Raw genomic sequence first — 115343 nt, forward strand, 5'->3', positions numbered from 1 at the left:
CCTCCTTTTGAGCTTTACTCCAGCTAGTATAAGTGTTTTCAGCCCATTCACTGAAGTCGAGTAATTCAGCTTTACTCCAGATTACTTTTAATCCTTCTTGTATTTGTATGCCAGTCCGCTTTTCTCTGCCTGTTAATGTAGCGAGCACCCTATCCAGGTGGGTGTCGTTTTCTATATATAAGCTATCCATTCTTTTAGTCCTCCTATGTAATGTAATAACCCAACTTAAATCGGGGTCTATATAATATTAAATAAATAAAAACACCGTTTCGAGTTGGGTTGTTACTCCATACTATCTAGAACCTTGTTTTGAATCCAAGTAAAGAGTTAGCTATCATCTTTATATAATTAGAGATAAATTGAAGGTGATTTTTGAATAACTAATAGTCCCCTTATACAGACTATCATACACGAAGAGCCGGAATCTTTGATAGGCTATGTAGAAACAAATTCAAGCAAGCCTTTACAGAAATAAACTATTCTAGTTTCTTCAAAGTGGGTGTAATATCCTTTGGAAGAGAAAATACTATTATACCAACGTTTGTGGCCTGCAGCTAATATACTGAAGTTTAAGGAGTTTTAGCCGTTCCTTATATTAATACGGGAGAAATAGATATTTTCCGGTGATGTCGAATAAAGTAGCGTTAAAAATAAAACAACGACGAGCATAAATTATGCTATAGGTGCAATTTTGTACTCTCATTTTGAACCCACAAGGTATGTGTGTATGGATTTGGTGCCAATCTTTCGAAGCCCACCCCCTATTCAATGACTTAGCTTGCCTTCGGCTAATGCCCCTTATCTAGTTAGCTGTCTATAAAAAGAACTCACTAAATGATAGTAGTCACTCTGCTTCCTTTCCGTTGTTCGCTTCACTATTTATTCCACGGTCTAATTGACTTCGGGGCCCTGTCCTCCTTTGGAAACCCATGCTTAACGGAAAGAAAAGGCATTTTCCGCTGCCCCTTTCGCTACGCTACGGGTAAGCATACCAAAGGGGACTTCCCAAAGTAAATCAGCTTTCGCGGCATAAACTGTTCCGCTATGAGTTAAGAACACGGTTAGGCGTACATGAGTAAGACCTGTCGAACATCCTTTCCATAACAATATCAGTGAATTTAGAGGGAGTATAAGGCGGTTTTTCCTCATGTAATTCCTTAATCCACTTTATACGAAACTCATTTGCTTCCTTTTGCCCTTCACTTGTGTTTATGCGGCTGTTTTCATCTTCTAACTTTTTGATAACTTGTTTATAGTCCATCATGTTCAAATTCCTCCATATACACATATTTCTTCACGAGTGTGAGAAGGCGTTCCCCTATAGCAAGTTTTCCTTGCTCAATACGAGAAAGAACTGTTTGTCCAATTCCTAATTGTGCTGCTAATTCCATCTGACTCAATCCGTCAAACGCCCGGCGCACTACCAATGCCCTATTGATTGGCAATAAGTGAAGATTAATGATTGCTCCTTCTTTTTTGTAATCCACATTTTCAAATGCTGTTTGATTAAGATTCATATATTCCATCCCTTTCTAGGATTATTTGTATGAGCCGCTCCAAGTACGAGCGGCATATATGAAAGTCAAGGGACGAGCTTAACTTCTAGATGTAAAGTAACCCTTTAACAAGGGTTCTGCAACAGTTTTTTACATAAATTATGTTATTTTTTATGTATGAAATTAACAAAACAAACTTACAATCATTTTTGTTAATTCATTAGGTTTTTCCCCATTTTGATATATAAATAAAAATTTGATAAAAAATCGTACATTTATTTAATTGATTTTATTGACTCAAAAGGGAAAAGGGAAAGAGGAAGATGTTAAGAGGAAAAAGAAGATATCATTCAAGAGGGAAGAAAGCAAGGACTGTTAATATAACCAGCATTCAACATGAAATCCAAGCTTAAATAAAGACCCTAGAGGACACAGAATGGCTATTTCCGGGCCGTAAACAACTCCTACCTTCAGTGTTACTCTATCCATTGATGATTCCTTCTCAATTTAGTCCTTTTTGCACCCTTAGAAGAAAAAAAACATCTAGTGCAGTTACACTTTATTTAATTAGGGTCACGAAAGGGACTAATTCTGGTTTTCTATGTGCTAATTCCACGGATATGAGGTTAGTATTAGTAAGCTTTCAAAGCAAAAACCTCATTTTAGTTAGGTTGTTATATCTAGTGCATGTAGTGAGCGGGTATGATGTGGGTATCATCACGCCTTGCACTTACTAAATATTTATTCACTGTTTGAGCTAGTTAATGTTGAAGCTATATTGTTTTCTGCTTCTAATTGTTGAATTTTCTGCGTTAATTCCTCAACACAACCCGGGATATTGTCTATTTCTTTCTGTATTTCATTTCTTGCCAAGTCCAATCCTCCTTTCCATAAAGGTATTTTTCTACTATTTGGATGAGATGAGCCGGAATTAGGCTTAACCATTTTCAATAAGTGAATAACGAAGGACATGCGAGAACCCTATTAACGCCACTAGCTGACCTTGTGTTAATCCGTCATACAAACGTTTCACTCGTAATTGGTGATGAAGCGGCAGCAAATGCAAGTTAATAATTCCTCCTTCTTTGAATTGGTTACTTTCAAGGCCTTGTTCACTAATCATTTATGTGTCATTCCTTTCTAGGATTATATTTGTAAAAGAAGCAACTCCGGAGATGGTAGAATTGGAGCAGCTTATATAAAGTCGGGAACGACTTGACTTTACGGATAGAACATAATTTTTTTCTGATTATAAATAACTTTTTTGTTTAGGTATACTTTTCGAACCGGTATTACTTCTCTCTCTTAAAAATGGAATTTAAGTTATCAAGTTTTATGGTATGATTTACCTGTATAGAAAAATCGGAGGTACAGATTTAGAGCTTAACTAAGGTCTTTGCCAAAAGAGAAGGGTATGGGAGAAAATATGATTTTCAAACATCTAACTTTAACAAATTTCAGGAACTTTGAAATTGTAGATTTAGATTTAACTAATCGTAATATTGTATTTGGACTAAATGATATTGGTAAGAGTAATTTTCTAGCTGCTTTACGTTTCCTGCTGGATAGAAATTTTAGGAGAAATGGCTTTGTGGATTCGGATTTCTACAATAAAGACACAAGTAGCGAAATTATTATAACTCTCAAGATTGATATTGCTGATAATGAAGATAATGATGATAATAAGAAAATTTATACGATGATGAGCGGTGCTATTACATCGGATGCTAAAGAGATATACATTCAACTTAAATCTAAATACGATAGCGATTCTCTTATAGGAGAACCTAATCTATATTGGGGAGTAGATTTAGAAGATTTAGAGGAAATTCCAAGCAGTCAATCGTATTTTGAGCTAGATAAATACTTTAATGTAGTTTATATTGATTCATCGATTCAATTAGAAAATACTTTCAAAAGATATACAAAAGAAATACTTAAGGGTGAGTCTACCTTAAGTGAAAAGGAAAGAAAAGTTCTTAGTGACAATATTAAGAATCTTAATAAAACAGTGGGTAATCTGGGTACGATTAAAACTTTTGAGAAAGATTTGGAAGAAGAGTATAAGAAATTTAAGGATGAAAAAAACTTTAAGGTTTCTATACAATCCGAGATTGAAATAAGCAATATTCATAGTAAACTCACACCATACATATTAGATGAAAAATCAGAGAATTATCCAACATCTGGAGATGGTAGAAAAAAGATTCTAGCGTATACACTTCTTACTCTTGAAAATCGTAGATTAGAAGAAAGGAAAATCAACATTTTCCTTATAGAAGAATTAGAGAATCATTTACATAGGTCAATGCAGATTGCCTTGTCTTACCAAATTTTCTCAGATGAAATATTTAAATATTTGTTTATGACAACTCATTCTTCCCTAATTGTAAGCCAAATGGATGATGTTAATCTAATCAAGCTATTTAAAGGGAATAAAGTGGTAGGTAAATCTTACTTTTATAGAGTACCAGATGAATATATGACATTAAAACAAAAGTTAAATCAAAATTTAGCTGAAGCTATCTATGCAGATGTTGTTTTGCTTGTCGAGGGACCATCAGAGAAAATACTGTTTGAACGTATAATAAAAGATAAGTGCGAACGTTATGAGAGTTTTGGTGGTTATATTCTAGAAGTCGATGGTATTAATTTTAGTGAATACTATTCTGTATTATCTGCCCTGGGTATAAAGGTGATAGTAAAAACTGATAATGACCTTAAGAAAGTAAAAGGGGAAGAGTGTAATCTTTTAGGTGTAAATAGATGCCTAAGGCTTATGGGAGCTGAGACAAAGACAAACATGAGTAAAGTTGACCCTAAAAGATATGAAGATGAACCTGATTATGTAGTTGAATTAAAAAATATTGTCTTTAGTAAATTACCTAAAACTATAAACTCATTAAAAAGTAAAAATATCTACTTGTCTAAGGTAGATTTAGAAAATGATTTGTATGAAGTTATTCCAGATATTATGGATAACTTAGCTATTGAGATGAATAGTTCCAAAAGTGGTGTTGACTACTTACAAAGTGCAAAACTTATTAACATGATTGAATTAAGTAAAAGAATTACTGAAGAAGAAGTAGACAAAATATTTAAACATGAGAGATTTGAGTGTTTGAAAGTGTTGGTGGACTTATGTTGCCAGTAGATAAAAATATACGGGAAGAAATTCTGACAGCTAGTGGCAATATTGTAATAAGTGCTAGTGCAGGAACAGGGAAAACATATACTACTATCCAACGTATAATTAAAGATGCAGAGGGGAGTAGCAACTATCAGACATTTGCTGCTGTTACTTTTACTAGAAAGGCAGCCAAAGAAATAGTTAAACGGCTGGGTCCAAATAAGGGTGAGGGATTTGTTGGGACAAATGATAATTTTATTTGGTTAGAGATAATTCAACCGTTTATGTACGATGTGTATGGTAAATATTTCAAAATGGAAATCAAACCAGACTTTAGTGATGTTAATCAGGTTAGAAATTTTAATGAAGGTATTGAGAAGATTAGGAAGACGCAATTGATGTGTAAGTATAAAAACAGAAAAAGGAATTTTGCATTCGAATTGGCTCTAAGCATTCTAAAGGGTTCTCACTCTTGTAGGAGATATATGAAAGCAAAGTATTATAGAATTTATATTGATGAGTATCAAGATAGTGACGTTGATATGCACAACTTCTTTATGTATCTATGCGATGAGCTCGATATTCCTCTGTTTGTTGTTGGGGATTCTAAACAGTCTATATATGGCTGGCGAGGGGCATATAGCGATGGATTCACCGGGTTATCTACACTACAAACATTTAAAAACTTTGAATTATGGCATAACTTTCGGTCAAACCAAGTTATCCAAAATTACTCTAATATATTTATGAAGAGTGTGAGAAAACATTTCCAACCAACTGAATTTAATGATGAAGTAATTGTCTATAAATACAATATTGATACCGAAGCAATTAGCTATATAAATGAATGGATTGATGTTAAAAAGAATTGTGCCTTTTTAAACTTTAGTAATGATTCCTCAGAGTCCTGGAGTGAGCAATTAAAGAAAGTAGGCATGCCTTTCGTTTTTATACCTGGTTCTCCTTTAGACTATTCTAATATAGAAAGTGAGCATATATGGATAGCTAGAGCTATAGCACAGTATTCTATGCAACATAGGTATAGTGAGTATGATTTTATAGACGAAATACCAATGCCGGAAGCCTATAGAATTTCTGATATTAAGAAAATGCTAATAAAAATTAAGGATTCGCAGTATGACCGTTACCTATATGAAGAAAACTGTATAAAATTGTACGATTACCTTGGGTACAGTGAAGACTTGGATAAAATTAAGAAAGAGATAGGTAAATTATATGAAGTAGTAAATGATGAGAAATACATACCTACATACAACCAAGACCGTTACAAATTAACTTCTGGCACAATTCATTCATCCAAAGGGCTTGAGTTTGAGCAAGTAATAATAAATGCTCAGGATTATGATATGACGAAAGATGGAATGAATTTTTTGCATTATGTTGCAATTTCTAGACCAGAAGAAAGATTATTAATAATTGCTAAAGAAGGCTTTATGGACAGATATAAAGCTAATATCGATAATGCAATTTCAGAAACTCTGAAATTAGGGCTTGAAATTGAAATTTCAAAAGTTATTAAGATTATGGGATAAATGAACTTGAGTACCCTTATTGGGTATGGTTGATGAATGTATCATTTGTCAATAAAATTAATGCGTATGTTAAATTATTTAGCAGTTACTCAAATTATAAAAAGGGTAAGGTAGGTTATATTTCCATTTGGGTTAGGTTTATATTAACCGTGTGAACCGATATTTAAGCGTACGAATGTTAGGTGAAAAACAGTCGGAGTAGTACGAATAAAATATTGATATATCAACATTTAGCAGTGGCTGATTGGGGTGCTGGTGCCCGTCTTCAAAACCGCTGAGCACGTAATTATTATAAAAAGATTAAATTTCTTTGACAGTGGGGAAGAAAAAGCTCACTGTCTTTTGTTTTTTACTGAATTAATAAAATCTCGATTTTTTTAATTAATAATTTATATTTAAAATGATAAATTTATCTGAATTTTGACAAAAATATATATACATGTATAAAATAGACCTATATTTTTAGATATATTTGTAATTAAACGAATCTTTTTACCTATATAATCGGGGGATGAGGGGGAGAGTTATGGCTAGCGTTGATGAAGTTATTTATAGTTCTGATAATAATGATGTGAAAATCAGTATAGAATCAATAACAACAAAAGATTACGAGGAAAAGTACAGAGGGAATTTGTATTGCACTTTTATAGGGTGTGAGGCGAAAATGAGTTATGTATATGATAGTAAATTAAATCGTGGCTATTTCAGGAACTGGAGAAATGAACAACATTCAACCGATTGTGTTTATTTTACTGCTAATGTAAAAAGTAAATCCGGTTCGTATAAAGAAGGGGAAGTATTTGGTGTTTTAACAAAGAAACAAAAATATGATTCTTTGGATAGAGCATTTGACTTGCTATCGATGACAGAGGAAGAAAAAGAGAAAAGACGAAAAGAAAGAAGAAATAAACCAAAAAAAGAAACAACTATTGAAACTAATCCAAAGCCTGAAATTAAGATAGTACTTGATTTAAGTGAGGAAAGTACAGTTTCGAAAGTTGACGATAAAATCAAACCAAGATTGGGAAGCAGCAAAACAGCTGATAGATTAAACGATACAGACTTAAACAAAACCAAAACTGTTTATGGTTTCCTAAACACAGTAAGCCTTGAAAATGGAAAGTTCGCAATCACAATGATTTATCAGAATATATTGGTTGATGTGAAATTTGAAGAAGCTTTTACAGCTAACAGCCCGGATGCCCCAGGGTATTTTCATCACATCAAAAGGTATTATGAAGAATATGAGAACGTTCCATTTGCTGCTCTAGGTGAAATAAGAAAAAATAGAATTTCAGGTAGATTTGAAGTTATAGTTTATGATAGTGAAAGCTTAAAGATAAATAGAATGACTTTGTTATCCTTAGCTGCATTTTATTCTCTCGGTTAGTCTTCTTAAATTATGATTTGTTCATTTGAGGTGAATTGATTCTAATGGTAATAAATCGGTCTAAGTTCGAAAAGTGACCGTAACACTGAACGGAAGAAAACAGCGGTATATAAGGTAGCTCAGCTGGATAGAGTAACGCCCTTCTAAGGCTCGGTCGGGAGTTCAAATCTATCCTGCAAGTCTTTCAAGAAAAAGGTTGATATATAATACTGATTATTGACATTAGTTCGGGATTTTGATTAACTTCATATCAAAGGTTTTTAATAATCGTATGGACAATTAGATAATTAGCATTGACTAAAACTACTGTAAACATTGATATACCAACGATGTGGCGGAATTGGCAGACACGCACGACTCAAAATAGTGGTCCTCAATAAATATTAAAAGGAAACGCTTATATACGAGTGTCTCCTTTTTTGTTAAATGGTATTTATATATGGAGAGTTAATAGTTGTTTCCAAACTAAAGATATTGTACTTCAAAAACTAAGATGGAATATAAATAACATAGTAATATATATACTTATAAAACAAGCCAGTGAGTTTCATAGTCACTGGCTTGTTTTAGGTGAAAAATTTATGAAATTAAGGAAACCTTACACAAACTAAAGAGTATAATTTTTTGGTCACTAAATCGGTCACTAAAGGGGTAATAAATCCCGTAATATCAAGCTTTTTAACTCATATGTGCGGTCACTAATTTGGTCACTAAATTGTAATTAATGCGAAATATCCTTGTTTACTCCCCAACACTTTTCTTACTAATCCGCTCCACAATCTCCATCAAATCATCCGGCCGATGAAATTCAATCGGCGAGACACCTTTATCGAACTCTATCGTATCAGATTCTATCATTAATACATACTTCCCATTAATCTTTCCTAAGTGGATGCTATCGCCGAAATCGGCTAACAGTCCTTTGATGGACGTGCTGCCAAGCTTCATGCGCAGTTCGGCTTCAGGTGTATGCTCGACAATCTGGGCAGTGGCTTCGACGACCTGGTGGGTTTCAAGGCGTTCCTGGATTTCCCGCTTTTCACTCGTTTCCCAGATTTCGAGGTCTTGTTCGAATTTATGCAGTTCGTCACTGTTTTCTTCGAATTGAGCGGACACATGTTCATGGACCATGTGGATGACCTGGTTTTTCATGATTTCCGGCATCGATTCGCCATATTCGACGAATTTCAGGAAGTCCTCGAAGTAGCGGGCATGTGAGGCCTGGTGGATTTTCAGCTCGGCTTCTTCGACCATTCCTTCTTCGGGCATGTAGGGGTATTGAATCGATTTCATATTTTTAGTGGTGATGGCCATTTCGACGTGCCTGATCAAGGTGCGTTCGTCCGAAATCGAAGCGACCTTTGGCTCGAAATCACATTTAAGCAAGAAAACGAAGGGTTCATCGAAATACTTCGTTAATCTGGCTGAAGCGATGAGGAAAACACCGCCGCGGACGGCACTCGTATCGATATAAGAGCGTGTGAATTGTTCATTTTCCGCCTGGAATTCTTCTTTTGTTTTGGCATAGCGAACACGGCTAAATGCATTGTAATTAGGGTTTGAATCAAGTGCATGCCCTTCCTCGACAATGAAGGTGCCGATTTTCGTCGGTACTTGTTCCGTTTTTGGATGACGGTCCACTTTTCGTTTAGAGATTTTCATCAATTCCCCATCCAGGAAATCCTTAAGCGGGCTTTCTTCGTATTCTGCCGTATCAAGCGTTTGAAAATGTTTAAAACGTTTATCGGCTTGATCGCCCTTTCCTTCGACTTGAACTAAATAAAAAGACAGATAGGTAATCGTAAAATCCATGCTTGTCACCTTTTCCAATTAGTATATATACGTCCGTACTTTTCTTATGACGTAATAAGTATAGAGATGTACGGTGCTTGCGTCAATATCCTAAAGTTCTTCAACGCTCGGCTATCTTCTTTTGTCATCGCATTCCACAAGTACACTTCCCCTTCCATCACAGCGGGGTGCAAGGTTCTTAGATTTGGGTTGAAAGTACTTATTTATAGGAAGATTGATGAAAGGCATTTAAGATTAGTAGGCACTATGTCGAAATAATAATTAGTGGTAGAAAAATTGGAGGGGCAATTCATTGATGAAAACGAGATGGAGAAATAGGCAAAGAATTGAGACGATAGATTATTTACAATATAAGGACCAAGTTGGAATTCACATTACCGAATATCCGGGTGTATTGACGCAAGTGGACATGATTCATCTTACGATTACGGACTTATGTATCATTCGTTCCATGAAGGAGGAAGTAAAAGGTCATTTGACCGAAATTGTCGATAATTTTTATAAAAATTTGGAAAATGAACCTTCATTAAAGAAAATCATATCTGATAACAGTTCCGTTGAAAGACTGAAAAAGACCCTGCATCGTCACATGTTCGAAATGTTCAGCGGCATGATCAATGATGACTATATCAAACAGCGCTATGTGATTGCCCATGTGCATGTTCGCATCGGGCTGCAGCCAAAATGGTATATGAGCGCATTCCAAGATTTGCTGCAATCATTGATCATTCATGTGCTTTCCAACATAAAAGATATGGAGCAATATCAGAATGGCATCCTGGCTGTCACAAAAATCTTCAACTTAGAGCAGCAAATCGTTTTAGAAGCGTATGAGCTTGAAAATGAGAAAATTCGTCAAGAAAACCAGCAAACAAAGGAAACGATTAAGCTGCAGGTCAGTCATAATGCAGAAGAACTGGCCGCGATCAGCGAAGAGACGAGCTCGGCGACACAATTGATGGCAAATAAGGTTTGTGAAATTCATGGTTTCACCGAAAAAGGGTCGGACATTGCGATTCAGGCAGAAGGGAAATCGAATGAAGGAGTGAAGTTGTTACAAGGACTAGAGAAAAGATTGGTGCATACGCAGGAGCAGATGGTAATCATAGCAAAGGATATGGGGCAGCTATCGAAAACATCCAAGGAAATCGAGCGAATCGTCACGATCATAACCTCCATTGCGGAACAAACGAATTTGTTGGCGCTTAACGCAGCCATTGAAGCGGCAAGGGCAGGTGAAAATGGTAAAGGTTTTGCGGTTGTAGCGGGTGAGGTGAGGAAGCTCTCGGAAAATACCAAGGATTCGGTCTCGGAGGTCGTGAAATTGGTTAGCGGCATCGCTCATTTTACCGATGTAATGAATACATCGATTTCAATGGTGAGCGGGGAAATCACCGAAGGCACGAAGCAAGGTAAGGAAACGGGGCTGTTTTTTACAGATATCGCCAAGGCCATGCTCTCAGTAAAAGAGCAAAATATTAAAATCGCCAAGGAAATGACAGAGCTGAATGCAATATTCGATGACATTAACGAAGCGTTCAATCAAGTTGCCGTTTCCTCAGATCAATTGACGCAAATGACACTGAACCTGTAATGCTGTCAAGCGGGGAGTTAGTATAATCTATATTTCAAAAATTACCTCGCTAGAATATTCATAAACCCCATTTATTAAAACACGATTGGCAAAAAACACTTGATAACAGCAGGGGTTAATGTTATATTAATAAAGCGATGAGCTAATTTGTGTAAGCCGCAGAACAAGCAATTAGCTAAACGTCGGGATGTGGCCTGACGGTTCTACGCCTCAAACGCATCAAAGACGCCTGCTGCGTGCAGGCGTCTTTTTCATTTTGCCGATTCTTTCCTGGCCGTTTTGACATCCTCTTTGAATTCCTCTTGAATTTCTTCCGTAATTCCCTTTGTTGCATCCTTGAACTCCCTGAGAGAGGTACCGACTGCTCGTCCAATTTGCGGTAGTTTATTCGGTCCAAAAACGATCAAAGCCAATAGAAGGATCAAGATTAAACCGGGAAAACCAATGTTTGAAAGCATGAAATTCACTCCAATCGAATCTGTTAGTTAATATTATAGACCCCTGATATGTAATTGCAAAGGTTATTTACTATTTATTGTAAAGATTCAACCGTTCGGATTAAGCTTCCGATATTCTCCCTTTGTGACTGGTGGCTAATTTCTTTCAGAGGATTGAAATAACTTGCAAGGTTGAAGGAAATTATGTATTATAACTATACAAGCTGCGTTGTTCGTAATGATAATTAAGTTTTAACCTTTAAGCTGTAATAGGGAGTTTTACATCGAAACAGGAATGTTATGCCTCGTCACTGACTTGGACAACAGGATTGTTTCTGCAAACACCCACTTTGAGGAGTGGTGGTTTAAAACTTTCTTACTTGAATACGGCAATGGCGGCTTCCCATTTTAAATTGAAAACCAGTTCCCATTAGGAACTGGTTTTTTGTTGTGTTCAAAACAGCGGTGACTAGTGAAGGAAGCATCCAAATGAATGATTTTTGTAATGATTGAAAGATAGCGAAAAAACTTATTGAATTATCAGACAAATAGATATTATAATATAATTAGATAACTTAGTTCACTATTTGTATAAAAAAAGTAGTGGGGAGCTTTGTTCATAAAAGTAAGCGTTATCATTTTGGTGAGGTATTGGGAATCATGGAGGGAGTTAGTTTAATGGCTAAAATCAACACGGCAGAGGTAATAGGCAACAGTCGATTTAACCGCTTTCATTTCAGTTTACTTGCATGGTGCTTCGTCATTATCCTTTTTGATGGCTACGATCTTGTCATTTATGGGACCGTCGTTCCGATATTGACCGATGAGTGGAACCTCACTTCAGTCGAGGCGGGAGCCATGGGAAGCTACGGTTTGTTTGGCATGATGTTTGGGGCAATTTTCTTTGGCGTATTGGCGGATCGGATTGGCAGGAAGAAAGTGATTGCCATCTCATTGATTTTATTTAGTTTATTTACATTGTTATGTGGTTTTGTAGATACGCCTTCGATGTTTTCGACTTTTCGGTTTTTAGCGGGCTTGGGTCTTGGGGGCGTCATGCCAAACGTGATTGCTTTATTGACGGATTATTCCCCGAATAGGATGAGGAGCATGGTCGTTTCAATCGTTTTATGCGGTTATTCTGTGGGAGGAATGCTTGCTCCGATCCTTGGAATTGTCCTTATACCCTCAGTAGGTTGGGAATCCATTTTCTGGTTTGCGGGCATACCATTGTTATTTATACCTATTTTGCTGAAGCGATTGCCGGAGGCTACGGCGCATCTTATCAGGGTTAATAGAAAAGAGGAATTGCTCAATATATTGAATAGGGTCGATCCAGCAAACAATTTTAATTTGGAAGACGATATTTTAGATTTGGAAAAAAAGGATGTAACCATACCAATCATTGGGTTGTTTAAGGAATCCCGCACTTTTAGCACGCTGATGTTTTGGACTGCCTATTTTATGTGCCTGTTGATGATATTCGGGTTGAATACATGGCTTCCAAAGCTGATGCTTGAGGCAGGATATGCACTGAACTCAAGCTTAGGTTTCTTAGTCGTCCTTCAAGGTGGGGCCATCGCAGGAACGCTCATCATTGCTAAGCTGTGTGATCGATACGGGTTTAAAAGAATGCTCGTGCCCATGTATGCGCTTGGGGCAATCAGTTTGACTTTAATGGGTATGGGAGGCAACTTGTTCTGGATTTACATATTGGTAGCGGTTGCCGGAGCTTGTACGGTTGGTTCCCAGAACCTTATACAGGCCTTTGTTTCCCAATACTACCCAGCCGTTATACGGTCGACGGCACTTGGCGTGGCCTCTGGTATCGGAAGGATTGGCGGGATGCTTGGCCCCATACTTGGCGGTTTTTTATTATCCATTTCATTGCCCATTCAATTAAACTTCATTGCCTTTGCCATTCCTGGTCTGATTGCCGCCATCGCTTTATCCTTTGTTCCAGTGAAACAGGTTTATTACAAAAGTGATCTTTCTAAGCCAAGAGCTGGCATGAAAGTGGAAACGAAGAATTGATAATTACCTTCAAAGGCATGATATGATTGGATTTCCGGCTATCATTTGTGCCTTTCTTCTTTTTGGCAGTCCATTTACTACAGTAAGGATTCCTCAATATGCTTCTCAATGAACAAATCTTCCGAGCTCTTGCTGTAATGGAAGAAGGAAAAGAAACGAGATGCATTGTTCATAATTTCGTAATACGTATGGCTCCAATGTTTCGGCAATACATGTTAAAATGAGGCTACAGATAATTAATTCCTCCTTGAATGGGGAAGTCGAAATTAATCTCATCTTTTGAGAGGAGTCACCACGTTGAAAATTTTAAAACACTTAATTTTTTGGTTATGCATGCTCGGGACATTATTCTCTGTCGTTTACTTCTTTGTAGCGGAGATACCGTTGTACATTAAATTATTGGGCGGAGCCATCATCCTTTATCTTGCTTATGATTTGATTACTGAATCAAGGGAAAGAAAGCGTAAGGAAGCAATGCTCAATGAATAAAGTTAAAATCCCTCAATAGAGGGATTTTTTTGTTCCTTTTTCACATTTACTTTCAGTGCCTGGGAGCCCAGATGATGACTGAAACACCCACTAAACAGATGGCAGCTCCAATCCAATCATACACATCAGGCGTTTTCTTATCGATGCCCCACCCCCATAATACCGACAAGACAATGAAAACCCCGCCATAAGCGGCATATACACGTCCGAAGGTAGGGAATGTTTGAAAAGTGGCGATGATGCCGTATAACACCAGCCCAAAGCCGCCAATCAATCCGAGGAAAAGGGATTTCCCCTCTCTTAACCATTGCCAAATAAGATACCCTCCGCCAATTTCGGCTAGTCCTGCTAATAGGAATATTCCGATCGTTACCAACATATATGTAGTCCCTCGCTTTCTCGTTGACATTTTACCATATATATCAGACCTTTATGAAAAAGTGATCAGACTCGATCGCAACAAGGTTAAATCAAATACTATTGATTCATTTAAACGAACTCGGAAAATACAGAAGAAGCTCATCAATTATATTCACTGGCGGCTTACTTGTGAAACGAAAATATCTAAAAAGGCGCTTCGCTTGGGATGCAACGGGGTATTATACCTAAAACGGAATGATAGTAATCTAGTTGAGGAGTTGCCACCATGAAATCCCGTACATTTGCATACATGCTGGCTGTAGTACATGCAAGCATAGTCGGCTTATCTTTTTTGTTCACGAAAATCGCCATTGCCGAATCGAATCCGCTGGACACTTTGGCATTTCGATTTACGGTCTCATTCGTCATCATTTTATTGCTTGTGGCCATGAAAGTGATTAAGGTGAATTATTCATGGGAGTCGATCAAATATTTGATCCCCCTTTCATTATTATTCCCAACTCTTTTCTTTGCCTTTCAAACCTTTGGGCTTAATTATTCACAATCCACGGATGCTGGAATTTTATCTGCTGTTACTCCAATCTTAACCTTGATGATAGCTGGATATTTCTTGAAGGAACAAACTTCTTTATACCAAAAGCTTTCCATTGTTTTGTCGGTAATAGGAGTCATGTACATTTTTGTCGTGAAAGGGAGCACCATCCATTTTTCCGATATGCTTGGGCTGGTATTGATCCTGCTATCCTGCATTGCCACTGCTTGTTATACAACGATGACACGTTCACTCGCCAAGGACTATACACCGGGTGAAATGTCCTTTTTCATGATGGGAACGGGGTTTATCATTTTTAACGCTGCCGCGCTCTTTTCCCATCTGAAGCAGGGATCGATGGAGGTATTCCTTGCACCTTGGTCAAGCATCGAATTTATCAGCTCCATTTTGTATTTAGGCATTTTGGCATCCCTGGTCACCTCGTTATTATCAAATACGATTTTAACGAAAATCAAAGCATCACAAATGAGTGTATTCGCCAATCTTTCCACGGTTGTCACGATTGCTGCAGGAGCGATCATTCTTCATGAAAAGATCACCATTCATGATATCACTGGATCGATACTGATCATATTAGGTGTAGTGGGCACGAATTACTTTGGAGGGAAGAAGGAGCCTTCCTTAAAAATGGATTTTGGATATAAGGAGGAACGAAGTGTGAAATAGAAAAGGTCCGCCCTATCCGGGCTGGACCTTTTCTATTTCCACCATTCTGTTTGCGGAAATTCTTTTGCCCCGATCTGTACTGCTTCACCCAGTTGAGGGGTACAGATCTGAACGGCACGTTCATTGGCGGCTTTCGTAACCCTCACTATCGGGTCTGTCCAATCATGAAAGGAAAGGGTGAATCCAGCCCAATGAATCGGGATCATTCTTTTTCCTTGTACATCGATATGTGCTTGGACCGTTTCTTCAGGCATCATATGGATCGAAGACCAGCGTTCATCATATTGGCCGCATTCCATTAAGGTTAAATCGAATGGCCCGTATTTATCGCCAATTTCCTTAAAGTGGGTGCCATAGCCGCTGTCGCCGCTGAAAAAAATGTTTTGACGCTCTCCGCTAATCACCCAGGAACACCAAAGTGTCGTATTGCCATCCGTTAAACTCCTTCCGGAAAAATGCCGGGCAGGAGTACAAACCAATTGCAAACCTTTGAAAGAAACCTCATCCCACCAATTATGTTCAGAAATCCGTTTTTCGCTGACACCCCAGCGCTCCAGATGTCCTCCGACACCGAGCGGAACGATGAATTGTCCTACCTTATCCTTCAATTTCTTTATAGAGTGATAATCCAGATGGTCATAATGATCATGTGATAGCAATACGGCATCGATAGGTGGCAGCGAATCCAGGTCAACGGGCAGCTCGTCACTAAACCGCTTGTTCCCGAACCACGGAAAGGGAGTCGGGGCCTTGCCGAACATAGGGTCCACCAGTATCGTTTTTCCATCCAATTCCAACATGAAGGCGGAATGACCAAACCAGGTAATCTTATTGGAATCTGCAGACGCAGCTGTTTTTGTTCCGAACAAGATTGGGGTGTCTGGCCGTTTTCGCGGATTGCCTTTTATGTAGTCCCGTAAAATGGAGCCAGTATGTTTAAGGCTCATCGCATGACTGGTGGGAATCTGATTCTGGAATTTACCATTTGAGAAGTTTTCTTTCTCATTGAACTTTCTCACGGTTGCTTTCGTCGTCTTTTTTCCAAGTGGAGGATAAAGCTTAAGGAAGAGCAACAATAAAATAAAAGAAGAAACGATGATTTTTACAATTTTCAGCATGATGATGTTCCTCCATATTGATCAAATCTTTTTGTTACTTATCATATCACAGAATTAGTCAGGTTATTTACTATGATGTTCCGTAAATATCCTGATGGTATGATAGGTGAAACTTGAGGGGAAAGGGATAAGTTTCACAAACTCCTTGCAGGGAAAAGAGGAAGATAAAATGAATAATATAAGGAGGGAAAATCGTGTGAATGGCGTATGAGGGGCAGGGGATAACGAGTGTTAATTTTTTTCAGAGTCTTTGTCTGGGCAGTATTTTTGGCTTTATTGGGCTATGTGATTTTATCTTGGAAATATAAAGACAAGGTGAGCAAAAAAATCGAAGCGATAAGAAAAACCTGGTATATCATTTTTATACTCGGAGCGCTGATTTATTGGAGTTTTTATCCGAATAGCATATTCAACGAGTGGAAAAACTTTTTGATCATGGCGGTAGTATTCATCCTGATTGATATGTTTGTGTTTTTGAGTATGTATATTTCGAAAATTGGCGATAATGAATTGTCGTATGCGACAAAAGCCGTTGCGGAAAGCGACAAGCTATTAACGGATAATAGGGAAAAGATCAAAAATATGTTTCACCTGTTAAAGAAAGAGGGAATACCTGAATATTATCAAACGAACAAGGAATACTTGGCTTATTTAAGCATTCTCCTTCAAGCCTATTCCGCAAAGGAAGCGATGAGCGTGACCATCCTTCCATTCAAGACGGAACAAGACAAGCAAATGGTGATAAATGGGCATCCTAGCTTGAATGGCAGCGCCATCCGTGCTACATTGGAAAGAGAAGATACGTATTATAATGATGAAGAAAAAATGGCTCTGCAGCCAGTCAGCATCTTGATGGAACCATATATCCTTGACGTTAAATCGGAAAGCTTCGTATCGGAAGTCGATTGTTTATTGATAGCATTACTGATCATGATGTTCGATATGGTCATAAAACAAAATCCAGGTGGTGAAGGTTAGATGAGCATTTATGATAAAGCAGGCAGTGAAGTTTCGGTTGCCGTAATCAAACCACAGGTCAAGATACCGGATGTGGGCTTAAGCCCGCATACGAAAAAAGTGATGAAACAGAACGAACGCGTTATTTTGAAAGAAAAAGAAAAATCGGCACGATTCAGTCGCTTAAAAAGTGTTTTATAGGAAGTTGGGCGGAGGTTTTTCCCATGCCTTATGATATTTGTGAAAAACCCGCATATACTATTCAAAACTAAAGAATAGGAAGGGTCTTTCATAATATGAACAAAAAACCCGAGAGAGTGAACATCCCGGCCCCCTCCGCTTCACCATCCGAGCAACGGATACATAAAGATAATGCTGATTTACTGAAGCTTTTACAAAGATTGAAAGCTAAACGATGGATTTTTTTAAAGTAACCGAAAGCCAGTCTCCATGGAGTACTGGTTTTTTTATTTTTCCAGCCGCAAATGACCATCAACCTCTCGGCGCGACTCTTTATCCTGATACATGGTACGATCTGCTTTTTTCAGCAGTTCCTCCATATCCCTCCCGTCATGGGGATAAAAGCTTATCCCGATACTAGCGGTGATAAAATAATCGTTTTCATTGATGAGTATGGGCATCGTGGATAAACGGTCCAACAACAGCTCGGCCCTGATTTGCGTACTGCTGATTAAATCATCACCTTGTGATGGATGTAGTAATACAATGAATTCATCACCACCGATACGGGAGACATGACTTTCCTCCGGGACGTTTTGCAAAAGGCATTCAGCCGTCTTTTTAATGACGAAATCTCCAATATCATGGCCAAATGAGTCATTGAAGAATTTAAAATGATTAAGGTCGATGTAAAGAATAGCTATTTCGGCATTTCGTTTATCTTTATGATAATCGAAGTAATGGTAGAGAAAGTTCCTATTATAAAGACCAGACAATCCATCCCTGATGATTCCATTTTCAAGGATGAGGGTTTGGCAAGCCAAAGAGGCAAGGGATTTAATCAGGATGGAATCATAGCCTTTAAATTCGTAAGGCTTGGTATCAAATGCACATAACGTTCCAAGCACTTCGCCGTCATATATAAGCGGGGCGCCCATGAAACAACCATCGCCTATGTATTTCGTTACGGGATGGTCCCTGGTCAAAGCGTGTTCGGTTAAATGTGGGATGACAAGTGGCTCGCTTCCATTTTCAGCGACTAGTTTGCAAAATACCATATTAAATGGAAGCATGTCACCATCACAAATTAACTTTGCCTGCCTATTGAAGGATTTGATCGCGAAACTTTTCGCAGGATGCAAAATCGAAAGATAGAATGTGTTCACCTCGATCGTTTGTGACAATAGTGCCAACAATTCTTTAGCGATGGAGTCGAAATTTTTATAATAATTGATATCCTGCTGTATCATTTCCTGGCTCCTTTATAGCGGTAATCTGTTTAGTTTTCCAAAACCAAATGCCATTGAAAAACAAAGAGACAAAGTGAAAACGTGACAGTTGTTCGAATTTCCACTAAACTCGAATAAGAGCTCATATTCGTTTTAATTAGGGACGGTGAATCTCCCCCTCTATTATTTTTCGGCCGATTATCGATTTCATTAAATGCGTAAAAGCATAATTGGCAAATTAAATGTATTATACTGTAAATGAAATGACAAAGTGAAATAAACAGCTTACATGAAAAGAAGCATGGCAAGCACGAGCCCTGTTTCCCGGTTAGGAACTGGCGTTGTGTCCTTGAATTCTGGCGGTAACACAGCTGTATGGCCTCATGTAAATAAAAGTTTTGGAGACGATAAGAAGTAAGCATACCGTACATACAGGAACATTCAAAAGGGGATCAATATGGGAAAATTAGAAAGTATATATCCTATGGCTATAGAGAATACGAAGGAAAAGATCATCCAGGATATGAATTTTTATTTGGAGAGCAAAGATACATTGCCTCCGTTCTTAACATATGTATCAGACAGATTAACATTCATTGAGCAAATTTGGCTTAATGTTTGGTTGAATAAAGCATCAAATGATGTTCCAAGAAAGGAAAAAAAGGTTTTTTTAAATGAAAGAGGCTTCGTTACGGAAGGCTCGGACCATAAACTGATCAACAGTATGTTCCGGAACGAGTTAAGAACGTACCGCCCATTTGATGCATTATCGTGGATGAGTCAAACCTTTGCGGAAAAACAAGACGATTGGGAAAAGAGATACGAAGAAGCAAGGAGCAATTTTTTCAAAAGGCAGGAAGAACAGCGCCTCGCAAAACAACGGTGGAAAATACGCATCAGACTTCAAGACGAGGCAAACGGATACTTTGAAGAAAGCTCACTTGTTTTATACTTGCATGTCAGGTCATATATAGCCGGGGTTTTGGCTAAGGATCTTGAAAATAAGCCTAAATTCCAATATGTCGATCCGTACTTGCTTGAAGAAAAATTGGTGGAAGAAGGCGGGTTTCAAGCAACTGAATACTTGATGGTCACGGATTTCTTTGAAGAGCTGACAGGAGATATCCACTCCTTGCTCGATTGGGGAAAGAACCGCTTTGAATATGAAAATTACTTTTATCGATATGAGAGATTAGTTACGGATTTGATTCTGAAAATCGCCCCTGAAAAATTCTTGATCCATCTACATGCCGGCTTGCAGCTTGATTTCCTGGAAACCTATGGGGAAAGGCTGTCCGTACGTGCCTTGCAAGATATCCTGCGTGATGAATTAGCTGATTTGTCCCAAGCTTGTTTCGAAGAACTTCAGGAAGAATACGTTGCGGATTTGCTGAACCTTAAGGCGATCCCTTTTGATGAAAGGGTTCATGAGGAAATCTTCGAACAAGACGAGGCGAATAGAGAAAGAAGAAAAGCTGAAGCCATCGCCGAACAAGCCAAAAAGCAAGCTGAAGAGCAAAGGATGATCAACGACATCATTGGCAAGGCCTATACACCATCCCTAGGAAAAAAGGTCAGCTATATTTTGCACATTGGAGAGACCAATACCGGCAAGACCCATCAAGCACTGCAAAAAATGAAGGAAGCTCAAAGCGGTTTATATCTGGCTCCCCTAAGGTTATTGGCGCTTGAAGTTTTTGATAAATTGAATGCGGATGGCGTTCCTTGCTCATTGAAAACGGGGGAGGAAGAAAAGGCTGTTGCGGGCGCCAAGCACATCTCCAGTACGGTTGAAATGTTTCATGAAAAAGATTACCACGAAGTGATCGTTATAGATGAAGCACAAATGATTGCCGATAAAGACCGGGGCTTTGCCTGGTTTCGGGCCATAACGCAAGCAAATGCGAAAGAAGTGCATATTATCGGGAGCAAGAATATCAAAATGATGCTTCTGAATCTTCTCGATGAAGCAGAATTGGAACTACGTGAATACAGACGGGATATACCGCTTGAGGTGGAACAGCGTGAATTTGAATTGAAATATACGAAAAAAGGGGATGCACTCATTTGTTTTTCACGAAGGCAGGTTCTGGAAACGGCATCCCGTCTGAAAGAGCGTGGACACAATGTCAGCATGATTTATGGCAGTATGCCTCCAGAGAGCAGGAAACGGCAAATAGAGCTCTTCAACCGTGGCGAAACGTCGGTTGTCGTGGCTACGGATGCGATAGGGATGGGGTTGAATTTACCGATCAGGCGCATTGTCTTTCTAGAGAATGAAAAGTTCGACGGAACGCGAAGAAGGAGATTGACGTCTCAGGAAATCAAACAAATCGCAGGAAGAGCGGGGAGAAAAGGCATTTATGATACAGGCAAGGTCGCCTTTACCGCAGAAATCAAAATCATGAATAGGTTGCTCGAACAAGCCGATGAGCCAGTTCAAACCTTTACGATTGCCCCGACCTCAGCCGTATTTGAACGTTTTCAAAAATATTACCGGAACATGGGCACCTTTTTTGAAATGTGGGAGCGGTTTGAGCCCCCAAAAGGCACGAAAAAGGCTTCACTCTCGGAAGAAAGGGAGTTATATGAGCTAATAAAGGATACCGAGGTTGAAGTTCGGTTTTCCTTGATGGATTTATATGGATTTTTGCATATACCTTTTTCAGCGAAAGAACCGAGTCTCATCAGGCAATGGCTGGAGACGGTCGAGGCGATAGCCGAGAGCCACGACCTTCCTGAACCGATCATCAAGACTAGAAATTTGGAAGAGCTCGAGCTTTCTTATAAAGCGATAGGACTTCATCTCTTATTTTTATATCGGATGGGTAAAAGGACCGAAGCCGTTTATTGGGAACGTATCCGTGAAGAAATCAGCGAAGGTGTTCATGATCAGCTTAAGGATGAAATGTTGAATTATCAGAAAAAATGCAAACGATGTGGGAAAAAGCTTCCGGATGATTCGCGTTTTTCTATTTGTGATGCTTGCTATCATAGAGGCCATAGGAAAACACATCGGTTACATTAAGTGCTAACAGTGGAGTTTGACAGTTAAAATGACGTCGCCATGGGTGGACGTCATTTTTCGTGGAGATTATGGGCAGTGTTAATATAAGGACGGAAGGTCGAAAAAAGGGTGAGAATCGAAACAGGGCTTGGTTTGACTTGTTAATGGAGGGAAAAGGCTCGCGGTAATATGGAATCCCCATTTTTATTGTTTGCCAAGCTGCTTCATGGATGGTCCATCCATTTCTTTTTTATCATTGAGATGATGAATACGAGAGCCATACATGGCGAGTCTTATGATTTTAGGTAAATCCTTTCACCGACATGACAGTTTCATGTTAGAATTATCTGAAAACTGATTGAAAGGGAGGATTATTCGTGAGGAAAAAGATCGCCTGTCTGCATGCTCACCATACGAATATACAGTACATAGAAACAGCATTCTTGAAATTCGATATGAAATGGCTTCATTTTGTAGATCCAGGTTTGATGGATCGGGTGGCATCAGATGAAACGTTCACCTTTTCGGATGCTTCCAAAAAGGTGAAAGAACAGATGGAATGGATAGCCGGATGTAATGTGGATGCCATCCTGATAACCTGCACGAACTATATTGCTTTTTTAAACGAAGAACAGCTTTCACTGTCCATTCCGATCATTAAAATCGATGAACCACTTTTTGATTTGGTTTGCCAAGCACAGCAGCCGCAAATCATGCTCTTCACAAACCCCGCTACTGTCGAAGCAACCATGAAACGTTTACATGCCCATGCAAGAGATCATGGTGGGGTGGATGTTCAAAGTATCATCATCGACGATGCGTTTGAATGGATCATGCAAGGGTTGAGCGAAAAATATAACCAGGAAATCGTAAATCGATTATTGCAATTAAATGAAGAAAAAAGACCGATTTCAGTGGCTCAGCTGTCAATGGTAAAGGCTGCGAAGGACTATGAACGTCAGACAGGATATACCGTGATGAATCCATTGCAAGCATTAGTTGACTCCATGGCCATTCAACTGGATCTAGGGACATCTATTGCAACAGAGCACGTTTGATGCATCAGTTAAAAGGAAAACGTCCTCCCTTACGGTACTACCGAGACAGGGGGGCTTCATTTTGCCTTATCACGGATCTGTTCACGGATGGTTTCAAGTTCCTCCAAGGATAAAACCGTCAGGGAATTTCTTATTTCCTCCTCGACCCTTTTCCGGTCAAGCTCCCTATATTCATTCCACCAATCACGCAAACCTTCTGTGTTTTCAAGGAGATAGTCAATATCGATTTCTTCTTGCTCATCATCTGATAAATATTTCATGACCGCTCCTAATAATCGATTAAGTTGGGCTAATTCTATTTCTGCGGCAGGTGAAGCGTTATCCTTCCTTTTTACATCCTTTTGAGCGGGTGCATTTCTCGTAGCCATGGCAACCTCCTGTTTTAGTAATAGTGTGCCTGAAAGAATTAATTTCATCGCATTCTTGAAAAAAGAATCGAAAATGGTATTTATATTTTACCAAAAACCTCGCTAGAATATAAAATATCCCGTCATCTCCGAAATCAATTAATTAACAAATAAGCAAGCAGCTAAGAGAACGTATCATGTTTTCCATTCGTTCGCCCCTTTACTTTTATCATTTGCAAGATAAAATCAGCGGGGGTTCAAAAAGTCGGGACAAGCATGGACTTTAGGGAATGAAAGAAGGGGTAGGAGCATAAATTTTATGGAAGGGAGTGGATAGATGAAAATGTTCATTAAATTAAGTGTGGCCAGTGTCTCCGGAGCCGTTGTTTATTTAATTTATACTGTCAACCAGACGCTGCGGAAAGGCATGGGGACACTCGAGGAAACAAATAAGACATTGGAAGAGGTAAGGAATGCCGTACATGGGTTGACGAATGAGTCCAAACAATTGATCCACTCTGCCAATCAAATAACCGCAGATGTAAAGGGGAAAATGGAAAATGTCGATCCCCTGCTGGAAACGGCCCAAGACGTTGGCGAAATGATCCATAATGTAACGCATTCGATGAAAGAGGCCAGTTTGAATGGTCCCAAAAATCATTTAAACACGCCGACCGCGCCCCCACAAGTGGAGGCAGAGGGTGTTCAAATTAAAATCAAATAATATGGGCATCGATTAAAAACACAAGTCACCCCGGGATCCGCTCACATATCCGACTGAATGCATCAATATTTAATTTTAGAGGGGGAGCTTTTTATCATGATTATCCAATATAGTGTAGCGGCGATCGCTTTGGCGTTCATATGGCTCGTCGTTTTTTTGATTGGTACACTTCAAAAAGGAATGGTTACGATAGGTGAAGCCAATAAAACCTTGGTTGAAGTGAGAAATGCCATCCATGATCTATCGGGTGAATCGAAGCAATTATTGCAAACGGCAAACGACATCACGGACGATGTAAAAGCGAAAATGAAAACCGTCGAACCGTTATTGGATTCCGCACAGGATGTGGGGGAAGCAATCCATTCGGTGACGGACTCGGTAAAAAAAGCGACAAATGGATTTCGCACAGAGTTTTCACCAAAAAAAATCAATGCAATCAAACCAAAAAGCCAAATCAGGTAATTGGAACATGAAAACACGAAAGACACTACCAGTGTGGGGAGTGTCTTTTTTCTAATATGTATGAAAATGGACGGGTACTTTGATGCTTCATCGAGTAATCGATATAGTGGACCCATGTATCTCATACAGATTTCCAACCGCCTGTATGAGAATATGGTACATCATGCTGTCATAAGGTTTTTTCATTTATCCGTTTTTCCACCAGCCGGGTCATTGGAATGCTTGACTCCTTTACTTACATAGGGCTTTGCGCTTTTCTTCTTGTTGGCGCTCGTTTTCCAACGATTCCAGCCCTTCTTGCCCGTTCCTGTTCCTGTGCCCTTACCCGTACCGCTCTTAGCCTTAGCTTTACTCATGAAATCACTCCATTACTATTGTATGGTTAGCTTTAACCATTTTACTTGATTCGTATCCAAGTATGTTGAAATATACAGCAATCAAGGTAATATGTACAGGGAAAGGCTCATTTTTTTCAATTGAACGGTACAGACGGCAAGCTGAAGGAGCGCTCGATCCAGCCGCTCACTTAATGGTGACCGATCTGGATTTCGTCAAGAAGACGCTTATCCCGATTTTTTTGCAAATCGTCAGGTAATGCATGAGCGTTAACAATACAGCTCCCGTGTTCATCCCCAGAATGATTCCCCCCATATTAAGTGAAGCCTGCGAGCCAAGGAGATACATCATTATAAAGGCAACGATATGGGACCATACCGTGTGGATGAAAGCGTCCTTCACCAGCCCTAAGCCGATGAGATAGGCCTGCATGGGAATGACGAAGAAATGAAAGAGAAAGTAAGGGCATAATAACTTTAAATAGTAAGTGGCTGAGGTTGAAGTGAAAAAGAGCGCTGTCAAGGGTTCGGCAAAGAAATATATGAAAAACACCGCAGGAACTCCATACAAAACGGTAAAAGACATCGATTGTTGCAATAATACCCTCAATTTTTCCTTGTCCTGTTTCTTGTGTGCGTTGGAAACATTCGGGATGAGCATGATCATCAAGGAATGCGCGATGAAAGCTGGAAAAAAGCCGATTGTCATCGCAACTCCCGTAAGCATCCCGAAATGCTCCGTAGCTACCACCGCCCCGAATCCTGCCGAAAGTAGTGCTGCATGAATCAAAAATGGCTGGATCGCATTCGTAATCGCATGGAAGATCCTTAACCCCATTGTGGGCAGCGATACTGCCAATAATGTCTGTCTGGCATGTTTACCGGTCGTTAGTGCGTTCGTTCCGCGGCCCATGATCCTCATTTGCAGAATGAGAAGGTTGACCAAATAAAGAAAAACGATGAACTCACTGCCAATCAGTACAAAAAAGGCCATTAACAGCGACTTTTCCTGATTAAAATGAAATAAGTTGAAAATGAAAAAAAGCAATCCAAATTGGACGATATCTTTTAAAAAGTTGGAAAAGGCGATTTTCCCCATTTGTTGGACGCCCATGAAATACCCTCTGGCAATGGAAGAAAAGGCGGCGATAGGGATCAAGATGATGAGCAGCCATTTAATATAGGGATGATAACGGTCCATGATGGATGAAAAAGAAAGGATGAAGGGCATGACCACACACATGATCAAGACGACCACTGCAGCCATCTTAAGGGCATGGAAGATAAGGTTATAATGCATATTCCGTTTATTTTCCGCAACGAACTTTGATATGGAAATATGTAATTCAAGACTGGCGATTACATATATCAAAAAGAAAATGGGCAGTAGGGACATATATAAGCCCATGCCCTCTTCATGTAACTCCCTGGCTAGGATCATGTTCACCAAAAACTCGATACATTCACCGAAAAACGCTGCGACAATCAAGATGAGCGTTCCCTTATAAAAAGACTTCATGTCGGCACACTCCTAACAAGGTGTTTCTATATAGATATGAGACATGCCCTGGAATATTCATAACGAACACCTTCCGACTAGATGAAATCCTGGAATAACGCCATGGAATTACTGGTGTTCCATGAACCGAAATTAATAAAGATACATCAAAGGAGGGAGCTTCAATTTCCCCCTTCATCATTATCAATGTTTCATCCGTCTGTGTTTGAAAATGTGCTCTTGAATTTCGCTTTGTAATTGACGATTTATTTTGCTATCCTGTAGCAGAGGGGATGATCTTAATGAAATTTACATCTATCAGTCCAGCCAATATAGATGAATTGTGCATGGCATTTGAAACCTGCCTTGCGAGGCATGACATTGCATTTAAATATGTCGACATGAGGGAAGAGGACGGAATCATATCCTTCCTATTTTGTAATGACCCGGAAGAAGCAAGGTCCGTCGAATTGGAAAGCAGCCGCTTCATAGGATTGGAAATGGATTACATAGCCAAGGAGATCTTGGAACCCATACTGCCTAGGTTGAAAGAATATGCAAATACTGAAAATCATCGATTTGGATCATTCTTTTAAAGGTGAAATCGGTTGAACCTGCAATAAACTTGAGTATTGATATACAAGCCCCATATGCAAAAAGAAGAAGTAACCGTATGTGTGATTCAACAAGGTTACTTCTTCTTTTTGATAAGGAAAGTGAATGAATGATCAGTAAATCATACATTCACTTTCCTTCATTTTTTTTAGCCGTATTATATCACCATTTTTTTACCCTCGGTCAATTGCACTTCCTGTTGTGATGTATCTGCTTTCTTGGATTTCTTCACTTTGAAGTGATACACCGCATAACACCCTATGAAGAACGCCCCGCCGCAATATAAGGCCATACGCTGCTCAGGAACGAATGCCAAACTGATCATGACGATGCAGTTCGCTATTAAAGCAAGGATAGGAATGATCGGGTATAGCGGCACTCTGAATTTGAGATCTTCAGCCTTGCCGCCTTGGCGCACATAAGCCCTCCTAAAAGCGAGCAGGCACGCGGCAATGGCTATCCAGCCAATTTGCGCCCCAAGCCCTGCCAGGGAAAGAAGGAAAACAAATACTGTCTTAGCCGCGATGACGCTTGATAGTAAAGACAAACCAGCGATGGCAAGTGTGATGAGCAAGGCATTGAGGGGCACGCCTCTTTTGTTTACCATACCGAGCTTCGGACTGGCCATGCCTTCCCTTGATAGCGAGTACAGCATGCGTGTCGCTGCATAAAGCCCGGAGTTGGCGACCGACAATAGTGCAATGAGAATAATGAAGTTCATGATGTCAGCCGCATAAGGAACGCCTATACTATCCAGTACTACAACGAAAGGACTCTCGACGATTCCCGCTTTTTCTCTTGGAATCAGCGCAGATAGTACCGAAACAGAAAGTACAAAGAAGAAAAGGGTTCTCCAAACCGTTTGTTTGATGGATTTAGGTATGACCTTTTCCGGATTTTCACTTTCTCCTGCAGCAATTCCGATCAACTCAGTGCCCTGGAAGGAAAAGTTCACTGTAATCATCGTGATAAGCAAGGCAGAAATCCCATTTGGGAAAAGCCCTTCATTGAAAAAATTCGAGAAAAACGGAGCTTCTTGTCCGCCCTTCATATCAATAAGACCAAACATGGCAGCACCGCCAACCCCGATGAACAGAATGATGGCCAATACCTTTATGCTGGAAAAAACAAACTCCGATTCGCCAAAGGCTTTTGCTGACAAAGCGTTAAGCATGAATATGAGCAATGCGAAGATTGCACACCACATCCACACGGGTGATTCCGGAAACCACCTTTGCATAAGCTGTCCTGCTGCCAGGAATTCCAAAGCAACGGTTACGGCCCAACCTAGCCAGTATAGCCACCCAATGGCAAAGCCGGTTCCGGGTCCGATGAATTTGGTCGAATAAGTCTGGAAAGAACCGGCAACAGGCATCGCCACCGATAGTTCCCCTAGACACAGCATCGTTAAATACATGATTAAGCCGCCGACTATGTACGATAAGATCGCACCGAGGGCACCTGCTTCATGGATGGTGTAGCCTGATCCAAGGAAAAAGCCCGTCCCAATGCATCCCCCTATTGAAATCATGAATAAATGTCTTGCTTTCATGCTCCGTTTTAATTCATTTGGTTGATTTTCTGCTATTTTCATTGAAAAACTCCTTTACCTGATGGGTGCAAACGGTTTCATTTATGCTAGAACGGTAGTAGGGAATATGTGTTTTTCCATGCACATGTGCAAAAGCTTGATTTTGAATCTAAGTTGCTATTGAATTCCCTCGGATAAGAAATCAATCTGCATTCCGGGCATTGCATACGATCCCGGTGCAGAGTTCATATCGATAGCGCCATTCTATAAAGAAAAGGAAGCCAAGCGTCAGGAAATCAGGGATGCGGAATTTGATCCTTCTATGCTCATCCATCAAGCATCGTAACGAAGCATGGGCTTTTTTCAATGGAGGATCCATGAATGAAAGCTTACTATATTCCTCTTGGTTGTTTTCTATGAATTTGTCTTATTTAACATCTGCCAGTAAATCAGCCGTAATGAAATGATCCTCTGCTCCGTATAATAGTTTTTCGCCAAGCAGGGAGCCCACTAATGCCACTGCCACTTCAGCCGTTTTATTATGCTCGTCCAAAATCGGGTTGATTTCTACGAATTCCGCCGAGGTGATGATATTGGCTTCAGCCAGCATTTCCATCGCAAGGTGGCTCTCACGGTAGCTGATTCCTCCCATTACAGGTGTACCCACTCCAGGTGCATCATCTGGGTCAAGTCCATCAAGGTCCAAAGATAAATGAACAAGATCCGCACGTTCCTTCAGGTAGCTAATCGATTCTTCCATCACTCTGGTCATGCCCATTCTATCAATCTCGTGCATGGTAAAAACTTTAATCCCTTTTTCTCTGATCAATTCTTTTTCCCCTTGATCCAAGGAACGGGCACCAATGATGACGATATTCTCCGGTTTCACCTTAGGGGAGTATCCGCCAATGTTGGTAAGGGCAGGGTGGCCAAGACCCAAACTTACTGCAAGGGACATGCCGTGTATATTTCCCGACGGGGAGGTTTCTGCGGTGTTTAAATCCCCATGCGCATCGTACCAAATGACGCCTAAGTTCTCCGAATGCTTTGCCAAACCAGCCAATGTGCCAATGGCAATGCTGTGATCTCCGCCTAATACTAACGGAAAGCGGTTCGATTGGATGACTTCATCCACTTTTTGGCTCAGTTTTTCATTGCCTTCCGCAACATCTTGCAGGTTCTTCAAATTGGTGTCTGAATCGCTTTGTGCTCTTTCTTGTATTTCCACTTTGATATCGCCTTCATCACGAACAGTATAGCCTATGTTTTCAAGTCTCTCGCTCAATCCTGCATATCTAATGGCACTAGGGCCCATATCGACTCCTCTTCGTGTCTGGCCAAGATCCATCGGAACTCCAATTATAGATATTTCTTTCTTCATGAATGATTCTCCCCTTTCATTTTTCTCCCCTAGTATAAGGGGAAAAGGATAGATGACTCAACTCGACATTTTTTTGAATATTTATACGATTGGGAAAAGGGTGACATCCATAGGGGGAAAGGCTCGTTTTTCAGTTTGAGGAAAACAAGGGAATTCGGGTATGAATTGGGATGAAATAAGATGAAATTTGACTTTTTTCGGTCTTGGAACTTCCAGGATGATTGTCGCATTTTATTCCAGTATGGACATTTCAAGCAGCCTCGACTCTAATTTGAACACTTCATTTATTCATAAATTGATGCAATGATTAGAAAAATCCATGGAAGGATTTTCAAATTTTATTGGAATATAGTAAGAATGACATGAAAAATGTGGTTTTTCATGTCATTTCACTTTGTCACTATAATGATTTTTATGAATTTTTTGATTAATGAACCGACACGAAAACAAGTGTGTCCTGATAACAAATATGCGTAATAAAGCAAGAAATGGATAGATGTGCACATGAATAGTAGCTTTTGGACCATTGCAGCCTGTGAAATTGTGCTCAAACTAAATGAATAAATGGTTGATGCTTTCATAATCACAAAAGCCGGTTTTCTTTCCTTAAAGAATTAGGGATCAAGCTTAAAAAAGAACCAATTACTGTGTGCCCAATCGAGGGTACCAATGAGGAATGAAAGATTTTCACAAGGGTTGTGATCAATTGCGCTTCCTTTTGCAAATTGAAATTATGAAAGAACTGCTTCCTGTAAATATTTAAAAAATTTTTTTTCGCTGAAAAGCGGCCGCATGATTTTTAACAAACCCGCTGCCCTTTCCATTACCACATGATCGAACGGCTTTGGTACAATAGCTTAATTGAATACTGTGTAAAGGGAGCGATTTCTTGGAAACCTTTCAAAGGGAAATGAACCATGATCGAAATGAGTCAAGATATTCAAGGTGGAAACAACACCGTAACCAAGTTACCCATTTATTTGAAGCCGTGATGTCGAAGGAAGCGATGATTGAAAAAGTGGCGATCATTGGTGCCGGGAATTGCGACGATCTGGATCTGGTCTATCTTGCCGCCCGATGCCGATCCATTTATTTATTTGATATAGATCAAGAAAGCATGGAAAAGGGCATAAAGAATTTGCCTGAGCTGGCCCGAAAAAAAATCAAGCTTGTTAAAATCAATGTCACTGGTCTCGATACAATCGGTTTTGATGAAAATCTATCTTCGATGTTGAATCGAGGTCAAAAAGCGACGTCCATCATTCATTATGTGAGGGAAATCGAAAATCAGCTAAGCCAGCTTTCCGAACAGCTTTTCGCTGAGTATTACGATGAATTTGACATTGTAGCGACGTCTGCGATTTACACGCAGCTTTTTTATAACTGGGCCATGGATCTGCTTGCTGAACAGGCGGACACCTATCTGGAAAACGATCTGGAACAGATAAAAGAGGGTTTCCTGGATTTAAGGGATGAGATCGTACGTACATTGAATCATTCCTTGTCCAAATGTATTAAGCAAAGGGGATATTATCTTACTTGGTCGGATATGTTGAAGATTGAGCCCGAGTATGGTGACACCATCAATCAGGGCATTAATGCCATTTTCACCTTGGCGGCCAACGTAGGCTATGGAGCGGCATTGATCGGTTTGAAAGCATTCATGGATGAAGTCGATCAAAGCCAATTATCCCTGACATATTGGCCGTGGGATTTTAATGCGGATAAACAGTACTTGACCATGGGGGCAATCGGCAGGATGCATGGAAACGGTAGAAGCTGAAAATGCAAGACCAAAGGACATAAGCGCATGTATGCTTATGTTCTTTTTTGGTACTCAACTTCTTTCCAAGGAAGGAGGCGAATATTTTAAAAGCGGTTAAATAGATGAAAAGTATAAAAAAACGACAAAATCATTAACTATATGTCTAATGATTTTCCCATAAGAGATGGATAAAATGAATCTATTGAAAACTGAATTTTCAAATTCGTTAAAGGGGCGTCGATAAAACGGAAAAGGAATGGGGAAATATAGGTTGAGCAAATATGAAGGGGTGGGAACTTGATAGCTGATATTGTGTTCGTGAACGGTGAGGTCATTACAGTCGATCGCGAAAATTCCGTAGCTGAGGCCATGGCAGTAAAAGGAAATCTTATCTCGGCGGTTGGAAGGAATCAGGAAATGGATGCTTTTATCGGTGAAAATACGAAAGTGGTTGATTTGCAAGGGAAATCGTTACTCCCGGGGTTCATAGATTCACATATTCACCTCATATTGTATGGTGTCAATCAGCTGGCAGTGAGCTGTAAAGCGGACCACATTGGATCCATCGCCGATTTGTTAGTTGATTTGAAAAAGCAAGCAGCAACAATCCCGACCGGTGAATGGATTCGGGCCTGGGGATTCAATGAAACCGCGATGAAAGAAAAACGATACCCGACGCTTTCTGAGTTGGATGCCATTTCAGAAAACCACCCAATCATGATAACCCGGACATGCAGCCATATAAGTGTGGTGAACCGAAAGGCGTTACAGCTAGCAGGGCTTGCCGAAGAAACGGTGAATCCTAGTGGAGGAATCATTGAAAAGGATGAGGATGGACGGATTACTGGCAAACTCATCGAAACGGCTCATATGAGGATGGCCAGCATTGCTGGTTATACGGTAAGGGAACTGGAGGAGGCAGTGAAAATCGCTTCGGAGCATTTCATTGCCTCAGGGATAACCAGCATTCACGAAGCTGGTGCACATGGCCCTGAAAGCTTCCGGATCATGCAGCAAGCCGTTAAACGGAATGATATCCGTGTCCGCATTTATGCGATGATCGGTGCATTGAATCAATCGCATGAATTCGTCAATAAAATGGTTGCCTCGGGTGTCGTGACCGGAACGGGTGACGAAAGATTCAAAATCGGCCCGGCAAAATTGTTTACGGACGGCAGCAGCACCGGTCCGACCATAGCCACAAGGGAACCTTATTCAAGTGATCCTGGCAATTTCGGCATGCTTTATTACACGGAAGAGGAAATTTATCAGGTGCTGGGCGATGCACATGATAAAGGCTATCAAATCACGGTGCATGCTCAAGGTGACAAAGCGATAGAAATGTATATCAATTGTGTGGAAAGGGCTTTGAAAGAATCTCCAAGAAAGGATCATAGGCATCGGATCGAGCATGCAGGAATATCGACGCCCGATTTGCAGCGAAAGATGAAGGAACTTGGCATCATCCCCGTCCCCAATCCGCCATTCCCTTATGAATTCGGCGATATATATATCGAGCATTATGGCGATCGGGTGAACCATATGTATGCCGCACGTGATTATATCACCGAAGGCATCATCGCCGCGGCTGGTTCCGATGCTCCCGTTACGGATCATAACCCTATATTGGGCATACATGTTGCAGTCAATAGAAAAAGCAGGTCGGGTGCGAACATAGGGACGAAACAATCGATTGGGGTTATGGAGGCGATCAGGCTTTATACATGGAATGGCGCTTTTGCTAGTTTCGATGAAGCTATCAAAGGCAGCATCGAGGTGGGGAAACTGGCCGATTTAATCGTTTTGAATGATGCCATTTTAAAGGTCAAGGCCCATGAAATAAAGGATGTAAAAGTGGAAACGACGATATTGAATGGAGAGGTCGTCTATCATAGCGAAACTTTGGTAGAAATATAATGAAGCGGAAAAATCTTGAACAACCAAGATCTTCACTTTTAATTCCGCGCATGACTGATGGAGCATGTAACCATGAAGGGGGCTATTCGCTATGAAAAAACAAAAGGTATTAATTGATGGCAACAGGCTGAGTCGCACGCTTGAGGAATTCGCCGATTTTGGACGCACGGAAAATAATGGAGTTACAAGGTTAGCCCTTTCGGAGGAAGACCGGAAAGTCCGTGATTATTTTTGCTCCTGTTGCAAGGAGTTGGGGATGACCATTCAGGTAGATGATATGGGGAATATTTACGCTACCTTGGCAGGACGTGAAAAAATACCGCCTATCGTGATGGGATCACATATGGATACCGTTAAAAAGGGCGGACGGTTCGATGGGATATTGGGTGTAGCTGCGGGTCTTGAGGTCGTTCGGACTTTGGTGGAAAACAATATCCAGCCTAAAATCCCGATCATGATCGTCAATTTTACAAATGAAGAAGGAGCCCGATTCGAACCCTCCATGATGTCATCGGGCGTTCTTTCCGGTAAATTTGAAAAGTCGCTGATGCTGCAAAAGACGGATAATGAAGGGACCTCCTTCGAAAACGCTTTGCATGCAATAGGATACGCAGGGGATGAATCTGCACGTTTAAAGGAAGCGACGGCATTTTTAGAGCTGCATATAGAGCAAGGCCCCATTCTGGAGCGGGAATCATTAACGGTTGGTGTCGTTGAATGTGTCCTCGGGATGGTTTGCTATGAAATTGAAGTCACTGGGGAATCCGATCATGCGGGAACCACTCCGATGGATATGAGAAAGGATGCCTTCTTCACCGCCAATAGCCTGATCTTGGACGCGCGGCAAAAGTTAGCGGGGCTTCATGACGAGTTGGTATTCACGATGGGAAGGGTCAATGTGTTTCCCAATATCCATACGGTCATCCCCAATAAAGTGGTATTTTCATTAGAAGCAAGGCATAAAGACGCTAATGTCATCAAACAGGTAGAGGAAATCATTGCGGGTCTTGCGACAACAAAAGGTATTGATGGTTGTACCGTTCAAGTGAAGAAATTATGGGACAGGAATACGGTATGGTTCGACGAATCAATTTGCGATTTGCTGGAACAATCGACCCTTTCACTTGGGCTGCCTTATAAAAGGATGGTTAGCGGAGCCGGACATGACGCCCAGTTTATAGCCAGTTATATTCCGACAGCCATGATTTTCGTTCCAAGTGTTAATGGAAAAAGTCATTGTGAAGAAGAGCTCACCACATGGGAGGATTGTGAAAAAGGAGCCAATATCCTGCTGGAGACGGTCCTTACGATGCAATCCACATAAGTGGCGGCACAAGCTAAAGACTTTGAGGGACAAGGAAGCTTTCTGCCATCAGTCATGGGGAAAGAATGTATGCTGATGGCGGTTCATCTTGGCAGAGAACCTATAACAGGGAGGGTACAATTTGAATGCTATCAAACTATTGCTTTTTGTTCCATTTATAGGGTTTCTGGGTTTATTGTCCTTTGCCAATAAAGTGGAACCGTACATTTTGGGCATGCCATTTTTGTTATTTTGGGTCGCTTTTTGGATGGTCTTGGCATCCGTGATCTTAATGATCGTGTATAAGTTTGATCCAGATAACGAAGGGAGTGATTCCGAGTGAACATTTCATTACTCATCATTTCCACCTTCTTGATATTGGCCCTTTATTTAGGGATCCAAGCAAGAAAAGGAAAGGATATGAATATGGAGCAATTTGCCCTTGGAGGCAGGGGCTTTGGAACTTTCTTCATTTTTCTGTTGATAGCAGGTGAAATATATACAACCTTCACATTTTTAGGCGGAAGCGGTTGGGCATACTCCAAAGGGGCTGCCGCTTATTATGTACCCGCTTATATTTTCTTGGCTTACGTCCTATCCTATTGGCTGGTCCCTAAAATCTGGAGATATTCAAAACAACACGCGATCATCTCCCAGCCCGAATATTTCGCTTCCAAATTCAAAAGCCGGTCAATGGGGATGATCGTGGCGGTACTGGGTAGCTTAGCTCTCATTCCATATATTGTCATACAACTTAAAGGATTGGGCATCATTGTATCCGAAGCCTCTTATGGGGTGATATCCCCAGTAGCTGCAAGTGTAATCGGCGCCATAGTCGTTACGACATATGTCATGATATCAGGTATTCATGGTTCGGCCTGGACGGCGATTCTTAAAGATTTCATGATCTTGGCAGTCGTGATTTTTTTGGGGGTTTATATTCCTTTTCATTATTTCGGCGGCATACAACCGATGTTCGAGACGGTTCAGGCCACTAAACCGGAAATGTTGGTCTTGGCAGATCAAGGGTTGAGCCAATCCTGGTTTGTGTCTACCGTTTTGTTGAATGCACTCGGTTTTTACCTGCTGCCGCAAACTTTCATGGTCGTATTATCCTCCAATGGAGAAAGAACGCTCAGGAAAAATGCGATTGCTTTACCATTGTATACCCTATTGCTGCTTTTTGTCTTCTTCATAGGTTTTGCGGCAATCATGGAGATACCAGGTCTACAGGGTGCCGATGGCGATCTTTCCCTTTTAAGGCTGGCAATTCAAACCTTCGATCCATGGGTGATCGGGGTGATTGGAGCGGCAGGATTATTGACTGCGCTTGTCCCTGCCTCAGTCATGCTCATGGCTGCCTCAGTAGGACTGACCAATAGTTTTTACAAAGTTTTGGTTCCTGCTGCGACTGAAATGCAGCAATTGATTGTCTCAAGAATGATCATCATAGTCATCTCCATCATTGCTTTAATTGTAACGGTAACAGGCGGGGAAGCGCTCGCGATCTTGAATATCATGTCCTATAGCCTGATAACCCAGCTGGCACCAGCCCTGTTTTGCAGTTTGCCCAAAAATAACATCATCAATAAACATGGGGCGATGGCAGGGATCCTGGCAGGGGTACTGATTGTATTGTACGCGACGATTGCCGAGGTGAAGATTGCGACCTTCCTTCCAGATGTTCCTCCTGCAATCAATGATATTAGTACAGGTGTCATGGCCTTGTTCATCAATATAATCGTAACGATGATCGTTAGTGCACTGACTAAGCATACGAATATAAGAGAAACGGAAACGGAAAATTTGGACAAGATTTCCTGATTGCGGTGGGATATCCATGCACGTTGTCGAAGGAATCACGGGAGGTGCTTTGTGAAAATCAACATAACCGCTTGCCAATTCAAGGTGAAAAAGATATCAACGTTCCTTGAATTTCAAAATCAAGTAGAAGATCTGATCAGCCAGGTGCCTGAAGACTCGGATTATATCGTTTTTCCCGAACTGCTCACCATTGGCCTGACAGCTGCTTTTGGAGCGAATGACGCTTCAGCTGTAACCAAAATTGCGGAATATGCGAATCAATATAAAGATCTTTTCAGGACACTATCAAAAAAGAGGAAGCAAGTGATCATTGCTGGTTCTCATTTGGAAAGACGGGAAAATGAATTTTTTAATATAGCCTATATTTTCGACAAAGACGGAACATGTGCCGAGCATAAAAAAACTCATATTTTTCCTGCTGAAGCGAATTGGCAAATTTCCGAAGGGAATCATCTTGAAGTATATAATGTAGGACCGGTCAAGATTGGAATCGTGATCTGTTATGAAGCGGAAATACCCGAAGTTTCCAGAATATTGGCGGTGAAGGGGGCAGACATCATTTTTTGTCCATCATACACGTTTACAGAGGCAGGTTTTTGGCGGGTCCGTCATTGTGCCCATGCACGTGCAATTGAAAACCAGGTGTTCTTCGTTCATTGTCCCACTGTGGGCGTGGCTGGCTTGCCGCTCCCGAGTGGGTACGGGCGTGCCAGTATTCTTAGCCCTTGTGATAAATCATGGCCAGCTAATGGAATCGTGGCCGAGGCAAGAACGGATGGACAAACCGTCATCACCGGCACGGTGGATATGGAAGAACTATATCAAAATCGAAAAAGCGGTGCAGCAACCACTTTCAGCGATCGTAACCGCCGTAAAGCCTTGTATGATAAGTATAAGCCATACCAAGGCTAATTGCTGTTGATCCTTGTGATCCAAAAGAACTGAATTTTCTAAATATACGGTTGGTTGCCTCTTCCTTATATTACAATGTATATAACTCTTTCGAAATATGTATGGCTGTTATGATGTCTGTAATGGCAGGAGGAACTAAAATATGTTTCATCGGAATACGATATATCTCGTTGGCGAAGCCAAAGCCGCATCCAATAATCCCATCATGGAAAAGTTCAGCTGTTTTTTCATCGGATTCGTCATTGATCGTGATTCACATGAGATTGTCGATGTGGAATGCTCGACCGTTCTATCGCTCACATCGAGATTCATCCACTCCATGTTAGCAGGTCAATCCATCCTTTCAATCGAGGAATTGGAGGAGGAAATCCAAAGACGTTATCTTGGTTCTTCTCAGAAAGCCCTGATTGTCGCTTTGAGAAATGCGAGCATGAAATATCGGCAACTCAATAAGCTATAGCTGCTTCTTTTGTTATTCGCAAATGAAATCCAGCTGCTGAAGGGAATATCCATTCTCTTTGGCAGCTGGATTTTTTGCAGGGTTCGAGCGGGGCAAAACCGATAATGGGCCGGCCATTCTACCATGCTGTCAGCTTTCATCATGTTTGCTTTCTCTACATTCTATCATAAAGGCATCAAGACTTTGAGGAAGGAGGTGGTTGATGGTCTGGAATGTGTACAAGTTTCTGTGGAAGCCTATCCGCTGCTGGTAGAGCCATCCAAAAGACGTTATGGCCAGCGACGAAAAAAGAATAGATAAAGAGTTTGATAATGTTGGAAGACGAGATGAGAGGACTTGGCAGCTCCGATTGTCGCCACCACCTGGTTTTTCAAACCTGTTTGGCCGCGACATGGAAAATTCAATATGTGTATCAGTTACAAGGACTTGGAATCAAGAGGAAATCCTCTTTCATTCAAATAAAAATAGTTTTGGAAGGATGATCATTTTGATTGGAAGTAAAAAGGTTGTGCTAGGAATCTTGTCTATTTTTGCATTAGTCACTTTCGTAGTCAGTCCCGCTGAAGCCAGCTCAAGAGAGAAGGAGAAGACCGCTTTTGTAGATGTAGCCGTCGCAACACTTTGGACGGAGCCAGGGTTATTACGGAAAATGGATGAGCCTTCGGCTTCGAACCCCGTCGATATGGATTCCTGGCTTAAGGCCATGAATGATGAAGACAAACTGTGGCTTGTAGGAAATCTGGAAACACAGGCCTTGTATGGCGCAAAAGTGAAGATTATTGAAGAACGCAGTGAATGGGTGAAGGTGGCCGTTGCCAATCAGCCGACTCCCCGTAATGAGACAGGATACCCAGGATGGATGCCAAAGGACCAAGTTAAGATAGGAAAAGCGTTTGAGAAGCAATTCAATCGGGGATTTGCACTGGTAAATGCCCCGAAGGCCTGGCTCTATAAAGATTCGAAGCATCGGTCGAAATTCATGGAAGTCAGCTTCGATACGCGCCTTCCGCTGTTACAGGTGAAAAAGGACCAAGTAAAGGTGATGACACCAAGCGATGGAGTGAAATGGATGGATAAGCAGGATATCTCCCTCCATAAAGATGAAGCTCGAATACCCTATCCCACAGGTGATGACATTGTAAAATCCGGGAAAGCATTTCTGGGGCTGCCCTATCTTTGGGCTGGAATGTCCGGGTTTGGCTTCGATTGCTCCGGCTTTACGTATTCCATGTATCATGCCAATGGGATTACGATCCCAAGGGATTCTTCCATTCAGGCTCAACACGGAGTGAAGGTCGAACGAGAAAATCTCCAACCAGGCGACCTCCTATTTTTTGCCCATGATAAAGGGAAGGGTAAGGTCCATCATGTCGGGATGTACATCGGTGAGGGCAAAATGCTTCACTCGCCAAACAGTTCTACACATGTAAGGATAGATGAAATCGATACCTCAGGATATGGAGACGAATACGCCGGAGCAAGAAGATATATCGATTGATTTATTCAATTGGGAGACGGCAAGTGTTGCATGGTGAGAGACATCTCCAGATGGATGTTAAGTTAAGGTTGGCATGCCATCATAACATGTATTAAAATGGAAAATATGGTATGATTATGGTCGTGATATCCAATATGAAAAAAGGGGTTATAAAATCATGATCACTTTTCCAAAACCTGATGTGGAGCAATTTTTACGGACATTTTCCATTGGTGATTTTATCGTAAGACCTGATGAAAAACAGTTGGTTTTCAGTACCAATTTAAGCGGTAAGTATAATTTATGGGGAATGGATTTACCCAATTCGTTTCCCTATCCGCTTACATCCATCGATCAAAGCTGCCAAGAGCTGTTATTTGATAAGCAAGGTCGTTTCATCATAGCTGGGTTTGATCAGGATGGAAATGAAAACACCCAGTTTTATGGGATTCCTGTGAGGGGCGGGACGATGAAGGAAATTGTCCATCATGAAAACACCCGTAATTTCATGCCGATTTTATCGGATGACAGTCAAAGGCTTTATTACTCGACGTCGAGAGGGAACCCTTCTTTTCTGAATTCCTATTGTCTGGACCTGGAATCAGGACAGGAAACACAAGTGCTGGTGGGGGAAGATGCGGCAACCTATATCATTGGTTTCAGTCCTGATGAAAAAACCTTGCTTTATCATAAGCACTATGCCAATACATACTCCCTTCTTTATGCGAAGAGCGGAGAGAAGGAGATATTGCTTACGCCTCCAACCGAGAAACAGCATACAGTCACACATGGTGTTTTCGTCTCGAATTCCCTCATCTATTTATTGACGGATTATGAAGCGGATTTTACGTACTTGGCTTCTTTCAATCTAGAAACCAACCAATTTGCGAAGATAAAAGAATTGAAGAGTGAAAGCTTTACGTCTCTTAAATATAATGAGGAATTGCAGCTGTTATTTGTTGCGAGTGAGAAAGGCGTAGTCGATCATTTGTATGAACATGATCTAAGAAATGGTAAATGGACGAATATCCCCCTTCCGTGCAGTGTCATTCAAAAACTCGAGGTGGCAAAATCAGGTGCGCTTTACTTATCAGGCATGGGTGCAACAAAGCCGCATAATATTTATAAACGAGCGGGTGATACGTGGGAATCATTGACTGCGTATACGGTTCCTGGTGTCGCGACAACTGAATTGGTCGAACCTGACATCATTACCTACCCTTCCTTTGATGGTTTGGAGATCGAAGCGTTATTTTTCCGGGCAAGCAAGGAAAATGATAAGGGCGAAGTCATTTTCTGGCCACACGGCGGTCCACAAGCCGCTGAACGTAAATTTTTCAGGGCGTCATTTCAGTTTTTCCTGAACAACGGATATAGTATTCTTGCCCCGAACTTTCGCGGGTCCACTGGCTATGGCTTGCCATTCACGAAGCTGGTCGAAGGAGATTGGGGACATGGACCTCGCCTGGACAATATAGCCGGTCTGGATTGGCTGATTGATCAAGGATACGCCCAAAAAGGGAACATCCTCTTGATGGGAGGAAGCTTTGGTGGGTATATGGCACTGCTGTTACATGGCCGTCATGCCGATTACTTTAAGGCGGTAATAGATATTTTCGGTCCATCCAACCTATTCTCATTCATTGATTCCGTCCCTGATGACTGGAAGCCGGTCATGGATCAATGGGTAGGGAATCCGGAAAAAGACCGGGAAAAATTAATCGAGTATTCTCCCATCACCTACTTGGATTCCATGATTAAGCCGATGCTAGTCATCCAGGGGGCGAATGATCCGCGTGTCGTCAAAGAAGAATCGGATCAAATCGTGCAAGCCTTGAAGGACAAGGGCAAAGCTGTTGAGTATATGCTCTTGGAGGACGAAGGCCATGGTTTCTCCAAAAAAGAAAATGAAATAGCCGTCTATAAAAAAATATTAGCGTTCTTAAGCCAATATACAGGTGTAACGGAGAACGCGTAAGGTAAAGTGCAAAAGCCCTGCCATTTACATGTGCAGGGCTTTTCTTTTCGATTTCCTGTAAGTGTATCGCTTTTTTATTAATTTTGGATCATGGTCATTTCATCATAGATGAGGTTTTGCCTGAGCTCTGTTGCTGTTTTGGAGGAAATTCGATCTTCTTCCACCATTTGCTGGATGATGTCCCGTTCGATTTGCATCGCATTCAGTTGAAAATGACTCACCAATTCCTGTAGGCGATTGGCTTCCTTCTCACTTAATGTCCCAAATGGATTCAAGTACCGATTGTACCTTTGGATGACAAGCATCACTTCATGGCGGTTTTCCGCTTCGGTTTGTTGTTTGATTAACGACATGGCTGCCCTGGATGCTTCTTTTTGTGCTGTGCGGAATTCGGTGATCAAATCCGCGTTTTTATCCAGGGAGTTCTCTAATTTCGCTTCCCATTTTTTATCCCATTTGACATTAAGCTTTTTCCTGAAAAGGATGGCCTGCAATGAAATCCAGGTTCTTTGCAAAAATGATTTTTGCACATAATTCAACGTTCTTGAAATATACACCTTATAGAGCTCGTATGCAGTTTCTGATATCGATCCCTTTTCGACCAAAGCAGCAACGACTTCCAATTCCTTATTCGTCCCCAGCTTGACTAAATCTTGTATCGTCTTATTATCCGGTCTATTCGTGATGCCCCGCTCCAAATCTATCAGTTGTTCATTCAGGTCATCCATCACTTGGTAAACGGCTTTCTGATTTTCACGATTGGATTCTTTACTCAGCTGGTGGATCGTTTGGTTCAACACGATTTTATAAGCTTCATCAGGGGTGAGGCGTTCATCCTCGAATTCAGCCGGTTCCTTTACATGGATCGGCAAAAGGATCGTTGCTAAAAGCACGCTTAACAGAATGACGCACGCGGCGATGAACAAGACTGTATTTCGCATCGGAAATAAAGTGTCATCCGGCATGAAATAAGGAATCGATAATGCGGTAGCCAAAGTGATGGTTCCATGGATGCCGCATACGGATGTGAGGAAGGCATACCTTGATCTAGTTAGATTTTCATCATCACTTACTTTGTTATCTTCGGGATGGATTCGGGACATAATGAATTGTTCCAAAGGATTGACTCTATTCTTGGTGAACGTATCATGCAGGAAGTATACCCAAATGAAACGGATTACCAATAATAAAAGAACAATCAATACACTTATCCCAAAAAGGGAGCCCCTATTCAAATTGGATTCGATTTCCCGATAAACGCTCGGCAGCATGAATCCCAATAACGTGAACACGAGCCCATTCAACAGATATCCTAATACTGACCAGGTATTCGTTGATACGATTTGCAATTTGGTTGTGGTATTTTGAAGGCGGTCCCGCTCTATGCCATGAATGACTCCCGCAGCGACTACAGCCAGGATGCCGGAAACATGGATCTCTTCGGCAACCATGTAAATGGCAAACGGGGTAATGACCTCCATCACGATGGACATGGGGATTTCTTCAAGTCCCTGAACCCGTAAAAACAAGCGAAATTTAACGATCAAATAGCCCAATAGGAGGCCGATGAACATTCCGCCTATCGAGACGAAGATGAAATTGAGCGAAGCATCCTTTATCGAAAATGCACCAGTCAATGCAGCAGCCAAAGCCACTTTAAAAGCAACGATTCCCGCAGCATCATTGAAAAGTGACTCCCCTTCAAGGATCGGCAGCATATTCCCAGGCAGCTTCAATCCCTTTGTAATGGATTGAACCGCTACAGCATCAGTAGGGGTAATGGTGGCCGCCAGGGCAAAAGCGATGGCCATCGGCATATCCGGTATCAGCCAGTGGATGAAAAAACCTCCAGCAAAAACGGTAACGAAGACAAGCCCAAAAGCCAGCAACAATATGGGCTTACGCAATTCAAGCATTTCTTTACGGGATGTATTCTTTCCTTCTGTAAAGAGTAATGGGGCAATGACACAAATCATGAATAATTCCGAATGGAAATCAAGTGATAAGTGAAACGGCAATAAGGAAAGTACTGCTCCGGCAGATATTTGGTAAATCGGCAATGGAATACGGGGCCATTTGGCATTCATTATTGTAGCGAGTATCGTGGAAACCAATAAACCAATCATGGTTATCAAAAAAGACATAAAATCCTCCTATCTAAATGTTCGTCAGGCTGCAACTGATCCATTTATGAAAGGACAAAAAACAGGGATTCTTAAAGTGATGAATAATCCTTTAAAGTGAACCCCTATTTCATCAGTGTTGAATTATTTTCAGCATCGACCTTCGTGTAAATAGACATATGCTATTAACATACCCGCGCACTGAAACGTTAATCCCATCATCACAAAAATTCTGCATGAAGATACAAGGAGGACAAGGGGATGCTGCACATTCAGCCGCAGAGCATGTGCATTTACAGCTTGTTTGCTCTGAATACTCGATATCCAAGGCTGTCTCCATACGTCAGAATGAGGCGATAATGTTCCTTCAGGACGCGTTCCACCGCTGCTGGCAATGAAAGTAATCGATTAGTGGAAGGAGGAGTTTGCATCAGCTCCTTTAAAACGGTATTCGATTTCAAGATTTGCAGATTGGTAAATCCTTGTTGCTCAAAGGCGGCTGACCATTCTGATTCAGTCAAGATGTCCGGCAATTGATAAAAGGCCATGAGTTCTTTTTTTTGCTGAATCTCAAGTTTTTCTTCCGCCGTCATATCGATGGTCAACAAAATGCCGCCTTGTTTAAGAATTCTGTGAAATTCACGGAGTGATTTTTGGATATGGGTGAAGGCGGTGGTGGATTCGGCTATGATCAAATCAAAATGTTCATTGTCAAAAGGCGTGGCTTCAATTGAATTCGTATGGAGGCTGACTTCCACCTTGCCGTGATGAAAACGCTTTTTAGCCTCTTCAATCATCTCCGGGCGAATATCAATCGCGGAAACTTGACATTGAAAGGTTTTTACCAAGTATTGAGAGGTTTGTCCCGTTCCGCAACCAGCGTCCAGAATCATTGTGGAACGATTTATTTTTTCTTGATTCAATAGTTGCTTGGTCAGCGCAAAGCCTCCAGGATGAGCCCCTTCCGCTCCTATGATGGCCAAAGCGTCTTGATACGATAGATTCATGACAATGTCCCCTTCGTCATTATGTTTGGGTCATAGTATGCTTTTGAGCCAAAGATTGATAAAAGTTGGGTGTTTCATCCATGCAGGCTAGTCCCTGGTTGCATACGATGAAGAATCGATAAACAAGGGGAGTGTTGAAATGGGATACCATAATTATTATCATAAATGCAGGCAGGGAGTGGGAAGACCAGTTGAAATTCGCACAAGCAGAGGGGCGGTGCACCGGGGAATCATTCATAAGGTTACACCGAATCGAGTATATATCCGGCCATTAGGTGATGGTGGTGGCAATTTAGGAGGATTCGGTTATGGCGGTTTTTATGGAGGATATGGTTGGGGAGCGGCAAATGGTTTTGCCTTCGGAGCCATCGCATCGTTGGTCTTTCTTGCATTTTTATGGTGATAGAAGGCTTCGATTAAAAAACCTGATAACCACTCAGGTTTTTTTAGTTTGTTTACATAAGAAGACTTTCTAGATGTGCCTTTGTGATACTAATTCCATACAAAAAGGAATAGATATCAGGAGGAGGCCAAAACTTATAACACATTGGAGGTCAATAAATGAATTTGGAAAAAACCGCAAGATTCGAGCATCGGTTTTGGCTGCAGATCTTGGGGGATCATGCTCGATTCATTCATGAGTCCTTAGCTTCGGTTGAATTGGAAAATATAGAAGTAGCTTGGGATTTCATTCAAATCTTCGATACTCTTCTTGAAAAGGTAAATAAGGAGGAAATTGCAGGGCTGTCCATTGAGGCGGAAGAAGAAGCGTTACGGCTTCGGGAATTCAAGTTAAGTCTCATAAAATCCCACTTGGTGGGAAAAATTAAAATTCATCTTTCGCCCTCCTTCATCAATCATATGGTGAACGAACTGGATGAATATCTAAAATTACTGCAAGATTTCAACTCCAATCAAACGCCTCCGGTTTTTCATGAGCTTCATCACCATTTGATTTGGTTATTAGATGCAGCAGGCCATGCAGGGGCCATATCATCCAATATGGATGATGTGGAATAAAGATTAAAAGCGAAGAGTGAACAATATACAGAGCAGTTTAATGACTTTTATTTAAAAGCAGTCGAAATGCTGGCTATTTACGGACCAATTTGTCCACCTTCCCAGCATTGGAAAAAATGAAAGCGGATGTCACATTGGAAATGAAATTATTTCAGCATTTCCTTAGTGAATTGGAGGAGCTTGAGCTTAGCGCATAGGCCCTTGGGACGTTTTCTCCATAAATGGCCGATCATATGTGGCGTGAAGAATGTTATTATTTAATGAAACTCGCTGAATCGACCAACGCAGAGATGCCTGACTGCAATCCAGCCAAACCCAGGGTAGTGGAATAAAATAAGCGAAAATCAGCCCCTTCAAGATAAGAAAGGGGCTTCAGCGTTTTTTGATCGATGCCCCCATTAAGGAGCATATAACCGTGCAAATTGCTGTTTGGAATCCCTGGCTCGTGCTTATTCAAGTGCTGACAACACACCCAGGCATCCTTATACACCCATCATATCCACATCCTCATAAAAAAACGCCATTGAAGGCGCTCAACAAAAAAGTTAAAAATGGGCTATTTTTCTTTATCGTGAAGACTATCTTCATATTCCGTTTCCAGCATTCCATACAGTCCATTCATCTCTTGTTCATCGGGGTCTGCCCCAAATTCATTCGTGATTTTTTTCTTTTTTTCATCCAGTTTTTCTTTTTGATCATTTTTCTTATCCAAACAGATCACCTCCGATTACTAATATTCCTCACCGGCGATACAAATATACTTTCCTGATTGAAAGGAAAGGCAGGGAAAAGCCGACGATGAGAAGAATGGTCCATATTGAGGGTTTAGTCATTTAAAAGCGATTCTGAATAGTTATTACGCTAGCTTTTTGTTAAACTATGATTATATAAATTAGAGATGATGGAGAGAGAATGTGAAGAAAAAACGGAAAAAATCAAAGAAGCTTTTTGTTATAATGAGCTTGGTTTTTGCATTTTTGGTCATGAAGCAGATCATGCAAAATCCATTTGAAGGAAATGTATCCACATCTGTGCCCCCTCTGGATTCTTTCGCAAATGTGAAAAAGTATAGCCCCAACATTCAGGCTGAATTGGAAAAATACGGACTTGAGGAACACACTTCGACATTGATTGCCTTGATGCAGCAGGAAAGCCGTGGCCGTGGCGGTGATCCCATGCAGTCATCTGAATCGGCTGGGCTTGACCCCAATACCATTACAGACCCAAATGAAAGCATAAAGTATGGTGTGAAGCATTTCAGAAGGATCAATGAATATGGCGAAGAAAAGAACGTCGATTTTGCAACGATCATTCAAGCCTATAACATGGGCATCGGGTATATCGATTACATAGCAAAGAAAGGAGGCAAGCATACGGAAGAGCTTGCCAAGCAATTCTCGATGATCCAGGTGGAAAAGGACCCAGCCCTCTATGATTGCGGCGGGGACAAGGACAATTTTCGCTATCCATATTGCTACGGGGACTATACGTACAGTGAAAAAGTGACCAAAAACATCGAAGAGCTGGCAGACAGTATATCAGCTCAAGCGGATGGTGAATAAAGGAAACCTGCCAAATTCATGGCAGGTTTTTTCATTTATTCCTCACTCAATAAGGGAAGGAGAGATCCATGTTTATAGACATGTTCTGATGGTAGGATGATTTGGGCAAGCAGGTCATCGATAGAATCCAATAACTCGCCCAAAGCTTGTTGGACCGAGCCATTTTCGAAAACATCCAAAGGGACTGGGAGTTCGTCTTCATCCAAGATAAACCGGTTGCCGTCCGGGAGGACCAATATATCGAGGATCAGATCTTCAAAAGTCACCATCTTAACGAGGAAGGAGGTATTTTTGACCAGATTGAAATAAGCACCTAAATATATTCCCTGCTTGTTTCTCCATATGTACAAATTATATGGGCGATTCCGCCAATAATGGGCAATCGTATAACACCCTTTTGAGATGGTCAATTCAGATTTAGGTGTATACATCGTGAAGGAATCGGTGATTTCGTGAAAAAGAACAACTTCATCGTCAGTCGCCTTTAACAAGAAGCAATGATGATCGACTAGCGTAGAGTCGTATCGGATCTTCCTTTCAATCATTTCATCACGGCGAAACATGGCAGATCCTATCATAAGTACCACCTTTCATCATTCTCCTTTTCATGCGATTTGGATCATGTATATCCACATGACCTAATACTTACTCGTTACTATAAAAGATCAAAAAAAGAAGATAGGAACGCAAAAAATAATTATGGAACCTAATTTCCCTTAAACACTTATGGGAAATTAGGTTCTGGCTTCACCAGCTTATTCGTTTAACGCTTGCTTTAATGTATTTATATCAATTTTTTTCATTTGATACAATGCTGTCATTACTCTTGCTGATCTTTCAGGATCGGGATCGTTGATCATATCGGTAATATGTTCAGGGATGATCTGCCAGGAGACTCCAAAACGATCCTTCAGCCAGCCGCACGCTTGGGCTTTTTCCTCTCCGCCTTCGGATAGTTTATCCCAATAATAGTCGACTTCTTCTTGAGAGCGGCAATGGATGATGAAGGATATCGCCTCAGTGAATTGGAATTGCGGCCCGCCGTTCAATGCCACGAATGTCTGTCCCTCCAGTTCGAATTCAATTGTCATTACCTTGCCCTCGGACATTCCGTGGATTTCCTGACCTATGCTTCCATAGTAAGTGATCCTGCCAATCTTCGAATTCTCGAAAATGCACGTGTAAAAGGTTGCCGCTTCCTCAGCTTGAGAATCGAACCATAAATTTGTTGCAATTTTTTGGAGTTTTTTTTTCATCGTATTCTCCCTTTCATATATGGCTGGAGGCCAAAGGGTAGATCTGCAAACATGACAGCCTTGACATGAAAGCAAAAAGAAGATACAGAGATGCTTTCCGCGATAGGACCGCACACCATATCCCCCTTTACATATGCAGGTATCAGCTGCCAGTATTGAATTGCCAATTGATTCCGAACTTATCCGTTACTTGACCGTATAATTTACTCCAAAACGTTTCTTGAAGCTCCATCCCGACCGTACCGCCTGCTTTTAGACTATGAAAGATTGACTGGATTTCTTCTAAATTATCGGAAACGAATGCCAGGCTTATATTGTTTCCTTCAATAAAAGGCATACCAGGAAACACATCGGAAAACATGATATTGCTTCCGCCAATATTCAACCTTGCGTGCATCACTAGATTTTTAGCTTCCTCCGGAAGTTCAAATTCAGGGTTTGGCGGGGTTTCCCCAAAGGTCATGAAGTTGGTTGCTTCCGTTCCAAAGACCTCGGCATAAAACTTTACCGCTTCACGGCAATTTCCATTAAAATTAAGATAGGCATCAACTGACATTTATGTCACTCCTTTAGTTTTTCATTTTATGGATTGTGAAATCTATAGACAGTTCGTTTCCCGGAAATTTTACGATCATCTTAATCTCTTTCGAAAAATTCAGGCGGTTCAATACCTAGTACCCTTAAATAGATAAAACCTTGCCCTCTGTGATGGATCTCATTTTCCAAGCCATATTGGAGCCTTGAAAAGTGGCTTTGTGATGGTCCGAAGAAAGGATCCTTTTCCACTACCTCAAGTGTTTCCTCGGTAATTTCCTGCCAAAGTCTCCGTGTATCATCCCTTATGGCTTCACAGGCTGATATCAATGCCTCTTTTGTTGAAATGCTTGCAAATGAATCTTGGAATTCCCATACATTACGTGCAATCCCGCGAACATAAGCACGCTCGATGTTCATGATTTCTTTTATCATTTCTGCGAAAGGACGAAGCTTATCAGCCGGTGTAAAATGAAATAACTCCTCCTCAGGAAAAGCTTCCACCACCCGCATGGTCAATCTTCTATTACCTTCCAATATCTCTAATAAATCGGTCTTCGATAGTACCATCAATTCTCACTCCCTTGGTAATTAGTCTGTATACATGTTCTGTGCTTAATCGAAATATCCTGCAAATTCCACCATACAAAAAATAGTTATTATATAATCTACTGAAATTTATTTAGTGATAAAGTTATTTGCAGATAATGGTCCTAATATTTGGTATAATCATGAAGGGGGTAGATCATTCAAACGCTTAAGAATGCTGCAACTAACAAAACGTAGGAAATGGAGCGGTGCACATGATCGATAAAGTAGGCCAAATTATGCTATATGTTAATGACCAGGATGAGTGCAGGAAATTCTGGACGGAAAAAGTGGGCTTCAACGTAGTCTCAGATGAGGATAATGGACATCTAAGATGGATTGAATTGGCACCGACGAGAGAAGCGCAAACGAGCATCATCCTGCACAATAAGGAATTGATCGCTAAGATGCAGCCCGAATTGACCCTTCACACTCCTTCGTTAATGTTTTTTTCGGATGACCTTGAAGCCTTGTATAAAGAATTTTTGAATAAAAATATTAAAGTCGGGGATATGGTTACGATGCCTACAGGAAAAGTATTCAATTTTGCCGACAACGAAGATAATTACTTTGCCGTCATGGAAAGAAACTGATTCAAAAATGAATCTTCAAAACGACTAAAAGCTCCCTTTTTAGTCGTTTTGATAGACAAAATTATCGGTTTCAATCTGCAGGCGTTGGTCCAGGGGCAAGCCCTGAGCTTTCGACTGTCATGATCGGTCGGATGGCGATGTCTCCATTCACGTATAATTGACACGATAACCGGAGCTGGTCTTCGATACCCTTTTCCTCAAAGGATTTTTTTTCTTCCTTCGTCACTTCGGCAAAATCACCCGCCAGTATCTCTACCCTGCATGTCGTGCACTTTGCTTTTCCGCCACATCGATGAAGAATATGTACCCCGTTATCTTCGAGTGCCAAGACCAACTTCTTACCCATTTCGACTTCAAACGTCCCCCAGTCATAAACCGTTACATAAGGCAATTTAAATTCCACCTAACTTTATCAGATTTCCACCAAACGACCTTGCCGATATCACTACTTATTGTTCCCGTATCCTCTGAAAAAAATGTGGTGTTCATGCTGAAGGATGATGAAAAGAAGGCTAGGAGTATCCCATGTGCCAGGCATCGTCTCATTGGATGAATAAATCGGCAGCTTGAAGACAAACAATAATCACATACTACTAGCAATTACATTGTGAAGTGGAAGGGAGGCGTAGCTGTGAAGAATGGAAATTGCGATTTTTCACCTATGAAACAAATGTTGAAAGAGGATATTCGCCAAGTAATAGCGGCATTAGAGCAGAACCTGGAGGCCATGGGTAATGAAAATGAATGTCTGCTTGGGAATTTTGAAAAAATCAAGGAAAGGTTTGCTTCCATAGATATGAAAGCTGCGACTTTTTATTTAAATTGCTATTTATCTCCCTTTACGGACAAATATCCGGAATTAACGCAATGTGTACAAAATTTATCCGACCGCAGACATGGTGGATTGATTGTGATCGAACGGCAGGATTCACTGGAACCCTTCATTCAACCGGGTATTTCCGTAGGAGCAGAATTGACCCACGCTTTATTGGAGTCGATTTTTTTTCCTGGAAACCCGCTTCATGATGGTGCCGTGCTGGTGAGCCATAACCTCATCGCTTCAGCGGCAAATGTTCTTCCGCTCTCGGCAAGATCCTCTGGAAGCAAAAAACTGGGAACACGTCATAGGGCGGCACTAGGATTGACTGAGCGAAGTGATGCCCTTGTGTTGGTTGTATCCGAGGAAACGGGCCGGGTTTCCTTTGCATTAAATGGGAATCTATATCCCATCAATAATCATGGGCCCCATTAAAAATCCCCTGGTTCATCATACACTCAGTTTTACACCGAGTCATTCATAGCGTATTTATTGACCCGGTCATTTTTTACCGGGTTTTTGGTTGCTTTTTATATAAAAAAAGGCATATGATAAATGAGGAGATTCAATCAGATAAGTTATAAAACGAAAGAGGCTTTTTACATGATAACTATTAAAAGTGAACGAGAAATACAATTAATGCATGAAGCGGGAAAACTTCTTGCTGCGACGCATAGAGAAATCGCTAACATGATCAAACCGGGGATCACAACTTGGGAAATCGAGGAATTTGTCGACAAATTCCTTGCAGAGCACGGCGCGACGCCGGAGCAAAAAGGCTATAATGGATATAAGTACGCAACATGCGCATCTGTGAATGATGTAATTTGCCACGGCTTCCCGCAAAAGAAAGCCTTGAAAGAGGGAGACATCGTAACGATTGACATGGTCGTGAACCTTAATGGAGGGTTGGCGGATTCCGCTTGGACCTATGCTGTCGGTCAGGTATCGGAAGAGGCACAGCGCTTGATGGATGTAACCAAGAATGCATTATATAGAGGGATAGAAGTTGCCCGGGCAGGAAATCGCCTAGGAGATATCGGGCATGCCATCCAATCCTATGCAGAGGGTGAAAAGTTTTCCGTTGTCCGCGACTTCACAGGGCACGGAATCGGGAAAACGATGCATGAAGACCCAACCGTCCTGCACTATGGGAAACCGGGTAAGGGCGCTCGATTGAAAGAAGGCATGGTCATCACGATCGAGCCTATGCTGAATGCCGGCACTTGGCATATGAAAATGGACCAAGACGGCTGGACGGCAAGAACGGCAGATGGAAAGCTATCCGCCCAATATGAACATACACTCGTCATCACAAAAGAAGAGCCAATCATCTTAACTGAACAGTAAGTAAAAACGACGGACCCGAACAGAAGTGTTTCGGTCCGTCTTTTTTTTTTGCTTGAATTGTCACCGCAGTCCCGACTTAAATAATAATGCCATGGACCGGAACAGAGTGACGACTATCATTGGAAGAAAGAGTATCTATGATTGATAAAGATGAAACCAGCGTCTTTAAAGTCATAGCACTATGAATGAGAAATCAATATGATTTTCATTATATGAAATTAACATATTATCTCACAAGCATCCTCGTCAGAATATTTAGAATCTCTACGTCCCTTCATGTGTCGAAGCATGAATATTCGATGCAGGCAGTTAAGCATTAAAAACTTTACTATTATGTGGCAGCACAGGATAATAAGGGAGATACAAGAAATGATTAAAGGGGGTTTTGGCAGTGAAAAAAGGAGAAAAACCGTCAGCAACGGTAGAATCGGTCGGATTGAGCCAGCGGGAATTTTTAACGATTTTTTTGCTCCATTCCTTGAAATTGAGGGCAAATTATCCAAGGGCAATTCATCAAGACCTGAAAAATATGTTTACCGGGAAAGTGCATAGTTATGACTATTTATGTAAAATATCGAATATGCTTGTAGAATCCAATCATTTATCACTCTACACCCATAAGGGCAGAAATTATTATCAGATTACCGAAAAAGGCAAAGAGCTTTATGCATGGTATCAAGAGCATTTCCTTGTCCGGTTTTCGGAGGTGAAAAAGGTCATTGACCGGTTCATGTTCGATTTGCGGGGATCAGGTGAAAATCCCCCGGTTCTGAACGAACTTCCTGAAGAATATCGGTCGTACTTCTCGAAAATAATATCAGTGAAGGATCTTGTTCGGTACATTACCTTAAAAGCGGCTTTCACGAAGAAGCCGATTTATATGGGGGAAATTGGCGAACTGCTCAAAAACCAATTCGGCTGGATTGCATCAAATGGGTATTTATACGATTTATCTCACGAAATGGAAGAGAACGGTCTTCTTGTGGGAAGGTGGGAAAGTGAGAAACGGACAAAACGTTATTTGCGCATTACGGACGAGGGACAGCATCATTATAAACAAATTGCTGATTCGGCCGCCTATCAAGTGCAGGAAATCCAAAAATACATGGCAAGCGTCGTGATGTTCTTAAGAGAAAGTTCATGAAGAATCGAAAGCGCACCCCTTACCGTTGTCAGGAAGATTCAAATTAGATGCTTATCTTGAATCATGCAAGGGTAAAAGAATCTAAAAAACTCTTATCAGGGGGAATGGAGCATGGTAGAAAAACATGAGGAAATGGGCAGCATATTCAGTTTCATAAAAGGCCAGGTGGATAAACTGCCCATTTCCGATTCCAAAAAGAACAAGATGCTTGATCAGCTTTTAAAGCTTAAAACGATGACGGTTGATGCAAGGGAGCCGCGCATTGCACTTGTCGGAAGGCGCGGCTCGGGAAAATCTTCATTGATCAATGCGATGTTTGGTCAGGAACGGCAGTATGTCAGTTCTGTTAAATCAGGAACGGGTAAAGGCAAATGGCTTTGGTATCCTAGTGATGCCAACCCAAAAATTCGTCTGCTGGACTCACGGGGATTGGGTGAAAGCGAAGCACCAACAGAGGAATTTGAAGAAGAAACTCCGCTGGGAGAATTGATGAAGGCGGTCACGGAGGAACAGCCGGATGTATTTTTGTTCTTGATCAAGGCGAAGGAGGCTGACGCACGGATAGAAGAGGATTTACGGGAGCTGAATAAGCTGCGTAAGCTCGTCAAGGAGCAGCACCATTATGACGTACCGGTCATCTGTGTGATCACCCAAGTCGATGAATTGGACCCTCCTCATTATAAACAAGCACCATTTGATGCCAATCCCAAGAAAAAACAGAATATCGATGAAGCCATGGCGTTGATGTCGAAGCGATTCGATGAAAGTGACATTCCGCTTTTGAACATCATTCCCATCTGTTCATATATTGATTTTGATGAAAACGGGAATATCGAATATGATATGCGTTGGAACATTGATTTACTTGCTGATTATTTAATCGAGGCCTTACCCAGTGAAGCGAAGCTGAAAACTGCCAAGGCGATGCAGAGTAAAATCGTCAAGAAAAAATTTGCGCGAACGATTGTGGGGACGTTTACGGCTATAGCCGGCATTATTGGAGCAGAACCAATCCCTTTTGCCGACTTTCCAATATTGACTGGAATACAAGGCTTGATGATTGTTGTCATTGGGTTCATAGCCGATAAAGATATCAATACTAAATCGGCAAGTGAATTCATTGCTGCATTGGGAATCAATGTCGGCATCGGCCTCCTCGTCAGGGAAGGTGTCAGGGCAGCGGTCCGCTTCATTCCGGTAGCTGGCCTAGCCGTTTCAGGTGCGGTCGCAGGCGGAGTCACCTACGGCATCGGTCATGCTGCGATTGCCTACTTCATCGAAAATAAAGACATCGACCAGGCCAAGAACGCGTACAAAAACGCGAACAAACAATACAAAAATGAGGACATTGAATCTAAATAAGCAAATTTGAATCAGAATCTCCACTAAAGTGATATGATAAAAGGGTATTTAGTGGTGAATGGTTATTCTGGAGCCTATCGCTTATCATGGAAGGGGTGTTCTTCATGCTTTTCTTTCAATCACGGAATCAACAAGAATATCTACAGAGGTTAGAGGATGCGATACGAAACTTTGCCGATCGTGCAGAAGCAATCGATGTGACAAATGGATTCCCGTTTGAAAACATTAATGAACTAAAGGCTTTCGGCTATCCTAAACTAACGCTGGCCAAAGAGTACGGAGGCCTTGGCGGAACACTATATGATTTTCTTCTTTGCCAAGAAAAAATAGCTCAGCACTGCGGCGCCACCGCCTTAGGGATAGGCTGGCATGTCGGAACGGTACTGTCCTTGATGGAGAAGAAGCCATGGGGAAAAAAAGTTATGGATGAATTGTTCCAAGAAGTGTCAGCCGGCGCTCTGGTCAATACAGCGGCGTCAGAAACCGGAACGGGAAGCCCGACCCGAGGAGGCCGCCCTGAGACGACAGCGATCAAAAAAGGGGAACGATGGATTCTGAATGGCAGAAAGACGTTCACGACCCTTTCTCCTGTCCTGGACATATTTCTTGTAACAGCATGGGTACCCGAGGATGAAGTGCTGGGTACGTTTTTCGTTCATCGCGATCTAGCGGGGGTGGATATAGAAGAAACGTGGGATATGATTTCCATGCAGGGAACAGGAAGTCATGACTTGGTGTTGAAGGACGTCAGCTTGCCTGAAAAGTATTATGTGCAAAAAAGCAGGCCAGGTGAAAAACGGAAACCTGAAGCGTGGCTCTTACATATACCAGCCTGTTATTTGGGAATTGCAGGTGCTGCCAGAAATTATGCGGTTGAATTCGCGAAAACATATTCTCCGAATAGCTTGCCAGGCCCCATAAGGGAGCTTCCCAATGTCCAAAGAACAATCGGGGAAATCGAGCTGGAGTTGAGTGAAGCGCACCATTTCCTCTACTCAGTCGCAGAAAAATGGGAACGTTATCCCGAGAATCGCGAAGCATTAGCAAATCAGTTGGGTGCCGTCAAATTATCCGTCACTAACAAAGCACTCTCCATCGTCGATAAGGCCATGAGAGTCGTTGGTGCCAAAAGCTTGCAACGGCAGAATCCCTTGCAGCGCCACTATAGGGATGTCAGGGCTGGGCTCAATAATCCTCCCATGGATGATGCAACCCTTACCATGCTCGCAAAATCAGCTCTATATTAAGGAAATGAAAGGCTCTGCTGCACTGGAATGACTTGGTCATATCAGTGCTTTTTCTCGTTCATTCACCCGACCATCAGAGCTCAGCGATCCTTGTTTCATTTCGATTTCACTTCCCATTCTGATAGTTTTACTAGCTTATCATACTCTATCTTGTTATGATTTATGTACCTTTCTAAATCTTCGAAAAATATTGAAAGTCCGGTGTAAAAATGAATCTCATGACAAAGGATTTGCTGATTAACTTTTTGATTATTCTTTTTCCGCTCTTTTTGGCGCACGTCATCTATTTAGTGAAATATGTATACCGTTTGAAAGCGATAAAGGGATGGTTCTTGGCCATTTTTCCGATTCTCTCACTTGTCCTCTGTATGTTATTCCCCGTAGTCACGGAAAAGCATTTCGTTTGGGATCTTCGATGGATCCCTTTCATTCTAGGCGGCCTATATGGCGGCTACAGGTTAGGTATGATATTAATCGTGATCACCCTGCTCATCCGTTATGTAACAGGCGGGGAAAGCGGGTTTTATGTAGCTTGCATCACTTTCCCATTCATTGGCGTTTTTTTGTTTTTCCTATCAAAATATTATCTGAAAATATCAGTCACTAAAAAAATCGTCATGGGTGTAGCATTAATCTTTCTTGTCCATATTCTTACAGAGTATGTTACCAACCAAATCTTTGACTTGACCATTGGGATAAGTTTGTGGAAGCAGTATTTCTTCATTCAAGTGATAGGCATCGTCATCGTCATCATCCTATGGGAGGTCATCATGGCGAATTTCCAAGTTCTTGAAAAGTTAGTGAAAGCGGAAAAATTGCAAATCGTCGCCCACCTGGCGGCCAGCATTTCCCATGAGGTCCGTAACCCGCTTACCGTAACCAGGGGCTATCTCCAAATGTTATGTGAAGACGTTCCGCCGCAAACCAAGGTGAAGTATGCGAATATTGCCTTGCAGGAATTAGATCGAGCTACGGACGTCATCAATGATTATTTGACGTTTGCTTCCATGTGTCCTGAAAAAAGGGAGCGGCTGCGCACATCCGCTGAAATCACTCATGTCGTGAACAGCATCAGGCCATTGGCAAGCAAGAATGGAATAGAATTGAAAGTATCCGTTTTTGACGATGAGGCTTACTATATTGAGGGAGAAAGCAAAAAATTTCAGCAGTGCCTATTCAATATCATCAAGAATGGGATTGAATCCATGTCTGAAGGAGAACTTTCCATCCATGTCCTTCATGCGGCTGCCACCATCCAAATCAAGATTCAAGATCATGGCAGAGGAATGTCCCAAGAGCAAATAGATCGCTTGGGTGAGCCTTACTTCACGACAAAAAACACGGGCACGGGTCTGGGGATGATGGTTTCATACAGTGTCATCAAAGGCATGGACGGCACGATATATGTTTCAAGCGTACAAGGGAAAGGGACCTGTTTCTCTCTTAACCTTCCGATTCATGCCCACGAACCTATGTAATAGCCTTGTTAATTGACGGGCTGATAGAGATACATTACAATTTATTCAAACTACCAATTTTTGTGAAATGATTCTATCAAGCATTTGATGCCTAAGGGAGATGATCGAATGAAATCGCTTACGGATGGAGAAATCATTTGGGAACCGACTATCGAACAAATCGAGCAAACGGTATTGACTCACTATATGAAATGGTTACAGGAACAGAAAGGTTTATCATTTCAAGCTTATCATGAATTATGGAAATGGTCGGTCGATGAATTGGAAGAGTTTTGGGCTACGATTTGGGATTACTGCCATGTCAAGGCGGACCGGAAATACCAGGCGGTTTTGACAGGGCATTCCATGCCTGGGGCGAAGTGGTTCGAGGGTTCGCGGCTTAATTATGCCGCGAATGCATTAATGAATGATCAAGATGAGAAAACGGCCATCTTTTTTCGTTCCGAGCACATCTTGCAGAAACAGATCAGCTGGAAAGAACTAAAAGATCAAGTAGCTTCCGTCGCCCATTCATTAAGGAAACTGGGGGTGAAATCAGGTGATCGGGTAGTGGCTTATATGCCGAATATACCCGAGACGGTCATTGCATTCCTGGCTACGGCAAGCATCGGTGCGATCTGGTCGAGCTGTTCACCTGACTTTGGCGCCAGAAGTGTCATCGATCGCTTCAAACAGATCGAGCCGGTTTTGTTACTGGCAGTTGATGGATATCAGTACAATGGAAAAGTATATGATAAAACAGATATCGTGTCCCAGCTAAAAAAAGAGTTGGTCACTGTCAAGCATACTGTATTGGTACCTTACATAGAAAAGGATGTGGAAAGAAAAACAGCAGATGCCCTTCCATGGGGTGATCTTTTACAGGAAGCAGCTGAATTATCATTTGAAAGTGTCCCATTCGATCACCCGCTTTGGATTCTCTATTCATCAGGTACCACTGGAATGCCCAAGCCGATTGTCCAAGGTCATGGCGGCATAGTATTGGAACACTTCAAATCAACTAAACTGCATCAAGGGATGACCTCGGAGGATACAGCATTTTGGTTCACGACGACAGGCTGGATGATGTGGAATCTCCTGATGGGCGGTTTGCTTAATGAAGCGACGATCGTCCTTTACGACGGGAGTCCCACCTTTCCGAATCCGGAAGTTCTTTGGGAGCTGGCTGAAGACACCGGCATGACCTTCTTTGGGACGAGCGCCCCATTTCTTACTAATTCGATGAAATTGGGCATCAAGCCGATGGGGAAATATGATCTATCTAAATTGAAGGCTCTTTTTTCCACTGGAGCACCTTTGACGGGTGACGGTTACAAATGGGTGTATGAGCATGTCAAGAAGGATATCTGGCTCAGTTCATCGAGTGGCGGGACCGATGTTTGCGCCGGGTTCGTCGGCGGCGTTCCGATATTACCGGTAAGAGTCGGCGAAATACAAGGCAGGGCTTTGGGAGTTCATGTCGAAGCTTTTGACGAAAAGGGGCAATCATTGATCAATGAAGTCGGCGAGTTAGTGGTAACCAAGCCGATGCCATCGATGCCGTTATATTTCTGGAATGATCCAAAGGGTACAAGATATTCCGAAAGTTATTTCGATACGTATCCGGGCATCTGGAAACATGGCGATTGGATCAAAATCGATAACAAGGGCAGCTGCATCATCTATGGTCGTTCGGACTCGACAATCAATCGTTCCGGCGTCAGGATGGGCACTAGCGATATTTACCGGGTCGTGGAAGCGATAGACGAGGTGATGGAAAGCCTTGTCATCGATCGGGAGGTGCTTGGCCGCGCTTCTTCTTTGCTGCTTTTCATCGTCCTTAAGCCTGGCTGCAACCTTGATTCAACCTTGTCAGCGAAAATCAACGAGCAAATCAGAGGTCAATTGTCGCCGCGCTTTGTCCCAGACCAAATCCATGCTGTTGAACAAATCCCGAAAACGCTGAACGGAAAGAAAATGGAAGTCCCGATCCGTAAAGTGTTGTTAGGTTTCGAGTTTGATAAAGTGGTGAATGCAGACTCGATGGGCAACCCTGAATCGCTGCAATATTTCAAGGAGTTAGCCAGGGAGTTAAACGAGAAGAAAATATTCTGAAAAGTCATGGCGGGGCACAGGGCTCCGCCTTTTTGTGTATACATATTCAGTTTTTTACCCTCTCCTCAACCTGTTGTAAGCGAATGCACAAATCATTATACTGAAGTGGACTTCGATAATCATTCCAGTAAATTCCTTCACGATATTTCGTTTTACCCGTACAGGCAAACACTCAATGAAGGTATGGGCGCAGTTCCAGGCGGAAGGTCAATGCTTAAAAAAGCACAGATGCAAAATTTTAGAAAGACGGAGGACGCTTGGGGATTGCTGAATAATCCAAACATGGAAAGGGGAAGGACAATTGAACACGAATGACTGAAATGTTAGGGATCGAATATCCGATCATCTGCGGGGAAAAATGTTCCAAGTAGGCCGGGCGCCGCTTGCAGCTGCTGTTTCCAAAGCAGGCGGCCTAGGTATCATAACGTCAAAAACACAGGAGACACCCGAACGATTTCGTGACGAAATACGGAAAGTGAAATAGACGACGAAGCCCTTCCGCCGTAAACCTCAATTTATTTCCAAGTCAAACAGCGACACCAAACGCTGACTTCATTGCTATATTAGTGGACGAAGGTGTGAAAATTGTCGAAACGAGCGGCAGGAGCCCAGAAGGTTTAATGTCTATGCTTAAAGAGCACAGCTTTACCGTCATCCATAAAGCAGCAAGTGTCAAAAACGCGATTTCGGCAGAGAAAATGGGGGTCGATGCCGTCATTATCGTACGTAATGAAACAAGCGGGCATCCAGGCATGGGGGATGTAGGAACGCTTGTGATGCTGCCAAGGGCCGTGGATTCCGTTTCCATACCCCGTTATAGCGGGCGGGGGCTTTTCAGATGGCAGAAGCCTTGTTAGTGCATTATCACTGGGTGGTGAGGGGAGCCTCTTTCATGGCCACGAAAGAGGCTCCGATTCATGATCATGTCAAGGATTGGCTGGTATCGGCCAATGAATTGGATACGGTCGTCATCCAAAGAAGGATAGGAAGCCCCTCGAGGGTAGCATGGAATGCTGTCAGTAAGGAAGTGGACAGGCTCGAAAATAAAGGAGCCGCGATGGAGGACTTAATTCCGCTCATAACGGGTCATAGAAGCAAAAAAGTATACGTTGAAGGAGATTTGGATGGAGGTATCTGGTCGTGCGGACAATCCGCTGGACTGATTAAGGATGTATTGACCGTCGATGAACTAATAAAGCAAATCATCCGTGAAGTAAAAAGCTCATTGGCATTCATCCAAACCCGCCTCGAATCATTCCGTACCTGAATCCCTGTTCATGATGCTTCGTATTATCAAGGGGATTAAAGATGCACGGGTTCAACAAGGGAGGAGGTGGATCAAATGATTTGGGCATTCATCATGTTATTTTCAGCTGCATTTTTAATGGGTGTCAGTGGGGCACCATCATGGGTGTCGCTTATCTTGCTGTTCGTTTTTTTCGTTTACCTTTTCATGATTTACTACTATCAAGTTCTTTTCGGGAAGAATGCAGAAAAAATCAAGCATTACTTAAGAAAATCCAAAATACCGAATTTTCATTTCGTTTACCAGCTCCTTTACGGCAATGAAACTGAAGCGGAAAAAACACGCAATCGCATCAAACAGAAAATAAGTAAAAATCATGCAACCGTCATGCTTCTTACCAAACAAGAAAAGTACAAAGAAGCAAAAGAACTTTTAGCAAAAATGAAGGACAATGAATTCAAATTTTATTACGGTGCTGTCATTGCCCTTCATGAGGGCAACCAAAACGCCTATTACTTTTATAAAAAACAAATCAAGGATACCGTACATCTCTCGTGGCTTAAGGCAGAGGAATACGTTATAGAAGGAAACAAAAATGAAGCGATGGAAATAGTAAATGAACAAATAAAACACTTGAGAGGGTTAAAATTACTTTCTGCGGTACATTACAGAGATTCAATGGAACAGGATGGCTAAACACTTGATCTATCAACTTACTAAAAACCTTATCTAAAGTTGGACTATGGCTGGTATATTCCCAGCCTTTTTTAATGGACTAATATGTCCAATATTTCCATAATGGGAAACGTTAAGCTTGATTTGTTTAATCCCGAACAATCTGTATATGTTTACGCGTCTTCTTCTAAAGATAATTTAAACATTGGTTTCTTGAAAAGTCTGAATTACGATGACAAAACTGATTTCGTGTATTAAATGGAGGCCTTCAATTTTATGCTTCGTTACGAGACATGAGTGAACTTCATGGGAATTTTCAAGTCATATAAAGAGGTTGTAGACCATTTATGTGAGTGTGCCGGTATAGCATTATGAGAAATCCAATCATTCTTAAAAAAATGACATTCATTAACCTGATTCAGAAGTATAAGCTTTTTAATGATGATTTGGAGCTATAGCTCGTGAAATTCTTTATATCGCAATTCATACAAGTGAAAATGGATTCTGTAAATAGACGGCAACGGAAATGATGTTACAAGCGGAGAATTCGTTGCCGTAAACGTATCGGTATATATGTTTGACAGGAAAGCGGCAGATTGAAATTGCACATAAATGAATTTTTTAATTTGTTATATTTATATATCTTTATTAAAGTGATAACCCGTGATTTTTGTCATTTTGTCATTATTTTTATATATTACTATAGTAAATGTGGACTAATTGCGGAATTTTTGCAGCAATAAAAGCATGTTAATAGTTCCAACTTATGGGTGCATTCAGATAGGAAGAAAAGTTTGGATGGACCCCTTGCCATGATTGTAAATGAGCGGTTGCGCATTTCGGAACGTTATCGCTATATGAAACAAACGAAGATATATACGGATTCCCTGAATAAACGCTGGGCTCGCAAAGGAGAGTGAGTACAGCAAATATACGATTGGTCAAAGGGGTGTGAATAAAATGGATAAAAAAGGAGAAAGAGAAGGGGCTTTCGTTTTTTGGTAGAGCGAAATGGCTAGGTATCTAAACCGTATATTAGTACGATATTAGTACGATGGAATAGAATTAATAACACCAATCATATCGTTATCTGGAATTAATTGATAATTTATCGATTTACAAGAAAAAAGGCATGTAAGTAGTATTGAGCATAATAATTTGCTTTTTCTTTTTTTAATGAAGTTCAATTGTCAGTCAAGCATTGAATTGAAAATAAGGATGTTATGAAATACATTATATTACTTAGTCAAGCTCAAAATTTATCCCATGATAAATTAATTTGATTAAAGTGAACGATTGGTTCAGTCCAATCAAAATCGACATTCCGTCTCATTAAGTTAAGTATTCTTAAGATATGAGATAAATTTAAAGATCGAATTCTAACTTCCTATAATATATATTATGTAAACTAGAATAAAAATTAGTGGTAGTTCATTCAAATCTCCAATTCCCCCTTTGATTAACTGAGCTTCTATCTAACTAATTTTTAATTGATCTGATTTTTAGCCGATAACTGCATTCATTGCTGCTCCGACGGCTTTATTTTTAGCAACCTATGTAAACTCACACCGTCCAGTGTTTGCTGTTTTTGCCTTATCGGTCTCATCCCAATCATCATTTTGTTAATTCAACTTAAAAGCCTCATGTGGTGCTTAAGATCATTTAATCATGAAAATCAAATAAATCTTGACTTTTCAGTCTGCCTCCAAAGAATCAGTATTGTCATATGGCACAACTGAAGCTCTCTGTCCAAATGAACCGCTCCGATATTCCTTCCTAACATATAAATAGATCAGCCGAAAAGTCTGGGGTTCAACCCGCTCAACGACAAAAAAGCTGTTCACTCAACCATTTAGCTTTATTGCTGAGTGAACAACCATACTTATTTTTACCATTTTCGGTATGTTCCTTTATAATTCATAGTTTGACCTTAACCTCTGTACCGTCCTTGGCTTTGACATCCACGAGCACGAGTCCCTTGTGTTTTTTTAGTTCATTGATGATGGGCTTTAGTGTGTTTCTGTCAAAAAGCGGAAAAGTCAATTCCAGTTTTTTTCTTTTGAAGGGCTCTTTATTCCCGAATTATCAAGGATGATTCCGCCGCAAAAGGTGCTGAACCAGTTCCCCAAACCATTGCCAATCGCGGAATAAAGTGTAATGGCCGTAACCGTTATATGCGCAGGAACAACTTTGCGGATATACTGTAAAGCCGCGGGAATGAATAAGCCGAGTGAAAAACCTTGGATGACCGAAGTCACGTAAACTGTTGCCAAACTCGGTTCGGAAAAATAGAGGACCCAGCGAATCAACGATGCTGCCCCTGCCAATAACGTAATGGGCAGCAACCCGATCCTATGAATCCAGCTCCCGGCCATTCTCATAAACGGGATTTCTGACAATACTGCTAGGAGGAAAGCGATTCCGATTCCTGTATATGTACCGCCCCTCGCCTCTACGAACAAACCATAATATACGTTATTTGCCAGATTAGGACCAAAGATCAGGAAGGTGATGGCAAGGAAGATGAGGAATCGTTTCATGGTGAACAATTCTTTCATTCCGTTGAAAACCTTTACCTTACCTCTTGGCGGCTCCTCGGGCAACCGGAGTGCTAAAAGGGCCGCAACCAATAGACCAAAGAAAAAGGCATAAAAAATGATGGATGGTCCGATGAACGATTCAGATAGCTTACCCATCATAAAAACGGCCACACCAAAACCAAGTGAACCAAATAGACGGACCTTACCATAATTCGATTTAATTCTTGTCGTATATTGAAGCGTGATGCTATCCGAGACCGGAATGATGGCGCTTTGAAAAACAGCCAGTACAATTGCAACAGCCACTATAAGCAGGTAGGGGTCAAACAGCAAATACCCTAACCCAAATGCACCGGCAAGGAACGAAGTCATGGCCAGTATTTTTGCTGGCTTTCCGCTCCAATCACAAACAATTCCCCAAATGGGCTAAAATATGATCATCACGATTGGCCCTACTGACATGATCGAGCCTATTTCAATTCCGGTCAAGCCGGCTTCGTTGGCTAAATAAACGCTTAACAGAGGCGTTAAGCTTCCAACAGCAAAAAAAGAAAATAGGTAAAATAACTTCAAACTTATAATATTAGCTTTCATTCGCTTTTCCAATTTCCGTTTCCCCCATGCAGTCATCTTCTTCCCAAAACAACTTATGCCTTCTCCAAATTCATGGCTCTTTTTCCATGCTTCTCATGAGATAAGGCCCTTCCGCACTTTACGGGAAGGACGATTTTAAAGACCGTACCTTTGTTAAGCCCGCTTTCAACAAAAACTTTTCCCAGATGGTTTTCGATTATTTTGAAGCTGATCATCAAGCCTAAGCCATTCCCCGATTTTTTTGTCGTAAAAAACGGTTCACCCAGTCTGCTTAGCTGCTCCGGGGACATTCCCATCCCTGTATCGATTATCGAAATTTGCACATTATCCTCTTTACGTTCAACCATGACTTTAATGACTCCGCCACTCGGCATCGCTTCCAGCCCATTTTTAATGAAATTGAGGAGCACTTGTTTAATTCGATTCTCGTCACAACTAATGAGAATTTCTTCATGAATGCAAATCAATTCAAGTCTCACGTTCTTCTTCCTAGCATCAAACTCTGTCAGTGATATAACAGTTCGAATGATGGTAATGATGTTTTTCGTTTCCAAGTTCAAAGACTGAGGTTTGGCCAATTGCAGGAATTCTTCAACGATCTCATTGACACGATGGATTTCATCGAGAATGATCTCCAAATATTCCAGCCTGCTTTGATCCGTTTCGTCCAATTGAAGAAATTCCGTATACCCTCTCATGGAAGTGAGCGGATTCCTGATCTCATGGGCAACACCAGCCGCCAGCTGCCCGACCGCAGCCAATTTATCCTGCCGATGAAGCATTTCTTCCGTTCGTTTACGCTCTGTAATATCATACCGAATGGATAAAAATTGAAAAGCCTTTCCATCCCCCCCGAAAAACGGAATAATGGTGGTATCCACCCAATAGTAGCTGCCATCTTTTGCCTTGTTCCTGATTTCCCCCTTCCAAACCTTTCGATCATGGATGGTTTGCCACATCTCATCGAAGAACTCCTTTGAGTGGTGTCCCGAATTAACCAACCGATGAGTCTTGCCGATCAATTCATTTCTTTGATACCCGGAAATCTCCGAAAACTTATCATTCACATCTATAATGACACCATTTGCATCCGTAATGGCAACAATTGACGATTGATTGATGGCGTAATTCAAATCTTCCAGTTCCTGGATGGATTCCATCAAATCATTTTCCGCCTTTTTCCGACGTGAAATATTTGAACCGATTGAAATATATTGATACGGTTTACCCTTTTTAATAAAAGGAACGATGGTGGTATCCACCCAATAGGTATCACCTGCTTTAGCTCGATTGCAGATTTCGCCATTCCACGTCTGCCCTCTGACGATAGTGGCCCAAAGATTTTCGAAAAAATCTATTGTATGATGGCCAGAGTTAATGATGGAATGATTCTTGCCGATAAGTTCCTGTGCTTCATATTGCGATATTTCCAAGAATTTTTCGTTCACATAGGTAATGATCCCTTTCGCATCCGTGATGGCGACGATGGCAGATTGATCTAACGCATACCTGATATCTATTACCGTATTATCACTTTTTGCCAAACGCCGACCTACGATCGTACTCGAACCAATCAAGCTCGCAAGTATGAAGAAAGAGACTAGGCACACTAAGTAGAGCATAGAGGGGTTGAGCTGAACAACATCCTCCTGTGCGTTTTTACCGTTAATCGGTATCACTCTCAACAAAAGATAGTACCCTTCAATGATGGCCCCGCCCATCATCAATGTGCTGAGCGGCTTTAATGATGATTGACTGGCCTTTTTAAAGTAAAATAAGACAAACAATGCTGTTGCAAATATAATAAAAATGATGAGCAGCGTGCTGACAAGCAAATACGGGTTATATTTCATGGAGTGGTTGATGGGCAAAATGCACATCATATAATTGGATAATAACGCCATCGTTAGCATGAAACTGCAAAAAATGATTTGCAACATTTCTGTTTTATAAGAAATGGCCAAAAGCCCCACCGCAGCTAGCGCAATCGCTAAAAGCAATGAAAAAATTATTGTAGAAAAGTTGTATGATGCGACTCCCGAATTATCAAGTGTAAACATGACCACTAAATTGAGTGACCAGACCGCCACTCCCATTGAACAGCTGCTTCCTATGTACAAAAGGCGTTTATACTTCTCGACCGACAGGAATGTTGTCAATAAATCCAGCGCGGTAAAACTGGCCATCATGATTAAAAGTACTGCAATCATAAACAGGATGGGATTTAATGCTACGATTGATTGTTCCATTATTGAAATGATCACCTCTACCGTTCTATTCTCCTATATTGTAATGGAAAATCGCGATGACTCAAAGGTTTTTATTTCCTTTCTCCCATGATCCCCCACCCAAACCAATTCTGCAGAAATGAAGGGTTTCTTTCATAAAAACAAAAAAATTAGAAATACTATTCTTTTGTATAGAGTAAACTAGAAAAGGGACAAAGCCTGACACCGTCCAATCAAGCTTTATTCAATGCGGTGCATCTTTGATGACCACAATAATTAAACAGAATATATATTAAATATGAATGTTAAATTCTTTATTTAATTATCCCGATAGGTTTATAATTGAATGAGACATATAGAGAGAAGGAGTGAGAGGCATGATTATGTCAGACCTGGCAGGAGCAAGTACAGCAGAAATTATGCAAAAAAAGACCCAGCACAAAAAATTGACGCTTAGGCAAATTTTACAGAGGGGTCTTTTAATTACCATCGGAGCCGTTTTGATGGCTGTCGGCCTCGAGATTTTTTTAGTACCGAATAATGTTATTGATGGGGGAATAACAGGGATCTCAATTATGTTATCCTACATAACTGGTTGGAAGCTTGGTATCTTCCTATTCATCTTGAATCTCCCTTTCTTTTTTATCGGGTATAAACAAATTGGAAAAACCTTCGCATTATCTACCCTGTATGGAATTTTAGTCCTTTCCATCACTACTACATTGCTTCATCACGTACCAGCTTTCACACAGGATATCCTCCTAGCATCCGCATTTGGCGGAATGATTCTCGGCATCGGTGTCGGAATGGTGATTCGATATGGCGGTTCATTGGATGGTACGGAAATACTGGCCATCCTCGCCAGCAAAAAGCTCCCTTTTTCCGTTGGAGAGATTGTCATGTTCTTCAATGTATTCATCCTTGGCAGCGCTGGTTTCGTTTTCTCTTGGGATCGCGCCATGTACTCGATCATTGCGTATTTCGTAGCCTATAAAACGATGGATATCGTTATCGCTGGTTTGGATGAATCCAAATTCGTATGGATCATCAGTGATGAGTTCGGTGATATTGGAGACGCAATCATGCACCGCCTTGGAAGGGGCGTAACCTTTTTGGCTGGTGAAGGCGCTTATTCCGGGGATGATAAAAAAGTCATCTTTTGTGTAATCAACAGGCTTGAGGAAGCTAAGCTTAAAGATATCGTGAAAAGTTTCGACCCGTCTGCCTTCCTTGCCGTGGGTGACATTGCGGAAGTTCGTGGGGGGAGGTTCAAGAAAAAGGATATTCATTGAACTTTTCATTTATCCTTCCTGCTTTTTTCCAGGATTCTAGGCAAAAAGATAAAAAAAGCTGAAGGGAAATCCCTTCAGCTTTTTTTATGCAGAAACTTAATAATTTCTTGGATTGTTGATTGCTTGAAGCATTCTAGTTCCGGGTTTCATCTCGCTGCTGCATAGCGGACAAACATGTTCATCATTACTTGTAAAGTTATCGCGGATCCAACCTTTGCAATCTTCTGATGTACATTCCCATACCTTAGTTTCTTCAGGAATGATTTCTTCCGTATTATTTCTTCTATACATATATCTCACTCCTTAGAATTGTATTGTCTCTGTCCTGCATAAAACACCCAAGCCATAAAGATAAAAGAAGAATAGATGGCGAATAATCTAAATAATTGTGTGAGTGATACTCATGCTAACTCAAGAGCATGAATTTAATACCTCAATTATCATTATATCATACATATGCAGTTAATAATTAAGTAAAGATTGTAAAGAAGAAATGATTCGGTGATTAATAATTTCTATTGTAGGTACATGTAAGGCACAGTCCTGGATGCCCTAGGGGTAACCGGGACTGTGCCTTGTAAGAATCCATTCCATATGGTTCTTCCTGCCGTATCGGAATATTTCAAATGAACCCGGCATGAGAGTAATTTTAGTGCCAAAACCTAAAACAATGAAAGCCCTGCCTCTCTCCCATCCATACGGTTCCTAGACCGTGCCTGCGAGAATCAGGTAAAAGCTTGTAAGTACATGTTTATTAATTAAAACCGTCCGTAATTCCAATTGGGAAAAGTAAATTCCAAAAGATAAATGGTACATAGAAGTAAGTTAATGAAGAACAGAAATGGATCGAGGAAAATACTTGGTGTCTACTTGTATTTCTTTTATCTAGATGTGTTTAACTTGATTCTACTTCATCATACCTATGATGAAAAATTATTTGATTAATAAAAATGTTACTTTAAATTACCCTCCAGTGCATATTCTTAACAACACTGAAATTTTATAATAACACAAATATAATTATATGTAAAGGGGTAAATCAAATTCAGCTAATACCCTATAACGAAAAAAATAAAGAGGCAATGTTTCACCTCTTTTATTTGAAAGCATTATATTCATTTTCTATTTTCGGTAGTTCCCTGACCTCCTCGACCAGTTGACTGCCGCACATTGGGCAATCATAGTTTTCCGAGGCAAAATCCTTTCTCATCCAACCGTTGCAATCTGCCGATCCGCAAGCATATACTATCGTATCTTCCATAATGATTTCTGGTTCCTCTGAATTCTTTTTACCAAAATACATGAGCAACCTCCTCTTTTTTATATAAAGACTCCGACTAAAGGCACCGACCTAACCTTTACATCAACCCTAGTATACGCATTAAACTGAAATCTTATTAATTCATGGAAAAGTTTATCCGAAACCTTTTCATTTAACCGTTTTCCAGTCCGGCTTTCACCATGATCGCTTTAATCATAAAGTATGAAAAATGATCAGGGAGAGCTTCTTTCAATGGTTTAAGTTTTTCAGAATCCAATTGCACCGCCGTTTCCAATACAAGATCGTACTCTTCATCAGAGAAAATGCCTTTCCAATCAATGTCCATTCGCTCTTGGGCACACTTTAAAATATGATTTTCGATGGAAATGGAAGACAGCCCTCTTAAGGCACCAATATCTTTGATGGATTTGCCCTCTTTATATAAACGGTAGCTTTCCAAATGAGAGGGTGCTGTGCTCCGCTTACTCGTTTCCTTATTTATTATCGTATTCTTTTCAATTTCCGGGTGTGCCTGTACATAACGGGAAATCTTTTCGAGGAACACGGTACCGAAGCGCTCGAACTTCTGGGTGCCCACTCCTTTGACTTCAAGGAATGCCCGTTCGGTTTCAGGCAGCTTCGCAGCCATATCCTTTAAGGAAGCATCGGAAAAAATGATGAATGGCGGGACATTTTCCTTCGCTGCCATTTTTTTTCTCACTTGTCGTAATTCTTCAAACAAGCCATGATCAACACTTATGCTGCTAACTTGCTTCAATTCTTTCCGAAGTACTTTCCTTTGCCCCAAAAGGACCTCCCTGCCAGAATTGGTTACCTTCAGGACAGGAAATTGCCCGCCCGTCATTTCGATATACTGTTTAGCTGTAAGGAAATCAATGAAATCACCAACGTCCTTTGCCGTTTGATTATTGATGATTCCATAAGTCGAAAGCTTCTGAAAGCCAAATTCCTCCACTTTCTTATTCCGGGAACCTGTCAGCACCTGTGAAATCATCGTTTTGCCGAAGCGCTCCCCCATGCGCAGCATGCACGAAAGAACCATCTGGGCCTGTGTCGTGACATCTATGGTATCCCGTTTATCCGTACAGTTTTCGCAATGACCGCAATCCTCAGGATCTTCGTCCCCAAAATACCGAAGGATGAAGGCCTGTAAACATCCTTCGGTAAAGCAATAGTCCTTCATTTTATTTAATTTCCTAAGTTCCTGGGTTTGCCACTCCTGCGATGGATTTGATTGATCGATCAAGAATCGCTGAATCTGCATATCTTGAGGGGAATATAGCAGGATGCATTCACTATCCAAACCATCACGCCCTGCACGACCAGCCTCCTGATAATAACTTTCCATATTTTTAGGGGTTTGATAGTGAATAACGTACCTTACATTTGATTTATCGATACCCATGCCAAAGGCCGAGGTCGCCACCATCAAGGAAACTTCATCACGAATGAATTCATCTTGCTGTTCTGAACGATCGTGTTCATCCATCCCAGCGTGATACCGTCCTGTTTTGAAACCAGCCTTATTAAGCTTCGCATGCAGAGAATCGACTTCTTTTCTTGTTGCTGCATATATGATGCCTGACTCATTTTTATTTTTTTCGATATAGCGCATTAAAAACCGACCGCGATTTTCTTCCTTCACAACCGAAAAAAACAAATTATCCCTGGAGAATCCAGTAGAAATGGCATGTTCTTTGTTTATACCAAGCGACTGACAGATATCATCGGTCACATGGGGCGTGGCTGTCGCCGTCAATGCAAGGACTGTCGGCTCTGCAGGCATGTTCTTCAGCAACGTTTTTATTTTTAGATAGCTTGGCCGGAAGTCATGACCCCATTGAGAGATACAATGAGCTTCATCGATGGCGACCAAGGAGATTTCCACACTAAACAGCTCCTGTTGAAACGCTGTGTTTTCCAGCCTTTCCGGAGCAACGTAAACCAATTTGTATCGTCCTTGCTTAATATCGTTCATTCTCTTTGAAGATTCCAAGCCTGATATGGAGCTATTCAGAAATGTGGCATCAATGCCATTTTGTTCGAGGGCATCTACTTGATCCTTCATCAAGGAAATAAGTGGGGATATCACGAGTGTAACACCAGGCAACAGAAGTGCCGGAATCTGATAACATATCGATTTGCCGCCGCCAGTGGGCATGATTCCCGCTGTATTCATTCCTTTTAACACCTGTTCGATAATCTGTTCCTGTCCTTTCCTGAATGATTCATATCCGTAATACCGCTGTAAATATTCACGTGCCTTTTCCATCAATTCACTACTCCTCCCATTTACCTCGTTAGGTCCAATAAGGGTTCATACTATCATTGTACCTGCTTTTCTCATGAACCAAAAGCAGAAAAAGAGTAGACACAGAATCTATGTGTCTACTCTTTTCAATATATGAACATGGTCTGTATGGTGAATTAATTCAGGATTTGAACTTTAACATTTTTAACGCCCCAGTTATTGGCGTCTTGTTCGTTAGGAACAAAGAGATCCACTCTATTTCCCTTGATGGCACTTCCAGTATCTGCAGCAGTTGCATACCCATATCCTTCAACATATACTTTTGAACCTAATGGGATGACTGATGGGTCAACGGAAATCACTTTTGCATCCGGATTGGCTTTCAAGTCAACGCCTGTTGCTGTAGTACCGCTGCAGCCTTCACAACTAGCCGTATAGGCCGTAGCCCTGACTGTCAATTCTTTTTTCACGCCCGCTTGATCATTGGATTCCTGGTTTGAATCCGACTTTTCAGACTGCTCAGCTGGCTTCTCTTGTTCAGCTGGTTTAGCTGGTTCTGCTGGTTTCTCTTGTTCAGCTGGTGCTGCTTGCTCGGATTTTTGCTCTGGACCAGCGCTTGCCGCTTCCACTTTGTTGCCCGCTGGCTTGATGACCAAATCCTGGTCCGGATGGATTGTGTCAGAATTAAGGTCGTTCCAAGATTTAATATCGTTTACCGATACATCATATTTGTCTGCTATCTCCGATAATGTCTCCCCTGAATTGACTTTATGGTGCTGTTCTTGAGAGATATGTATGGTTTCTCCTACATAAATCGAGTCTGAAGACAGATCATTCCAAGACTTAATATCTTCTATTGATACTTTATATGTTTGAGATATCCCCCATAATGTGTCTCCATCTTTCACTTTGACATCTTCTGCTTGTACCGGAATTGTGAATGCACCGGATATTGCAGCCGCTGCCGCTAACGATAAGATTGATTTTTTCATATGTTGTTACCTCCTTATGAGCTGCTTTATAAGCTACGAGTACAATCTTAACATAGTTTTTTTCTATACAAAGAACAAACAGATAAAGAATAGATGACAAACATCACAGCAAGATAACGGGTGGATAACAAGATATTTTAATATTCTGAAAATACAACTTTACCAATCATTCTCTTTATACGCTGAAAATGACATATACCGCTCCACCATTTCATATTAATAAAAGTCCATATATTTACAAAGGAGTGATTTTCCTTGTCGCGCGATAAGACCTTTACCTTAGTCAAATCATATAAACCCTTTCATAGTAAAAATGATCCTTGCCCCCCTATCGGAATGAAATACTACAGGACGCCCCCTAATTTATATATCAATTTTCAACCACCGAACCTTGAGCAATTCACACCAGAGGAAGCTCTGAAATACGGGACGCTTTGGAAATTCTTTTACGATTATTATGATAATCCGTATCGGGAAAGGGAGACGTAAATGAATAAACTGGATGATGAATACTATCACTTGCTGGAACAAATACAAGCTGCGGATTTTGTGCTTGTCGAGCTGACTCATTATTTGGATACACACCCTAATGATCAGCAGGCTTTGCAGCAATTCAATCAATTTCATGAATACTCCAAGCAGCTGAAAGCGGTTTTTGAACCTAAATATGGTCCGTTATCGGGATTCGGGAACAGTTCCGGCGGTGAAAATAAATGGGAATGGGGTCAAGGCCCCTGGCCATGGCAGGTATAAGGAGGGTTATCGATGTGGGTTTATGAAAAGAAGCTGCAATATCCCGTTAAGGTCAGGGACTGCAATCCTAGATTGGCAAAATATTTAATAGAACAATACGGAGGTGCCGACGGAGAATTGGCAGCCGCCCTTCGTTACTTAAATCAGCGCTACACGATTCCTGATAAAGTGATTGGCTTATTGACCGATATTGGAACGGAGGAATTTGCACATCTGGAAATGATCGCCACGATGATTTATAAGCTGACGAAGGATGCTACGCCGCAACAGATGGCTGAAGCGGGCCTAGGTGACCATTACGTCAATCACGATCATGCACTTTTTTACCATGATGCCGCAGGAAACCCATGGACTGCCACGTATATCCAGGCTAAAGGAGATCCAATTGCCGATCTTTACGAAGATATAGCCGCTGAAGAGAAGGCCCGAGCAACGTATCAATGGTTGATAGATATCTCGGATGACCCGGATATCAATGATTCGCTCAGATTTTTACGCGAAAGGGAAATTGTCCATAGCATGAGATTCAGAGAAGCCGTGGAGATTTTAAAGGATGAACAAGGAAAAAAGAAGTTTTTTTGAAAGCCCGCATTAAAAACGAACCCGCAGTGTAAGGCAAAGTTCTTACAATGCGGGTTCGTTTTAATTGCGTTATTTACGGTCTGAAGAATAGGTCCAGCCATCTTCCTGATAAATCTTGCCTTCCTTCATCAGTTTTCCCAAGGCGCGTTTAAACGCCCCCTTGCTTAAACCAAAATGAAATTGAATATCATCCGGAGGCGTTTTGTCGCCATAAGGCATGGCGCCGCCACGATTCAGTAAATACTTGAAAATGACATCCGCATCCGCTCCCATTAAATCTTGTTTGAATGGGATTAAGGAGACATTCAGCGTACCATCTTCCTTACTATCTATGACACGCCCTTCAACTAATTCCCCTAAGCGCGGCTCTTCCTTGCGTTCACTTTCATGAATGAAGCAGCGATACCCTTCTTGCGAAACAAAGAAAGATCCAACCATAAGCAGACGATAGACATTTCCGCTTACGGTTGTATTACGTACTCCTTTTAAAGGGGCCATGACGGCCATATCCTGGATAACATCTTCCGTTGCAAGCTTGCCGAACAAGCGGTCATTTCGATCCGTCTTCAATGATACATAAAGCCGATCGCCTACCTCAGGCCACAAACGGTCAATATTCGGGAGATCGTCCAAAGATACAAGAATATCTTTGGAAAGCCCGATGTTTACAAAAACCCCAAGTTTCCTTTTCACATTGACAACTTCCGCCCATCCATATCGATCGATTTCAATGTCGGGAATCTTCATCGTCGCCGTTAAACGCGCCTGTTTATCATGGTAGATGAATACCGTCACCGCATCACCAATCTCAAGCTCCGTTCCTTCATCCATTTCATTATGATGAAGCAGGACATCTTCTGAACCATCAGTCAAAAACCAACCGAAATCCGCCTTACGTTCCACTTCTAACTCTACGGCCATGCCGGCCTGGATTTTTTGCATGTATATGAATCCTCCTGTAACTTACCTTTACCTACAATTATATTTCATTGATTATTTTTTCCAACATCATTGAATTTATCATCTTTTTGTTGTTATGTATACCCATTCCCGCTTTTTTCTTTACACCCGGTCTCCTTCCTCACAGGAATGCGGTATCAAGATCTGCCCCTTTTTACTATTACTTAACAATGTATGCATGATCACTTTCGATAATTGGCTTGGCTTGTACGGTTTAACCAAATAATCCTTGGCCCCCAAGGAAAGTCCCTTTTCCCTCTCATCAAGTGCGGTCGAAATGAATACGGGAATCTCCTTAAAGCCAGCGGATACTTTTAATTCCCTCAAAATTCCCCATCCATCCATCTCTCCTTCTTCAAGAAGGATATCCAGCACAATGGCGTCAGGCGGTGATTTTTTCAGTTCCTCGAAGGCTCTTCTTCCACTATTGAAATAATTCACATGAAAGCCACTATCCATCAATTCATATTTCAGAAGTTCCGCCAAATTGATATCGTCTTCAATGACCATTATTTCATAGCTCAGCTTCATGGATTGCCGATCATGATTCAAGCCTGCTTCCTTTTGCGTAACGCTAGGTAAAGAAATGGTAAATGTACTCCCTTTTCCATAATGCGAAACCACCGTCACCTGCCCCCCATGTGATTTGATGATTTCATCAACGATGGCCAGCCCCAGCCCAGTTCCTCCGATTCTGCGGCGATCCGAATTGTCGACCCGGTAAAACTTCTGAAATAAATGGGGCAGTGATTCTTTGGGAATGCCCAGCCCTTCATCCTCGATATCAATCACAAGCATATCATTCCTGCTATAAATACGAACAACTATCCTGCCGCCATAGGGAGAATACTTAATTGAATTGCTTAGAAGATTGGTGAAGGCCTGTTCAATCTTGATGCGATCTCCCAAAATCAACAAGTCACTTGTTTCAATTTGGAGTTGAATATCATGGTGCTCCGTATTTATCTCCAAATGTTCAATGACCTTCTGAAGCAATGGAAGGATATCCACATATTTTTTTTCGTAAACCTGCTTGCCAGACTCCATTTTTTGGACATCAAGAAAATCATTGATAAGAGCTGTCAGCCGTTTCGCTTCATTGTATATGGTCTGCAGGTATTTTGTCTGCCTTTCGGGCTTCAACGGTTTATTGAGCATCAATTCAGTAAAACCAAGAACGCTCGCAAGGGGGGTTCGCAATTCATGGCTGACCGTACTGACGAATTCGGATTTCATTTGGTCCACTTCATATTCCTTCGTTATATCCCGATAAACCAGGATCGTACCAAACCCCACTTCACGATAGCGCAAAGCTTCGAAATATACCTTTATGACCTGATTTGTCTCTTTCTTCTTAAAAATGAAGCTCCGTTGCTCATGATCGGCTTCTTCTAGATGCTGAATCGCTTCGTCCAATGAACGGGAAAACGTATCCCCCTCCACTTGGAAGGACATCTCGGCACTCCATTTATCCCATGGCAAGTCTATGACCTGTTCAGGGGTTGAACCGGTTTTGAAGATATCGCAGAAGGGCTGATTGACCTGAACGACCTTTCCATCTTGATCGATCAATTGGATACCTTCCTTAATCGTGTTCAGAATATCTTGATTTAATTTTCGATTTCCTTCGGTTTGCTCGTATAGCTTGATTTTATCAAGCGACGTGGCAATTTGCTTGGCCAGCGTTTCGCACTCTTCCACTTCCTGATCCGTAAAAGAAGTTCCGTACCTGCTGTATACCATGATGGCATCCACTTCTTGAAATGTGGATAATACGGGAAGATATAAATCATAGCTGTAATTCGTATTTTCGTGATACCCTTTCTCTGCGTCCAATTGTTCTCTTCTTATCGTGAACGCCTTCTTTTCTTGAAGCAGGCGAAAATTCAAACCACTGTGGATATTATCACGGAATTGCTGCACTCCATTATCAGAGATTCCAAATGATGAAGAAGCATCCTCATGTACTAAAGCAATCATCCCGCGATCAGCAGATATGATGTTACTCATATTAAAGACAATGCTCTTCAATACTTCACTTTTATCCAAGGTGGAGGAAATCCCGTTAATCAATTCATTCCTCCTTGTTAGCTTCCTTTCATTATCCCTTATAATTCCAAGCGTTACTTGCAATTCATTTTGTTGGGCATGCAGTTCATCTTGCTGCGCCATCAGTTCTTCGTTATGAGCCATCAGCTCCTGCTCTTTTTCCTGGACGCTGGACAACATTTTTTTGAAGGCGATCGACAGGACCCCAAGCTCATCCTTCCGATGTTCATTGACGGAAATGACGGCCTCCCTTCCAGCGGCAATCTCATTGGCTGCCATTGAGAATTCGGCAAGGGGCCTTCCGATGTTCTTGACGATCGACCTGACGATGAACAGGAAGAAAAACAAAAAAATAAGAACAAGTCCTACAAATAATCCTTGAAGGACGGACTGTTCTTTTGTAAGATCCTTAACATTGTCATCACGCATCTCTGACAGTTTGCCTAGATATGATTTTATTTGGCTGCGGAAATCAGAAACGTGTGTTGTGATTTGTGTGTCGCTAATGTTTTGCGAAGCCAAAAAGGATGGGAGTGCATCGTTAAAATAATAATCGGAAAACCTCTCAAGCCTGCTGGAAATGACCCTATCTTCTCTAGTAGAAGCAATCGACTTGAACTCTTCAATCTCCCCTCTAATTGAAGCTTCCTGCCCAATGGCCTGTTCCTTTAATCCTTCTTTATTAAACACATTATAGGCCGTCATATTCAAGAAGACCGAATGATATTGGTCAAGTATATCATCCACCAGCAATTGTTTTTCGACAATGCTTTGTCTGTGCTGAATATATTCAGCGTGCAAAGATTGCAAATGGTAAAATAAAATCCCTGTCCCGGCAATGAACAGGATGATGCACCCTGTCATTAATGACACAACCTGCCTTGACAGACTCTTAGTAATGTATGGATTCAGCTTCATGCAGAATGACCTCGATCTTTTCGATTAGCTTTAAAGGACTGAATGGTTTTGCCATGAAATAATCCGCTCCCGCTTCCAATATTCGTTCTTGTTCGAATTGCTGGCTTTTCGCTGATAACATGAGGATTTTCCCTTGTGCTTTGATTTCGGAGGATTGAATTTTTTCAATGATTTCCAATCCGGTATATCCTGGCATCATATAATCAAGAATAACCAGGTCATATGTGCGGCTGTTGAGTAGCTGGACAGCCTCCAGCCCGTCTGCCGCTTCGTCAACCTCATAAGCTTCATCCTCAAGGGTGTCCACTACCAGCATCCGCAATACTTCTTCATCTTCCGCTAACAAAATTCGTTTCATCGTTCAATCTCCTTAAAAGTGGTTTGTGCTTAACATCTCAAGCTAGGACTATCCATACTTCGGTGTCTCCATACCATATCCTTGGAAATGGTTTAAATAAGCTTTGTCAACAGACGCTCTATCCTTGTTTTCAGCTCCATAATGTTAAAGGGTTTGGTAACATAATCGTCCGCCCCTAACGTCAAGGCTTTGGCAATATCATCCGTACTTTTTCTTCCCGTCAGCATCAATACGGTATAATAGTCCGCATTGCTCCCTTGTTTCACTTTCTGCAGCACTTCGATTCCGTCCATGATCGGCATCACCCCATCTAATATAAGAAAATGCCCCAACTCTTCCCTCGCTCGATCGGAATTCAAAAACGAAGGGCCATCTTCATAAACGGCAATATCCAAGTCAAGGTGCGGAACCTGCAGTGAACGCAATGCTTTTGTTAAGATGGTCCGAATGATGATGTCATCATCGATCACGGAAACATTAAGCGTTTTTTTTGTGGATCGTGTTCGTTGCATGCTTTCAACCTTTGCACGCCCTGTACGTTTGGCTTCATATAAAGAAGTGTCCGCTTCCTCAAGTGCCTCCTTTGGCGTAACATGCTCATTTTCAACCGTAAATACTCCAGCGGAAAATGTAACCGAGAATGACTGCCCCTCATGGGTGAATTCCTTTGCGGAAAAGGCCTTGATTAATCCTGTTAACTTATGCTTTGCTTGTTCATTTGAAGTATCAGGTAAAATAAGGACAAATTCTTCCCCTCCATAGCGGCAGATCAAATCCGAGCTCCTGATTTGACCCTTAATGAATTGAGCAAACTCTGCCAGTACGAAGTCCCCCACCACATGTCCATATCGATCATTCACTCGTTTAAAGTGATCTATATCAATGATGCTGATGGAAAAATGCTGCCCAGACCTTTTATAGTCATTAAAATAGCGCGGCAGCGTTTCATCAAGGAATCTCCTGTTATATACCTGCGTCATCTCATCTATCAAAACCGACTGATCAAAAATCCTCTTCCTCTGTAAATGCCTCTCCATCTTGACGATAAACTCATCTACGTCAATCGGTTTGCCGATGAAATCATCCGCTCCCATCTTGAACGCTTTGATTCGGGTATGCTTATCGTTCTGGATGCTGATCATGATTTTCGGGATGAAATATTTTTCATTATGTAAATGAATGTCCTGCAGGATTTGAAACCCGTCCTTTGCAGGCAGCTGGATATCTAGAATCAGGCAATCTGGCTGCATTTCGAAATATTGATTGGTTGCCTTGACGGGATCGGCATTCGTGATCACCATCCAGCCCTGTTCCTCGAGCAGGTCCTTCAATAAAATCAGCATCGAAATATCATCGTCAATGATCTGGATGAGCGGTGCCTGTGAATCACGAACCGGCTTTCCCTTTATTTCAACTTCATCAAAATGTTCATATTCGTATGTATGTTCAATAAGATCGAAAAGGAAATTCCTAAGTTCGGATGGAATCCATAATCGGCCACTTTCTTCATCCGTTTCTTCCAACAGCTGTTCCGTAATTGCCATGAGTCCGCATAATTGAAGCGTTCCAGCAGTCCCTTTGATGGAATGTAAGAAACGGAATACTTCTTGGTCCGGAATAGTCTGAACATCTTCCAGTTCCAGCCATTCCGAAAGTTTGTTTTTAATATTTCCAAATAAGCTATTTTTATATTTTTCCATATGTACAAGTTTCACATTTAATCACTTGACCCTTTCTTCAACGAAAACAAGTCTTTTTAACCAAAAAATGCATTTACCCTAATAATAATTAGGACTAAAGTATATACTTTCAGGGATATTTTACATTATAAAAGGTTGTCTATAAATAGATTATCGCCATCTTGCAAAATATATTTAAAATATTTCATAAAGATTCCTTATTTACCTGATTAGCCCGGCTATATCCCCTTTTCAAAAGAAGCGGTTTCAATGATATAATTTATAGACAACCGAAAGGAAAAGGGAAACATTCATGACAAAAAAATTATATTATACATCCCCCAAGACTGCTCAATGGGATTCCGAAATCCTCGGATGCTTCAAGGAAAATGATCATTACTACATCACACTTGATGAAACAGCGTTCTATCCAGAAGGAGGCGGACAGCCTTCAGATGCAGGAACCATCGATAATCTCGCCGTTCTTGACGTAATCAAAGGCACTGAGGGCGACATCCTTCATAAGCTGGAGAAAAAACCAAGTTCAACGACTGTTCACTGTGAGCTGGATTGGTCTCGCCGCTTCGATCATATGCAATCTCATAGCGGTCAGCATCTGCTCTCGGCGGTGTGTCGGGAGCTTTTCGAAGCGAACACGGTCAGCTTCCATCTTGGCAAAGAGTATTTGACGATCGATATAAACGAAGCTGAATGGACTGAGGTACATACGGCTGAAGTTGAAAAAAAGGTGAACCAATATATTTTTGAGAATCACAAACTGCACACATATTACGTTACCAAGGAGCAAGTACAGTCTCTTCCTGTCGTCAAGATGCCTAAGGTTTCCGAGAATATTCGTATCGTCGAAATCGAAGGAATCGAATATAACCCGTGCGGCGGAACTCACGTTGAACGAACCGGGGAAATCGGCATGATTAAAATTCTTAAAAGCGAGAAGCAGAAGAACCTTACCCGCCTCTATTTCAAATGCGGCCTAAGGGCATTGAATGACTATTCCGAAGGACTTGGTGTCCTCTCGGCCCTATCAAATAAATTCAACACCGGACGTACCGAGATATTCGATCGGGTCGAAAAATTGGAAAACGACTATAAACGGTTGCTAGCGGAAAACGAAAACCTAAAGCTTGAAAAAGCAAAATACCTGGCTGACTCCTTGCTTGCAGAAGATAATGATGGGTTCATCCATCATTTATTCGAAGAAAGTTCATTGAAAGAATTGCAATATTTAGCAGCTACGCTTGTAAAAAAGGAAAAAACGCTCGTTTTACTTGCTTCGCAAAAGGATCAAAAAGTGATTCTTTCAAATAGTGGGAGTTTGGCCATTCATTGCGGTCAATATTTCAAGGCAGAGCTCAGTTCCTATAAAGGGAAAGGTGGCGGAAATGAACAAACAGCCCAAGCAGGATTTGACTCACAAGCTGATCTACTTGCCTTTTATCAATTCACCATCGAAAAATTGAGTCAAAATTCCGCCGAATAAAACCGAGCCGAGAACATCAATTGATAAACTTTAAAAAAGAAAAAAGAAGTTGAATACCTACTGTCTGTAGATGGTCAACTTCTTTTATTTAGTATATGTTGGAAAGGTTCTTGTTATTATCCATAGGGACACTTTTTCAGTAACCATCGTAATGCTCAATACTCAGTAAAAAGCAACAGTCTTTGGACATACGCTAATATGGGCATCGGCAAGCAAGATTCCATCTTCGTTTATAAACTGAATGGAATGAAATAGTCAAACACTTCAATCTTATCCAGAGTTCGTCTAAAGTCCGGGCGGGGCAAACTGACCTCTTCCCCATTATTCTTCTATCTTCAATTTTTCGATTCCATGTTCTTCTATGTGAAGGTGAAATTTCTCTTCAAGCTCCATGATGCGTTTGAACGCTTCTTCTTGATTGTAGTCATGCTTTCCCGATTCCGTGATAAACTCTTTTCTAGCCAAATGATACGCAAGCTTATCCCGAAAGACACCTTCTTCATACTCGTCTATCACTTTATGAAGTTCATCCTCCCTTTCCCTGCTTATATCGTATAGTTCATATTCCGGAACAAATTGAACCCCTTCGATGCCGAAATCTTTGGCATGGGAATTGATGTACTGTTCCAGTTCACCGAACTCTTTATTATTTTCCGTATCGGAAGCAACCCAATATCCGTACTGAACCATTTTGAATAACGTTTCATATTGTTTTCTCGTGAAATTGATCTTCATTGTGCTAAACTCCTTTTAATTGATACTAAAAAGAATAAACCGCATTGGAACAAAAGTCCAATGCGGTTCATGCTTAATCCGATACTTCCGTAACGGAGAAATAAGCTGCCTTTTCCGTATCCACGACATAATGGCAATCGCCTTTAACTAAATTATAATAACGGTGCTTTTGGATATTTGAAATCATTTGAGTTGAATCGTCACCTTCAACCTCATGCTCAATTTCTTTACCTCCCGGAAAATAAAAACCGACTTTCAATGTCATCTTCTCAACCTTCCTTTCATCTCGTTGAATCGCTCTTTTATTTCATATCCTTTCTAGGGTAGTTATAAACATAATTTACATGCTTATTCACCTTTCCCATGATATTCTAAGTAAAAGACAATACAAGAAAAGGCGGTTTTTTTTATGAAAATAAGAAAAGCGTTGGAGAAAGATGTAACGGGTATAGCTCATGTACATATAAACAGTTGGCAATCGACTTATGCAGGGATCCTGCCTCATCACTATTTGGCTTCATTGAATATAGAAAACAGGAAGAAGAATTGGCAAAGGAATTTAAACATGCTGCATAATTCCACATTTGTAGCGGAAAATTCCCACGGGGAAATCATCGGCTTCGCTTCAGGAGGACCTGAACAAACAAAAGATCCTCATATCCAAGGTGAGGTATATGCCATTTATTTCTTGAAAGCATACCAGCGTCAAGGACTCGGCAGGCAAATGATAAAAGCGGTCATCGATGAACTTATGAAAATGGGCCATAAGAATTTGATCATCCGGGCATTGAAGGATAATCCTTCATGCGGCTTTTATGAAGCGCTTGGCGGCCAAGTCGTCGCTGAGAAATCGGTTAAAATGGCTGGAAGCGAGCTAATCGAAGTAGGATATGGATGGAATGACATCAAGGATATCCTTATTCATTTGTAAGTTATCCAACGTCTGTCCCATTCCTCACATTTCGATAAGGAAGGCGTTTTTCTTTTTCCCTAGAAAATACAACCGATGCAACGGCCTTGTCATCGTGACATATAATAGCTTGATGTCGAGCTCATTTTCAGTACCGTACGCTTCCTCCAGCGATATGGCAAATACGACATCGAACTCTAGCCCCTTCGCTTGGTAGGAGGGAACGATGAGGGTTTTGTCTTTAGGAATGCTTCCCGCCTCATCTATTAGATGAAACGCTTCATTGACTTCACTTAGTTTATCGTTGGCCAGCTTACAATCCTTCATCGTTTTGGCAATCACCGCAAATGTTTTGAAGCCCTCCGCTTTAAGCGCTTCAATCAGTTCAATCAACTCCTTTTCCCACCCAACCTTATCAATCGAGATGAATTCAGGATCCCTGCCATGACGGACAACAGGTTCAACTTCAGGGAAGTCATAAGAAAGCAATTGAAGAACTCGGTTAGCCTCGTTCATGATTTCGACGGTCGTCCTATAGCTTTTTTGCAATTCAGTATATGTTGCACGCGGGAATATGCGCCTGTGGACTTCATCCCATGTTTGCAGGCCCCGGTATGAATGAATGCCTTGTGCCAAGTCCCCCACCAATGTGAACATATCAGTATCCACTGCGGTCTTGAGTGCTTGTAACTGCATGAAACTATAATCCTGTGCTTCGTCAATGACGACATTTTTTGCTTTGTTTTCTTTGTCGACGCCAAAAAGCAGCTCCTGAAGATATAATAATGCACCCAAATCCTCGGTTTCATAGCTTTTCGTGGAAAATAACCTACGATTATAGGCACATAATGTATCGGCATCTTCCAAGGTCAATTTGCCGTTGCTATATGAGACAAGCCGCTCGGGGTCATTGAACAATTCCTGATAATACTGAAAAAGATTTTTCATCTGAAATTGCTTGAAATATACTTTCACTGAAGATCGGATTGCGTTTTGAACCTGCAGGATTCTCTCTTCCTTTTTATCGTGGCACTTGGTAACGAATTCCTTACGGATCACTGGATCAATATTCTTATAAAGTGCCTTTTCTATTTTGGCCTCATAAAAATCAGCGACCCTCTTAAGTATGATATTCTTTTTAAGCTTCACTTCTTTTTGTAAAATGGCCTTCAATTTATCCAATCTCGTGTATAAAGGCAAATACCAATAATCCTCTTCCAATAGCCTGATGAACTTCTTTGATGAATAAAGACGATATTTATCACAATAAAAATCAGCATTCGGGTGAAATCGCCTGAAAATATCCTTCACATAGCCGTCCAACATATGTTTAAATGCAGGAGATCCCTTCATGCCTGAAATCCAGACAGCGGCCTTTGTTTCTTCATCATCCTTTTCCAGCAATCGAGTTAACTTATCATCTGCTGCGAGCTTCACTTGTTTTCCTATCGCCACCTGGACATACTCGGCGAATGTGAACTGCTTTACTTTTTCAACGCCCAATTCAGGCAATGCTTTAGATATGTAATCGATGAAAACCCTGTTAGGGGCCAGAATCATCAATTGGCGTGGGTCAAACATGTCTTTGTAATGGTAAATGAAATAGGATATCCGATGTAAAGCAATGGTAGTTTTACCGCTGCCTGCCGCTCCCTGGACGATGATCGGTTTATTCAGGTCCGCACGTATGATTTTATTTTGTTCTTCCTGAATCGTCGTAATGATATCGGTCAGACGATTGCTTGAGCTTTTGGAAAGCGATTCCTGCAACAATTCATCGGTCGTCGTTAAATCGATGTCCCTTACCTCTTCCAGGACACCTTCCTCGATCATCAGCTGCCTCTTTAACGTGATGTTGCCGCTAAATGTCTCCCCTTCGGCTTCGTACTCAATTTCGCCAATCCTGCCTTCGTAATATAGGTTGGCTATGGGTGACCTCCAATCGACGATGATCTGCTCCTGGCTTTCCCTCTGGTAAAGGGAGGTTTTCCCGAAATATAGCACCTCACCGATGCCGCAATCATTTCTTTCAAAATCGACTCTAGCAAAATAAGGCTTTTTACTCGCTTTCCGTAAACTCTCAAGTTCGGTTTTGGACATTTCAAAAAAGTTCGCTGTCGTCAGCAATTGAGAATATAAGCCGGATTCAGACCAGTCCGCATCACCAAAAGCTTCTTGCATATTGCGCTGAAATTGGTCCTTGCTCGTTTCTGAGGTCTTGATGACCACATCTATATAGCGTTTAGTAAAATCAAGCCTCTGCCGTTCTTTCTCAAAATCAGGATGACTCCCCAAATCTCTCACTCTCCCTTCAGTTTGAAACGACTTATTGAACCGATCCCAAGATGAAATGGACATTTATACTATCAGAAAACCTGATGGTTGACAAATTTATATGCATGTTTCTTCCAACTATATATTTTACCGCTGATGATGACTTATGGGATCCAAAGCCTTTGGAAGCTGGGCTAGATTAGTTGTCATTTTCTTAATGGTAGATGTGTCATGCCAGGAAGCATAAGCTGATGAAAATTGATGTTTCGGTGTGGGAATAACGGAAGTTGATTTAAATGCAGAAGACAATAGAAAGGGTTGCATGTAGGATTCGTTTCATATCACACATTTGAAGGAATGGAGAATATGGCTCCACCCCTTCCATCCTGTTAATATGTTATTGAACGGAACCTGCTCCAGTGGCGGCTCCGGAATTGACATCTTTTAGTGTTGTATCCAATGCATCAAGTTCCTTCTGGGTTAGCGGCTGATCATTTTTCGTTTGTTCTTTGACCTTATTCACTGCCTCACCATGTGCCTTGACTTCTTCATTGGCCTTTTGGACCTCTTTTTCAAGCTGAGCCACCAATTTATCAGCTTCTTCAGCTTTTTGCTCGGCATATTTAAGTAAACCTTCGTAATTAGCGATCTTTTCTTTCGTTGCATTCAACTCCGCAACTTTGGCATTATACTCATTAGTTTTGGTAATCAAGGAGGCCCTGGTCGCTTCCAAGTTGGTATTGGAATCTTTTAAACTTGCTTGAAGACCTGTAATGTCCTGTTGAAGTGAAGCAATGTTTGTTGCAAGATTATCTTTTTCTGAGGTCATTTTCTTAATATCTTCGTTCAGCTTAGAGATTTCAGCTTTCTTCCCGGTGATGATGGAATTCGCTTCAGTGATCTTTGAATTAGCACTGTCCCGCAACGTATTGATCTTGCTCACCAAGGATTTTTCATTTCCTTCAAATTGAGTGATCTTGCTTCCTGCTTCCTTAACAAAATCCGATGCCTGCTGTAACGTACCTGTACCTGTAAATACCAGTCCGGCACCGGCCAATGTAAAACCTCCCAACATAATTCCTGCCGCAATCTTACTTGTAAATAAACCCATTTCTTTTCCTCCAAATGATTAAATATTCAGCAATGAATGATCACGACCCATTCGATTTACATTACATTGCTTTTATTGCTATTTTTTTCAATTAATACGATAAGGCATAAAAAAAGAGCCTTGAATGGCACAAAACAGCTAATTACATATCTTCAAGTTTTCTTGTTTATATAAATTCCCGTATTATTCAACGTTCCATAAGATAAATATCCATCGGCTTAAACTGACCTAACCATGTGACTATATAAAAGATATTCACTGCAAAATTCTAATTTCACTTTAATTAATGATATTTCAAAATGGCTTTTTCTTTCATCTAATACCATTAGGCAAAAAAACACCAGAGGTCCTATTAACTTCTAATAACAATCAAAAACCACATACATCGAACGTATCCTAAAACATTGCTCAGTCAATCATAAAGCTTCCTCCTATTACATTAGTCACATTTAATTATAATACTGATATAATAGTGTTTTAGAATGAGTCTATTTACCTCTAAATACAGAAAATTTTTATTGAATATGTCCAACCATTCACCCAAACTACTTTTCCATGCAAATCCTATATCGTTTTTCCCTTGACAGATTATCTTTGCTGATATGATTTCTGAATTTTTTGGGTATGAATTTGCGGGGAAAAGCTGGTACTGGATGAAGAGGAGCACTGCTACGCCTGATTTTTCGCAATGCTTCCATTGAAGCGGACAATCATGCGTCTTTTTACATATGTGATAGACTTTGAAAATGGTAAAATCAAGGTAATCAAAATGATACGCTGACAGTACAATGACATGGGCAAATTTAATTCATTCGTTTATAAAACAGGGAACCTGGAACAACGCTCTTCTATGTGGCATTTTTGATTGCGCAACATCATTTTTTAAATGGGAACGCCCTAAACTTAAACTATCCATACTGGAGGGAAATTTAATGGATCACGAATTAAAGGCATTTATCAGGAATTGTGACAACGCAATAAAACAGGAAGACTTTGATACTTTGATGAATTTTTATACGGAAGATGCGATTTTAGTTGTGAAGCCTGGCATGATTGCACGCGGTAAAGAGGAGATTAAGGAAGCATTTATTAAAATTTCAAAATATTTCAATAATACCCTAGTGCCCACACAGGGAGAAATGGTAATTTTAGAAGCTGGAGACACCGCCTTGGTCATTTCCCAAACGCTACTGGATGCCGACAAAACGGATTCGAAATATTCAATGGAAAGAAGGGCCACTTACGTATTCAAGAAGAATCCCCTTGGAGAATGGCTTTGTGCAATCGACAACTCCTACGGAACGGACTTGATTGATATGTAGTTTATGACTATGTAAGGTGATAAGAGTTTCCTTATAGCCGGTGCGAGACCTTGACTGGAAGATTTAGATTGGTTTAAGCAGTTCAAGCTGCTTTCTTTTTAGTCATTTATATGGGTTTTTGTTAATGAACCTTTAATTTTCGATCGAAATAAGATACAATTTAAAATGATGCACAGTTTAAATCATATAATTGCAAAAATGTGTTGAAAACGTTGAAACAAAAGTATTTTGGAGGAATGTAAATAAATGATTACTGTAAATAATGTTGGTTTACGCTATGGCGATCGTAAACTGTTTGAAGATGTTAATATAAAATTCACGCCTGGTAACTGTTACGGGCTTATCGGTGCAAACGGTGCAGGTAAATCCACGTTCTTGAAAATCCTTTCCGGTGAAATAGAAGCACAATCCGGTGATGTCCATATGGGGCCAGGTGAACGCCTTGCGGTTCTTAAGCAAGATCACTTCGCATACGAAGAAGAGGAAGTCCTTAAAGTTGTCATCATGGGACATGAAAGATTATATGAAGTCATGCAAGAAAAAGATGCCATCTATATGAAGGAGAACTTCACGGACGAGGATGGTATGAAAGCCGCCGAGCTCGAAGGTGAATTCGCCGAATTGAATGGTTGGGAAGCGGAGCCAGAAGCCTCCATCCTCTTAAAGGGCCTTGGCATTACAGAAGACTTGCATTCGAAGAAAATGGCTGAATTGACCGGTGGGGAAAAAGTAAAAGTATTGCTTGCCCAAGCACTCTTCGGCAAACCGGATGTTCTTTTACTCGATGAGCCTACCAATCACTTGGATCTAAAAGCGATCAAATGGCTCGAAGAGTTCTTGATCAACTTTGAAAATACCGTTATCGTCGTTTCCCATGACCGTTACTTCCTAAACAAGGTTTGTACACATATCGCAGACCTTGACTTCGGTAAAATCAAAGTGTATATCGGGAACTATGACTTCTGGTATGAATCCAGCCAGCTTGCCCTTAAACTTACTCAAGATGCTAACAAGAAAAAAGAAGAAAAAATCAAAGAACTGCAAAATTTCATCGCTCGTTTCAGCGCCAATGCATCCAAATCGAGCCAGGCAACATCACGTAAGAAGTTATTGGATAAAATCAGTTTGGACGATATCCAGCCTTCATCGCGTCGCTATCCTTACGTCGGTTTTACACCTGAGCGTGAAATCGGGAACGACCTGCTTCGGGTTGATGGAATCTCGAAAACGATCGATGGCGTCAAAATCTTGGATAACGTCAGCTTCACGATGAATAAGGGCGATAAAATTGCCTTCGTCGGCAAAGATGAGATTGCCAAAACGACCATGTTCAAAATCCTGGCTGGAGAAATCGAACCGGATGGCGGATCCTTCAAGTGGGGCGTAACCACTTCGCAGGCATACTTCCCTAAAGATAATGCCGAATTTTTCGAAGGCGTCGATTTGAATCTCGTCGATTGGCTTCGTCAGTATTCCCCAAATGACCAAAGCGAAAGCTTCCTCCGCGGATTCCTAGGAAGGATGCTATTCTCTGGTGATGAAGTGACGAAAAAGGCAAGTGTCCTTTCAGGGGGCGAAAAAGTTCGCTGTATGCTTTCCAAAATGATGCTAAGCGGTGCAAATGTCCTGATGCTGGATGAACCGACGAACCACCTTGACTTAGAGTCCATTACAGCATTGAACAATGGGCTGATTGCCTTTAAAGGATCCATGATCTTCTCTTCTCATGACCATCAGTTCATCCAAACTGTTGCGAACCGGATCATTGAGCTTACACCAAAAGGCACGGTCGATAAGCAAGTTAGTTATGATGAATATCTTGAAAATGGCCCATTGCAAAAACAAGTGGCTGATATGTACAAATAATCGGCTTCACAAAGCGGCACATCCAGGTATGGATGTGCTTTTTTCGTTACGCCTGCCCATTATTCCATTCGTTTTCACCCTTTCAGCGTATGGAAGGAATAAAAAACAATCTGCTTGAAATATAATAATAAACCAAAGAAGGCCCTGTATAAATTGATCGATTGAAAGGTATATTGGGAAGAAAGGAGTGGGTAGGTTTGGATGGGCAAGCCGTGAAAAATGTATTTGAAGATACTGGCTATCTTTTCTTATACGACAAATTCAATTATCAATTTTACGTATCGGGATTGTTCGACTCAGTCGACCAAGAGCGGGTCATTTCTGATTTCTTAAGCGCATTTGCATTTGACGAAATAAAACCACTCTTTTTTGATGACTTTTCCTTTTACTTTAACTGTTTCCATTATTCACAGCAAAAGCAACAAATGCTGGATTTCCTCAAAACCGAATACGATGACCATATTTGTTGATGAAGGATAAAAGGGCACCGAGATGAATTCCATTATCTCAGACTGTAGACAAACTAGATAAAAATCAGTTTGTCTACAGTTTTTTTGCATCCGCATTTGACATGTGTAGTTTAAAGCCGGCCTAAATAGAAGCTTTTAAAGCTCCAGATGGTAACCGATGGGGAATTTCAAGTCCAAACCCCTACTGTCTACATACTCGCTTTAATTTAACCTATATCCCCTATTTCTTGTAAAACTCATTATTATAAATTTCCATGTTTTGCAGATAGATATTTACTTCATATGTTTCTGTTTCATAGGTAAATTACACTAATTGTCAAAATATAAAAAACATCCCGCTTGTCTTTAATATTCCCAAGTTTTCTTTCAGTGTATTGAACCTTATATCTTTTCTTATTCTGTACTTTTTTCTCCAGACTTAATTTGCTGAAAATGAAGATTAAGATCTTTTAGTGCAGCTATCAGTGCATTTGTTGCCTTTCCTTGATAATACGTTTGAATCAATTCGATTGCATCATCAATACCAGCACTTAAACAGATCCCTTTTAAAAGCCGTCCAATAAATTAACGTCCCTGTTCTGTTGCTAATGTACAAGACGCCTCGAGTACAACCCCAAATTCGGCATCGACTTCCGCTGTAATCGTTAATGTTTCAAAAACACTTTTAGCTGCCATCCCCTGAGGTAAACGGGCGTGACCTGCAATTAAAATGGTTTTCCCATTAATCATTAAGAACCTTCCTCTCTAGGGAGTATTATATTTTTGTAAAGCTACTTCCCTTAAATGACACTGCTCAGGAATTCGGTTAACCACTTATTTGCCAATTTCCATTGAAGCAGTAGCTGCGGGCGAAGGAGCATTACATATATGTGCGTTGCGCTTATCCATGATAATATGAAAGTCATCCACCATATTTCCATCGTCCTTTAAGGCCTGGGCACCAACTCCTGAAGGCATTTCGTAAATTTACTCGCCAATTTCCTGATCCTCGGTAACTTAACACTTCCGTTAAATCTTTTGCATTGAAATCTGTTTTTTTATATCCTTCTCGTTTGAAGCTTAGTACAGCATTTGGACCTGCATCTACCTCTCCCCTGATCATACGGGTAAAATGCACTCCTAAAAATGGGAATTACGACTGCTTATGAATATGGAAATCGTTTAATCAGGGCCACTCGCGATGATACCCAACAATTTCTCTGCCAACGATTGCAAAATCATACACTTTTAAACACTTCATTTATCGAGAATCTCTGCTATTTGGCAGCGCCATATTATTGACCTAAAAATTGTGGTTTTCTCCTTTCACTGAACGCATTAAGAGCCTCTATACGATCTTCGGTAGGGATCGTTATCTCATATGCCTTTGACTCAATGGCAAGCCCCGTTTGCAAATCCGTATTCATTCCATGAGTAATGGCATATTTCGCTTGTTTTAATGCAATCGGACCGTTTTTCATCATGTTTGCAGCCAATTCTTCACAGACAGTTTTCAGCTCGGTACGCGGTACCACATTCAAAAAAATGCCTAAATCAAGTGCCTCTTCCGCTGTCACCTTTTTAGCAGTGAAGATTAGTTCTTTCGCTTTTGTTTGACCTATTAGTCTCGGTAGTCGTTGTGTACCTCCGGCTCCTGGTATGATAGCCCAACTTGTTTCCGTTAGGCCCACTGTTACACCTTCAGCTGCTATGGCAAAGTCACAAGAAAGTAGCCATTCAAGCCCTCCTCCCAATGCATACCCATTAACCGCTGCGATGGTGGGCTGGGGTAGTCCCGCAATACTGTTAAATACATCTCGAATGGCTTTGACGTTTCTTCTTACTTGCGCTTCATTTAATGTCTTTCTTTCCTTTAAATCTACACCCGCGCTAAATGCTTTTTGACCTGCTCCTGTGAAAATAACCACACGGATGTCCTGATTAGCATTAATAGCATCGACAGTTTCCTGAAGATCAATAAGGGTTTCATAATTAAAGCAATTCATTACTTCTTGACGATTCACTGTTATATAAGCAATATGATTTTCTATTTTGTTTATAATATTAGACACGAAAATTATCTCTCCTTTTTCTTAGGACAATAGCCCCAACTAGTCCAACTAATAAGGGCTTATTTTTACTCTTCCATGTTTTCAATAATTGCTGATACGCCTTGTCCAACGCCGACACACATGGTGGCAAGTCCATACTGAACATTTTGCTTTTTCATCTCATGAAGTAGTGTTGTCAAAATGCGTGCTCCGCTTGCACCTAACGGGTGACCAAATGCAATTGCACCACCGTTTACATTCACTTTTTCCGGGTCCAATTTTAATTGACGGATACACTCAATAGACTGGGAAGCAAACGCCTCATTTAATTCGACAAGTCCAATATCACCCACTTCCAAATTTGCCCTTTCTAATACCTTTTGCGTAGAATAAATAGGGCCAAGACCCATAACCGATGGTTCCAGACCAACAACTGCTCCGACTACATATTTGGCTAGGGGTTTTAATCCTAATTCCTTCGCTTTTTCTGTACTCATCAATAGTAAGGCTGAAGCTCCGTCATTTACACCAGAAGCATTCCCAGCCGTTACCGTGCCGCCTTCAAAAATTGGTTTGAGTTTTCCCAGCTTTTCAAGCGTTGTATCCGGACGTGGATGCTCATCTCGCTCGAAGACTATCTCATTTCCTTTTCGGTCTTTAAAACGAACCGGAACAATTTCATTCGTAAAACGTCCAGTTTCAATTGCTTGTTTTGCTCTTTGCTGGCTTTGCAAAGCAAATTGGTCTTGAGCTTCTCGGGACACCGAAAAACGGTAAGCTACATTCTCTGCTGTTTGTGGCATTGAGTCCACTCCATACATTTTTTCCAGCTTTTTATTCGTAAAGCGCCAGCCAATCGTTGTATCATGAAGTTCCATCGCCCCCCTAGGAAATTCATTTTCTGGTTTTGCCATGACATAAGGAGCTCTTGTCATACTTTCTGTTCCACCGGCAATATAAATATTTCCTTCCCCCACCGCAATAGATTTAGCAGCGTACATAACAGCATCAAGACCTGATCCACACAACCGGTTAATCGTAGTTCCGCTCACATTAACTGGAAGCTCGGCCAGCAAAGCCGACATTCTTGCCACATTGCGATTATCTTCTCCAGCCTGATTGGCATTGCCGAAAATGACATCCTCAATTTGTTCTGAAGGCAAATTGGGGTTTCTTTCAATAAGTGCCTTAATGACAACTGCCCCCAAATCATCAGGCCTTACACTCTTTAATGAGCCTTTATATCTCCCAATTGGTGTTCTTACAGCATCTACAATCACTACTTCTTTCATTTTCCCATCCACTCTTCTTTCTTTGAATAGTCATAGATGCCTTTTCCAGACTTACGTCCAAGACGTCCTGATTTTACATACTGCTCAAGTAATGGAGCAGGACGGTATTTTTCACCTAACTTTTCATGTAAATAGTTTAAATTGTTCAAACGTGTATCAAGACCCACTAAATCCACTAGCTCAAAGGGACCCATTGGGTAATTAAGCCCTAGCTTAATCGCTTTATCAATTTTTTCTGGTGTTCCAAGTCCCTCTTGAAGCATATAAAAAGCTTCATTGCCAACTAACGCATTAATGCGACTCGTCACGAAACCAGGAAACTCATTAATGACAACCGTTTCTTTCCCCATCTTTTTGGCTACTGTTTCTATTGCTTCCGCAGTTTCTGTACTCGTTTCAAGGCCTCGAATAATTTCTACCAGCGGCATTTTATGCACTGGGTTAAAAAAATGCATGGCTATGGTCTGAGCAGGACGTTTTGCATAAGAAGCAATTTCCGTCGGACTCATAGTGGAGGTATTCGTTGCGAAAATACAATGAGCTGGTGCGTATTCTTCAATTGTTCCAAACACCTGTCTTTTGATTTCCGCTTTTTCAGGGACCGCTTCAATAATGACATCAGCTGAAGTTGCAGCTTTTTGCAAATCTGTTAAATAGGATAAGTTCGCTTTTGCCTTTTGCTCCTGTTCATAGGAAAGTTTCCCCCTTAAAAGTCCTTTTTCAAAAATAGTGTTCAGTTCAGCTTCAGCATTTTTAAGTGCATGTTCGTTAACATCAACCAGCGTAACCGTAAAGCCCCCTACTGCACCAACATAAGCAATTTCACGTCCCATCACGCCTGAACCTATTACAACAAGCCTATTCATTGTTTTCCCCCTTCTAATTTAAATGAAAATCTTTTGTAGATTAAAACGAAATTTTACTATTGTAAGCCTTACATGGTTTTAGTGTTAATTGCGCTTCCTTTTTGGTCCGTAACAACATTTTCTTCCTTTTCAAACGGATCGTACATTTTTTCCCTGATAAATAGTCCAGGAATCACTGCTGATATGACATAGGCAATACCTAGGGTAGCTAATCCTAATCCTATTGATTGATATTCCGCAATGAAACCAATCATAAAAGGCGCTATCGCTGCCCCGATTCTGCCAATATTATACGAGCCCCCTACAGCCGTACCACGAATATCCGATGGAAAACTCTCGTTCATGTATGTGGAATTGACTGCATATGGCATACCATATAGAAATCCCAAAATCGTTAATAACGCGATAACGTTAGTCGGTGTATTGTAAAGATAAACAAGGGGTAAGAGAATCGCAGTAGATAGCCCCCCTATAATGAACATTGTTTTTCGACCGTATCGATCTGCCAGCCAACCTGTAATGATCTTTCCTAAGATTGCGGCCGTGTAAGTCCCTACCAGGTAGCCTGTCATCTTTTTAAAATCAATACCTAAATCAGTGACAATATACGACGGCAGCCAGGTACCAACACCATAATAAGCGAATTGCAAGAAGGTCGCAGTAATGCCCCATAAGATAAAAATCTTTCTTGTTTTTGAATCGTTAAAAATCGTAGCCCACTCGTTTTTTTTATTCCCCTTTTGTTTTTGCGCTTGCGCTTTTTCTTTCCATCCTGGAGGTTCTGGAACCCTGAATCTTATATAAATGGCTAATAGAACAGGTACAACCGCAATAAAGTATAGAGGCCGCCAACCATATTCAGGCAATATTGCACCTGCCAATAAAGCTGCCACTAAATATCCTAAAGAATAAGCCGCTTGAATTGTACCTAAAACTGTCGTTCTCCTTTTCGTAGGTACATATTCAGCCATAAGCATCGTAGCAATTGTATATTCCGCCCCTATACCAATTGCAGATATGAAACGAACAACAATAAATTGTTCATATGTTTGGGTAAATCCAATTAAGCACGTTCCAACTGAAAATAGAACCATCATCCAGGTCGCCATTCTCACCCGGCCAAATCGATCAGCCAACCAACCACCACAGATCCCGCCGACACCCATACCCACTAAGGACCATGTAGCAATGAGACCTGCAGCTGCATTACCAATATTAAACTCTTCCATTAGACTAGGCATCGTGATAGACAGCATGATTAAATCCATTCCATCTACCATAAGACCTAAAAAGCAAGCGATGAAAACTACAATCCAAGTCCGGTCTGATCTAACTTTATCCATAAAACACCGCCTTAATTATTTATTCAACTTCTTTATATACTTTTGTTGGAAAAGATAAACAATTCCATTTGTAAGCGTTGTCTTTTTAAAGGATGTAAAGTCATAGGATGGTAGGAATGCTAATAACGAGTAGTTTCCATCACCGATTCATTGTTCAGGCAAACATTTTGTTCATGTACCTATATGAATTGCCATATAAACTCTACTTAAACTTTACGGTAGGAAGTTCGATTGTCTTCTGAACGATATATCTAGTGGATAAATAAGCAACGATATATCTAGTGGATAAATAAGCACTGTATGTTTAAATTACCTTTTCATTTATGAAAGATTCAATTTCTTCTCTATCGTATCCTAACTCTAATAATACTTCCTCAGTATGCTCCCCATGTAAAGGTGGATGTCTCTCAATGGTAACCGGTGTATCTGAAAGTTTGATTGGTGAACCTAAAAGTTTAACGATTCCAACTTGTGGATGTTCAACTTCCTGTATCATCTGCCTTTCAAGTACTTGCTTATCTTCAAAAACTCGATCTAATGTATTAATAGGACCACAAGGAATATTATTTTCCTGGAAAGTGGTGAGCCATACGTCTCCCGTTTTCATACATAATGCTTCTTGTATTTGTGGAATTAATTCTTCCCTATTTATGTTACGTGCGCTGGCTGTTGAAAAACGCTCATCACTAGATAACTCATCCAACTCCAGTAAGGAGCAAAAACGTTGGAACTGCCTATCATTACCTACTGCAACAATAATCTCATAATCTTTAGTTTTAAAATTTTGATAGGGAACTAGGGTCGGATGCTGATTGCCATAACGTTTAGGAAGTTTCCCTGTATTTAAATAGCCTGTAGCAAGATTAAGCATTGTAGCTACCATAGTATCCAAGAGCGAAATATCACAATGCTGGCCACGACCTGTATGATTTCTTGCCTGCAAAGCAGCTAATATGCTAATAATCGCATGTAAACCTGTAAATAAATCAGCCATAGCATTCCCAGACTTTGTAGGTTCACCGTCTGGTGCCCCATTCATACTCATAAACCCGCTCATCCCTTGAGCAATAAAGTCATATCCCGGTAAATGTTTGTAAGGTCCTGTATGTCCAAAACCTGTGATGGAGCAATGAATTAATGTAGGGTTTAACGCTTTCAATTCTTCATATCCTAGTCCTAACCGCTCCATTGTCCCTGTTTTAAAATTTTCTACGACAACATCCGCTTCCTTTAGAAGCTTTTTTATGATTTGTATTCCCTTTTCTGTCTTTAAGTCCACTGTGATGGCTCTTTTATTTCGGTTAACTGCCATAAAATATAAACTTAACTCTTTAATATCAGGAGGAAACCAAGCCCGCGTTTCATCTAGCAATTCCGGTCCCTCCACTTTAATGACCTCCGCTCCCAAATCTCCCAACATGCTAGTACAAGTTGGACCAGCAACCACCCGACTTAAATCAAGAACCTTAATCCCGCTTAAAGCTTTAGCCATGATACCCTCCCCAATTCTTAATCGATGCCTTGAACCTTATGGAAGTTATTGTTGTTTTAAAGTTTTACGGTTCGCTGCACTTGTTTTAATAATGCTTCTACAGCCTGTTCTGGAACTTGTTCCCAGTCAACAATAGCATCAAACCATTGCAATAATGATGAATCCGAGTAGCTAAAATCATCCAAACCATTTGAAAGCAAATAACGGTGGAGATACTGTAAAGTCATGTATAATTTACGGTAGCTTCCTTGTTCTTTAATTTGCAAAGATGCTTCATCCAGTAAAAGACTGGCAGCGCAAACATGATACATGCGGTTCATTAATTGTTTTGCAGGTAATTCTCTCTCTGGCCCGTTCAAATTCATTATTTTCTTTGCTTGCGCTTCAATTTTATTGGTTACGTGTAGAAGAACCTTACCAGTCTGCTGCGCCAAAGAATCAGAGATACCACCTTTGAAATTGCAGACTGTATTAAAGAATACCTCTCCAGCTTCATCTTTCACTAAGGATCTTATTACGTCTAACGCCACAATATTGGTGGTTCCTTCCCAAATTGCACCTAATTGAGCATCGCGCACAAGCTTCGGTTCCACCCAATCCTCGATATACCCATTCCCGCCTCTTGCTTCCATTCCTTCAGAGGTGGAATATCTCGCTCGTTTACAAATGTATCCTTTTAGTAAGGGCGTCAAAATCCGTAATAGCTTTTCATCGGCTTTGCTTCCTTGATCGGCTTGATCATACACGGAGGCCGTGAAAAATGTCATGGCCGCAGCTGCCTCGGAATCTAGTAATAATTCAAACAGGGTTTCTTTCATAAGCGGCTTTTCGGCTATAGAGCTGCCAAAGGCTACTCGGCCTCGAGCCGAAATAAGCGCTTCCAAAAAACTTCTGCGCATCATGGCAGTGGAACGGACGGCATTCGATAATCGTGAGGAATTTACCATGGACATCATTTGCTTAAAACCATTGGTCACATCACCTACAGCATAAGCGACCGCCCCTTCAAATGCTACCTCACCCGAAGCCATGTCGCGAGTTCCCAACTTGTCTTTAATTCGGTTGATACTAAACTTATTTAACGATCCATCCGGTAGTTTTCTTGGCATTAAAAACATCCCAAGTCCTTTCGTGCCCGCTGATGCACCTTCCGGCCGAGCTAACACTAATGCTAGGTCTGTTGATACATTCGAACAAAACCACTTATCGCCCCAAAGCTCCCACCGCTCGCCCACTTTTTTGGCCGTTAACGTGTTAGCCCCAACATCGGACCCCCCTTGCTTTTCAGTCATGAATTGGGCGCACGTCCATAATTCCTTCATATCTGTACTTGTCAAACGGGGTAAATAGGTATCCTGCATGTCTTGGTCGGCATACCTCCTTAAAACACGTGCCCCTGAATCTGTCATACTCATTGGGCAAGCTAACCCGAACTCGGATTGTACAAATAAATACCAAAATGCATATTTTAGTACATGTGGAAGTTTCGTAGAAAACCCCAGTACCGGTTTATGGGACATAGCAGCGAGACCAAATTTACCGTATCCTACATACTCCATTTCCTTGTAGGCTGGGTGGTAGTCCACTTCGTTTATACGCTCTCCCTTCCCATTGAAAGCAATTAACTCAGGAGTATGCTTATCCGCAATACGAGATAACTCATCTAAACGTGTTCCTGCAATTTCACCTAATTCTGTTAAGTAAGACAAGGCGTGATCATAATCTTCTTTGGAAAGGTAACGTTGAAGAATAAAAGGAAGATTGGGATCTTCCTTAAAAAAGTTTAAACCCTTTGTCTCTGGCATCGCGCCCAATTCAGCTTTTATTGAATTGGATGTTAAAAATTCAACATTCATAAAATTTCCTCCTATTCAGATAAAATAGTAATTAACAATAACGGAATTATAATTCCTATATTTGATATTAAGAGAATATTGTCTAAATTGTCAATTTATTTTTTATTTTAATCTGAACATGACATTTCAACTTTCAAGATCAAAGTTATATACAATATACAAATATAATATTTTGTTAGATATATACGGTATAAAAGACTAACTTTCGTGGTTATAGGATTCTTTCTTTTAAAGTTATTATAGTGTTCCATATTAAAGATTCTTAACCCTGTTAATGAGCTTGTCATCCTGGTATGATATAATATTTTCAATAACTGACGGTCAAAATATCGTTTAATAATTTTAACGAATACTAACTATAAAACTTAATTTAAATGGGATTTAACGGAGGATTTTATTTATGAACACGAAGATTTCGTCTACTGTGCAGCGTGCCATTAAAATTATCAATCATTTAAATGAGACACCAGGTCCACAAGGAATTAAAGATATTAGTGAAAAACTTGACATTTCCCCTCCTATCACACATCGCATGTTAACTACGCTGAAGTTGGAAGGTTTGGTCTTCCAAGACTCAGTTTCTAAAAAATATTCTCTTGGAACCGTTTTTATCGACTATGCTAATAAAATAATTACTGATATACCTTTTATCTCTTTAATTGATTCCCAATTAATTGATCTTAGAGATGAAACTCAGGAAACGGTAGGATTTTATATGTTAACAAGCATGATCAGGATGTGTGTGATTGAACATGTAAGTAACCAGGAAATAAGCAGGAAAGCTGGAGTCGGTAATAGGATACCGCTACATCTTGGATCAAGCGGAAGAGTAATCTTGGCTTTCCTAAATGGAGATCTACAGGCACAAGTATTAAACATTCTGCCTGAAGAAGAAAGAAATTCACTTCAAAAAAAACTAAAGACGATTGAGAATATCGGTTACTCGATAAATGAGGAGGAACTCACGAAGAATGTGGCTGCGCTATCAGCTCCTATCTTTGGGGCAAAAGGAAAAGTCATAGGAGCCATTTCCGTTTCCGGGCCAGTCTTTCGTTGGAACAAAGAAACGATGGAACAGTATATCCCTATATTATTAAAAACGACCGAAAACATTTCAAAATCATTATATTAATTCAAGATTTTGGAACATATAGAACACTTAAAAACAACCCTTTTTTATAGTTTAAAAAACATTCCACAAAAAAACGTAAGTCAAACAATAAGAAATACTTCTAAGAAGCCTTGAGTACTACAGTTTGTAGCCAAAAAGGGGGTCGGGATGATAAAATTCCGAACCCCTTTTGAAATTCTCCAGTGTTTTTATCCATATTGCTGTGCGGGCTTGCCACTTTGTTTGACGTATTCCGGCAGAAATTTCAAAATCATGTCAATGACGGCAGCCTGACAGAAATGATCAAAAGCTTCGGCCATCTTCTGTTTGGCCTCGGCTACCCTTTGAATCTTTTGAGAAGACAAATGCTGTTATAGCTTCGTTAGTAAACCTTCATTCCAAGAAAAAAAGCAGTGTATTCATTTCCTCGATTTATGACGATAGAACTGGTCATGAAAACATTCCATAAGGCACCCCTATCATAAAGCCCTTGGAGGTATAATAAAGAATTTTTAACCCATAATATGCTTAATGTAGCATATGAGGTGTGGCAATAATGAAAAAATCATTTAATAAAAGAGGAAATTCTTCATTGGATAACGTAAGCGATGCAATTACACAACTAGAAAAATCAAAGGATTTTACTCGTTTATTGATACCTAGTGAACACCATACCGGACTTTGTGTATCTTATTTTAATACTCTAATCGATATTGAAATATTACGTAGAGATATCTTGCCTTATATAAATAAAACTTCCAATACACTTGAAGGTGTGATACATGATCTTCCATTAGAAAGTATGATTTTTACCGATACCCCCTCCGAGGTACAGGACCATTTACTAATTGGGTATATTAGCATCATGTTAGCTGATCTGAATCATAAAGCCGTTTTAATTAAAGCAGCTTCCAAAGAGAATAAGGAATTTGCTCTTCCAGAAGTTGAATATAGTATTGTTGGCCCGAAAGAAGCTCTCGTGGAATCATTGGATACAAACCTCCATTTAATTAGGAAGAGATTACCCATTCCAGAGCTCACGATCGAGGAATTGTCGGTGGGTTCGCTTTCAAAGACAAGGGTGGCCATTCTTTCTATTGAAGGGATTACCAACAAAGAGAATGTCCAGACTACTAAGCAGCGAATAATGGATATTCATTTCAATCAGATCATTGACATTTCCTATATCGCTCAAATGATTGGCGACAATAAACTGACTCCTTTCCCCCTATACGTTGATACAGAACGGCCAGATCGGTTGGCTGCCTCCCTCGCAGAGGGAAAGGTAGTCGTTGTCGCCGAGGGTTCTCCGCATGGATTGATCGGTCCTTCGACGCTAATAGAGCAATTCTCTGCCTTTGATGATTATTTTCTTAATTGGGTCATAGCGTCTTTTTTCCGTTTCCTAAGATTCTTTGGGGCGTTACTTTCCATACTGATCACCCCGCTTTATGTAGCCATTTTAACGTATCATTATGAATTAATCCCTAAAGATCTAATAAATACGCTTGTAATTTCGAGAAGCGAGGTGCCTTTCCCTCCTATTTTAGAGGCTTTAATCCTGGAATTGGTCATTGAATTACTTCGTGAAGCGGGAGCTAGACTGCCCACCAAAGTCGGTCAAACCATTGGAATCGTCGGTGGTATTGTCATTGGGACCGCATCAGTGGAAGCTGGGTTAACGAGTAATGTTTTATTGATTATCGTGGCGCTTTCAGCTCTTGCTTCTTTTACATCGCCAGTCTTTCAATTAGGAAGTGCAATCCGACTGATTCGGTTTCCGTTTATTTTGATGGCCAGTTATATAGGATTGATTGGGGTTGCCATTAGCTTTTTTTTCCTGCTTGTTCATTTACTTAGGTTAAAATCTCTTGGCCGTCCATTTATCGAGCCTTTATTTCCACTGCGCCTTTCGGATTGGAAAGATGCTCTCGTTCGTTTGCCATTTTCCTTTCAAGCAAAACGACCTGTCGAAGTTCAATCTGAAAATCTCATGCGTTTTGATGAAAAAATGGCGTCTGATAAAAATCCTGTGAAGGAGGAATAAGCTGGTTTATGGTTAACAAAAGTGAACGTATTCCTCCGTATTTTGTTTTCTTCCTAGTTGTGAAAGTGCAGACAGGAACTGGGGTGCTGGGTTTTCAAAGGTTAATCATGCATAGCGCAGGGAATGATGCTTGGATTGCTGTAATATTTGGGGGAATTGTTTGTTTACTTCCAATTTGGTGTATGTTCAACATACTGCATTCGCATGAAAAGGATTTAATAGGGGTGCACAAACAAATCTTCGGAAAATATATCGGCGGGATTTTAAGTATGATCTGGATCATTTTTTGGCTGATGCTCAGTATAGCGGCGTATATGACATATGCAGAAATTATTGGGACATGGCTCTTTCCTCAAATAAACATATTGCCACTCAGTATTGTATTTGCCATAGTCATTTATTATGCAGTTTCTGGCGGGTTCCGAATCATTGCAGGACTATGCTTTTTGGGAGTGATCCTCACTTCCTTCTTAATCCTGACGATTTACTTTCCGATTGGCTATGCGCAGTTTCATAATCTTTTACCCATATGGCACCATTCCATTAAAGAAATGGCTATAGGAACGAAAGATATGTCTCTTAGCTATCTAGGGTTTTCAACCATGTTGATGTACTACCCTTTTATTGATCCATTTAAAAAAGCAAAAAAATGGGCATACATGGGAAACCTGACCACTATGTTATTTTATTCACTCATCATGGTCCTAACAATCGGATATTTTACAGAAGCACAAATTGAACGATATATTTGGCCCACATTGAACTTTTGGTCAAGTGTTAAAATTCCGTTTGTTGAGCGCTTTGAGTATGTAGGTATTACGATGTTAATGTTCAGTATCGTCCCAATTATTTGTCTAACAATCTGGGCCGCCATTCAAGGGACTGGCAGATTGTTTAACGTGAAATCTAAAAAAATCACTTTTTTATACCTGATCATTTTAATTGCATTTTCATTGTCTTTAAATAGCAGAGAAGAAGTGAATTCCCTCTTGAATTTCTTAGGAAATGCCGGTCTATATCTTTATTTAGTATATATACCAGCCCTATACTTCATAACATTAATCATGTCAAAAAGAACGAAGAAGGGAAGGGATTTTCATGAGAATTAAAAACTCCCTGGTCTTAATCATCATGCTTGTCCTTCTTAGTGGCTGTATGGGAGTTCAGACCAAAGTGCTGGACGAAATAAATATGGTATCTGCAGTTAGCTATGATTCCGATAAGGATTTAGGCAAAAGAGGCTTTAAGGCTACTGCCGTTACCCCGTATTACTTGCCTGATAAAACGGTTAAAACGGTATCTTTTTCGGCAAATTCCAATTTAAGCAAGGAAACCCGGGACAAAACCAATTTACAGTCTGATAAACCGATTTTTAGCGGAAAACTGAAAGTGGCGATATTTAGCAAGGAAATGGCTAAACAACATTTATTCCCACTAACAGATACCTTCCTACGAGACCCTTCGATTGGAGGATCTTTAATTCTGGCTGTTGCAGACAAAAATGCAAGCGACATAATCACAACAAAACCCGAAGGAATAGAAAATGAGGATGTTGGCAGCTATCTTGCTAAAGAAATCAATCACAATATTAAAGCTGGTTTACTTCCCAAAACGAACCTTCATGTATTCACTTATGCTTATTACGCTGAAGGAGCTGACACTTTCTTACCGGTCGTCGACCTGAAAATGGGTAAGCCGTATGTTAAAGGCATAGCCTTGTTTAACGAAGATAAATATGTATACCAAACAAAAGGAATTGAAAGCATCCTCTTTAAAATGTTGCTTGAGCATACGAGCAAATTAGGGTATGCAGCAAAACTTGATGGCGATTTGGTTTCCATACATAACATCCGTTCCAAGCGATCGTATACGATAAAGAAGCCAATGACATCAGAGCCTATCACCATCCATTTAAAGGTCATTGCGTTTTTAAGAGAGTATTCCAATCCTCATCCCTCAAAAAATTTTACTAAAAAAATTGAAAAGCAGCTGGAACAGGATATAGAGAAAAAAGGAGAAAAACTAATAAAAAAGCTGCAAGACCTTGATATTGATTCTCTTGGTATTGGAGACCAAGTACGAACAAGAACGAGAAACTGGGACAAGAAAGCGTGGGAAAAGATGTACCATACAATCCCTATTCGCGTGAAAGCAAATGTGAAAATAGAAGAAAGCGGTGTAATTGAATAATGACAATACACGCATTGGCTTTTGCTACGCCTGGGATTCAACTGAATTGCTTTTGAAAAAGGTTATGAAATGTGTACTTTTTTAACTTTGTTCCACAATTGGGCCATATTGTTGAATAACACCTAGATATCTAGGAAGGAGTTTAGGTGAGTTTGTGAACCTTTGTACTTAAAGTAACTGAGCATATTAGCTTAATAAGAATTATCCATATAATATCCAATATGTTAACATTATGTTATTTAAATTCTGAATAAGGTTTGAGAAGAGGGGGTACTAATGTTAGGCGGGATCTATATTAGTTCATCTTATTGTCATATGGCTATAGTTTTAATCACTGTATATTTATTTGTCAATGTCAAAGATTTTTAAAAAATAAATTATTTTTTTCCCCGTTCAGAAGTAATCAATATTTCTTTTCATTCACAAAAATAGCAACCACCAGTATAGAAGCGAGTGTAAATAACGTCATTAACCAGATTTTAATAGAAAAATCATTAGTAGCCGAGACAATTAAAGATAAGCCGATTGGCCCACCAATTTGATGCATGGTATTTGTAATGCCGCTCGCAATACCAGCCAGTTCAGTTGGCGCTTCATGAACGCCTGCTGAGGTGACCGGTGCTAAAATCAGTCCTTGCCCCAAACCCAGTATTACCATAGGAATGGGAATAGTACGCCAATAACCATTGGCTGGGTTAGAGAAAGCAAGTAAATTAGCCCAGCCACTAATATTATCTCACCAACAAGTAAAACTTTACTATTTCCAAATTTAGCGGTTAATCGTGGTAATTGCATGGCTATGATAAAATTGACGATAGTCAGAGGTAAAAATGCCAGACCCGATTGTAAGGCCGAAAAGTCATATTGACTCTGCATCATTTGCGGTAAAAAGAACCAAAATGGCAACATTGCCATGATAAATAAAAGCCGTGCGGCATATGCGCCGGATCGTATCTTATTTTTAAAGAGTGATAATGGCAAAATGGGATATGGAACGTTTCGTTCCCAGAAAATGAATAAGCCTAAGATAAACATACCGGCGATGACGAATATACTTTTGCTTTCGGTAAATCCATATATGATACCAATTAATCCTATGATTGATAATAAACTACCTAGATAATCAATTTTTTCTTTTCGTCGTTCTGAATTTTATATGTACCTTAATGTTAAGAAAAACAGAAGAAGAGTGAATGGTATATTTATCAGGAAACCAGCTCGCCAAGAAATCAAGCTAGTCAACGCACCGCCAACTAATAAACCGACACTTGAACCAATTCCTGCTGTTGCGCCATAATAAGAAATTGCACGCTGTCTCATATTGTTCTGATACGCATCCAAGATTAATGCGAGGGTTGTAGGTGCAATAATCGAGCTGCCAATCCCTTGAATCGCACGCATGCAATCACCATCTCAGCTGTTGTTGATAGACCAATGATTAGTGAACTGATCCCAAAAATGAATAGCCCAAACAAAAAAATACGTTTTCTTCCCAGCAAATCAGAAAGCCGTCCACTTAGAAGTAAGCAGCCTCCGAACGTGAGCGTATACGCACTTGATACCCATGAAAGTGCTGCGGCAGATAAGCCCAGGCTTTCTCCTATCTGTACTGAACTGGTAAAAATGATCGAGTTATCCATTAATATCAAAAAGTAGGATAGTAATGTGATTGGTAAGATGATTCCAAATTTTTCTTTATTCAACTTTTCTAACTTCTTTCTATTTCTTTAATTGTTTAATCTTTCTAGCCAAGTCTCTATTTCCTTTGATACCTCAGCTTTATTTTTACCTTTAATTGCAAGCATGATACCGTTAGTTTCTTCTCCGCCCTGTACAGTATATCCTTCTAGAACTTTCGCTCCTTTAGCACCAGCATTTATCTTCTAAAGGTTGAACCAGGACCGTAACCGCCATTCGTGTTAAATGGAATCACCGTTTTCTTCTCAAAATTATAACTATTTAAAAATGAAACTACCGCTTGAGGCAAAGCCATGTTCCATGTGGGAGCTCCGATAAAAATACGATCATAGTTCTCAAAATTAGTAATGATTGTTTTTAATTCTGGTAGGGTAGCGCTCTCTTGTTCTTGCGCATTTTGTTCTACTTCCATTCTGTAATCCGTTGGTCTTGACTCTTTTGTTTCAATTTGTACGAGATCTCCACCAACTTTTTCTTGGATAAGTTCAGCAACTGCCTTAGTTATCCCCGTCCTTGAATAATAAACAATCAATGTTTTTGAATTTTTTATGGTTGCTCCTTCCTTTTCATTCTGATTTATTATTTTTGGTAGTACAATGAAAACAAAGATAATGACGCATATAACTGTTATTAGCAAGAAAATAGCATTCTTCTTAATTATCTAAATCTCCACCTTTGCACTGTGCTTTTCCTCCATAAAAAGGCTGTGACATAGTACAGATAATGGATTATGTCGCAGTTTCTGCTATTCATTCTGCTGATTGATTTACATCATACACCGCTTAAATCAATAAAAGTCAGGTTTTGATTTATTTTCTGAGCCAGGTTCCCATAAGCCGATACTTGCTCGGATATCGTTTCGTTTGCATGTAATATTATCAATAACAAATTGAGCAATTGCTTGTCTAGTAATTTTGCGCCTAAAAATGGTTCTCCTTTTTGGCTTGCGACATAATCCTTTCGTTTGCCATTATATAACCAAGTCATCCGCATATAAGTGTAATCTAAATCACTTGCTTCAAGTGATTCTCCCCCACGCTTATGAGCAATCGATCCGCCCATCATTCGACTATTCCATGTGGCAAAAGGTTCCGCAACTTAGCCGTATACACTTAATACACCTGCTTGAATGATACGCTTAACGCCAGTTTTATGCATTGCCTCAATGACTATTTATGTAATTTTTTCATTATCAAAATTCATATAAACAATCTCTTGGTTTTGCATGGCATTCGCCAAATCTGATACATTCCCTGCATCACCAGAAATCTTTGTTACATTCGTATAGGGTAGACTAGTTGCATGACGACCAAACAATGTTAATTTCAGATCAGCTTGTTCTTGTAAAAGTGGTATCAGCACTTCTGGAATTTGACCGCCTGCACCAATGATAAGGATATTTTTCATCATTTTTCTGTGTCCAACATGCGATTCATGAACCATTCAACTTGTTGTGGCGCATCATGATCAAAGAAAACTGATTCTTTCATATCTAAAGCAGCTATTTTTTCAATATCTTCTTTTGAAAGTTCAAAATCAAAGATATCAATGTTTTCAGCCATTCGTTCTGGACGAACAGATTTAGCCAATGCAACAATTCCTCGTTGCATTAACCAGCGAAGCACGACTTGTCCAACAGTTTTGCCATATTGTTCTCCGATTTCTGCTAATACAGGATTTGTGAATAGATCGTGACGTCCTTCTGCAAATGGAGCCCAAGCTTCTACTTGTACATCATATTTTTCATGCCATTTTTGATCTTCAATTCTCTGATTCCAAGGGTTCACTTCAATTTGATTGATTTGAGGCTTCACTTCATTCAGCCCAACAAATTCAATCATCTTAGCTGATTTGAAATTTGAAATACCAATTGCACGCAATTTACCTGCTTTTTGCGCTGCAACCATTGCTCTCCATGCTCCATAAACATCGCCATAGGGTTGGTGAATAAGATAAAGATCAAGATAGTCTAGCCCCATAGTATCAAGTGAGTGTTCAATCGTCTCAGTTGCTTTAGATTCCGGTGTTTGTAAAATAAACAACTTAGAGGTGACAAAAAGTTCTTCACGTGTAACAAGCCCTTCGACAATTGCTCGTTTGATACCTGCACCCGTTTCTTTTTCATTTCCATAAATAGAAGCCGTGTCGATCAAACGATATCCTGCTTTGATTGCTTGATAAACTGCTTTAGCTGTTTCATCCAATGGAATTTGGTAAACTCCAAACCCTAATTGTGGTATTTCCACACCATTGTTTAATTTGATTGTTTGCATATTGTTTTCCTCCTCTAACTTTGATTACATTACCTATCCTAAACCTTGGAGTTAAGTCCATGGCAAGAAAGAAGTTTTATTTTTATCGTTCCCACAATTTTTCGACTTTATCAGGTGCCATTTCACCTGTCTTGAATTTTGCGATATGCTCACCATAAGTTTCAATTTTATAAACTAGTAATTCCCTCACTTCCTGCATTTCGGCTAACTTTTTATCTAGCTCCTCCAACTGATCAAATAAAATCTGTTTTTGAGCTTCTTCTACATTTTGCGTTTCTCGTAATTGGGCCAACTTAGCAAACTCAATTAAGGATTCAACCGATAATCCGGCATTACGCAAATTTTTAGCTAAATAAATCCAATTCAAATCGTTCGTCGTATAGTCACGATATCCACTTGCATTTCGGTGAACAGGTGGGATAACACCTACTCGTTCATAATATCGGAGTGTATCAACACTTAAATCAAATATCTCAGCTGCTTTTTTGATATTCATCAAATATTCCTCCTTACTTATATAAACTATAGTAAACCTTTGAGCTAACTCCAATGCAAGAATACAGTTACAATTTCTTATAAAATTGATTTTGTTATCAATTTGCCCATTTAGGGAACATTCTACATAACACAAAGCCAGTTAATAGTTAATTAGTGAATAAGTATTCTTGAAAAAGCGGTTACGTTAGTTTAACAAGTGAAAGCATTAAAGATTTTCAACAATCGGGCGCGATTGTTGAGCAACGAAAAAAGCCTAATTTCTCAATTTTAATGAGCTAGGCTAGGTTAGATTTTTCCATTCTAATTAAGTAAGGTAACAACCTGGAAATTTAATCAAAGAAAATTGGACAAGAAGGTTTACTGGTTAGAAAGCTGTTTATATTGTTGATTGTTTTACAGAACTCTGCATGTAGTTTCTTAGTAAAATAAATACTACACTCAATAGTAACGATAATAACCCCACTAAGATGACGTAACGTGTACCTATTTCCGAAATGAAGAATCCACCTACAGCTGTACCAATTGTTGTTCCTAAATTAACAGATGATAAAAACAAGCCGTTGGCGAAATCAGGAGCTCCTGGAGCTGCAGACGTAATCCAATATTGGTTAATATTAGTTCCTATTCCAGCTAATACTCCCCAAACTAAAGTAATGATAGCCATAGGAAAAGTAAATTGTCCAAATAAGAATAATAGGATGTAAACGACTCCCAAAACAAAAGGAAAAGATACTACAAGTTTGATAGGATTTTTAATAAGTAACTTCCCTGCCACAATATTTCCAAAAATGCTTGCCCCCCCGAATATGACTAACATTAAACTAATTGATTTCCCAGAGATATTCGTAACGGTTTTAAGATACTCAGCAAGAAAACTATACACCCCAAATACAGCTGAATTTAGTAAAATGACAGCAACAATGGAAAGCCATGTAATGGGTTCTTTTAGTACAGACAATTGATCTCCGTAAGAAAGTCTTTCTTTAATAGGCATAGAAGGGAAAAATACTAATGTAGCAATAAATTCTATAGCGTTAACGATGGCAAAAAATGCCGTTGACATTTGAAACGATACTGTACTAGCAAGAAAACTTGCGATTGGTACACCAAGTACCATCCCCGCAGATACTCCAATAAAAACTTTTGAAACAGCTTTTGGAGCTTCTTCCTTGCTAACTGAGTTAGCAGCCATTGTAAAAGCTGCTGAAAAATAGATTGGATGAAATATGGCTGGTATCACACGTGCTATTATTGCAATGGCAAAGTTAGTTGTAAATATAGAGACAATGTTAGCTAGAACGAAAACACCAAGTACAAATAACATTGCCTTCTTACGATTTATACCCGAAAATAATAACGGCATAGTTGGACCAGATATTGTGACAGTGAGTGCGAAGATACTCACCAGCAACCCGGCCTTAGATACACTGATATGAAAGTGATCAGCAATATAGGGCAATATCCCAATAACCCCCATTTCAGTATTTATGATACCGAAAGCCCCTAGTGTCAATGTGAATATAAGTAAATTGTTTCTTTTAGACATAAAAATTAATTTCCTTCTTTCTTGAACGTGTCATTATCTTGTTGCGTAAAGATGAGTTAATTAAGGAGTTATCTTTCAGCAGATATTGTGCAAACCGAAAAACCAAACAATAAAAGGAGACTTTGCTTATTATCTTCAAATGTTATGGTTAACGGAGATTGAGCTAAAAAATCCCTACTAGTTGGATTATCGTACATCCTAACAAGCACTTCCTCCTTATTAAACGATAATTTATTCTTGTATCTGAAATGCTGTCTTCTTTTGATTCTTCTTGTGTACGGTTTGATTTATCACTAGCATTGTCACCTCTATTGGTTTCAGATTATTAATTGCATTACTGCTGCAAGCAGTGAGGGCAATACTTGTTACTAAGATTCCTGGACATAACAATTTTTTCGCCTTATTAGCCTCCTTATATTGGTGCATTTATAAAAAATGAATCATTGGTATTACTCATACATCTGTGATATAAGCTACCTGACTTGATAGGTGGATTAGTTACTTACATTCATCATGACAATCATTACTGAAGCAAATAAGTGACAAGTAATTCTAGACCGGAATTAATCTGAAATTTGAACCAATACTTTACCTAGTTTTGAGACTGATCCTCATTCTATCGCTTATTCCCCATATCAGTTGATGCCCCGATTATTACAACAAATTCTTCTTCATAAGCAGATGTTTTGCTACCCTCACGCTTTCTTCACTTCATATACTTTATCCTAGCTGTACGTATCATTTATAACAAATACTTATATCATATATCACGATATGCTTGTTAGGCATTTCTTAAATATGTATACTAATATAATTAAAAGGAGGCGTAATAGATGGAATTTAGAGTTTTGCGATATTTTCTTACTGTTGCAAGAGAAGGAAGCATTACAGGTGCTGCTAATTTTTTGCATGTTACACAGCCAACCCTGTCAAGACAATTAAAAGATCTTGAACAAGAGTTAGGAAAAAAACTATTTACTCGCAGTAGTCACAGTATCATCCTCACAGATGAAGGAATGCTCCTCCGAAAGAGAGCAGAAGAAATCGTTGATATGGTTGATAAATTAGGTATTGAATTTAGTTCTATGGAAGAAACAATAAGTGGTGACGTTTATGTAGGTGGTGGGGAAACGGACGCCATGAGACTGATTGCACAGGTAGTAAAAGGTTTACAATTACGTTATGCAAATATACGGTATCACCTGTACAGCGGAAACGAAGACGATGTGACGGAGCGGCTTGACAAAGGATTGCTTGATTTTGGTATTTTAATTGAACCAGCTGATTTATCTAAATACAATTTTATCAATATCCCAACCAAAGATGTTTGGGGCGTTGTTATGAGGAAAGACAGTCCTCTTGCTTTCAAAGATACCATTCAAGCACTGGATTTATTAAATGTACCTCTAATCTGTTCACGACAGGCTATGAAAAAGACATTGTCTAAAAATGAATTTGCAGATTGGTTTGGTGAAAATTTCGACAAATTAAACGTCGTGACTACCTACAATCTTGCATATAATGCTGCAATCATGGTTGAAGAGGGTATTGGTTATGCAATAACCCTTGATAAAATAGTAAATACGTCTAGTGAAAGTAACCTTTGTTTTAGACCGCTAGAGCCAAGACTTGAATCTGGCTTAAATATTGTTTGGAAAAAACATCAGGCTTTTTCCGCTGCTGCTGAAATGTTTTTAAAAGAAATTCAAGAAAAATTTATAAATACTTTATCGGATGGTTAGGAATATCAAGATAAATTACTTAAACTATAGAATGACCAAAGTTAATAACCATCACATCAATGCACCTAAATCCGGCATTACCCAGCTTAACGGTTGCCTGAAAATCTTGGAAATATTTGAAGTTATAATGGAAAAAACGAAACAATTCCTCCAAAATCTTGAATAACTTCCTGCTTTACGTTGAAAAAATTCGATTTGTTTATGTTTGCCGTCTTTGATGAGCTTTCTAAAACCCAAAAAGGTATCGGAATGACTTTCATTCCGATACCTTTTCATTTCTCCTATAACTCTTCCTTGCCTGCTGCCATATCCATGTTCACTTCAGGAGTTTCTGGTTTGATGGCCGCAAATGGTATATTACGCTTCCCCGAGAAATTCTCAAGCAAGTCTTTGACATCAATGCCTGACGAAGCCTTTAGTGACTCCTGCAATGTCGCCATTAAATTCGTTGCATAGCCCGTCACTTTATTGGCCCCGCCGCTTGCACCGCTTCCTCCTGTATCGACGACAGTGATTTTGTCGATATTGCTGAGCGGGCTTGCCACCTGTTTGGCATACTCCGGCAGCATTTTCAGGATCATGTCCATGACGGCCGCCTGACCGAACTGTTCGAATGCTTCGGCGATCTTTTGTTTCGCCTCCGCCTCGGCCACACCTTTCAAGCGGATGATTTCCGCTTCGGATGTACCCTGTGCCCTTTGTGCGTCTGCTTTGGCAAGACCGTCCATACGAACGCGTTCCGCTTCCGCTTTCGCCATCGCTTCAATTTTGTACTTATCGGCATCCGCTTCCGTGATTTGCTTCATTTTGTTTGCGGAGGCAGCCTGCTCTACTGCGTAACGGTCAGCGTCCGCCTTTTTCTTCACCTCAGAATCATATTGCTTTTCACGACGAAGGATCTCTTTTTCCTCCAGCTCGATTTGCTTTTGCCGCTCGATGATCCTGATTTGCATTTCCTGTTCGGTTACATCCTGTTTGGAGCGGGCGGTTTCCAGATCATAAGCTTGGTCAGCACGGGCCTTGGCAATATCCTGCTCACGCCGGAATTCCGCTACCTTCAGTTTGTTGATTTTTTCGGCTTCGGCGATTTCAGTCGCCCTCTCAAGCTCGGCTCGCTGCGCTTCCTTCGATGCTTCGGCCCGCTTGATCCGCGTTTCCTTCTCCGCTTCAGCTGTAGCGATATCGGCATCCCTTTTCACTTGGGCGATCCTTGGCTTACCAAGGGATTCCAGGTATCCGTTGTTATCACGGACATCTTTAATCGTGAACGATACGATGATGAGCCCCATTTTGGCTAGATCCTGCGAGGCGACCCGTTGCACTTCCTGGGAAAACTTCTCGCGGTTTTTATAAATTTCTTCGACTGTCATCGAACCAAGTATTGAACGAAGATGCCCTTCCAGCACCTCGCGCGCTTCCTGTTCACGGTCATCTTTGGATTTACCGAGAAACTGTTCAGCCGCTGTGGCAATGTCCGTAATCGAACCGCCAATCTTGATAATAGAGACACCGTCCGCCATGACAGGAACGCCCTGTTCCGTGTATACCTCCGGGGTCGAGACCTCAAGTTTGCTGGACAGCAGGCTTAATGGTTCCGCCTGCTGGAACACTGGCAGCACGAAAGCACCGCCGCCGCGGACAATCTTTATTTTATTTCCAGATTCGTCAACATGAACATTTTTGCTTCCCAAGTAGCTTCCTGTTACGATCAATGCTTCATCAGGCCCAGCAGTACGGTATTTCGTAATAAAAACAGCGATAAGTGCAAGTAGTAAAAATGCCACAATGGCGACAACAATCCAAATTAAACTAAACATAAATGACCTCCTACCGGTTATTCATTCTCGTGGGGCATAACATAAATTACCCCGTTTTTCACTTCGATGATCAAGACTTTTGTGTCCGAAACAATTTCTTCATTCTTATAACTGGCCGCAGTCTTTGCAATGCTTCCGCTGATGCTTTCAATCAGGACCTCCCCAAAGCCATCAACCGGGACTGATGTCAGAACCCTGCCGACCCTGCCCCTCAGGTCATTGTCATGAAACGTTAAGCTTTCCTCCGCAGATGAGATGGGAATCAGCACGAATACGTTTAACAAGGTGACGATTGAAAGTGCAAGTAGCAGAGAAATCACCGCATTCATCGCACTGTTGAGGCCTGTAAGCGATTCAAGCAAGAAACCACTAGCAAAAAAGACCGTTAAAAAACTGAAAATGAGTGTTGGATTAAATATATCCGGCATTTCAAGACCTGAGAATATATCATGAAACAAAATAAATAAGAATGTTAGCCCCCCGAAAATAATTAGTCCATATAAATAGATTGTTTCAACTGGAACTCCAAATAAATCCATCTCTTTCATCCTTTGAATTTGATTTTCCCATGCCTCTGTTACAGCCCAGGATGGCAGTTTGCTACCTGATGACGATGATTTTAGTAATGTATGATCCCCTCCAATTGTGTGCATACCTTTAATACGTGCAAAAGATGAAAAAGTTTCATGTTTCTTCCACCTTTAGAATCTTTTATCTATTTTTCCATAGGTAAAAGAACTTATTTGCATGTGCATTTAATCCGAATTTTTAGAAACTACACACAAAACTGAACAAGTTGTATCCATGTATGATGAATTAGCTCTTTTTATCGGTACGAGAGGAGGTCGATCAATGGAAATCAAGCATAACTCAGCTGCGCTTGCTGTTTATATAACGTGGAATGCAAAGATCAACCTTATATTGGATACCGGGGAGATTGCCTAGGGATTTGATTTCCTAAAAACGATAATCAAATTAAAAGAGGAATGAAAGAGGAATGATATTTTGAAAAGGATAGGTTATAAGTTTTCCTCGCCTGATAAGCAGAATAATAGCAATCATAATTAGATTGGATAAATTCTCTTCTTCTGAATGAGTCGATTTTCCCTACAAAAGGAGCTGCGAGGCATAATGTTGTTGACAGTGCATGCGTGACATATTAAAAT

General features: G+C 40.7%; 102 protein-coding genes, 1 other RNA gene and 6 pseudogenes. 53 read left to right on the forward strand and 56 right to left on the reverse strand.

Going from position 1 to position 115343, the window contains the following annotated elements:
* From QNI08_RS02635 to QNI08_RS02655, 5 genes are all read right to left on the reverse strand, one after another.
* Positions 1 to 190, reverse strand: a 190-nt coding sequence (locus QNI08_RS02635; protein WP_285765891.1) for a hypothetical protein, incomplete at its 3' end; no start/stop codon positions are given.
* An 852-nt stretch (positions 191 to 1042) separates the two neighbouring features.
* The gene (locus QNI08_RS02640) at positions 1043 to 1264 is read right to left on the reverse strand and encodes a hypothetical protein (protein ID WP_285765892.1); all 222 of its coding nucleotides are present in this window, start codon (positions 1262 to 1264) and stop codon (positions 1043 to 1045) included.
* Complete coding sequence (locus QNI08_RS02645; RefSeq protein WP_285765893.1) at positions 1251 to 1517, reverse strand: helix-turn-helix domain-containing protein; 267 nt, start codon at positions 1515 to 1517, stop codon at positions 1251 to 1253. The genes QNI08_RS02640 and QNI08_RS02645 overlap by 14 nt, the downstream gene beginning before the upstream one ends.
* A gap of 720 nt (positions 1518 to 2237) precedes the next feature.
* On the reverse strand, positions 2238 to 2369 hold the full coding sequence (locus tag QNI08_RS02650; RefSeq protein ID WP_285765894.1) for a hypothetical protein: 132 nt from the start codon (positions 2367 to 2369) through the stop codon (positions 2238 to 2240).
* Positions 2370 to 2433: 64 nt separating this feature from the next.
* Positions 2434 to 2619, reverse strand: a complete 186-nt coding sequence (locus QNI08_RS02655; protein ID WP_285765895.1) for a hypothetical protein — start codon at positions 2617 to 2619, stop codon at positions 2434 to 2436.
* Positions 2620 to 2910: 291 nt separating this feature from the next.
* Between QNI08_RS02655 and QNI08_RS02660 the strand changes: the two genes are divergently transcribed.
* The 3 genes from QNI08_RS02660 (at position 2911) to QNI08_RS02670 (ending at position 7569) form a co-directional block, all read left to right on the forward strand.
* Positions 2911 to 4650 carry an ATP-dependent nuclease gene (locus QNI08_RS02660; protein ID WP_285765896.1) on the forward strand — a complete coding sequence of 580 codons (1740 nt, stop codon included), beginning with the start codon at positions 2911 to 2913 and terminating at the stop codon, positions 4648 to 4650.
* The gene (locus QNI08_RS02665; protein WP_285765897.1) at positions 4614 to 6179 is read left to right on the forward strand and encodes a UvrD-helicase domain-containing protein; all 1566 of its coding nucleotides are present in this window, start codon (positions 4614 to 4616) and stop codon (positions 6177 to 6179) included. Before QNI08_RS02660 ends, QNI08_RS02665 begins: the two co-directional genes overlap by 37 nt.
* Before the next feature lie 526 nt (positions 6180 to 6705).
* Positions 6706 to 7569 (forward strand): hypothetical protein, encoded by an 864-nt coding sequence (locus QNI08_RS02670; RefSeq protein WP_285765898.1) that lies wholly within the window; start codon positions 6706 to 6708, stop codon positions 7567 to 7569.
* Between the two features lie 741 nt (positions 7570 to 8310).
* On the opposite strand, the gene QNI08_RS02675 is transcribed toward QNI08_RS02670, so the two are convergent.
* Positions 8311 to 9381, reverse strand: coding sequence for a DUF3900 domain-containing protein (locus QNI08_RS02675; protein WP_285765899.1), 1071 nt, complete (start codon positions 9379 to 9381; stop codon positions 8311 to 8313).
* 295 nt (positions 9382 to 9676) lie between these two features.
* Between QNI08_RS02675 and QNI08_RS02680 the strand changes: the two genes are divergently transcribed.
* Positions 9677 to 10975 (forward strand): globin-coupled sensor protein, encoded by a 1299-nt coding sequence (locus QNI08_RS02680; protein WP_285766318.1) that lies wholly within the window; start codon positions 9677 to 9679, stop codon positions 10973 to 10975.
* Positions 10976 to 11226: 251 nt separating this feature from the next.
* Here the strand turns inward: QNI08_RS02680 and tatA are convergent, their stop codons facing one another.
* Positions 11227 to 11433, reverse strand: coding sequence for a twin-arginine translocase TatA/TatE family subunit (gene tatA, locus QNI08_RS02685; protein WP_285765900.1), 207 nt, complete (start codon positions 11431 to 11433; stop codon positions 11227 to 11229).
* Positions 11434 to 11630: 197 nt separating this feature from the next.
* Between tatA and ssrS the strand changes: the two genes are divergently transcribed.
* The 3 genes from ssrS (at position 11631) to QNI08_RS02700 (ending at position 13935) form a co-directional block, all read left to right on the forward strand.
* Positions 11631 to 11818: non-coding RNA, 6S RNA (gene ssrS, locus QNI08_RS02690), on the forward strand.
* A 272-nt stretch (positions 11819 to 12090) separates the two neighbouring features.
* Positions 12091 to 13446, forward strand: coding sequence for an MFS transporter (locus QNI08_RS02695; protein ID WP_285765901.1), 1356 nt, complete (start codon positions 12091 to 12093; stop codon positions 13444 to 13446).
* A gap of 297 nt (positions 13447 to 13743) precedes the next feature.
* A complete protein-coding gene (locus QNI08_RS02700) occupies positions 13744 to 13935 on the forward strand; it encodes a hypothetical protein (protein WP_285765902.1) in 192 nt (63 codons plus the stop codon).
* A 52-nt stretch (positions 13936 to 13987) separates the two neighbouring features.
* On the opposite strand, the gene QNI08_RS02705 is transcribed toward QNI08_RS02700, so the two are convergent.
* Complete coding sequence (locus QNI08_RS02705; protein WP_285765903.1) at positions 13988 to 14314, reverse strand: YnfA family protein; 327 nt, start codon at positions 14312 to 14314, stop codon at positions 13988 to 13990.
* Between the two features lie 267 nt (positions 14315 to 14581).
* Between QNI08_RS02705 and QNI08_RS02710 the strand changes: the two genes are divergently transcribed.
* Positions 14582 to 15535, forward strand: coding sequence for a DMT family transporter (locus QNI08_RS02710; protein ID WP_285765904.1), 954 nt, complete (start codon positions 14582 to 14584; stop codon positions 15533 to 15535).
* Between the two features lie 32 nt (positions 15536 to 15567).
* Here the strand turns inward: QNI08_RS02710 and QNI08_RS02715 are convergent, their stop codons facing one another.
* Entirely contained in the window at positions 15568 to 16653 is a 1086-nt protein-coding gene (locus tag QNI08_RS02715) for an MBL fold metallo-hydrolase (protein ID WP_285765905.1), read from the reverse strand.
* A 228-nt stretch (positions 16654 to 16881) separates the two neighbouring features.
* Between QNI08_RS02715 and QNI08_RS02720 the strand changes: the two genes are divergently transcribed.
* Both QNI08_RS02720 and QNI08_RS02725 read left to right on the forward strand, forming a co-directional pair.
* Positions 16882 to 17631 (forward strand): type II toxin-antitoxin system SpoIISA family toxin, encoded by a 750-nt coding sequence (locus QNI08_RS02720; protein WP_285765906.1) that lies wholly within the window; start codon positions 16882 to 16884, stop codon positions 17629 to 17631.
* Positions 17632 to 17811, forward strand: coding sequence for a hypothetical protein (locus tag QNI08_RS02725; RefSeq protein WP_285765907.1), 180 nt, complete (start codon positions 17632 to 17634; stop codon positions 17809 to 17811).
* A gap of 266 nt (positions 17812 to 18077) precedes the next feature.
* Here QNI08_RS02725 and QNI08_RS02730 read toward each other — a convergent pair whose 3' ends face one another.
* Positions 18078 to 19040: a sensor domain-containing diguanylate cyclase gene (locus QNI08_RS02730; RefSeq protein ID WP_285765908.1), complete on the reverse strand. Its 963-nt coding sequence runs from the start codon at positions 19038 to 19040 to the stop codon at positions 18078 to 18080.
* Between the two features lie 436 nt (positions 19041 to 19476).
* Here QNI08_RS02730 and QNI08_RS02735 point away from each other — a divergent pair, with 436 nt between their 5' ends.
* Positions 19477 to 22047 (forward strand): helicase-related protein, encoded by a 2571-nt coding sequence (locus tag QNI08_RS02735; RefSeq protein WP_285765909.1) that lies wholly within the window; start codon positions 19477 to 19479, stop codon positions 22045 to 22047.
* A 356-nt stretch (positions 22048 to 22403) separates the two neighbouring features.
* Positions 22404 to 23084, forward strand: a complete 681-nt coding sequence (locus tag QNI08_RS02740; protein ID WP_285765910.1) for a hypothetical protein — start codon at positions 22404 to 22406, stop codon at positions 23082 to 23084.
* A gap of 56 nt (positions 23085 to 23140) precedes the next feature.
* On the opposite strand, the gene QNI08_RS02745 is transcribed toward QNI08_RS02740, so the two are convergent.
* Entirely contained in the window at positions 23141 to 23452 is a 312-nt protein-coding gene (locus QNI08_RS02745; RefSeq protein WP_285765911.1) for a hypothetical protein, read from the reverse strand.
* 316 nt (positions 23453 to 23768) lie between these two features.
* Here QNI08_RS02745 and QNI08_RS02750 point away from each other — a divergent pair, with 316 nt between their 5' ends.
* Both QNI08_RS02750 and QNI08_RS02755 read left to right on the forward strand, forming a co-directional pair.
* Positions 23769 to 24155 (forward strand): DUF948 domain-containing protein, encoded by a 387-nt coding sequence (locus QNI08_RS02750; RefSeq protein ID WP_285765912.1) that lies wholly within the window; start codon positions 23769 to 23771, stop codon positions 24153 to 24155.
* A gap of 96 nt (positions 24156 to 24251) precedes the next feature.
* Positions 24252 to 24617 (forward strand): DUF948 domain-containing protein, encoded by a 366-nt coding sequence (locus tag QNI08_RS02755; RefSeq protein ID WP_285765913.1) that lies wholly within the window; start codon positions 24252 to 24254, stop codon positions 24615 to 24617.
* 182 nt (positions 24618 to 24799) lie between these two features.
* On the opposite strand, the gene QNI08_RS02760 is transcribed toward QNI08_RS02755, so the two are convergent.
* Positions 24800 to 24973: a DUF3934 family protein gene (locus tag QNI08_RS02760; RefSeq protein ID WP_285765914.1), complete on the reverse strand. Its 174-nt coding sequence runs from the start codon at positions 24971 to 24973 to the stop codon at positions 24800 to 24802.
* A gap of 166 nt (positions 24974 to 25139) precedes the next feature.
* Entirely contained in the window at positions 25140 to 26471 is a 1332-nt protein-coding gene (locus QNI08_RS02765; protein ID WP_285765915.1) for an oligosaccharide flippase family protein, read from the reverse strand.
* A gap of 281 nt (positions 26472 to 26752) precedes the next feature.
* Here QNI08_RS02765 and QNI08_RS02770 point away from each other — a divergent pair, with 281 nt between their 5' ends.
* Complete coding sequence (locus tag QNI08_RS02770) at positions 26753 to 27046, forward strand: hypothetical protein (RefSeq protein WP_285765916.1); 294 nt, start codon at positions 26753 to 26755, stop codon at positions 27044 to 27046.
* Between the two features lie 176 nt (positions 27047 to 27222).
* On the opposite strand, the gene QNI08_RS02775 is transcribed toward QNI08_RS02770, so the two are convergent.
* Together QNI08_RS02775 and rocF are read right to left on the reverse strand one after the other, a co-directional pair.
* Entirely contained in the window at positions 27223 to 28659 is a 1437-nt protein-coding gene (locus tag QNI08_RS02775; RefSeq protein WP_285765917.1) for an amino acid permease, read from the reverse strand.
* 364 nt (positions 28660 to 29023) lie between these two features.
* Complete coding sequence (rocF, locus tag QNI08_RS02780) at positions 29024 to 29977, reverse strand: arginase (protein WP_285765918.1); 954 nt, start codon at positions 29975 to 29977, stop codon at positions 29024 to 29026.
* A gap of 889 nt (positions 29978 to 30866) precedes the next feature.
* Between rocF and QNI08_RS02785 the strand changes: the two genes are divergently transcribed.
* From QNI08_RS02785 to QNI08_RS02825, 9 genes are all read left to right on the forward strand, one after another.
* On the forward strand, positions 30867 to 31760 hold the full coding sequence (locus QNI08_RS02785; protein WP_285765919.1) for a hypothetical protein: 894 nt from the start codon (positions 30867 to 30869) through the stop codon (positions 31758 to 31760).
* A 279-nt stretch (positions 31761 to 32039) separates the two neighbouring features.
* Complete coding sequence (locus tag QNI08_RS02790) at positions 32040 to 33659, forward strand: amidohydrolase (protein ID WP_285765920.1); 1620 nt, start codon at positions 32040 to 32042, stop codon at positions 33657 to 33659.
* Positions 33660 to 33750: 91 nt separating this feature from the next.
* Positions 33751 to 34983: a Zn-dependent hydrolase gene (locus QNI08_RS02795; protein ID WP_285765921.1), complete on the forward strand. Its 1233-nt coding sequence runs from the start codon at positions 33751 to 33753 to the stop codon at positions 34981 to 34983.
* 121 nt (positions 34984 to 35104) lie between these two features.
* Positions 35105 to 35305 (forward strand): DUF3311 domain-containing protein, encoded by a 201-nt coding sequence (locus QNI08_RS02800; protein WP_285765922.1) that lies wholly within the window; start codon positions 35105 to 35107, stop codon positions 35303 to 35305.
* The gene (locus QNI08_RS02805; protein WP_285765923.1) at positions 35302 to 36786 is read left to right on the forward strand and encodes a sodium:solute symporter family protein; all 1485 of its coding nucleotides are present in this window, start codon (positions 35302 to 35304) and stop codon (positions 36784 to 36786) included. Before QNI08_RS02800 ends, QNI08_RS02805 begins: the two co-directional genes overlap by 4 nt.
* A gap of 51 nt (positions 36787 to 36837) precedes the next feature.
* Positions 36838 to 37698, forward strand: coding sequence for a nitrilase-related carbon-nitrogen hydrolase (locus QNI08_RS02810; protein WP_285765924.1), 861 nt, complete (start codon positions 36838 to 36840; stop codon positions 37696 to 37698).
* Positions 37699 to 37840: 142 nt separating this feature from the next.
* Positions 37841 to 38158: a DUF3870 domain-containing protein gene (locus QNI08_RS02815; protein WP_285765925.1), complete on the forward strand. Its 318-nt coding sequence runs from the start codon at positions 37841 to 37843 to the stop codon at positions 38156 to 38158.
* A gap of 487 nt (positions 38159 to 38645) precedes the next feature.
* Positions 38646 to 39656: a C40 family peptidase gene (locus QNI08_RS02820; RefSeq protein WP_352231190.1), complete on the forward strand. Its 1011-nt coding sequence runs from the start codon at positions 38646 to 38648 to the stop codon at positions 39654 to 39656.
* A gap of 157 nt (positions 39657 to 39813) precedes the next feature.
* Positions 39814 to 41613, forward strand: coding sequence for a S9 family peptidase (locus QNI08_RS02825; protein WP_285765926.1), 1800 nt, complete (start codon positions 39814 to 39816; stop codon positions 41611 to 41613).
* A 77-nt stretch (positions 41614 to 41690) separates the two neighbouring features.
* On the opposite strand, the gene QNI08_RS02830 is transcribed toward QNI08_RS02825, so the two are convergent.
* A complete protein-coding gene (locus tag QNI08_RS02830; RefSeq protein WP_285765927.1) occupies positions 41691 to 43757 on the reverse strand; it encodes a Na+/H+ antiporter in 2067 nt (688 codons plus the stop codon).
* A 272-nt stretch (positions 43758 to 44029) separates the two neighbouring features.
* Positions 44030 to 44743 carry a class I SAM-dependent methyltransferase gene (locus tag QNI08_RS02835; RefSeq protein WP_285765928.1) on the reverse strand — a complete coding sequence of 238 codons (714 nt, stop codon included), beginning with the start codon at positions 44741 to 44743 and terminating at the stop codon, positions 44030 to 44032.
* A 139-nt stretch (positions 44744 to 44882) separates the two neighbouring features.
* Here QNI08_RS02835 and QNI08_RS02840 point away from each other — a divergent pair, with 139 nt between their 5' ends.
* Both QNI08_RS02840 and QNI08_RS02845 read left to right on the forward strand, forming a co-directional pair.
* Entirely contained in the window at positions 44883 to 45146 is a 264-nt protein-coding gene (locus QNI08_RS02840) for a hypothetical protein (RefSeq protein WP_285765929.1), read from the forward strand.
* Positions 45147 to 45304: 158 nt separating this feature from the next.
* Positions 45305 to 46095: pseudogene (locus QNI08_RS02845) on the forward strand (DUF2935 domain-containing protein).
* Here the strand turns inward: QNI08_RS02845 and QNI08_RS02850 are convergent.
* Together QNI08_RS02850 and QNI08_RS02855 are read right to left on the reverse strand one after the other, a co-directional pair.
* The gene (locus tag QNI08_RS02850) at positions 46017 to 46220 is read right to left on the reverse strand and encodes a hypothetical protein (RefSeq protein ID WP_285766345.1); all 204 of its coding nucleotides are present in this window, start codon (positions 46218 to 46220) and stop codon (positions 46017 to 46019) included. The pseudogene QNI08_RS02845 and the gene QNI08_RS02850 sit on opposite strands and share 79 nt — an antisense overlap.
* 99 nt (positions 46221 to 46319) lie before the next feature.
* Positions 46320 to 46475, reverse strand: coding sequence for a DUF4021 domain-containing protein (locus QNI08_RS02855; RefSeq protein WP_285765930.1), 156 nt, complete (start codon positions 46473 to 46475; stop codon positions 46320 to 46322).
* Between the two features lie 202 nt (positions 46476 to 46677).
* Here QNI08_RS02855 and QNI08_RS02860 point away from each other — a divergent pair, with 202 nt between their 5' ends.
* Positions 46678 to 47325, forward strand: coding sequence for a lysozyme family protein (locus QNI08_RS02860; RefSeq protein WP_285765931.1), 648 nt, complete (start codon positions 46678 to 46680; stop codon positions 47323 to 47325).
* A 35-nt stretch (positions 47326 to 47360) separates the two neighbouring features.
* On the opposite strand, the gene QNI08_RS02865 is transcribed toward QNI08_RS02860, so the two are convergent.
* The 4 genes from QNI08_RS02865 to QNI08_RS02880 all read right to left on the reverse strand — a co-directional run bounded on the left by QNI08_RS02865 (position 47361) and on the right by QNI08_RS02880 (position 49685).
* Complete coding sequence (locus tag QNI08_RS02865; protein ID WP_285766320.1) at positions 47361 to 47903, reverse strand: ribonuclease FAU-1 family protein; 543 nt, start codon at positions 47901 to 47903, stop codon at positions 47361 to 47363.
* 177 nt (positions 47904 to 48080) lie between these two features.
* Complete coding sequence (locus QNI08_RS02870) at positions 48081 to 48581, reverse strand: VOC family protein (protein ID WP_285765932.1); 501 nt, start codon at positions 48579 to 48581, stop codon at positions 48081 to 48083.
* Positions 48582 to 48723: 142 nt separating this feature from the next.
* Positions 48724 to 49137, reverse strand: coding sequence for a VOC family protein (locus tag QNI08_RS02875; RefSeq protein ID WP_285765933.1), 414 nt, complete (start codon positions 49135 to 49137; stop codon positions 48724 to 48726).
* Positions 49138 to 49217: 80 nt separating this feature from the next.
* Positions 49218 to 49685 carry a DinB family protein gene (locus QNI08_RS02880; protein ID WP_285765934.1) on the reverse strand — a complete coding sequence of 156 codons (468 nt, stop codon included), beginning with the start codon at positions 49683 to 49685 and terminating at the stop codon, positions 49218 to 49220.
* 233 nt (positions 49686 to 49918) lie between these two features.
* Between QNI08_RS02880 and QNI08_RS02885 the strand changes: the two genes are divergently transcribed.
* Positions 49919 to 50296, forward strand: a complete 378-nt coding sequence (locus tag QNI08_RS02885; RefSeq protein ID WP_285765935.1) for a VOC family protein — start codon at positions 49919 to 49921, stop codon at positions 50294 to 50296.
* A gap of 70 nt (positions 50297 to 50366) precedes the next feature.
* Here the strand turns inward: QNI08_RS02885 and QNI08_RS02890 are convergent, their stop codons facing one another.
* A complete protein-coding gene (locus tag QNI08_RS02890; protein ID WP_285765936.1) occupies positions 50367 to 50687 on the reverse strand; it encodes a 2Fe-2S iron-sulfur cluster-binding protein in 321 nt (106 codons plus the stop codon).
* Between the two features lie 240 nt (positions 50688 to 50927).
* Between QNI08_RS02890 and cdaS the strand changes: the two genes are divergently transcribed.
* The 11 genes from cdaS (at position 50928) to QNI08_RS02940 (ending at position 61730) form a co-directional block, all read left to right on the forward strand.
* Positions 50928 to 51548 carry a sporulation-specific diadenylate cyclase CdaS gene (gene cdaS / locus QNI08_RS02895; RefSeq protein ID WP_285765937.1) on the forward strand — a complete coding sequence of 207 codons (621 nt, stop codon included), beginning with the start codon at positions 50928 to 50930 and terminating at the stop codon, positions 51546 to 51548.
* A 168-nt stretch (positions 51549 to 51716) separates the two neighbouring features.
* The gene (gene map / locus QNI08_RS02900) at positions 51717 to 52463 is read left to right on the forward strand and encodes a type I methionyl aminopeptidase (protein WP_285765938.1); all 747 of its coding nucleotides are present in this window, start codon (positions 51717 to 51719) and stop codon (positions 52461 to 52463) included.
* A gap of 391 nt (positions 52464 to 52854) precedes the next feature.
* The gene (locus QNI08_RS02905; protein WP_285765939.1) at positions 52855 to 53607 is read left to right on the forward strand and encodes a PadR family transcriptional regulator; all 753 of its coding nucleotides are present in this window, start codon (positions 52855 to 52857) and stop codon (positions 53605 to 53607) included.
* 111 nt (positions 53608 to 53718) lie between these two features.
* Positions 53719 to 54969: a GTPase gene (locus QNI08_RS02910; protein ID WP_285765940.1), complete on the forward strand. Its 1251-nt coding sequence runs from the start codon at positions 53719 to 53721 to the stop codon at positions 54967 to 54969.
* Between the two features lie 104 nt (positions 54970 to 55073).
* Positions 55074 to 56216: an acyl-CoA dehydrogenase family protein gene (locus QNI08_RS02915; RefSeq protein ID WP_285765941.1), complete on the forward strand. Its 1143-nt coding sequence runs from the start codon at positions 55074 to 55076 to the stop codon at positions 56214 to 56216.
* A gap of 209 nt (positions 56217 to 56425) precedes the next feature.
* Positions 56426 to 57694: a sensor histidine kinase gene (locus QNI08_RS02920; RefSeq protein ID WP_285765942.1), complete on the forward strand. Its 1269-nt coding sequence runs from the start codon at positions 56426 to 56428 to the stop codon at positions 57692 to 57694.
* Positions 57695 to 57802: 108 nt separating this feature from the next.
* Positions 57803 to 59788, forward strand: coding sequence for an acetoacetate--CoA ligase (locus QNI08_RS02925; protein ID WP_285765943.1), 1986 nt, complete (start codon positions 57803 to 57805; stop codon positions 59786 to 59788).
* 358 nt (positions 59789 to 60146) lie between these two features.
* Positions 60147 to 60272 carry a nitronate monooxygenase gene (locus QNI08_RS22475; protein ID WP_352231191.1) on the forward strand — a complete coding sequence of 42 codons (126 nt, stop codon included), beginning with the start codon at positions 60147 to 60149 and terminating at the stop codon, positions 60270 to 60272.
* 70 nt (positions 60273 to 60342) lie between these two features.
* Positions 60343 to 60645, forward strand: coding sequence for a nitronate monooxygenase (locus QNI08_RS02930; protein ID WP_285766321.1), 303 nt, complete (start codon positions 60343 to 60345; stop codon positions 60643 to 60645).
* Entirely contained in the window at positions 60627 to 61055 is a 429-nt protein-coding gene (locus QNI08_RS02935; protein WP_285765944.1) for an NAD(P)H-dependent flavin oxidoreductase, read from the forward strand. The genes QNI08_RS02930 and QNI08_RS02935 overlap by 19 nt, the downstream gene beginning before the upstream one ends.
* A gap of 75 nt (positions 61056 to 61130) precedes the next feature.
* The gene (locus QNI08_RS02940) at positions 61131 to 61730 is read left to right on the forward strand and encodes a hypothetical protein (protein WP_285765945.1); all 600 of its coding nucleotides are present in this window, start codon (positions 61131 to 61133) and stop codon (positions 61728 to 61730) included.
* A 2018-nt stretch (positions 61731 to 63748) separates the two neighbouring features.
* On the opposite strand, the pseudogene QNI08_RS02945 reads toward QNI08_RS02940, so the two are convergent.
* Positions 63749 to 64879 (reverse strand): annotated as a pseudogene (locus tag QNI08_RS02945) (MFS transporter).
* Between the two features lie 17 nt (positions 64880 to 64896).
* Complete coding sequence (locus QNI08_RS02950; RefSeq protein ID WP_285765946.1) at positions 64897 to 67092, reverse strand: PAS domain S-box protein; 2196 nt, start codon at positions 67090 to 67092, stop codon at positions 64897 to 64899.
* Positions 67093 to 67490: 398 nt separating this feature from the next.
* Here QNI08_RS02950 and QNI08_RS02955 point away from each other — a divergent pair, with 398 nt between their 5' ends.
* Positions 67491 to 68363 (forward strand): YitT family protein, encoded by an 873-nt coding sequence (locus QNI08_RS02955; RefSeq protein WP_483313741.1) that lies wholly within the window; start codon positions 67491 to 67493, stop codon positions 68361 to 68363.
* A gap of 96 nt (positions 68364 to 68459) precedes the next feature.
* Here the strand turns inward: QNI08_RS02955 and QNI08_RS02960 are convergent, their stop codons facing one another.
* The 4 genes from QNI08_RS02960 to QNI08_RS02975 all read right to left on the reverse strand — a co-directional run bounded on the left by QNI08_RS02960 (position 68460) and on the right by QNI08_RS02975 (position 72888).
* Entirely contained in the window at positions 68460 to 68654 is a 195-nt protein-coding gene (locus tag QNI08_RS02960; RefSeq protein ID WP_034307294.1) for a cold-shock protein, read from the reverse strand.
* Positions 68655 to 69459: 805 nt separating this feature from the next.
* Positions 69460 to 69666, reverse strand: a complete 207-nt coding sequence (locus QNI08_RS02965; RefSeq protein ID WP_053346482.1) for a cold-inducible protein YdjO-related protein — start codon at positions 69664 to 69666, stop codon at positions 69460 to 69462.
* A gap of 130 nt (positions 69667 to 69796) precedes the next feature.
* Positions 69797 to 71920 (reverse strand): DNA helicase RecQ, encoded by a 2124-nt coding sequence (gene recQ, locus QNI08_RS02970; protein WP_285765948.1) that lies wholly within the window; start codon positions 71918 to 71920, stop codon positions 69797 to 69799.
* A 152-nt stretch (positions 71921 to 72072) separates the two neighbouring features.
* Entirely contained in the window at positions 72073 to 72888 is an 816-nt protein-coding gene (locus tag QNI08_RS02975; protein WP_285765949.1) for a 3D domain-containing protein, read from the reverse strand.
* Positions 72889 to 73143: 255 nt separating this feature from the next.
* On the opposite strand from QNI08_RS02975, the gene QNI08_RS02980 reads away from it, so the two are divergent.
* Genes QNI08_RS02980 through cotJC form a run of 3 tightly spaced genes read left to right on the forward strand, consistent with a single transcriptional unit; the run spans position 73144 to position 74223 of the window.
* Positions 73144 to 73377 carry a spore coat associated protein CotJA gene (locus QNI08_RS02980; protein WP_285765950.1) on the forward strand — a complete coding sequence of 78 codons (234 nt, stop codon included), beginning with the start codon at positions 73144 to 73146 and terminating at the stop codon, positions 73375 to 73377.
* The gene (locus QNI08_RS02985) at positions 73378 to 73641 is read left to right on the forward strand and encodes a spore coat protein CotJB (RefSeq protein ID WP_285765951.1); all 264 of its coding nucleotides are present in this window, start codon (positions 73378 to 73380) and stop codon (positions 73639 to 73641) included. It begins immediately after the preceding gene.
* 12 nt (positions 73642 to 73653) lie between these two features.
* The gene (cotJC, locus tag QNI08_RS02990; RefSeq protein WP_285765952.1) at positions 73654 to 74223 is read left to right on the forward strand and encodes a spore coat protein CotJC; all 570 of its coding nucleotides are present in this window, start codon (positions 73654 to 73656) and stop codon (positions 74221 to 74223) included.
* 69 nt (positions 74224 to 74292) lie between these two features.
* Here cotJC and QNI08_RS02995 read toward each other — a convergent pair whose 3' ends face one another.
* The 4 genes from QNI08_RS02995 to QNI08_RS03010 all read right to left on the reverse strand — a co-directional run bounded on the left by QNI08_RS02995 (position 74293) and on the right by QNI08_RS03010 (position 80223).
* Entirely contained in the window at positions 74293 to 75165 is an 873-nt protein-coding gene (locus QNI08_RS02995) for a CvfB family protein (RefSeq protein ID WP_285765953.1), read from the reverse strand.
* 120 nt (positions 75166 to 75285) lie between these two features.
* Positions 75286 to 78096 (reverse strand): ATP-binding protein, encoded by a 2811-nt coding sequence (locus QNI08_RS03000; protein WP_285765954.1) that lies wholly within the window; start codon positions 78094 to 78096, stop codon positions 75286 to 75288.
* A 28-nt stretch (positions 78097 to 78124) separates the two neighbouring features.
* Positions 78125 to 78508, reverse strand: a complete 384-nt coding sequence (locus tag QNI08_RS03005; protein ID WP_285765955.1) for a response regulator transcription factor — start codon at positions 78506 to 78508, stop codon at positions 78125 to 78127.
* A gap of 92 nt (positions 78509 to 78600) precedes the next feature.
* Positions 78601 to 80223, reverse strand: a complete 1623-nt coding sequence (locus QNI08_RS03010; protein WP_285765956.1) for a GGDEF domain-containing response regulator — start codon at positions 80221 to 80223, stop codon at positions 78601 to 78603.
* A gap of 277 nt (positions 80224 to 80500) precedes the next feature.
* Between QNI08_RS03010 and QNI08_RS03015 the strand changes: the two genes are divergently transcribed.
* Positions 80501 to 81688 carry an alanyl-tRNA editing protein gene (locus tag QNI08_RS03015; protein ID WP_285765957.1) on the forward strand — a complete coding sequence of 396 codons (1188 nt, stop codon included), beginning with the start codon at positions 80501 to 80503 and terminating at the stop codon, positions 81686 to 81688.
* A gap of 321 nt (positions 81689 to 82009) precedes the next feature.
* On the opposite strand, the gene QNI08_RS03020 is transcribed toward QNI08_RS03015, so the two are convergent.
* Both QNI08_RS03020 and QNI08_RS03025 read right to left on the reverse strand, forming a co-directional pair.
* Positions 82010 to 82423, reverse strand: a complete 414-nt coding sequence (locus QNI08_RS03020) for a hypothetical protein (RefSeq protein WP_285765958.1) — start codon at positions 82421 to 82423, stop codon at positions 82010 to 82012.
* Positions 82424 to 82496: 73 nt separating this feature from the next.
* Positions 82497 to 82688 carry a hypothetical protein gene (locus QNI08_RS03025; RefSeq protein WP_285765959.1) on the reverse strand — a complete coding sequence of 64 codons (192 nt, stop codon included), beginning with the start codon at positions 82686 to 82688 and terminating at the stop codon, positions 82497 to 82499.
* 144 nt (positions 82689 to 82832) lie between these two features.
* Between QNI08_RS03025 and QNI08_RS03030 the strand changes: the two genes are divergently transcribed.
* Complete coding sequence (locus tag QNI08_RS03030; RefSeq protein WP_285765960.1) at positions 82833 to 83354, forward strand: GNAT family N-acetyltransferase; 522 nt, start codon at positions 82833 to 82835, stop codon at positions 83352 to 83354.
* 24 nt (positions 83355 to 83378) lie between these two features.
* On the opposite strand, the gene QNI08_RS03035 is transcribed toward QNI08_RS03030, so the two are convergent.
* Together QNI08_RS03035 and QNI08_RS03040 are read right to left on the reverse strand one after the other, a co-directional pair.
* Positions 83379 to 85637, reverse strand: a complete 2259-nt coding sequence (locus tag QNI08_RS03035; RefSeq protein WP_483313734.1) for a HelD family protein — start codon at positions 85635 to 85637, stop codon at positions 83379 to 83381.
* A 367-nt stretch (positions 85638 to 86004) separates the two neighbouring features.
* Complete coding sequence (locus QNI08_RS03040) at positions 86005 to 86718, reverse strand: hypothetical protein (protein ID WP_285765962.1); 714 nt, start codon at positions 86716 to 86718, stop codon at positions 86005 to 86007.
* Between the two features lie 932 nt (positions 86719 to 87650).
* On the opposite strand from QNI08_RS03040, the gene QNI08_RS03045 reads away from it, so the two are divergent.
* The 3 genes from QNI08_RS03045 (at position 87651) to QNI08_RS03055 (ending at position 90376) form a co-directional block, all read left to right on the forward strand.
* Positions 87651 to 88040 (forward strand): YybH family protein, encoded by a 390-nt coding sequence (locus tag QNI08_RS03045; protein WP_285765963.1) that lies wholly within the window; start codon positions 87651 to 87653, stop codon positions 88038 to 88040.
* Between the two features lie 246 nt (positions 88041 to 88286).
* Positions 88287 to 89906: an ABC-F family ATP-binding cassette domain-containing protein gene (locus tag QNI08_RS03050; RefSeq protein ID WP_285765964.1), complete on the forward strand. Its 1620-nt coding sequence runs from the start codon at positions 88287 to 88289 to the stop codon at positions 89904 to 89906.
* Between the two features lie 197 nt (positions 89907 to 90103).
* Positions 90104 to 90376 carry a hypothetical protein gene (locus QNI08_RS03055; RefSeq protein WP_285765965.1) on the forward strand — a complete coding sequence of 91 codons (273 nt, stop codon included), beginning with the start codon at positions 90104 to 90106 and terminating at the stop codon, positions 90374 to 90376.
* Positions 90377 to 90769: 393 nt separating this feature from the next.
* Here QNI08_RS03055 and QNI08_RS03060 read toward each other — a convergent pair.
* The 8 genes and pseudogenes from QNI08_RS03060 to QNI08_RS03090 form a co-directional block, all read right to left on the reverse strand.
* Positions 90770 to 91105: pseudogene (locus QNI08_RS03060) on the reverse strand (DUF3870 domain-containing protein).
* A gap of 84 nt (positions 91106 to 91189) precedes the next feature.
* Positions 91190 to 91508: pseudogene (locus tag QNI08_RS22565) on the reverse strand (L-2-hydroxyglutarate oxidase); the annotation flags it as partial.
* A gap of 142 nt (positions 91509 to 91650) precedes the next feature.
* Positions 91651 to 92427 carry an enoyl-CoA hydratase-related protein gene (locus tag QNI08_RS03065; RefSeq protein ID WP_285765966.1) on the reverse strand — a complete coding sequence of 259 codons (777 nt, stop codon included), beginning with the start codon at positions 92425 to 92427 and terminating at the stop codon, positions 91651 to 91653.
* A gap of 65 nt (positions 92428 to 92492) precedes the next feature.
* Positions 92493 to 93698, reverse strand: coding sequence for an acetyl-CoA C-acyltransferase (locus tag QNI08_RS03070; protein ID WP_285765967.1), 1206 nt, complete (start codon positions 93696 to 93698; stop codon positions 92493 to 92495).
* Positions 93695 to 94564 (reverse strand): 3-hydroxyacyl-CoA dehydrogenase, encoded by an 870-nt coding sequence (locus QNI08_RS03075; RefSeq protein WP_285765968.1) that lies wholly within the window; start codon positions 94562 to 94564, stop codon positions 93695 to 93697. Before QNI08_RS03075 ends, QNI08_RS03070 begins: the two co-directional genes overlap by 4 nt.
* Before the next feature lie 68 nt (positions 94565 to 94632).
* Entirely contained in the window at positions 94633 to 95907 is a 1275-nt protein-coding gene (locus tag QNI08_RS03080; RefSeq protein ID WP_285765969.1) for an MFS transporter, read from the reverse strand.
* 304 nt (positions 95908 to 96211) lie between these two features.
* Positions 96212 to 97399, reverse strand: a complete 1188-nt coding sequence (locus QNI08_RS03085) for a CaiB/BaiF CoA transferase family protein (protein ID WP_285765970.1) — start codon at positions 97397 to 97399, stop codon at positions 96212 to 96214.
* Between the two features lie 56 nt (positions 97400 to 97455).
* Entirely contained in the window at positions 97456 to 99255 is a 1800-nt protein-coding gene (locus QNI08_RS03090; RefSeq protein WP_285765971.1) for an acyl-CoA dehydrogenase family protein, read from the reverse strand.
* Between the two features lie 400 nt (positions 99256 to 99655).
* On the opposite strand from QNI08_RS03090, the gene QNI08_RS03095 reads away from it, so the two are divergent.
* The 4 genes from QNI08_RS03095 to QNI08_RS03110 all read left to right on the forward strand — a co-directional run bounded on the left by QNI08_RS03095 (position 99656) and on the right by QNI08_RS03110 (position 104603).
* Positions 99656 to 100387, forward strand: a complete 732-nt coding sequence (locus tag QNI08_RS03095) for an IclR family transcriptional regulator (RefSeq protein WP_285765972.1) — start codon at positions 99656 to 99658, stop codon at positions 100385 to 100387.
* Between the two features lie 535 nt (positions 100388 to 100922).
* Positions 100923 to 102413 carry a spore germination protein gene (locus QNI08_RS03100; protein ID WP_285765973.1) on the forward strand — a complete coding sequence of 497 codons (1491 nt, stop codon included), beginning with the start codon at positions 100923 to 100925 and terminating at the stop codon, positions 102411 to 102413.
* An 8-nt stretch (positions 102414 to 102421) separates the two neighbouring features.
* A complete protein-coding gene (locus QNI08_RS03105; protein WP_285765974.1) occupies positions 102422 to 103522 on the forward strand; it encodes a GerAB/ArcD/ProY family transporter in 1101 nt (366 codons plus the stop codon).
* Positions 103512 to 104603, forward strand: coding sequence for a Ger(x)C family spore germination protein (locus QNI08_RS03110; RefSeq protein WP_285765975.1), 1092 nt, complete (start codon positions 103512 to 103514; stop codon positions 104601 to 104603). The genes QNI08_RS03105 and QNI08_RS03110 overlap by 11 nt, the downstream gene beginning before the upstream one ends.
* A 403-nt stretch (positions 104604 to 105006) precedes the next feature.
* Here the strand turns inward: QNI08_RS03110 and QNI08_RS03115 are convergent, their stop codons facing one another.
* From QNI08_RS03115 to QNI08_RS03150, 8 genes and pseudogenes are all read right to left on the reverse strand, one after another.
* Positions 105007 to 105246 carry a hypothetical protein gene (locus tag QNI08_RS03115; protein ID WP_285765976.1) on the reverse strand — a complete coding sequence of 80 codons (240 nt, stop codon included), beginning with the start codon at positions 105244 to 105246 and terminating at the stop codon, positions 105007 to 105009.
* Between the two features lie 509 nt (positions 105247 to 105755).
* Positions 105756 to 106243 (reverse strand): annotated as a pseudogene (locus QNI08_RS22480) (MFS transporter).
* A gap of 236 nt (positions 106244 to 106479) precedes the next feature.
* Positions 106480 to 106938, reverse strand: coding sequence for a flavodoxin (locus QNI08_RS03125; RefSeq protein ID WP_285765978.1), 459 nt, complete (start codon positions 106936 to 106938; stop codon positions 106480 to 106482).
* A 134-nt stretch (positions 106939 to 107072) separates the two neighbouring features.
* Positions 107073 to 107744: pseudogene (locus tag QNI08_RS03130) on the reverse strand (NAD(P)H-binding protein).
* Positions 107708 to 108574, reverse strand: a complete 867-nt coding sequence (locus tag QNI08_RS03135; RefSeq protein ID WP_285765979.1) for an aldo/keto reductase — start codon at positions 108572 to 108574, stop codon at positions 107708 to 107710. The pseudogene QNI08_RS03130 and the gene QNI08_RS03135 overlap by 37 nt, the downstream one beginning before the upstream one ends.
* An 82-nt stretch (positions 108575 to 108656) precedes the next feature.
* Positions 108657 to 109070: a MerR family transcriptional regulator gene (locus QNI08_RS03140; protein WP_285765980.1), complete on the reverse strand. Its 414-nt coding sequence runs from the start codon at positions 109068 to 109070 to the stop codon at positions 108657 to 108659.
* Positions 109071 to 109448: 378 nt separating this feature from the next.
* Complete coding sequence (locus QNI08_RS03145; protein WP_285765981.1) at positions 109449 to 110618, reverse strand: MFS transporter; 1170 nt, start codon at positions 110616 to 110618, stop codon at positions 109449 to 109451.
* Between the two features lie 68 nt (positions 110619 to 110686).
* On the reverse strand, positions 110687 to 110815 hold the full coding sequence (locus QNI08_RS03150) for a hypothetical protein (RefSeq protein ID WP_285765982.1): 129 nt from the start codon (positions 110813 to 110815) through the stop codon (positions 110687 to 110689).
* Positions 110816 to 111451: 636 nt separating this feature from the next.
* Here QNI08_RS03150 and QNI08_RS03155 point away from each other — a divergent pair.
* A complete protein-coding gene (locus QNI08_RS03155) occupies positions 111452 to 112360 on the forward strand; it encodes a LysR family transcriptional regulator (RefSeq protein WP_285765983.1) in 909 nt (302 codons plus the stop codon).
* Between the two features lie 281 nt (positions 112361 to 112641).
* On the opposite strand, the gene QNI08_RS03160 is transcribed toward QNI08_RS03155, so the two are convergent.
* Together QNI08_RS03160 and QNI08_RS03165 are read right to left on the reverse strand one after the other, a co-directional pair.
* A complete protein-coding gene (locus QNI08_RS03160; RefSeq protein ID WP_285765984.1) occupies positions 112642 to 114177 on the reverse strand; it encodes a flotillin lipid rafts scaffold protein FloT in 1536 nt (511 codons plus the stop codon).
* Positions 114178 to 114194: 17 nt separating this feature from the next.
* Positions 114195 to 114716: an NfeD family protein gene (locus tag QNI08_RS03165; protein ID WP_285765985.1), complete on the reverse strand. Its 522-nt coding sequence runs from the start codon at positions 114714 to 114716 to the stop codon at positions 114195 to 114197.
* Positions 114717 to 115343 lie beyond the last annotated feature (627 nt).

Origin of the sequence: Peribacillus folii, from assembly GCF_030271255.1 — a bacterium.
Classification (GTDB): Bacteria; Bacillota; Bacilli; order Bacillales; family DSM-1321; genus Peribacillus.

Excerpts from the sequence above, each read along its gene's own strand:
- QNI08_RS03050 (WP_285765964.1), top strand. The coding sequence starts at position 88,287 with ATGATTACTGTAAATAATGTTGGTTTACGCTATGGCGATCGTAAACTG.
- QNI08_RS03140 (WP_285765980.1), bottom strand. The coding sequence starts at position 109,070 with ATGAATATCAAAAAAGCAGCTGAGATATTTGATTTAAGTGTTGATACA.
- QNI08_RS02880 (WP_285765934.1), bottom strand. The coding sequence starts at position 49,685 with ATGGTACTATCGAAGACCGATTTATTAGAGATATTGGAAGGTAATAGA.
- QNI08_RS02920 (WP_285765942.1), top strand. The coding sequence starts at position 56,426 with ATGAATCTCATGACAAAGGATTTGCTGATTAACTTTTTGATTATTCTT.
- QNI08_RS02815 (WP_285765925.1), top strand. The coding sequence starts at position 37,841 with ATGTTTCATCGGAATACGATATATCTCGTTGGCGAAGCCAAAGCCGCA.
- QNI08_RS03150 (WP_285765982.1), bottom strand. The coding sequence starts at position 110,815 with ATGTACGATAATCCAACTAGTAGGGATTTTTTAGCTCAATCTCCGTTA.
- QNI08_RS02960 (WP_034307294.1), bottom strand. The coding sequence starts at position 68,654 with ATGTATAGAAGAAATAATACGGAAGAAATCATTCCTGAAGAAACTAAG.
- QNI08_RS02825 (WP_285765926.1), top strand. The coding sequence starts at position 39,814 with ATGATCACTTTTCCAAAACCTGATGTGGAGCAATTTTTACGGACATTT.
- QNI08_RS02995 (WP_285765953.1), bottom strand. The coding sequence starts at position 75,165 with ATGCAAAAAATCCAGGCCGGCATGGCCGTAGAGTTAGAAGTGGAACGT.
- QNI08_RS03085 (WP_285765970.1), bottom strand. The coding sequence starts at position 97,399 with ATGGCTAAAGCTTTAAGCGGGATTAAGGTTCTTGATTTAAGTCGGGTG.
- QNI08_RS02660 (WP_285765896.1), top strand. The coding sequence starts at position 2,911 with ATGGGAGAAAATATGATTTTCAAACATCTAACTTTAACAAATTTCAGG.
- QNI08_RS03000 (WP_285765954.1), bottom strand. The coding sequence starts at position 78,096 with ATGACAGGGTGCATCATCCTGTTCATTGCCGGGACAGGGATTTTATTT.
- QNI08_RS02670 (WP_285765898.1), top strand. The coding sequence starts at position 6,706 with ATGGCTAGCGTTGATGAAGTTATTTATAGTTCTGATAATAATGATGTG.
- QNI08_RS02680 (WP_285766318.1), top strand. The coding sequence starts at position 9,677 with ATGAAAACGAGATGGAGAAATAGGCAAAGAATTGAGACGATAGATTAT.
- QNI08_RS02915 (WP_285765941.1), top strand. The coding sequence starts at position 55,074 with ATGCTTTTCTTTCAATCACGGAATCAACAAGAATATCTACAGAGGTTA.
- rocF (WP_285765918.1), bottom strand. The coding sequence starts at position 29,977 with ATGAAGAAAGAAATATCTATAATTGGAGTTCCGATGGATCTTGGCCAG.
- QNI08_RS03025 (WP_285765959.1), bottom strand. The coding sequence starts at position 82,688 with ATGACATTGAAAGTCGGTTTTTATTTTCCGGGAGGTAAAGAAATTGAG.
- QNI08_RS03095 (WP_285765972.1), top strand. The coding sequence starts at position 99,656 with ATGAACACGAAGATTTCGTCTACTGTGCAGCGTGCCATTAAAATTATC.
- tatA (WP_285765900.1), bottom strand. The coding sequence starts at position 11,433 with ATGCTTTCAAACATTGGTTTTCCCGGTTTAATCTTGATCCTTCTATTG.
- QNI08_RS03020 (WP_285765958.1), bottom strand. The coding sequence starts at position 82,423 with ATGAAGATCAATTTCACGAGAAAACAATATGAAACGTTATTCAAAATG.
- QNI08_RS02705 (WP_285765903.1), bottom strand. The coding sequence starts at position 14,314 with ATGTTGGTAACGATCGGAATATTCCTATTAGCAGGACTAGCCGAAATT.
- QNI08_RS03090 (WP_285765971.1), bottom strand. The coding sequence starts at position 99,255 with ATGAATGTTGAATTTTTAACATCCAATTCAATAAAAGCTGAATTGGGC.
- QNI08_RS02885 (WP_285765935.1), top strand. The coding sequence starts at position 49,919 with ATGATCGATAAAGTAGGCCAAATTATGCTATATGTTAATGACCAGGAT.
- QNI08_RS03070 (WP_285765967.1), bottom strand. The coding sequence starts at position 93,698 with ATGAAAGAAGTAGTGATTGTAGATGCTGTAAGAACACCAATTGGGAGA.
- QNI08_RS02910 (WP_285765940.1), top strand. The coding sequence starts at position 53,719 with ATGGTAGAAAAACATGAGGAAATGGGCAGCATATTCAGTTTCATAAAA.
- QNI08_RS02940 (WP_285765945.1), top strand. The coding sequence starts at position 61,131 with ATGATTTGGGCATTCATCATGTTATTTTCAGCTGCATTTTTAATGGGT.
- QNI08_RS03160 (WP_285765984.1), bottom strand. The coding sequence starts at position 114,177 with ATGTTTAGTTTAATTTGGATTGTTGTCGCCATTGTGGCATTTTTACTA.
- QNI08_RS02875 (WP_285765933.1), bottom strand. The coding sequence starts at position 49,137 with ATGTCAGTTGATGCCTATCTTAATTTTAATGGAAATTGCCGTGAAGCG.
- QNI08_RS03135 (WP_285765979.1), bottom strand. The coding sequence starts at position 108,574 with ATGCAAACAATCAAATTAAACAATGGTGTGGAAATACCACAATTAGGG.
- QNI08_RS02715 (WP_285765905.1), bottom strand. The coding sequence starts at position 16,653 with ATGCTGAAAATTGTAAAAATCATCGTTTCTTCTTTTATTTTATTGTTG.
- QNI08_RS02765 (WP_285765915.1), bottom strand. The coding sequence starts at position 26,471 with ATGAAGTCTTTTTATAAGGGAACGCTCATCTTGATTGTCGCAGCGTTT.
- QNI08_RS02795 (WP_285765921.1), top strand. The coding sequence starts at position 33,751 with ATGAAAAAACAAAAGGTATTAATTGATGGCAACAGGCTGAGTCGCACG.
- QNI08_RS03080 (WP_285765969.1), bottom strand. The coding sequence starts at position 95,907 with ATGGATAAAGTTAGATCAGACCGGACTTGGATTGTAGTTTTCATCGCT.
- QNI08_RS03165 (WP_285765985.1), bottom strand. The coding sequence starts at position 114,716 with ATGGATTTATTTGGAGTTCCAGTTGAAACAATCTATTTATATGGACTA.
- QNI08_RS02710 (WP_285765904.1), top strand. The coding sequence starts at position 14,582 with ATGAAATCCCGTACATTTGCATACATGCTGGCTGTAGTACATGCAAGC.
- QNI08_RS22475 (WP_352231191.1), top strand. The coding sequence starts at position 60,147 with ATGTTCCAAGTAGGCCGGGCGCCGCTTGCAGCTGCTGTTTCCAAAGCA.
- QNI08_RS02645 (WP_285765893.1), bottom strand. The coding sequence starts at position 1,517 with ATGAATCTTAATCAAACAGCATTTGAAAATGTGGATTACAAAAAAGAA.
- QNI08_RS03145 (WP_285765981.1), bottom strand. The coding sequence starts at position 110,618 with ATGTCTAAAAGAAACAATTTACTTATATTCACATTGACACTAGGGGCT.
- QNI08_RS02755 (WP_285765913.1), top strand. The coding sequence starts at position 24,252 with ATGATTATCCAATATAGTGTAGCGGCGATCGCTTTGGCGTTCATATGG.
- QNI08_RS03015 (WP_285765957.1), top strand. The coding sequence starts at position 80,501 with ATGACAAAAAAATTATATTATACATCCCCCAAGACTGCTCAATGGGAT.
- QNI08_RS02985 (WP_285765951.1), top strand. The coding sequence starts at position 73,378 with ATGAATAAACTGGATGATGAATACTATCACTTGCTGGAACAAATACAA.
- QNI08_RS02965 (WP_053346482.1), bottom strand. The coding sequence starts at position 69,666 with ATGTATTTTGGTAAAAAGAATTCAGAGGAACCAGAAATCATTATGGAA.
- QNI08_RS02735 (WP_285765909.1), top strand. The coding sequence starts at position 19,477 with ATGGGAAAATTAGAAAGTATATATCCTATGGCTATAGAGAATACGAAG.
- QNI08_RS02745 (WP_285765911.1), bottom strand. The coding sequence starts at position 23,452 with ATGGCTACGAGAAATGCACCCGCTCAAAAGGATGTAAAAAGGAAGGAT.
- QNI08_RS03155 (WP_285765983.1), top strand. The coding sequence starts at position 111,452 with ATGGAATTTAGAGTTTTGCGATATTTTCTTACTGTTGCAAGAGAAGGA.
- QNI08_RS02655 (WP_285765895.1), bottom strand. The coding sequence starts at position 2,619 with ATGATTAGTGAACAAGGCCTTGAAAGTAACCAATTCAAAGAAGGAGGA.
- map (WP_285765938.1), top strand. The coding sequence starts at position 51,717 with ATGATAACTATTAAAAGTGAACGAGAAATACAATTAATGCATGAAGCG.
- QNI08_RS02730 (WP_285765908.1), bottom strand. The coding sequence starts at position 19,040 with ATGATACAGCAGGATATCAATTATTATAAAAATTTCGACTCCATCGCT.
- QNI08_RS02830 (WP_285765927.1), bottom strand. The coding sequence starts at position 43,757 with ATGTCTTTTTTGATAACCATGATTGGTTTATTGGTTTCCACGATACTC.
- QNI08_RS02835 (WP_285765928.1), bottom strand. The coding sequence starts at position 44,743 with ATGAATCTATCGTATCAAGACGCTTTGGCCATCATAGGAGCGGAAGGG.
- QNI08_RS02725 (WP_285765907.1), top strand. The coding sequence starts at position 17,632 with ATGAGCATTTATGATAAAGCAGGCAGTGAAGTTTCGGTTGCCGTAATC.
- QNI08_RS03100 (WP_285765973.1), top strand. The coding sequence starts at position 100,923 with ATGAAAAAATCATTTAATAAAAGAGGAAATTCTTCATTGGATAACGTA.
- QNI08_RS02975 (WP_285765949.1), bottom strand. The coding sequence starts at position 72,888 with ATGAAAAAATCAATCTTATCGTTAGCGGCAGCGGCTGCAATATCCGGT.
- cotJC (WP_285765952.1), top strand. The coding sequence starts at position 73,654 with ATGTGGGTTTATGAAAAGAAGCTGCAATATCCCGTTAAGGTCAGGGAC.
- QNI08_RS02870 (WP_285765932.1), bottom strand. The coding sequence starts at position 48,581 with ATGAAAAAAAAACTCCAAAAAATTGCAACAAATTTATGGTTCGATTCT.
- QNI08_RS02760 (WP_285765914.1), bottom strand. The coding sequence starts at position 24,973 with ATGAGTAAAGCTAAGGCTAAGAGCGGTACGGGTAAGGGCACAGGAACA.
- QNI08_RS03110 (WP_285765975.1), top strand. The coding sequence starts at position 103,512 with ATGAGAATTAAAAACTCCCTGGTCTTAATCATCATGCTTGTCCTTCTT.
- QNI08_RS02955 (WP_483313741.1), top strand. The coding sequence starts at position 67,491 with ATGCAAAAAAAGACCCAGCACAAAAAATTGACGCTTAGGCAAATTTTA.
- QNI08_RS02775 (WP_285765917.1), bottom strand. The coding sequence starts at position 28,659 with ATGAAAATAGCAGAAAATCAACCAAATGAATTAAAACGGAGCATGAAA.
- QNI08_RS03040 (WP_285765962.1), bottom strand. The coding sequence starts at position 86,718 with ATGGGTTTATTTACAAGTAAGATTGCGGCAGGAATTATGTTGGGAGGT.
- QNI08_RS02750 (WP_285765912.1), top strand. The coding sequence starts at position 23,769 with ATGAAAATGTTCATTAAATTAAGTGTGGCCAGTGTCTCCGGAGCCGTT.
- QNI08_RS02640 (WP_285765892.1), bottom strand. The coding sequence starts at position 1,264 with ATGATGGACTATAAACAAGTTATCAAAAAGTTAGAAGATGAAAACAGC.
- QNI08_RS02770 (WP_285765916.1), top strand. The coding sequence starts at position 26,753 with ATGAAATTTACATCTATCAGTCCAGCCAATATAGATGAATTGTGCATG.
- QNI08_RS02840 (WP_285765929.1), top strand. The coding sequence starts at position 44,883 with ATGGGATACCATAATTATTATCATAAATGCAGGCAGGGAGTGGGAAGA.
- QNI08_RS02950 (WP_285765946.1), bottom strand. The coding sequence starts at position 67,092 with ATGGAACAATCAATCGTAGCATTAAATCCCATCCTGTTTATGATTGCA.
- QNI08_RS03030 (WP_285765960.1), top strand. The coding sequence starts at position 82,833 with ATGAAAATAAGAAAAGCGTTGGAGAAAGATGTAACGGGTATAGCTCAT.
- QNI08_RS03045 (WP_285765963.1), top strand. The coding sequence starts at position 87,651 with ATGGATCACGAATTAAAGGCATTTATCAGGAATTGTGACAACGCAATA.
- QNI08_RS02925 (WP_285765943.1), top strand. The coding sequence starts at position 57,803 with ATGAAATCGCTTACGGATGGAGAAATCATTTGGGAACCGACTATCGAA.
- QNI08_RS02695 (WP_285765901.1), top strand. The coding sequence starts at position 12,091 with ATGGCTAAAATCAACACGGCAGAGGTAATAGGCAACAGTCGATTTAAC.
- QNI08_RS03105 (WP_285765974.1), top strand. The coding sequence starts at position 102,422 with ATGGTTAACAAAAGTGAACGTATTCCTCCGTATTTTGTTTTCTTCCTA.
- QNI08_RS02935 (WP_285765944.1), top strand. The coding sequence starts at position 60,627 with ATGGCAGAAGCCTTGTTAGTGCATTATCACTGGGTGGTGAGGGGAGCC.
- QNI08_RS03005 (WP_285765955.1), bottom strand. The coding sequence starts at position 78,508 with ATGAAACGAATTTTGTTAGCGGAAGATGAAGAAGTATTGCGGATGCTG.
- QNI08_RS02865 (WP_285766320.1), bottom strand. The coding sequence starts at position 47,903 with ATGATAGGATCTGCCATGTTTCGCCGTGATGAAATGATTGAAAGGAAG.
- QNI08_RS02675 (WP_285765899.1), bottom strand. The coding sequence starts at position 9,381 with ATGGATTTTACGATTACCTATCTGTCTTTTTATTTAGTTCAAGTCGAA.
- QNI08_RS03075 (WP_285765968.1), bottom strand. The coding sequence starts at position 94,564 with ATGAATAGGCTTGTTGTAATAGGTTCAGGCGTGATGGGACGTGAAATT.